104 protein-coding genes, 1 tRNA gene and 1 riboswitch (2 of these 106 running past the window's edge) are annotated in these 114,525 nt (G+C 70.6%); of the genes, 43 read left to right on the plus strand and 62 right to left on the minus strand.

From position 1 onward, the window contains the following. The 9 genes from PXH83_RS12435 to PXH83_RS12475 all read right to left on the minus strand — a co-directional run. On the minus strand, positions 1–629 hold the 5' portion of the coding sequence (locus tag PXH83_RS12435; RefSeq protein WP_274559832.1) for an enoyl-CoA hydratase family protein. It extends 115 nt beyond the left edge of the window; only the first 629 of its 744 coding nucleotides appear in the window; the start codon lies at positions 627–629; the stop codon falls past the left edge of the window. After that, entirely contained in the window at positions 626–2,203 is a 1,578-nt protein-coding gene (locus PXH83_RS12440) for a 4-coumarate--CoA ligase family protein (RefSeq protein ID WP_274559834.1), read from the minus strand. Before PXH83_RS12440 ends, PXH83_RS12435 begins: the two co-directional genes overlap by 4 nt. Positions 2,204–2,331: 128 nt before the next feature. After that, entirely contained in the window at positions 2,332–3,477 is a 1,146-nt protein-coding gene (locus PXH83_RS12445; RefSeq protein WP_274559836.1) for an acyl-CoA dehydrogenase family protein, read from the minus strand. Further along, positions 3,474–5,378, minus strand: coding sequence for an ATP-binding protein (locus tag PXH83_RS12450; RefSeq protein ID WP_274559838.1), 1,905 nt, complete (start codon positions 5,376–5,378; stop codon positions 3,474–3,476). The genes PXH83_RS12445 and PXH83_RS12450 overlap by 4 nt, the downstream gene beginning before the upstream one ends. A 29-nt stretch (positions 5,379–5,407) precedes the next feature. Beyond that, positions 5,408–7,021 carry an acyl-CoA carboxylase subunit beta gene (locus PXH83_RS12455; RefSeq protein ID WP_274559840.1) on the minus strand — a complete coding sequence of 538 codons (1,614 nt, stop codon included), beginning with the start codon at positions 7,019–7,021 and terminating at the stop codon, positions 5,408–5,410. Between the two features lie 276 nt (positions 7,022–7,297). Then, positions 7,298–8,980 (minus strand): acyclic terpene utilization AtuA family protein, encoded by a 1,683-nt coding sequence (locus PXH83_RS12460; RefSeq protein WP_274562792.1) that lies wholly within the window; start codon positions 8,978–8,980, stop codon positions 7,298–7,300. Beyond that, positions 8,977–9,873: a TIGR03084 family metal-binding protein gene (locus tag PXH83_RS12465; RefSeq protein ID WP_274559842.1), complete on the minus strand. Its 897-nt coding sequence runs from the start codon at positions 9,871–9,873 to the stop codon at positions 8,977–8,979. Before PXH83_RS12465 ends, PXH83_RS12460 begins: the two co-directional genes overlap by 4 nt. A 116-nt stretch (positions 9,874–9,989) precedes the next feature. Then, positions 9,990–10,946, minus strand: coding sequence for an EamA family transporter (locus PXH83_RS12470; RefSeq protein ID WP_274559845.1), 957 nt, complete (start codon positions 10,944–10,946; stop codon positions 9,990–9,992). A gap of 44 nt (positions 10,947–10,990) precedes the next feature. Further along, positions 10,991–13,846, minus strand: coding sequence for an FAD-binding and (Fe-S)-binding domain-containing protein (locus PXH83_RS12475; RefSeq protein ID WP_274559847.1), 2,856 nt, complete (start codon positions 13,844–13,846; stop codon positions 10,991–10,993). A gap of 126 nt (positions 13,847–13,972) precedes the next feature. On the opposite strand from PXH83_RS12475, the gene serC reads away from it, so the two are divergent. Further along, a complete protein-coding gene (serC, locus tag PXH83_RS12480) occupies positions 13,973–15,091 on the plus strand; it encodes a phosphoserine transaminase (protein WP_274559849.1) in 1,119 nt (372 codons plus the stop codon). 59 nt (positions 15,092–15,150) lie between these two features. Here serC and PXH83_RS12485 read toward each other — a convergent pair whose 3' ends face one another. From PXH83_RS12485 to PXH83_RS12505, 5 genes are all read right to left on the minus strand, one after another. After that, entirely contained in the window at positions 15,151–16,842 is a 1,692-nt protein-coding gene (locus PXH83_RS12485; protein ID WP_274559851.1) for an IS1182 family transposase, read from the minus strand. A gap of 292 nt (positions 16,843–17,134) precedes the next feature. Continuing rightward, a complete protein-coding gene (locus tag PXH83_RS12490) occupies positions 17,135–17,770 on the minus strand; it encodes a hypothetical protein (protein ID WP_274559853.1) in 636 nt (211 codons plus the stop codon). Positions 17,771–17,909: 139 nt separating this feature from the next. Continuing rightward, entirely contained in the window at positions 17,910–19,217 is a 1,308-nt protein-coding gene (locus tag PXH83_RS12495) for an ATP-binding protein (protein ID WP_274559855.1), read from the minus strand. 222 nt (positions 19,218–19,439) lie between these two features. Further along, positions 19,440–19,631 (minus strand): DUF6381 family protein, encoded by a 192-nt coding sequence (locus PXH83_RS12500; RefSeq protein ID WP_274559857.1) that lies wholly within the window; start codon positions 19,629–19,631, stop codon positions 19,440–19,442. Positions 19,632–19,715: 84 nt separating this feature from the next. Next, positions 19,716–20,711 carry a WD40 repeat domain-containing protein gene (locus PXH83_RS12505; protein WP_274559859.1) on the minus strand — a complete coding sequence of 332 codons (996 nt, stop codon included), beginning with the start codon at positions 20,709–20,711 and terminating at the stop codon, positions 19,716–19,718. 58 nt (positions 20,712–20,769) lie between these two features. Here PXH83_RS12505 and PXH83_RS12510 point away from each other — a divergent pair, with 58 nt between their 5' ends. After that, positions 20,770–21,483, plus strand: a complete 714-nt coding sequence (locus PXH83_RS12510; protein ID WP_274559861.1) for a GDSL-type esterase/lipase family protein — start codon at positions 20,770–20,772, stop codon at positions 21,481–21,483. On the opposite strand, the gene PXH83_RS12515 is transcribed toward PXH83_RS12510, so the two are convergent. Further along, positions 21,461–22,669 (minus strand): alpha/beta hydrolase family protein, encoded by a 1,209-nt coding sequence (locus PXH83_RS12515; RefSeq protein ID WP_274559864.1) that lies wholly within the window; start codon positions 22,667–22,669, stop codon positions 21,461–21,463. The genes PXH83_RS12510 and PXH83_RS12515 overlap by 23 nt on opposite strands. A gap of 124 nt (positions 22,670–22,793) precedes the next feature. Here PXH83_RS12515 and PXH83_RS12520 point away from each other — a divergent pair, with 124 nt between their 5' ends. Continuing rightward, the gene (locus PXH83_RS12520) at positions 22,794–23,792 is read left to right on the plus strand and encodes an aldo/keto reductase (protein ID WP_274559866.1); all 999 of its coding nucleotides are present in this window, start codon (positions 22,794–22,796) and stop codon (positions 23,790–23,792) included. A 159-nt stretch (positions 23,793–23,951) separates the two neighbouring features. On the opposite strand, the gene thpR is transcribed toward PXH83_RS12520, so the two are convergent. Genes thpR through PXH83_RS12535 form a run of 3 tightly spaced genes read right to left on the minus strand, consistent with a single transcriptional unit; the run spans position 23,952 to position 26,361 of the window. After that, positions 23,952–24,521, minus strand: coding sequence for an RNA 2',3'-cyclic phosphodiesterase (gene thpR / locus PXH83_RS12525; RefSeq protein ID WP_274559868.1), 570 nt, complete (start codon positions 24,519–24,521; stop codon positions 23,952–23,954). Positions 24,522–24,566: 45 nt separating this feature from the next. Then, a complete protein-coding gene (locus tag PXH83_RS12530) occupies positions 24,567–25,886 on the minus strand; it encodes an MFS transporter (RefSeq protein WP_274559870.1) in 1,320 nt (439 codons plus the stop codon). A gap of 37 nt (positions 25,887–25,923) precedes the next feature. Continuing rightward, positions 25,924–26,361 carry a MarR family winged helix-turn-helix transcriptional regulator gene (locus PXH83_RS12535; RefSeq protein ID WP_274559872.1) on the minus strand — a complete coding sequence of 146 codons (438 nt, stop codon included), beginning with the start codon at positions 26,359–26,361 and terminating at the stop codon, positions 25,924–25,926. Between the two features lie 130 nt (positions 26,362–26,491). Here PXH83_RS12535 and PXH83_RS12540 point away from each other — a divergent pair, with 130 nt between their 5' ends. Further along, positions 26,492–26,674: a ribbon-helix-helix protein, CopG family gene (locus PXH83_RS12540; RefSeq protein ID WP_214919391.1), complete on the plus strand. Its 183-nt coding sequence runs from the start codon at positions 26,492–26,494 to the stop codon at positions 26,672–26,674. On the opposite strand, the gene PXH83_RS12545 is transcribed toward PXH83_RS12540, so the two are convergent. After that, a complete protein-coding gene (locus PXH83_RS12545; protein ID WP_274559876.1) occupies positions 26,667–28,124 on the minus strand; it encodes an NCS2 family permease in 1,458 nt (485 codons plus the stop codon). The genes PXH83_RS12540 and PXH83_RS12545 overlap by 8 nt on opposite strands. 127 nt (positions 28,125–28,251) lie before the next feature. Between PXH83_RS12545 and PXH83_RS12550 the strand changes: the two genes are divergently transcribed. Next, complete coding sequence (locus tag PXH83_RS12550) at positions 28,252–28,551, plus strand: DUF2530 domain-containing protein (RefSeq protein ID WP_274559878.1); 300 nt, start codon at positions 28,252–28,254, stop codon at positions 28,549–28,551. A 30-nt stretch (positions 28,552–28,581) separates the two neighbouring features. Then, positions 28,582–31,005: an HAD-IC family P-type ATPase gene (locus PXH83_RS12555; protein ID WP_420803154.1), complete on the plus strand. Its 2,424-nt coding sequence runs from the start codon at positions 28,582–28,584 to the stop codon at positions 31,003–31,005. A gap of 21 nt (positions 31,006–31,026) precedes the next feature. Here PXH83_RS12555 and PXH83_RS12560 read toward each other — a convergent pair whose 3' ends face one another. The 4 genes from PXH83_RS12560 to PXH83_RS12575 form a co-directional block, all read right to left on the minus strand. After that, on the minus strand, positions 31,027–31,863 hold the full coding sequence (locus PXH83_RS12560; RefSeq protein ID WP_274559880.1) for a calcium-binding protein: 837 nt from the start codon (positions 31,861–31,863) through the stop codon (positions 31,027–31,029). Positions 31,864–32,017: 154 nt separating this feature from the next. After that, positions 32,018–32,860: a DUF5707 domain-containing protein gene (locus PXH83_RS12565; RefSeq protein ID WP_274559882.1), complete on the minus strand. Its 843-nt coding sequence runs from the start codon at positions 32,858–32,860 to the stop codon at positions 32,018–32,020. Positions 32,861–32,962: 102 nt separating this feature from the next. Next, positions 32,963–36,076 (minus strand): sacsin N-terminal ATP-binding-like domain-containing protein, encoded by a 3,114-nt coding sequence (locus tag PXH83_RS12570; protein ID WP_274559884.1) that lies wholly within the window; start codon positions 36,074–36,076, stop codon positions 32,963–32,965. Between the two features lie 477 nt (positions 36,077–36,553). Beyond that, positions 36,554–37,480 (minus strand): DUF3027 domain-containing protein, encoded by a 927-nt coding sequence (locus PXH83_RS12575; RefSeq protein ID WP_274559886.1) that lies wholly within the window; start codon positions 37,478–37,480, stop codon positions 36,554–36,556. A 475-nt stretch (positions 37,481–37,955) separates the two neighbouring features. On the opposite strand from PXH83_RS12575, the gene PXH83_RS12580 reads away from it, so the two are divergent. From PXH83_RS12580 to PXH83_RS12595, 4 genes are read left to right on the plus strand one after another with little or no spacing between them, the layout of a single operon-like run. Beyond that, positions 37,956–39,323, plus strand: a complete 1,368-nt coding sequence (locus tag PXH83_RS12580) for an MFS transporter (protein WP_274559888.1) — start codon at positions 37,956–37,958, stop codon at positions 39,321–39,323. A 27-nt stretch (positions 39,324–39,350) separates the two neighbouring features. After that, positions 39,351–39,848, plus strand: coding sequence for a DUF2771 domain-containing protein (locus PXH83_RS12585; protein ID WP_274559890.1), 498 nt, complete (start codon positions 39,351–39,353; stop codon positions 39,846–39,848). 28 nt (positions 39,849–39,876) lie between these two features. Beyond that, positions 39,877–40,512: a futalosine hydrolase gene (locus PXH83_RS12590; RefSeq protein ID WP_274559892.1), complete on the plus strand. Its 636-nt coding sequence runs from the start codon at positions 39,877–39,879 to the stop codon at positions 40,510–40,512. A gap of 1 nt (position 40,513) precedes the next feature. After that, a complete protein-coding gene (locus tag PXH83_RS12595; protein ID WP_274559894.1) occupies positions 40,514–41,377 on the plus strand; it encodes a 1,4-dihydroxy-6-naphtoate synthase in 864 nt (287 codons plus the stop codon). Between the two features lie 142 nt (positions 41,378–41,519). On the opposite strand, the gene PXH83_RS12600 is transcribed toward PXH83_RS12595, so the two are convergent. After that, positions 41,520–41,903, minus strand: a complete 384-nt coding sequence (locus PXH83_RS12600) for a cold-shock protein (protein WP_214919354.1) — start codon at positions 41,901–41,903, stop codon at positions 41,520–41,522. 161 nt (positions 41,904–42,064) lie between these two features. Between PXH83_RS12600 and PXH83_RS12605 the strand changes: the two genes are divergently transcribed. Next, positions 42,065–42,313: a hypothetical protein gene (locus PXH83_RS12605; RefSeq protein ID WP_274559898.1), complete on the plus strand. Its 249-nt coding sequence runs from the start codon at positions 42,065–42,067 to the stop codon at positions 42,311–42,313. Here PXH83_RS12605 and PXH83_RS12610 read toward each other — a convergent pair. Both PXH83_RS12610 and PXH83_RS12615 read right to left on the minus strand, forming a co-directional pair. Then, entirely contained in the window at positions 42,292–42,924 is a 633-nt protein-coding gene (locus tag PXH83_RS12610) for an HAD family hydrolase (RefSeq protein WP_420803155.1), read from the minus strand. The genes PXH83_RS12605 and PXH83_RS12610 overlap by 22 nt on opposite strands. Positions 42,925–43,256: 332 nt before the next feature. After that, positions 43,257–44,327 carry a hypothetical protein gene (locus tag PXH83_RS12615; protein ID WP_274559902.1) on the minus strand — a complete coding sequence of 357 codons (1,071 nt, stop codon included), beginning with the start codon at positions 44,325–44,327 and terminating at the stop codon, positions 43,257–43,259. A gap of 93 nt (positions 44,328–44,420) precedes the next feature. Between PXH83_RS12615 and PXH83_RS12620 the strand changes: the two genes are divergently transcribed. Together PXH83_RS12620 and PXH83_RS12625 are read left to right on the plus strand one after the other, a co-directional pair. Beyond that, positions 44,421–46,997 carry a helicase C-terminal domain-containing protein gene (locus PXH83_RS12620; RefSeq protein WP_274559904.1) on the plus strand — a complete coding sequence of 859 codons (2,577 nt, stop codon included), beginning with the start codon at positions 44,421–44,423 and terminating at the stop codon, positions 46,995–46,997. A gap of 42 nt (positions 46,998–47,039) precedes the next feature. Next, entirely contained in the window at positions 47,040–47,852 is an 813-nt protein-coding gene (locus tag PXH83_RS12625; protein WP_274559906.1) for a transposase, read from the plus strand. A 37-nt stretch (positions 47,853–47,889) separates the two neighbouring features. Here the strand turns inward: PXH83_RS12625 and PXH83_RS12630 are convergent, their stop codons facing one another. Next, positions 47,890–48,333 carry a hypothetical protein gene (locus PXH83_RS12630; protein WP_274559908.1) on the minus strand — a complete coding sequence of 148 codons (444 nt, stop codon included), beginning with the start codon at positions 48,331–48,333 and terminating at the stop codon, positions 47,890–47,892. Between the two features lie 146 nt (positions 48,334–48,479). Here PXH83_RS12630 and PXH83_RS12635 point away from each other — a divergent pair, with 146 nt between their 5' ends. Beyond that, a complete protein-coding gene (locus tag PXH83_RS12635) occupies positions 48,480–50,117 on the plus strand; it encodes a DNA repair helicase XPB (protein WP_274559910.1) in 1,638 nt (545 codons plus the stop codon). Between the two features lie 23 nt (positions 50,118–50,140). Here PXH83_RS12635 and PXH83_RS12640 read toward each other — a convergent pair whose 3' ends face one another. From PXH83_RS12640 to PXH83_RS12650, 3 genes are all read right to left on the minus strand, one after another. Then, positions 50,141–50,476 carry a hypothetical protein gene (locus PXH83_RS12640; RefSeq protein WP_274559912.1) on the minus strand — a complete coding sequence of 112 codons (336 nt, stop codon included), beginning with the start codon at positions 50,474–50,476 and terminating at the stop codon, positions 50,141–50,143. Between the two features lie 74 nt (positions 50,477–50,550). After that, complete coding sequence (locus PXH83_RS12645) at positions 50,551–51,735, minus strand: glycosyltransferase 87 family protein (RefSeq protein WP_420803220.1); 1,185 nt, start codon at positions 51,733–51,735, stop codon at positions 50,551–50,553. 105 nt (positions 51,736–51,840) lie between these two features. Further along, positions 51,841–52,044, minus strand: a complete 204-nt coding sequence (locus PXH83_RS12650; protein WP_274559914.1) for a hypothetical protein — start codon at positions 52,042–52,044, stop codon at positions 51,841–51,843. 274 nt (positions 52,045–52,318) lie between these two features. On the opposite strand from PXH83_RS12650, the gene PXH83_RS12655 reads away from it, so the two are divergent. Beyond that, entirely contained in the window at positions 52,319–54,424 is a 2,106-nt protein-coding gene (locus PXH83_RS12655; protein WP_274559916.1) for a HelD family protein, read from the plus strand. Between the two features lie 103 nt (positions 54,425–54,527). Here the strand turns inward: PXH83_RS12655 and PXH83_RS12660 are convergent, their stop codons facing one another. Then, positions 54,528–55,220: a copper homeostasis protein CutC gene (locus PXH83_RS12660; RefSeq protein WP_274559918.1), complete on the minus strand. Its 693-nt coding sequence runs from the start codon at positions 55,218–55,220 to the stop codon at positions 54,528–54,530. Between the two features lie 87 nt (positions 55,221–55,307). Then, positions 55,308–56,213 carry a hypothetical protein gene (locus PXH83_RS12665; protein WP_274559920.1) on the minus strand — a complete coding sequence of 302 codons (906 nt, stop codon included), beginning with the start codon at positions 56,211–56,213 and terminating at the stop codon, positions 55,308–55,310. 182 nt (positions 56,214–56,395) lie between these two features. Between PXH83_RS12665 and PXH83_RS12670 the strand changes: the two genes are divergently transcribed. The 3 genes from PXH83_RS12670 to PXH83_RS12680 all read left to right on the plus strand — a co-directional run bounded on the left by PXH83_RS12670 (position 56,396) and on the right by PXH83_RS12680 (position 61,585). Then, a complete protein-coding gene (locus PXH83_RS12670; protein WP_274559922.1) occupies positions 56,396–58,660 on the plus strand; it encodes a heavy metal translocating P-type ATPase in 2,265 nt (754 codons plus the stop codon). A gap of 257 nt (positions 58,661–58,917) precedes the next feature. Beyond that, positions 58,918–60,873 carry a sensor histidine kinase gene (locus PXH83_RS12675; protein ID WP_274559924.1) on the plus strand — a complete coding sequence of 652 codons (1,956 nt, stop codon included), beginning with the start codon at positions 58,918–58,920 and terminating at the stop codon, positions 60,871–60,873. A gap of 55 nt (positions 60,874–60,928) precedes the next feature. Then, positions 60,929–61,585 carry an HD domain-containing protein gene (locus tag PXH83_RS12680; RefSeq protein ID WP_274559927.1) on the plus strand — a complete coding sequence of 219 codons (657 nt, stop codon included), beginning with the start codon at positions 60,929–60,931 and terminating at the stop codon, positions 61,583–61,585. On the opposite strand, the gene PXH83_RS12685 is transcribed toward PXH83_RS12680, so the two are convergent. Together PXH83_RS12685 and PXH83_RS12690 are read right to left on the minus strand one after the other, a co-directional pair. Continuing rightward, positions 61,574–61,915 carry a DUF4031 domain-containing protein gene (locus PXH83_RS12685; protein WP_274559929.1) on the minus strand — a complete coding sequence of 114 codons (342 nt, stop codon included), beginning with the start codon at positions 61,913–61,915 and terminating at the stop codon, positions 61,574–61,576. The two genes, PXH83_RS12680 and PXH83_RS12685, sit on opposite strands and share 12 nt — an antisense overlap. Continuing rightward, complete coding sequence (locus tag PXH83_RS12690; protein WP_274559931.1) at positions 61,912–62,271, minus strand: hypothetical protein; 360 nt, start codon at positions 62,269–62,271, stop codon at positions 61,912–61,914. The genes PXH83_RS12685 and PXH83_RS12690 overlap by 4 nt, the downstream gene beginning before the upstream one ends. Before the next feature lie 76 nt (positions 62,272–62,347). Here PXH83_RS12690 and PXH83_RS12695 point away from each other — a divergent pair, with 76 nt between their 5' ends. Together PXH83_RS12695 and murQ are read left to right on the plus strand one after the other, a co-directional pair. Further along, positions 62,348–63,307, plus strand: coding sequence for a MurR/RpiR family transcriptional regulator (locus PXH83_RS12695; RefSeq protein WP_420803156.1), 960 nt, complete (start codon positions 62,348–62,350; stop codon positions 63,305–63,307). A gap of 45 nt (positions 63,308–63,352) precedes the next feature. After that, positions 63,353–64,306, plus strand: a complete 954-nt coding sequence (gene murQ / locus PXH83_RS12700; protein WP_274559933.1) for an N-acetylmuramic acid 6-phosphate etherase — start codon at positions 63,353–63,355, stop codon at positions 64,304–64,306. A 77-nt stretch (positions 64,307–64,383) separates the two neighbouring features. On the opposite strand, the gene PXH83_RS12705 is transcribed toward murQ, so the two are convergent. From PXH83_RS12705 to PXH83_RS12715, 3 genes are all read right to left on the minus strand, one after another. Next, positions 64,384–64,860, minus strand: a complete 477-nt coding sequence (locus PXH83_RS12705) for an amidase (RefSeq protein ID WP_274559935.1) — start codon at positions 64,858–64,860, stop codon at positions 64,384–64,386. A gap of 123 nt (positions 64,861–64,983) precedes the next feature. Continuing rightward, entirely contained in the window at positions 64,984–65,187 is a 204-nt protein-coding gene (locus PXH83_RS12710) for a hypothetical protein (RefSeq protein WP_274559937.1), read from the minus strand. After that, the gene (locus PXH83_RS12715; RefSeq protein ID WP_274559939.1) at positions 65,184–65,399 is read right to left on the minus strand and encodes a hypothetical protein; all 216 of its coding nucleotides are present in this window, start codon (positions 65,397–65,399) and stop codon (positions 65,184–65,186) included. The genes PXH83_RS12710 and PXH83_RS12715 overlap by 4 nt, the downstream gene beginning before the upstream one ends. Before the next feature lie 113 nt (positions 65,400–65,512). Here PXH83_RS12715 and PXH83_RS12720 point away from each other — a divergent pair, with 113 nt between their 5' ends. Both PXH83_RS12720 and PXH83_RS12725 read left to right on the plus strand, forming a co-directional pair. Next, positions 65,513–66,352 carry a helix-turn-helix domain-containing protein gene (locus tag PXH83_RS12720; protein ID WP_274559941.1) on the plus strand — a complete coding sequence of 280 codons (840 nt, stop codon included), beginning with the start codon at positions 65,513–65,515 and terminating at the stop codon, positions 66,350–66,352. Beyond that, a complete protein-coding gene (locus PXH83_RS12725) occupies positions 66,336–66,542 on the plus strand; it encodes a DUF397 domain-containing protein (RefSeq protein ID WP_274559943.1) in 207 nt (68 codons plus the stop codon). Before PXH83_RS12720 ends, PXH83_RS12725 begins: the two co-directional genes overlap by 17 nt. Before the next feature lie 66 nt (positions 66,543–66,608). Here PXH83_RS12725 and PXH83_RS12730 read toward each other — a convergent pair whose 3' ends face one another. The 3 genes from PXH83_RS12730 to PXH83_RS12740 all read right to left on the minus strand — a co-directional run bounded on the left by PXH83_RS12730 (position 66,609) and on the right by PXH83_RS12740 (position 69,483). Further along, on the minus strand, positions 66,609–67,790 hold the full coding sequence (locus tag PXH83_RS12730; RefSeq protein WP_274562799.1) for a S8 family peptidase: 1,182 nt from the start codon (positions 67,788–67,790) through the stop codon (positions 66,609–66,611). A 181-nt stretch (positions 67,791–67,971) separates the two neighbouring features. Further along, on the minus strand, positions 67,972–69,180 hold the full coding sequence (locus tag PXH83_RS12735) for an RNA-guided endonuclease InsQ/TnpB family protein (RefSeq protein ID WP_274559945.1): 1,209 nt from the start codon (positions 69,178–69,180) through the stop codon (positions 67,972–67,974). A gap of 69 nt (positions 69,181–69,249) precedes the next feature. Beyond that, positions 69,250–69,483, minus strand: a complete 234-nt coding sequence (locus tag PXH83_RS12740) for a hypothetical protein (RefSeq protein ID WP_274559947.1) — start codon at positions 69,481–69,483, stop codon at positions 69,250–69,252. A 290-nt stretch (positions 69,484–69,773) separates the two neighbouring features. Here PXH83_RS12740 and PXH83_RS12745 point away from each other — a divergent pair, with 290 nt between their 5' ends. Beyond that, positions 69,774–70,271 (plus strand): peptidylprolyl isomerase, encoded by a 498-nt coding sequence (locus PXH83_RS12745; RefSeq protein WP_274559949.1) that lies wholly within the window; start codon positions 69,774–69,776, stop codon positions 70,269–70,271. A 103-nt stretch (positions 70,272–70,374) separates the two neighbouring features. On the opposite strand, the gene groL is transcribed toward PXH83_RS12745, so the two are convergent. From groL to thrC, 4 genes are all read right to left on the minus strand, one after another. After that, positions 70,375–71,997 (minus strand): chaperonin GroEL, encoded by a 1,623-nt coding sequence (gene groL, locus PXH83_RS12750; RefSeq protein ID WP_069928208.1) that lies wholly within the window; start codon positions 71,995–71,997, stop codon positions 70,375–70,377. Between the two features lie 341 nt (positions 71,998–72,338). Continuing rightward, entirely contained in the window at positions 72,339–72,542 is a 204-nt protein-coding gene (locus PXH83_RS12755; protein ID WP_005315736.1) for a cold-shock protein, read from the minus strand. Positions 72,543–72,964: 422 nt separating this feature from the next. Beyond that, positions 72,965–73,240, minus strand: coding sequence for a MoaD/ThiS family protein (locus tag PXH83_RS12760; protein ID WP_214919272.1), 276 nt, complete (start codon positions 73,238–73,240; stop codon positions 72,965–72,967). Continuing rightward, positions 73,237–74,553 carry a threonine synthase gene (gene thrC, locus PXH83_RS12765; RefSeq protein ID WP_274559998.1) on the minus strand — a complete coding sequence of 439 codons (1,317 nt, stop codon included), beginning with the start codon at positions 74,551–74,553 and terminating at the stop codon, positions 73,237–73,239. The genes PXH83_RS12760 and thrC overlap by 4 nt, the downstream gene beginning before the upstream one ends. A 17-nt stretch (positions 74,554–74,570) precedes the next feature. After that, a riboswitch (SAM riboswitch) is annotated at positions 74,571–74,698 on the minus strand. 155 nt (positions 74,699–74,853) lie between these two features. On the opposite strand from thrC, the gene PXH83_RS12770 reads away from it, so the two are divergent. Beyond that, positions 74,854–75,801, plus strand: a complete 948-nt coding sequence (locus PXH83_RS12770; RefSeq protein WP_274560000.1) for a glucosyl-3-phosphoglycerate synthase — start codon at positions 74,854–74,856, stop codon at positions 75,799–75,801. A 71-nt stretch (positions 75,802–75,872) separates the two neighbouring features. Next, entirely contained in the window at positions 75,873–77,279 is a 1,407-nt protein-coding gene (locus tag PXH83_RS12775) for an alpha,alpha-trehalose-phosphate synthase (UDP-forming) (RefSeq protein WP_274560002.1), read from the plus strand. A 256-nt stretch (positions 77,280–77,535) separates the two neighbouring features. Here PXH83_RS12775 and otsB read toward each other — a convergent pair whose 3' ends face one another. The 3 genes from otsB to PXH83_RS12790 all read right to left on the minus strand — a co-directional run bounded on the left by otsB (position 77,536) and on the right by PXH83_RS12790 (position 80,034). After that, a complete protein-coding gene (otsB, locus tag PXH83_RS12780; protein ID WP_274560004.1) occupies positions 77,536–78,381 on the minus strand; it encodes a trehalose-phosphatase in 846 nt (281 codons plus the stop codon). Positions 78,382–78,421: 40 nt separating this feature from the next. Continuing rightward, on the minus strand, positions 78,422–78,670 hold the full coding sequence (locus PXH83_RS12785; RefSeq protein ID WP_274560007.1) for a DUF3263 domain-containing protein: 249 nt from the start codon (positions 78,668–78,670) through the stop codon (positions 78,422–78,424). A 143-nt stretch (positions 78,671–78,813) separates the two neighbouring features. Further along, positions 78,814–80,034 (minus strand): ABC transporter substrate-binding protein, encoded by a 1,221-nt coding sequence (locus PXH83_RS12790; protein WP_476691301.1) that lies wholly within the window; start codon positions 80,032–80,034, stop codon positions 78,814–78,816. 271 nt (positions 80,035–80,305) lie between these two features. Here PXH83_RS12790 and PXH83_RS12795 point away from each other — a divergent pair, with 271 nt between their 5' ends. The 3 genes from PXH83_RS12795 to PXH83_RS12805 all read left to right on the plus strand — a co-directional run bounded on the left by PXH83_RS12795 (position 80,306) and on the right by PXH83_RS12805 (position 83,469). Next, complete coding sequence (locus PXH83_RS12795; protein ID WP_274560011.1) at positions 80,306–81,265, plus strand: ROK family protein; 960 nt, start codon at positions 80,306–80,308, stop codon at positions 81,263–81,265. Continuing rightward, positions 81,265–82,419 carry an N-acetylglucosamine-6-phosphate deacetylase gene (gene nagA, locus PXH83_RS12800; RefSeq protein ID WP_274560013.1) on the plus strand — a complete coding sequence of 385 codons (1,155 nt, stop codon included), beginning with the start codon at positions 81,265–81,267 and terminating at the stop codon, positions 82,417–82,419. The genes PXH83_RS12795 and nagA overlap by 1 nt, the downstream gene beginning before the upstream one ends. A 123-nt stretch (positions 82,420–82,542) precedes the next feature. Then, positions 82,543–83,469: a 1-phosphofructokinase family hexose kinase gene (locus PXH83_RS12805; RefSeq protein ID WP_274560015.1), complete on the plus strand. Its 927-nt coding sequence runs from the start codon at positions 82,543–82,545 to the stop codon at positions 83,467–83,469. 10 nt (positions 83,470–83,479) lie between these two features. Here PXH83_RS12805 and PXH83_RS12810 read toward each other — a convergent pair whose 3' ends face one another. After that, a complete protein-coding gene (locus tag PXH83_RS12810) occupies positions 83,480–84,442 on the minus strand; it encodes a carbohydrate-binding protein (RefSeq protein WP_274560017.1) in 963 nt (320 codons plus the stop codon). Positions 84,443–84,564: 122 nt separating this feature from the next. Further along, entirely contained in the window at positions 84,565–86,262 is a 1,698-nt protein-coding gene (gene cdgB / locus PXH83_RS12815) for a diguanylate cyclase CdgB (RefSeq protein WP_274560021.1), read from the minus strand. Positions 86,263–86,559: 297 nt separating this feature from the next. Between cdgB and PXH83_RS12820 the strand changes: the two genes are divergently transcribed. After that, positions 86,560–87,117, plus strand: a complete 558-nt coding sequence (locus PXH83_RS12820) for a flavin reductase family protein (protein ID WP_420803157.1) — start codon at positions 86,560–86,562, stop codon at positions 87,115–87,117. A gap of 46 nt (positions 87,118–87,163) precedes the next feature. Here the strand turns inward: PXH83_RS12820 and arfB are convergent, their stop codons facing one another. After that, the gene (arfB, locus tag PXH83_RS12825) at positions 87,164–87,601 is read right to left on the minus strand and encodes an alternative ribosome rescue aminoacyl-tRNA hydrolase ArfB (RefSeq protein WP_274562801.1); all 438 of its coding nucleotides are present in this window, start codon (positions 87,599–87,601) and stop codon (positions 87,164–87,166) included. Between the two features lie 148 nt (positions 87,602–87,749). Here arfB and PXH83_RS12830 point away from each other — a divergent pair, with 148 nt between their 5' ends. Further along, on the plus strand, positions 87,750–88,325 hold the full coding sequence (locus tag PXH83_RS12830) for a TerD family protein (protein WP_274560025.1): 576 nt from the start codon (positions 87,750–87,752) through the stop codon (positions 88,323–88,325). 328 nt (positions 88,326–88,653) lie between these two features. After that, positions 88,654–90,219: a M4 family metallopeptidase gene (locus PXH83_RS12835; RefSeq protein WP_274562802.1), complete on the plus strand. Its 1,566-nt coding sequence runs from the start codon at positions 88,654–88,656 to the stop codon at positions 90,217–90,219. Here the strand turns inward: PXH83_RS12835 and PXH83_RS12840 are convergent. Both PXH83_RS12840 and PXH83_RS12845 read right to left on the minus strand, forming a co-directional pair. Then, a complete protein-coding gene (locus PXH83_RS12840; protein ID WP_274560028.1) occupies positions 90,206–91,621 on the minus strand; it encodes a M1 family metallopeptidase in 1,416 nt (471 codons plus the stop codon). The two genes, PXH83_RS12835 and PXH83_RS12840, sit on opposite strands and share 14 nt — an antisense overlap. Before the next feature lie 70 nt (positions 91,622–91,691). Beyond that, positions 91,692–92,249, minus strand: a complete 558-nt coding sequence (locus PXH83_RS12845) for a GlcG/HbpS family heme-binding protein (protein WP_274560031.1) — start codon at positions 92,247–92,249, stop codon at positions 91,692–91,694. A gap of 232 nt (positions 92,250–92,481) precedes the next feature. Here PXH83_RS12845 and PXH83_RS12850 point away from each other — a divergent pair, with 232 nt between their 5' ends. The 4 genes from PXH83_RS12850 to PXH83_RS12865 all read left to right on the plus strand — a co-directional run bounded on the left by PXH83_RS12850 (position 92,482) and on the right by PXH83_RS12865 (position 95,470). Further along, a complete protein-coding gene (locus PXH83_RS12850; RefSeq protein WP_274562803.1) occupies positions 92,482–93,648 on the plus strand; it encodes a sensor histidine kinase in 1,167 nt (388 codons plus the stop codon). Continuing rightward, positions 93,645–94,295, plus strand: a complete 651-nt coding sequence (locus tag PXH83_RS12855; RefSeq protein ID WP_274560033.1) for a response regulator — start codon at positions 93,645–93,647, stop codon at positions 94,293–94,295. Before PXH83_RS12850 ends, PXH83_RS12855 begins: the two co-directional genes overlap by 4 nt. Positions 94,296–94,380: 85 nt before the next feature. Continuing rightward, positions 94,381–94,953, plus strand: a complete 573-nt coding sequence (locus PXH83_RS12860; protein WP_274560035.1) for a hypothetical protein — start codon at positions 94,381–94,383, stop codon at positions 94,951–94,953. A gap of 13 nt (positions 94,954–94,966) precedes the next feature. Continuing rightward, on the plus strand, positions 94,967–95,470 hold the full coding sequence (locus PXH83_RS12865) for a hypothetical protein (protein WP_274560037.1): 504 nt from the start codon (positions 94,967–94,969) through the stop codon (positions 95,468–95,470). A gap of 427 nt (positions 95,471–95,897) precedes the next feature. On the opposite strand, the gene PXH83_RS12870 is transcribed toward PXH83_RS12865, so the two are convergent. Beyond that, entirely contained in the window at positions 95,898–96,599 is a 702-nt protein-coding gene (locus tag PXH83_RS12870) for a pentapeptide repeat-containing protein (RefSeq protein WP_274560040.1), read from the minus strand. 131 nt (positions 96,600–96,730) lie between these two features. On the opposite strand from PXH83_RS12870, the gene PXH83_RS12875 reads away from it, so the two are divergent. Next, positions 96,731–97,924, plus strand: coding sequence for an FAD-dependent oxidoreductase (locus PXH83_RS12875; protein ID WP_274560042.1), 1,194 nt, complete (start codon positions 96,731–96,733; stop codon positions 97,922–97,924). A gap of 104 nt (positions 97,925–98,028) precedes the next feature. Continuing rightward, positions 98,029–99,033, plus strand: coding sequence for a zinc-binding dehydrogenase (locus PXH83_RS12880; RefSeq protein WP_274560044.1), 1,005 nt, complete (start codon positions 98,029–98,031; stop codon positions 99,031–99,033). Positions 99,034–99,054: 21 nt separating this feature from the next. Here PXH83_RS12880 and PXH83_RS12885 read toward each other — a convergent pair whose 3' ends face one another. Further along, positions 99,055–99,540 carry an HPP family protein gene (locus PXH83_RS12885; RefSeq protein ID WP_420803158.1) on the minus strand — a complete coding sequence of 162 codons (486 nt, stop codon included), beginning with the start codon at positions 99,538–99,540 and terminating at the stop codon, positions 99,055–99,057. Then, positions 99,537–100,421, minus strand: a complete 885-nt coding sequence (locus PXH83_RS12890) for an alpha/beta fold hydrolase (protein ID WP_274560049.1) — start codon at positions 100,419–100,421, stop codon at positions 99,537–99,539. Before PXH83_RS12890 ends, PXH83_RS12885 begins: the two co-directional genes overlap by 4 nt. Positions 100,422–100,498: 77 nt before the next feature. Here PXH83_RS12890 and PXH83_RS12895 point away from each other — a divergent pair, with 77 nt between their 5' ends. Then, positions 100,499–101,086 carry a TetR/AcrR family transcriptional regulator gene (locus PXH83_RS12895; protein ID WP_274560051.1) on the plus strand — a complete coding sequence of 196 codons (588 nt, stop codon included), beginning with the start codon at positions 100,499–100,501 and terminating at the stop codon, positions 101,084–101,086. Here the strand turns inward: PXH83_RS12895 and PXH83_RS12900 are convergent. Further along, positions 101,047–101,529: a GNAT family N-acetyltransferase gene (locus PXH83_RS12900; protein ID WP_274560053.1), complete on the minus strand. Its 483-nt coding sequence runs from the start codon at positions 101,527–101,529 to the stop codon at positions 101,047–101,049. The two genes, PXH83_RS12895 and PXH83_RS12900, sit on opposite strands and share 40 nt — an antisense overlap. A gap of 130 nt (positions 101,530–101,659) precedes the next feature. Here PXH83_RS12900 and PXH83_RS12905 point away from each other — a divergent pair, with 130 nt between their 5' ends. Then, positions 101,660–103,051 (plus strand): NAD(P)/FAD-dependent oxidoreductase, encoded by a 1,392-nt coding sequence (locus PXH83_RS12905; RefSeq protein ID WP_274560055.1) that lies wholly within the window; start codon positions 101,660–101,662, stop codon positions 103,049–103,051. 72 nt (positions 103,052–103,123) lie between these two features. Here PXH83_RS12905 and PXH83_RS12910 read toward each other — a convergent pair whose 3' ends face one another. From PXH83_RS12910 to PXH83_RS12920, 3 genes are all read right to left on the minus strand, one after another. Next, positions 103,124–104,506 carry an FG-GAP-like repeat-containing protein gene (locus PXH83_RS12910; protein ID WP_274560057.1) on the minus strand — a complete coding sequence of 461 codons (1,383 nt, stop codon included), beginning with the start codon at positions 104,504–104,506 and terminating at the stop codon, positions 103,124–103,126. Positions 104,507–104,535: 29 nt separating this feature from the next. Further along, entirely contained in the window at positions 104,536–105,978 is a 1,443-nt protein-coding gene (locus PXH83_RS12915; protein WP_274560060.1) for an FG-GAP repeat protein, read from the minus strand. A gap of 154 nt (positions 105,979–106,132) precedes the next feature. Next, a tRNA-Thr gene (locus PXH83_RS12920) sits at positions 106,133–106,210 on the minus strand. A gap of 343 nt (positions 106,211–106,553) precedes the next feature. On the opposite strand from PXH83_RS12920, the gene PXH83_RS12925 reads away from it, so the two are divergent. From PXH83_RS12925 to PXH83_RS12940, 4 genes are all read left to right on the plus strand, one after another. Then, positions 106,554–107,768: an RNA-guided endonuclease InsQ/TnpB family protein gene (locus PXH83_RS12925; protein WP_274560063.1), complete on the plus strand. Its 1,215-nt coding sequence runs from the start codon at positions 106,554–106,556 to the stop codon at positions 107,766–107,768. Positions 107,769–108,077: 309 nt separating this feature from the next. Then, a complete protein-coding gene (locus tag PXH83_RS12930) occupies positions 108,078–109,214 on the plus strand; it encodes an ABC transporter ATP-binding protein (protein ID WP_274560064.1) in 1,137 nt (378 codons plus the stop codon). A 206-nt stretch (positions 109,215–109,420) separates the two neighbouring features. Next, positions 109,421–109,837, plus strand: a complete 417-nt coding sequence (locus PXH83_RS12935) for a hypothetical protein (RefSeq protein ID WP_274560065.1) — start codon at positions 109,421–109,423, stop codon at positions 109,835–109,837. Between the two features lie 81 nt (positions 109,838–109,918). Then, on the plus strand, positions 109,919–110,635 hold the full coding sequence (locus PXH83_RS12940) for a nucleotidyltransferase family protein (RefSeq protein ID WP_274560067.1): 717 nt from the start codon (positions 109,919–109,921) through the stop codon (positions 110,633–110,635). Positions 110,636–110,726: 91 nt separating this feature from the next. Here PXH83_RS12940 and PXH83_RS12945 read toward each other — a convergent pair whose 3' ends face one another. From PXH83_RS12945 to cysS, 3 genes are all read right to left on the minus strand, one after another. Beyond that, positions 110,727–112,427 carry a DoxX family membrane protein gene (locus PXH83_RS12945; RefSeq protein ID WP_274560069.1) on the minus strand — a complete coding sequence of 567 codons (1,701 nt, stop codon included), beginning with the start codon at positions 112,425–112,427 and terminating at the stop codon, positions 110,727–110,729. Between the two features lie 219 nt (positions 112,428–112,646). Then, complete coding sequence (rlmB, locus tag PXH83_RS12950) at positions 112,647–113,603, minus strand: 23S rRNA (guanosine(2251)-2'-O)-methyltransferase RlmB (protein ID WP_274560072.1); 957 nt, start codon at positions 113,601–113,603, stop codon at positions 112,647–112,649. An 83-nt stretch (positions 113,604–113,686) separates the two neighbouring features. Then, a protein-coding gene (gene cysS, locus PXH83_RS12955) for a cysteine--tRNA ligase (protein WP_274560073.1) crosses the window boundary here: on the minus strand, positions 113,687–114,525 show its 3' portion. 565 nt of this gene lie beyond the right edge of the window; 839 of the gene's 1,404 nt are visible here — the last part of the coding sequence; the start codon falls outside the window, past its right edge; it ends in the stop codon at positions 113,687–113,689.

Here is a 114,525-nt window from a genome sequence, read left to right on the forward strand (position 1 = left end):
AAGGCATCCAGCACCCTAGCCGTGACCAGGCGCTTGGACTCCGCCAGCCCTTGCGGTGAGGCTCTGCGCAGTCCGTCCAGTACGGGGGTGAGCGTGTCGTCCACGTCTTCCCCTGCGGCTGTCAGCAGCCCGATCCGTACCGCCTCGGCCGCGTCGAAGCGTTCCCCGGTGAGGTAGTAGCGGGTGGCGCCACGCGGGTCGAGGCGGGGCAGCAGTGGCATGGAGACGACGGCGGGGGCCAGGCCGAGGCGGGACTCCGTGAAGGCGAAGCTCGCGCCCGGCCCGGCCGCCGAGATGTCGCACGCGCCGAGGAGTCCGAGGCCCCCTGCGCGTACGTGCCCGGTCACCCGTGCCACCACCGGTTTGGGCAGTTCGACCACGGCCCGCATGAGGCCGACGAAGGCGTCCGGGTCGGGCGGCGACCTGAGATCGGCGCCCGCGCAGAAAGTGCCCCCTGTATGGGTCAGCAGAACGGCCCGTACAGCGGGGTCCTTCGCGCACGCGGAGAGGGCGTCGCCGAGCTCGCCGACGAGCCGCGCGGAGAGCGCGTTGCGGTTCGCCGGCGAGTCCAGGGTGAGGGTGGTGATGCCCCGTTCATGGGCGGAACGGATCAGCTGCGGCGGAGTCATGCACGCTCCCTGTCGCGCAGTTCGCGCCTGAGGATCTTGCCGGAGGCCGCCCTCGGCACGCCGTCGACGAATTCGACGCGGCGGACCTTCTTGTACGGGGCGACGCGCTGGGCGACGTACGCCATCACGTCGTCCTCGGTGAGCTGCGCCGACGGCTGCTGGACGACGTACGCCTTGGGCACTTCGTTGCCGTCCTCGTCGTACACACCGATGACGGCCGCGTCGGCGACGGCCTCGTGGGTGAGGAGGAGGGCTTCCAGTTCGGCCGGTGCCACCTGGAAGCCCTTGTACTTGATGAGCTCCTTGACGCGGTCGACGACGAACAGCCAGCCGTCGGCGTCGACGCGTCCGATGTCGCCCGTGTGCACCCACCCCTCGTCGTCGATCATCGCGGCGGTCGCGTCGGGGCGGCCCAGGTAGCCCTTCATCACCTGCGGACCCCGTATGGCGACTTCGCCCGCCTCTCCCACGCCGAGCTCCTTGGTCGGGTCGTCGAGGGAGAGGATGCGCATTTCGGTGCTGGGCAGCAGCTTTCCGACGGCTCCTGGGGGCGGATTCTGAGCGCCGACGGGGACGACGTGCGTGCCGGGGGACAGTTCCGTCATGCCGTACGCCTGCCGGACGGGCGGCAGGCCCAGGCGGCGCGAACAGGCCTGCGCGAGCCGGGCGTCGAGCGGGGCGGCGGCGCTGAGGATGTAGTCGAGGGACGACAGGTCGTAATTCGCTACGGCGGGGTGCTTCGCGAGGGCCAGGACGATCGGCGGGGCGACGTACAGGCCGGTGATGCGGTGCTTCTCGACGGCCGCGAGGAACTGGTCGAGTTCGAAGCGCGGCAGTACGACGACGGTCGCGCCGCCGCGCAGGGGCGCGTTCATGAGCGCCGTGAGGCCGTAGATGTGGAAGAAGGGCAGTACGGCGAGGATGCGGTCGCCGGGGCCCATGGGCATGAAGGGGTGCAGCTGCGCCAGGTTGGTGGCGATGCTGCGGTGCGTGAGCATCACGCCCTTGGGGACGCCGGTCGTCCCGGAGGAGTACGGGAGGGCGGCTGTGTCCTCGGCCGGGTCGATGATGATCTGCGGGTCCGGCGCGTCGGTCGAGGCGAGCATGTCGAGGAGCGAACGGTGCGCTTCCGCGGGGTCGCGGTCGCAGACGAAGATCTCCTCGATCCCGCCGACCATTTCCGCTGCCCTGCGGGCCACGGAAAGGAGCGGCGAGATCGTGACGATCCAGCGGGCGGAGGAGTCGCGGAGCTGTTTGGCGAACTCCTCCGCTGTGGAGAGCGGATGGACGGTGGTGACGGAAGCGCCGGCGCGTGTGGCGCCGAAGAAGGCGGCGGGGAAGGCGACGGTGTTGGGGCTGTGCAGGGCGAGCACATCGCCCTGCCGTAGCCCGGCGTGGGCCAGGCCGGCCGCGATACGGCGGTGGTGGAGGTCGAGTTGGCGATACGTGACGGTGGCGCCGTTCACTCCGTCGATCAGGGCGGCGGTGTCGCCGTACTGGGCGGCGTGGCCGAGTACGGCTTCGTGGATGGGCAGTTCGACGGGGGCTACGGGTGCGTACTCGCTCTGGAACACGGTGACGGTCCCCTCCGGCGCGCAGTAATTGGGTGGTTGGTGCGCGGGGTGACGGCGGTGTTTCCCTTCCCCACCCCGTCCCTTCCCGTTGTGACATTTTGCGGCTGCGGCCGCGTGGGGGCTCCGCCCTAGTACGACTTCGGCAGGCCCAGAGACTGGTGGGAGACGTAATTCAGGATCATTTCACGACTTACCGGTGCGATACGCGCCACCCGCGCCGCCGTGATGAGCGACGCCAGGCCGTACTCGCGGGTGAGGCCGTTGCCGCCCAGCGTGTGCACCGCCTGGTCGACCGCCTTCACGCAGGCCTCGGCGGCGGCGTACTTCGCCATGTTGGCCGCCTCCCCCGCGCCGACGTCGTCCCCCGCGTCGTACAACCGTGCAGCTTTCTGCATCATCAGGCGGGCCAGTTCGAGCTCGATGTGGGCCTGCGCGAGGGGGTGGGCGATGGCCTGGTGGGCGCCGATGGGGGACTTCCACACCTGGCGGGTCTTGGCGTAGTCGACGGCCTTGGCGAGGGCGTAGCGGCCCATGCCGATGGCGAAGGCGGCGGTCATGATGCGCTCGGGATTGAGGCCGGCGAAGAGCTGGAGGAGGCCCGCGTCCTCGTCGCCGACGAGGGCGGACGAGGGCAGTCGTACGTCGTCGATGACGAGCTCGAACTGCTTCTCAGCCGCCTGGAGTTCCATGTCGATCTGCGAGCGCCGGAAGCCTTCCGCATCGCGCGGGACGATGAAGAGGCAGGGTTTGAGGCTGCCGGTCCTGGCGTCCTCGGTGCGGCCGACGATGAGCGTCGCGTCGGCGATGTCGACGCCGGAGATGAAGACCTTGCGGCCGTTGAGGACCCAGCCGTCATCGGCTTTGCGGGCCGTGGTCGTGATGCGGTGGGAGTTGGATCCCGCGTCCGGCTCCGTGATGCCGAAGGCCATCGTGATGCTGCCGTCGGCGAGGCCGGGCAGCCACTGCCGCTTCTGCTCCTCCGTGCCGAAGCGGGCGATCACGGTGCCGCAGATCGCGGGTGAGACGACCATCATGAGGAGGGGACAGCCCGCGGCGCCCAGCTCTTCGAGTACGAGGGAGAGTTCGGCCATGCCGCCGCCTCCGCCGCCGTACTCCTCGGGGAGGTTCACCCCGAGGTACCCGAGCTTGGCGGCTTCCGACCACAGCTCCTGCGGTTCGAATCCGCGGCCGTGGCGCCGGCCGAGGGCGGCGACGGCGTCGCGCAGTGCCTGGTGGTGCTCTGTCGGGTCCGTGTGCGTCGTTTCTGTGCTCATTTCTGGGCCTCCTGTGGCTCTTCTACGACAGCGAGCAGGGCGCCGACCTCGACCTGACGGCCGACGGCGGCGTGGAGTGCGGCGAGCGTGCCGGAGGCGGGAGCGGTGATGCGGTGCTCCATCTTCATGGCCTCCAGCCAGACGAGGGCCTGGCCCGCCTCGACCCGGTCGCCGGGCGCGAGCCCTTCGGCGACGCGGACGACGGTGCCGGGCATGGGCGCGAGGAGCGAGCCGGGTGCGGTGCGGGTGGTGGGGTCGGGGAAGCGTGGGCGGGGGGTGAGGGTGTACGTCCCGTCGGCGCCGTCGACGTACACCTGGCCGGGGTGTGCGCTGACGTCGAAGTGCCGTACGACGCCGTCGGTTTCGAGGGTGACCCGGGTGGATGTCGCGCTGATGACCCGTACGCCCGGCGCGTCTTCGACGGTGAACCCGTCGCGGGTGGCGCGGTAGCGGACCTCGTGGTCCCCGTACGCCTTGGTCTGCGGCTGCGAGGGTACGTTCCGGAAGCCCCCGAAGCGGCCGCTGCGGCGGGCGGCGTCGGCGAGGGCGGCGGCTGTGGCTGCGTGGCGTTCGCCGTCGTCGTCGGCGGGTGCCGGGGCGGTGAGTTCGCCGAGGTGGCGGTCGTAGAAGCCGGTGTCGATGCGGGTGTCCGCGAACTCCGGGTGACGGAGGGAGCGTACGAGCAGCTCACGGTTGGTGACGGGGCCGTGGATACGGGCCCGCCGCAGGGCGTGCGCCAGTTTGCGGACCGCTTCGGCGCGGGTGGGGGCGTGGGCGACGATCTTGGCGACCATGGGGTCGTAGTGGACGCCGATGCGGTCGCCGTCGGCGTACCCGGTGTCGAGCCGGACGCTGCCCGGGACGTCCAGCCGGCGCAGCACTCCCGTCTGGGGCTGCCAGTCCCTGGCCGGGTCCTCCGCGTACAGCCGGGCCTCGACCGCGTGGCCGCTCGGCGCCGGGGGCTCGGGGTCGAGGCGCTCGCCCTCGGCGACGCGGAGCTGGAGGGCGACCAGGTCGAGGCCGAAGACCGCTTCTGTGACGGGGTGTTCGACCTGGAGGCGGGTGTTCATTTCCAGGAAGTACGCCCGCCCTTCGGCGGAGACGAGGAACTCGACCGTGCCCGCGCCCCGGTAGCCGACCGCGCGGGCAGCCGCTGTGGCGGCGTCGTGGAGTTCGTGCCGGAGGGCGTCGGGGAGACCCGGGGCGGGTGCCTCCTCGATGACCTTCTGGTGACGGCGCTGGAGGGAACAGTCGCGGGTGCCGAGTGCCCATACGGTGCCGTGGTCGTCGGCCATGACCTGGACCTCGACGTGGCGGCCCCGTTCGACGTACGGCTCGATGAAGACCTCGCCGTCGCCGAAGGCGCCGGCCGCCTCGGCACGGGCGGCCTCCAGCTCGGCGGGGAGTGCGCCGATTTCACGTACGACGCGCATACCGCGGCCGCCGCCGCCCGCCGCCGCCTTCACCAGCACGGGGAGGTCGGCCTCGGTGACCTCCGCCAGCGGGGCGAGCAGCGGTACGCCTGCCGCTGCCATCAGTTCCTTGGCGCGGGTCTTGGACGCCATGGCCTCGACGGCCTCGGGGGGCGGCCCGATCCACACCAGACCGGCGTCGAGGACGGCGCGCGCGAAGTCGGCGTTCTCGGACAGGAAGCCGTACCCGGGGTGTACGGCGTCCGCGCCCGCGGCGAGCGCGGCCTTCACGATCAGGTCGCCGCGCAGGTACGTGTCGGCGGGGGCCGCGCCGGGGAGTCGTACGGCGGCGTCCGCCTCGCGTACGTGCAGGGCATCCGTATCGGGGTCGGAGTGGACCGCGACCGTTTCGATGCCCAGCTCACGGCAGGTGCGGAAGACGCGGCAGGCGATCTCGCCACGGTTGGCGACCAGGACTGACTCGATCATCTTCACTCCCATCACTCCTCTCACTCCCCTCACATCCGGAAGATTCCGAAGCCGCCGCGGGCTCCTTCGACGGGCGCGGTATGGATGGCCGACAGGCAGAGGCCGAGGACGGTGCGGGTGTCGCGCGGGTCTATGACCCCGTCGTCGTACAGCCGCCCGGACAGGAACATGGGGAGCGATTCGGACTCGATCTGCTGCTCCACCATGGCGCGCAGCCCGGCGTCGGCCTCGGCAGCCTTGTCGTCGTACGGCTGCCCCTTCGCGGCGGCGGATGCGCGGGCGACGATCGACAGGACGCCGGCGAGCTGCTGCGGGCCCATGACGGCGGACTTGGCGCTCGGCCAGGCGAAGAGGAAGCGCGGGTCGTACGCCCGGCCGCACATGCCGTAGTGACCGGCTCCGTACGAGGCGCCCATCAGGACGGACAGGTGCGGGACCCGGGAATTGGACACCGCGTTGATCATCATTGCGCCGTGCTTGATGATGCCGCCCTGCTCGTACTCCTTGCCGACCATGTAGCCGGTGGTGTTGTGGAGGAAGAGGAGCGGTACGTCGCGCTGGTTGGCCAGCTGGATGAACTGCGCGGCCTTCTGCGACTCGGCGGAGAACAGCACGCCCTGGGCATTGGCGAGGATGCCGACGGGGTAGCCGTGGAGCCGGGCCCATCCCGTGACGAGGCTCGGTCCGTAGAGCGGCTTGAATTCGTCGAAGTCCGAGCCGTCGACGATACGGGCGATGACCTCGCGGGGGTCGAAGGGGGCTTTGAGGTCGCCGGGGACGATGCCGAGGAGTTCGTCCTGGTCGTACTTGGGCGGCTGCGCCTCGCCCGGGCCCGGATCGGCTTGCGCCTTGCGCCAGTTGAGCCGGGCGACGATGCGGCGGGCCTGGCGCAGGGCGTCCGGCTCGTCGAGGGCGAAGTAGTCGGCGAGGCCGGAGGTGCGGGCGTGCATTTCGGCGCCGCCGAGCGATTCGTCGTCGCTCTCTTCGCCGGTGGCCATCTTCACGAGCGGAGGGCCGCCCAGGAAGACCTTCGAGCGCTCCTTGATCATGACGGTGTGGTCGGACATGCCGGGGACGTACGCCCCGCCCGCCGTCGAGTTGCCGAAGACGACCGCGATGGTCGGGATGCCGGCGGCGGAGAGCCGGGTGATGTCGCGGAAGAGGGCGCCGCCGGGGATGAAGATCTCCTTCTGGGAAGGCAGATCGGCGCCGCCGGACTCTACGAGGCTGATGCAGGGCAGGCGGTTGGCGTACGCGATTTCGTTGGCCCGCAGTGCTTTTTTGAGCGTCCAGGGGTTGGAGGCTCCGCCGCGTACGGTCGGGTCGTTGGCGGTGACGAGGCACTCGACGCCTTCCACTACGCCGATGCCGGTGACGATGGATGCGCCGACGGGGTAGTCGCTGCCCCACGCTGCGAGCGGCGACAGCTCCAGGAAGGGGGTGTCGGGGTCGAGGAGCAGCTCGATGCGCTCGCGGGCGAGGAGCTTGCCGCGTTTGCGGTGGCGGTCGACGTATTTTGGGCCGCCGCCGGCGAGGGCTTTGGCGTGTTCGGTGTGGAGCTCGGTCAGCTTGGCTTGCATGGCGGTGCGGTTGGTGGCGTATTCGGGGCCCTGTGTGTCGAGGGCCGAAGGCAGTACGGTCACGCGATCCCCTCCTGGTTGTGAACGTGGCTGGTCGGGGTGCTGTGCGTGCGGGTTGCCTGCGGCGCGTTTCTCCTACCCGCCCCTTCCCGAACTGGGGCTCCGCCCCAGACCCCGCTCCTCAAACGCCGGAGAGGCTGGTACTCCAGGGGGCCTGGGGGCTTGCCCCTCACGCGGCGGAGCCGCAAATGTCGCAGCCGGGAAGGGGTGGGTAGGGGAACTGCGCCGCAGGCAGCCCGCACCCAATGACCACCCGCACCCGCATCGCCACCTCCGCCCTCACAGCAACCCCACCGGCACATCCACCCACCGCGACCGCAGCCACTCCCCCACCCCCTTCGCCTGCGGGTCGAAACGGGACTGCGAGGCCACCCCCTCGCCCAGCAAGCCCGTCACCACGAAGTTCAGCGCCCGCAGGTTCGGCAGCGCATGCCTGGTCACCGGCAACCCGGCCGTCTCCGGGAGCAGTTCGCGGAAGCGGTCCACCGTCAGCTCGTGCGCCAGCCACGCCCACGCCTCGTCCGACCTGACCCACACCCCGACATTCGCGTCCCCGCCCTTGTCGCCGCTACGAGCGCCCGCGACCAGCCCCAGCGGCGCCCTGCGCTTCGGCCCGGTGGGGGCACGCGCTGGCGCAGGGGGCTCCTCCACCGGCTCAAGTGCCTTCGTACGCACCGGGTGCCGCACCTCCACCCGCGCCCCGTCCGGCAGCACCGCGACGTGCGCCACCTCCCCCGGGTCCACGTACTGCGCTTCGAAGACCCCATAGGGCGCCCCCTTGCCCGGGGGCGCCGTCACGTGGAAGCCGGGGTAGCTGCCGAGCGCCAGCTCGATCGCCGCGCTGCTCACCGCCCTCCCTACCGCCGCCGGATCCGGGTCCCGTACGACCAGCCGCAGCAGCGCGCTCGCGCACTCCTCCGTGGGCGCGTCCGGCCGCTCCGTGCGGGCGAGTTCCCACCGCACCTCCGCCGGCCGGCGCTTGCCGAAGGCGTCGTCCAGTTGTTCGCGTACCAGCCGCGCCTTGGCTTCCACGTCGAGGCCGGTCAGTACGAACAGGACCTCGTTGCGCCAGCCGCCGATCCGGTTCAGCCCGACCTTGAGGGTCGACGGCGGCGCCTCGCCCCGTACGCCGGAGATCCGCACCCGGTCGGGCCCGTCCTGCGTCAGCCGTACGGTGTCGAGCCGGGCCGTGACGTCGGGGCCCGCGTAACGGGCGCCCCCGGTCTCGTACAGCAGTTGCGCCGTCACCGTGCCGACGTCCACGACGCCGCCCGTACCGTCGTGTTTGGTGATTACGGAGGTGCCGTCCGCGTAGATCTCCGCCACCGGAAAGCCGGGGCGCCGCACATCGTGCTCGCCGAAGAAGGAGTAGTTGCCGCCGGTGGCCTGCGTCCCGCACTCCAGCACGTGCCCGGCGACCACCGCCCCGGCAAGTCGGTCGTAGGAGCCCGAGCCTTCCGGCTCCCACCCGTACCGCCACGCCGCCGGCCCGCTGACCAGTGCCGCGTCCGTGACGCGCCCCGTCACCACCACGTCCGCACCCGCCCTCAGGCACTCGGCGATTCCGGCGCCACCGAGATACGCGTTGGCGGTCAGCGCGCCTTCGGGCAGCGGCAGGCTGTCGCCCTCGACATGCGCGACCCGCACCGGCACGCCGACCCGGTCGGCCAACTCCCGTACGGCATCGGCCAGTCCGGCCGGGTTGAGCCCGCCCGCATTGGCGACGATTTTCACGCCCCGTCCGTGCGCGAGCCCGAGGTTCTCCTCCAGCTGCCGCAGGAACGTCTTGGCGTAGCCGAGCCGGGGGTCTTTCAGCCGGTCCCTGCCCAGGATGAGCATGGTCAGTTCGGCGAGGTAATCACCGGTCAGTACGTCGAGTTCGCCGCCGGTGAGCATCTCCCTCATCGCGTCGAACCGGTCGCCGTAGAAGCCGGACGCGTTGCCGATGCGGAGCACCCTCAGGCCTCCTTGTGCCGGGTACGCCGAGGCGCGCGCCCCGCGCCCGCCGGTCCCGCGAAGGCCTGCGCGATGTCCAGCCACCGGTCCGCATCGGGGCCCTCCGCCCGTACCGCCAGATCGTCGCGGTGCGCCCGCTGGGTCACCAGCAGGCAGAAGTCGAGCGCCGGGCCGGTGACGCGCTGGCGGGCGTCCTCAGGGCCGTACGCCCACACTCCCGCACCGTCTGAACCGTCCGACGCACCGTCCGATGCACCGTCCGGCCCTTCCCCAAGTTCTCGGCTTCGCTCGAACAGGGGAGACCCCATTGGCGCGGACGGCGGGTCCAACTCGACCCGGAACTCCTCCTCCGGCACCGCGAGACCCCGCACAAAGAAGGCGTAGCCGCGCGCCCGCACCCCGATGCGTGCCACGTGCCGCAGCCGCGCCGTCGGTTCGCGTCGTACGCCCACCGCGTCGGCGATGTCCTGACCGTGCGCCCAGGTCTCCATCAGCCGCCCCGTGGCCATCGAGGCGGCGCTCATCGGCGGCCCGTACCAGGGGAAACGCACCCCGGCCGGCGCCGCCCGCAGTGCGCGCTGCAACTGCTCGCGCCCGTCGCGCCACCACGCCAGCAGTTCGTCGACCGGCAGCTCCGCCCCCGCTTCGGCGCCTTCGTCGACGAAGCGCTCGGGCGCGGCCAGCGCCTTGTCCGTCTCCGCCGCGAAGGCCTCGGGGTCGGTGACGGACAGCAGCGCCGCCGTGTCCGTCCAGGCGAGGTGTGCGATCTGGTGGGCGACTGTCCAGCGCGGCGCGGGTGTGGCGAGCGACCACTGCTTGTTGCTCAAGCCCCCGACCAGCTGGTCGAGTTCGTCCCCTTCCGCACGGAGATCGTCGAGCACGGCTGCCGGATCGGACACGTTGCGCTCCCCTCGGGGTAGGGCGGTGTGTCCGGGAGCATGGCAGCCCCACGAGAAACAAGCAAGCGTGCTTGCATTGTTTATTCGAGCGCTTGCGGCTGTCTGTGCGAAGCGAATCAGTCAGAGGGCTTGGACCGCCGTTGACGCGACTGGCTCCGCACCGCGCCCATGCTCGCGCCGATGACCAGCGCGATCGCCAGCGCGTCGGTCGTCGAGAGGGCCTGGCTCAGGACCAGGAAGCCGGCGACGGCCGCGATGGCCGGTTCCAGGCTCATCAGTACGGCGAACGTCGCGGCAGGCAGTCGGCGCAGCGCCAGCAGCTCCAGCGTGTAGGGCAGCACGGACGAAAGCAGGGCGACCGCCGCCCCCAGGGCCAGAGTCGTCGGCTCGAACAGCTTCGTGCCGGACTCGGCGAGCCCGAGCGGCAGGCTCAGCACCGCCGCCACCGCCATCGCGAGCGCCAGCCCGTCCGCCTGCGGGAACCGGCGCCCGGTCCGCGCGCTGAAGAGGATGTACGCCGCCCAGCAACCGCCCGCCCCGAGCGCGTAGGCGGCGCCGACCGGATCCAGCCGGTCGAAGCCGCCGCCACTGAGCAGCGCGACGCCGCCCAGCGCCAGCGCGGCCCATACGACGCTCATCGCGCGCCGGGACGCGAACACGGAGAGGGCGAGCGGGCCGAGCACCTCCAGGGTCACGGCGACGCCCAGCGGGAGCCGCTCCAGCGACTGGTAGAAGAGGCCGTTCATGCCGGCCATCGCGAGCCCGAAGGCGCCGATGGTGCCCCAGTCGGCGCGGGCGTAACCCCGCACCCGGGGGCGACACACGACGAGCAGGATCACGGCCGCGACGGCGAGCCGTACAGCGACGACGCCCGCCGCGCCCGTGCGGGGCATCAGCGTGACGGCGACAGCGGACCCGAACTGCACGGAAAGGCCCCCCGCCACCACCATCGCGACCGGCCCGAGCCGGGCACCGATGCCCGCGGCGCGGGTGGGCGCGGGGGCGGGGGCGACGGCCCCCGGTATTTCGGCGGCAGGGGCGGAGGCGGGCGCGGCGGAGGTGGGCTGGTCCATACGTCCACGTTAAGGGGAACAGCACCGTCACCCGTCCACACCCATTACTGGCGCTCGGCCTCCGGCCCCTCCACCGGCCCCTCCGCCGGCCCGTCGTTCAGCCCGTCCGCCAGCACCTCGGCCAGGTGCCTCGCCCGCCGTCCCACCAGCTGCTCCAGCTGCGTACGGCACGAGAAGCCGTCCGCCAGGAGCTCCGTGCCCTCCGCCGCTTGCCGTACGGACGGCAGCAGCTGTTCCTCCGCACAGGCGACCGACACGTCGTAGTGGCCGCGCTCGAAGCCGAAGTTCCCGGCGAGGCCGCAGCAGCCGCCGCTCAGGCCGCCCGTGAGGCCGGCGCGCTCGCGCAGGCGCTGCTCCGCGCCGTCGCCCAGGATCGCGTGCTGGTGGCAGTGCGTCTGGCCGGCCACGGGGCGGTCGATCCTCGGCGGCTGCCAGTGCGGGGCGTACTCCTCAAGGACCTGGGCGAAGGTCCGTACGGACCGGGCGAGGGCGGCGGCCCTCGGGTCGTCGGGGAGCAGCTCGGGGAGGTCGGCCTTGAGCGCGGCCGCGCAGCTCGGCTCCAGTACCACGAGGGGCAGTCCGGCGGCCCGTTCCATGCCGTCCAGGGTGCGGCGCATCACTGCGCGGGCCCGGGCGAGCTGTCCGGTCGATACGTACGTCAGCCCACAGCACAGCTGCTGCGGCGGCATCGCGACCCGCAGCCCGGCCGCTTCGAGCACGCGCACGGCGGCCCGGCCGACGTCCGGGGAGAGGTGGTTGGTGAAGGTGTCGGGCCACAGGACGACAGTCGTTGTACTGGCCCGCTCAGCACCGCCGTCGGCCCTGTTCCGGGCGCGCCACCAGGACCTGAGCGTCCTGGGCGCCGGGCTCGGCAGGTCCCGTTCCGGCGCGATGCCGCCCAGGCGCTTGGCGGCGGCGGCGAGCGGCCGTACCCGGGCGGCGGGGCCCAGTACGCGGGCCAAGGGGGCAGCCGCGCGCAGCCACAGGGGCAGCCATCCCATGGCGTAGTGGGCGGCGGGGCGCAACCGCCCCTTGTAGTGGTGGTGCAGGAATTCCGCCTTGTACGTCGCCATGTCGACGCCGACCGGGCAGTCGGTCCTGCACCCCTTGCAGGACAGGCACAGGTCCAGGGCGCCCCGTACCTCCTCCGACCGCCAGCCGTCGGTGACGACTTCGCCCGCGAGCATTTCGTGCAGCAAGCGGGCCCGGCCGCGCGTGGAGTGCTGTTCGTCGCCGGTGGCGCGGAAGGAGGGGCACATGACGCCGGGACCGGCCGCCGATTCGGTGCGGCACTTGGCCACGCCCACGCAGCGGCGTACGGCGGCCGAGAAGTCGCCGTCGTCGTGGGGGTAGCCGAAGACGACGTCGACGGGCTTCTTGGGGAGGACGGCGAAGCGGAGGTTGTCGTCGAGGCGGGCGGGGCGGGCCAGCATCCCCGGGTTCATGCCGCCGGCCGGGTCCCACACGTCCTTGAAGCGGCCGAAGAGGGCGACGAGCTCGTCGCCGTACATTTTGGGCAGCAGCTCGGCGCGTGCCTGGCCGTCGCCGTGTTCGCCGGAGAGCGATCCACCGTGCGCGACGACGAGTTCCGCCTGTTCCTGCGAGAACCTCCGGAACCGCCGTACGCCGATTTCGCTGAGCAGGTCGAAGTCGATACGGACATGGATACAGCCGTCGCCGAAGTGGCCGTACGGCGTGCCACGCAGACCGTGCTCGGCCAGCAAGGCCCTGAAGTCGCGCAGATACCGGCCCAGCCGGGCGGGCGGTACGGCGCAGTCCTCCCACCCCGGCCATGCCTCGCTCCCGTCGGGCATCCGTGTCGCGGTGCCGCTGGCGTCCTCCCGGATGCGCCACAGGGCGCGCTGTTCCGCCGGGTCGGTGACGACCGCGCCGCCCAGTGCCTCGGCCGCCTTGACCAACTGTTCGGCGTGGGAGCGGGCTTCGGCGGGCGAGTCTCCGCCCATCTCCACGAAGAGCCAGGCGGTGCCGCGCGGCAGCAGCATCCGCTCCTGGGCGGGCACCAGGTCCTCGGCCATGCCTTCGACGGTCAGCGGCCCGTACGGGAGGAGGGTGGGCGCGGCTTCGGCGGCGGCGCTCTCACCGGCGTAACCGAGCACGGCGAGCGCCCGGGCGCGGGGCGCTTCCACCAGCCGTACGGTCGCTTCGGTCAGCACGCCGAGGGTGCCTTCACTGCCGCAGAACGCGCGGGCCAGGTCGACGCCCTTCTCGGGGAGCAGTGCGTCCATCGCGTACCCGGAGATACGGCGGGGCAGTTCGGGGAATCCGGTGCGCAGGAGGGCGAGGTTGCTGTCCACCAGGGCGCGCAGTCCTTCGGGCGCCCCGTCCCACCCCTCCCTCAGGCGCAGGAGATCGCCTCCGTAACTGACGACCGACAGGCGGCGGACATTGTCGGCGGTCGTTCCCCAGGCGACCGAGTGCGAACCGCACGAGTTGTTGCCGATCATTCCGCCGAGCGTGCAGCGGCTGTGCGTCGACGGGTCGGGACCGAAGGTCAGGCCGTGCGCTCCCGCAGCCGCCCGCAGGTCGTCGAGGACGACACCCGGCTGGACCACGGCGGTACGGGACGCCGGGTCCAGGTCAACGACGGTCCGCATGTGGCGGGTGAAGTCGAGGACCACGCCCGTACCTGTCGCCTGTCCCGCTATCGACGTCCCGCCGCCGCGCGGCACGACAGGCACCCCGTGCGCCCGGCAGACGGCGAGGGCGGCGGCCACGTCGTCGGCGTCGCGCGGGGCGACGACGCCGAGCGGGACGCGCCGGTAGTTGGAGGCGTCCATGGTCATGAGGGCGCGGGCCGCGGCGTCGAAGGCGACCTCTCCGCGTACGGCCTGGTTCAGCTCGCGCGCCAGAGCTGACGTGTCGTCCCGCTTTTCAGCCATGCACTCCAGGATGCCCCCGGGGCCTTCGCCGCACCTCGTATCCGGCCGTCTCACCCGCCGGAGTGCACGTCTCATCCGGCGGACACGCGTCTCCGGCACCTCTCCCGACCCGCTACGCTCCGGCTCGTGGCTGAGATCCAGATTCCCGCTGACATGAAGCCCGCCGACGGCCGTTTCGGCGCGGGCCCCTCCAAAGTGCGTACGGAGGCGCTGGACGCCCTGGCCGCGACCGGCACGTCCCTCCTCGGCACGTCCCACCGCCAGGCCCCGGTCAAGAACCTGGTCGGCTCGGTGCGTGACGGCGTACGCAACCTCTTCTCTCTTCCCGAGGGCTACGAGGTGATCCTGGGCAACGGTGGCTCCACCGCCTTCTGGGACATCGCGACCCACGGCCTGATCGAGTCGAAGTCCCAGCACCTGACCTTCGGCGAGTTCTCGTCGAAGTTCGCCAAGGCCGCGAAGCTCGCGCCCTGGCTGGCCGACCCGAGCGTCATCTCCTCCGACCCGGGCACGCACCCGGACCCGGTCGCCGAGGCGGGTGTGGACGTCTACGCCTACACCCACAACGAGACTTCGACCGGTGTCGCGGCTCCGATCAAGCGCGTCGCGGGCGCGGACGAGGGCGCGCTGGTCCTCGTCGACGCGACGTCCGGTGCGGGCGGCCTGCCGGTCGACATCACCGAGACCGACGTCTACTACTTCGCCCCGCAGAAGTCCTTCGCCTCCGACGGCGGCCTGTGGCTGGCGGTGTTCTCCCCGGCGGCGCTGGAGCGCGCGGCCCGGATCCACGGTTCCGGCCGCCACGTCCCGGAGTTCTTCTCACTGCCGACGGCGATCGACAACTCCCTCAAGAACCAGACGTACAACACCCCGGCGCTCTCGACGCTCTTCCTGCTCAACGAGCAGCTTGAGTGGATCAACGGCCAGGGCGGCCTGGAATGGTCGACGGCCCGCACGGCGGACTCGTCGAGCCGTCTGTACACGTGGGCCGACAAGGCTTCGTACGCGACGCCGTTCGTCACGGACCCGGCGAAGCGGTCGCAGGTCATCGGCACGATCGACTTCGCGGACGAGATCGACGCTTCGGCCATCGCGAAGGTGCTGCGCGCGAATGGCATTGTCGACACGGAGCCGTACCGGAAGCTGGGTCGCAACCAGTTGCGGATTGCGATGTTCCCGGCGATCGATCCGGCGGATGTCGAGGCGCTGACGGCGTGCGTCGATTACGTGATCGAGAAGCTGTAGCGGTTACTGCTCGGCAGTTTGCGTTCGGTGGGCCCCGGCATTGGGATGATGCTGTTGGTTTATTCGGGGCTCTGCTGCTTCCTCGCCCCGTCGATCGTCTGATCGGCGGGGCGAAGTCGTGTGAAGTGGCTGGTGCGGGTGCGGGCTCGTGGTTGGCCGGTGAGGTGGGCGTCGATGCGGGCGAGGTTGATCGCGGCGCCGGTGAGCTGGTGCTGGAGGCTGCTCTTCGAGAGGCCGCGGTAGCGGGATCTGCGCAGGTCGCAGCGCTGGACACCCTGGGAGATGGTGCCCTCGACCCCCGCCCGGACCTTGTAGCGTTCCTTCCACGCGTCGGTCTTCTGCTCGGCCCGTGCCGTCTGGAGTGCGTGGTGTTCGTCGTGATGGCGCAGTCGCAGCTCGCGGCGTTCCGCGGTGGGCGAGTTGATGCACTCCTGTCGCACCGGGCAGGGCCTGCAGTCGCGCATGGAGAACCGCACCCGCAGCACGGACTGTCCCTTCTGGGAGAGCCGTTCACTCCAGGTGATGCTGGTCTTGCCGCCGGGGCAGACGGCCTGCTTGATGTTCCAGTCGATGGTGAACGCGTCCTGGCCGAAGCCGCTGTTCGCGGTGGCCTGGGCGCTGTTGTCGGTCTGGAAGGGGCCGTGCAGAGCGATGCCGTGCTCGCGTCGGGCGCTGACCAGGGCGGCACCGGTGGGATAGCCGGCATCGACCCAGTGCTCGCCCGGGGCGCAGTCACGTGCGGCGAGCTGGGTGTGGATCGTCTCGGCCATCGTCCGGTCGGAGACGGTGGCCGTCGTCGTGGCGACGTTCGTGATCAGGTTCGGGGTGTCCGGCTCGCAGGTCTCGGTGAGGTGGACCTTGTAGCCGTCCCACATCGTGTCGCGTTTGACGCTGCCGCGGGCGTCGGTGTCATAGGGGGTGACCAGGCGTAACGCGCCCGGCGGCCGGTCTTTTGGGCCCCGCCGCCTCACCTCGCCGTCCACGTGATGGAAGCTCTGGACCCACACCTGCCGAAGCGTTTCCACCTCGGCGAGCCCGCGCAGCCCGGCGGGGGTGCCGGGCGCGAAGACGGCCGCCAGCAGGCGTGTCCCGTCCCGGCCGATCCGCGTCCCCACCTCGTCCCGTTTCACACGGCCGGCGGGAAACCGGCTGTCCTCCGCCCTGGTCGCGTAGTGCCGGAACCAGTCCGGCTCGGCGACACCTGCCAGCCAGTCCGGGGCCGCCTGCGCCAGCGCGTTCAACGCCGCCCGCAGAGTCTCCGCCACCATCTCCAGCCAGCACAGCGCACGCGCCGAGGACAGCACATGCGTGGAATCCGTGCGGGCCCGGCCCGCACGCTTGAGCAGTCCCTTCTCCCGGGCCGCCGCGAGGACACCGTCCAGCACTCGGCGCCCGCCGTCCGCCCCGGCCAGCCGGTCCCGGAACTCCGACAGCACCGAGAAGTCGAAGCCCGTATCGTCCAGTTCCAGGCCGAGTGCGTACTTGACGTCGATCCGCGCCCGCACCGCCTCCGCGGCCTGCCGGTCGGTCAGCCCCTCCACGAACTGCAACACCGACACCAGCGCCAGCCCGGCCGGTGACCAGGCAGGACGTCCCCGGGCAGGGAAGAGATCAGCGAACTCCTCGTCCGTGAACAGCGGCCCCAGCTCATCCCGCAGCCGGATCGCCAGGCTCCCCTTCGGAAACGCGGCCCGAGCCACCCGCACCGTCTCCGCCGGGATCTCCCCAGACCCCTTCGGCTGCATCGACATCCGCACCCACCCCAAACGACAACGTCGGCCTTCAAGACCACAACCAGGTCTTGAAGGCCGACGTCACGCGAGGCCCCGAATAAACCAACAGCATCATTGGGATGCCGGGGCCTCACGGCGTACGGGGCGAAGAGCGCCGCAGGCAACCCCCGCGCACGGGACTCCGCGAGCCGCGCACGTCCCCGGTGGACGGAGTCCACCGCAGCCGGTCGAAGCCCGAGAGGCCCGCCAGGGCCGAGCGGTGCGAGAGCTGCGTCAGGAAGGGGTGGCGGCGTCAGGAAGGGTGGCTGCGTCAGGAGGGGGCCACGCCCGCCTGCGCCTCGGCCTCTTCCCTCTCCCGCGCCTTGATGATCAGCACCACGCCCGCCGCCAGCATCCACAGCGCCATCAGCAGCGGCGTGACCCATGCGCCGAACGGCCCTGACAGCGACAGGATCGCGACCACGAACCCGAACCAGCCGAGCCACCCCGGCACGCCGGAGAGGGCGTGCGAATCGCGCGACACGCGCCAGAGTGCGAACAGCAGCACCGCCGCACCGGCCATCGCCCCGATGAGCGCGCCGTACGACACGTCCAGCAGCAGGATCGCGATGAGCGCCGTCTCCGGGACTACGAGGAACACGTCGGATTCGTCGGCCGTGATCGCGTACATGTTGCCGGCGATGGCCGCGACCATGATCAACACGGCGAACACCGTTCCGCCCACCAGCACGAGGTGCGAGCGGTTGCCCGCCAGACGGGCCAGCGCGACCAGGAAGAACATGAACAGCAGGCTCGACGCGAGCAGCATCAGCGCCGCCGCTTCCGCCAGGCCCTGGTTGCTGTCCTTCGCATAGAAGGTCACGACGTCCTCGATCGCGTCCCGCCCCCCGGTGTCGGGTGTACGCATCCACAGCACGTGTCCGGCAATCAGCAGCGCTGCGGACACGATCCCGGCAATCCCCGGCCACAGGTCCCTGTGCGGAGGGGCTTCTACGCTCTGCGACGCTGCCACCATCGTGGCCTCCTACGAGGGCATCCCCGAGCCTTTACGGTTCACCCCATTTTGACACCGATGGCCGATCCGTTCAGAACCGCGCGTGGGCGGTGATGTCCGCGCCGAACTGATCGATCATGGCCGGCGTCACCGTCGGCCGGCACTGGGCGACGGCTGCCAGGTAGTCCTTGGTGGTCGCGCCGAGCTCCCGCTGATCCCTGAGCCCGGCCGCAGGCCCGGACGACGCCCCGGCCTCTTCCAGGTCCCGCTCGAACGCGCTCTGCGCGGCGATCCGGGCCGCGTGCTCGATGTCGGCCGGGGTGAACAGTTCCGTGGCCTCCACCAGGACCGCCACGTCCACGTCCGCCCGGCCCTCCGTGTACCGCGACCAGATCGCGGCCCGCGCCGCCGCGTCCGGGGTGCCGATCGGGATCACGTAGTCGAACCTGCCGGGGCGCAGGAACGCCGGATCGAGCGACCGTACGGAGTTGGTCGCGCACACCAACAGACGCTCGTCCCGCTCCCGGAAACCGGGTATGAGCTTGAGCAGCTCATTGGTCACTCCGTGCATCCCGCCGGGCTGCGCGGGCTCGGTGCGTACCGGGGCGATTTCCTCGACCTCGTCGATGAAGACAAGGACCCGCTCCAGCTCCGCGATCCGGGCGAACGCGCTGCGCAGTGCCGCCGCGAGGTTCCCCTCGTCCGCCAGCCGGGAGGGCAGCAGCTCCACGAACGGCCAGCCCAGCTTGGAGGCGATGCCCCGGGCGAATGTCGTCTTTCCCGTTCCCGGCGGGCCGAACAGGGCGACGGCCCGCGGCGGCCTGACCCCGTGCCTGGCGGCCCGCTCCGGCTCCGCCAGCGGCAGTACGACGCGCCGCTCGATCAGGTCCTTCTCCGCCTCCATGCCTGCGACCTTCGCCCACAGGTCGTTCGGCAGGAAGCGTCCGCCGAGGTCTTCAAGGAGGCTGGCGGCGGGGCCGTGGAGCGGTTCGACCTTCTCGAAGTACGCCACGGCGGGCTGCCGCGTGTAGCCCGCGTTGAGCAGCCCTTCGCCGAGCAGGTCCTCCTCGGGCAGGACGTAGGCGATACGGCCCACCCTGGCGGCGACGAGCCGTCGCTCCAGCTCCACCAGGAGGGCGCTCGCCAGGCCCCGGCCGCGCCAGGCCGACGAGATGGCGATACGCATCACCCAGCCGCGCTCACCGGCCACGCAGCCCAGCGCCGTACCGATGGGGACGCCCTGGTGGACGGCGACGACGGCGGGCTGGCGCGAGGTGAGCGCTCCGATGCATTCGGCGAGCGAGAAGACGGACTCCTGCCCGAGCTCGGCCGTGGTGTCGATCAGGTGGACCACTGCCGCGAGATCGCTCTCGCGGTAGTCGTGGATGAGCCAGTTCACGCTTGCCGCCCCTCGTTCGTGCCGTTCCGATGCCGGTTCCGGTTTTCCTGAGCCGGTTACCGGTTCGGGTGAGGCTAGGGGCGGGGGTACGGCGGGGCCCTTCTCCACAGTGCACAAGCCACGGCCGAAACTCCGCCGTTCCGTCCGTAGCCAGGGCCCTGTAACGGCCGATGGCCCCCGGTCCGCCTGCGCGGTACGGGGGCCATCGCCTACCAGGTGGGGTTACTCAGGGGGGAACTGCTCCTGCGTGCCCATCGGGCGCTCCTGCTGACTCTGCTCCATGAGGCGGCGAGCCTTCTCCTGGAGCTTCTGACGCTCCTGGGGGTCGGTCGCGCGCTCCGCGGCCTCGTTCAGCTGCCTGGCCTTCTCGCGCATCTGCTGCGACCGGCCGCCAGTTTCGCCTGCAACGCTCATCGTCACTCCTTGACGCTAGGGAGAGCGGGCACATTCAGCGAACCAGGGCCTGGTTACTCTCGCATCTCGAAACGTCACCGTCCGTTACGAACGCCGCAGCAGCCGCTTCAGGCCGGCGAACACGACAAACGCTCCCCCAAGGACGACCAGCCCCAGCGTGACCTTGCCGCCGCTTCCGCTGTCTCCGTCGTCTCCGCCGTCGGCACCCGGCGAACCGCCCCCCGACTCGGAGGGCGACTTCCCTCCGGGCTCGTCACCGCCCTGTCCCTTCCCGTCCACGTCCACCTTCGCGACACTGCTGCCCGCCCCCTCCGAGCCGAACATCAGCGCCGATCCGTCGGCCGTGTACGTCACCGACTCGGCCTGCCCCATGAGAGGAGCCCGTACCCGCCGGTCCGCCCCCAGCCGCCCGCCCTTCCAGGCATACGCACGGGCGCTGAAGTACGAACGCAGCGTCAGCTCCTCCCCGTCCGGCGAGAACGCCCCGTCCGTCACCCACGGCACGTCGTCGATCCGCCGGAAGACATTCGTGCCGCGCGCCGACAGCTGCGCGGGCCCTTCGTAAAGCCCGCCGCCGTCCTCGTTCTTGCTGGCGATGTAGACCCGGCCGGTTTTCGGATGCACCATCAGCGCCTCGGCGTTGCGCGCCCCGTCGGCGTACTTGACGGTGAACTGCGTCGCGTCGACGGTCGCGTCCGCCAGCTTCTTCGGCTCGGGGAAGCGGTAGATCCACACATGGCTCCAGCTCCCGTCGAGGTTGTCGCCGATGTCGCCGACGTACACATTCCCGTCGGCCCCGATGGAGATGCCCTCCACGTCGCGCGGCGCCCCGACCCCGCGCATGGTGAGGGTCGCCACCGTCTCGCCGGTCCTGGAGTCCACGGCGTAGATGTACGCCCCGTCGTCGCTGTCGTTGTGCGTCCAGTAGATGCCCGGGTGGATGCGGCTGGCGGCGAGCCCGCTGGATTCGGTGATCCTCCGGTCCTTGATCGTGAAGCCGTCGTCGGCGACGGCCGTACCGGCCGCGAGCAGGACAAGGGCGGCGGCACCGGGGGCGACGACGTACGAAAGCGAACGCATGGCCCAAGTGTTCATCATCACGTGGTTGAGCACCGCACCGATCCGGGATGATGACGCAATGCGCTTCTTGTTCGTCGGCGATTCCATGACCATCGGGCGTGCCGGCGACTTCACCTGGCGCTACCGCATGTGGCAACACCTGTCGGCGTCTTTCGGCGGCCCGTTCGGGATCACCGGCCCCCGTACCGAGTTGTACGACACCTTCGCGGACGCCCCGGTCTCCTGCGACTACGGCGACCCGGCCTTCCCCGAGCACGCCCGCCGTCACCTGGCGGGCTGGGGCGAGGGCTGGCTGCACATGGCCCCGCTGATCCGGGAGACGGTGGCTTCGACACGGGCGGACACGCTCCTCGTCTCCCTCGGCCTGATAGACCTCGGCTTCTACACCGACTCGGCGCAGACCGCCGACAACGCTGAACTCTTCATGGCCGAGGCCCGCGCCGCCAACCCCCGCGTCCGCATCGCGGTCCACCCGGTCATACCCAACGTCAGGGCCGAGTCGGACGCCCCCTTCGCCGCCGAGTGCGACCGCTTCAACGAGCTGCTGGCGAAGGCGGTGGCCAACCTCGACACCGCCGCCTCGCCCCTGCTCCTGGTCTCGCCCCACGCGACGTACGACATCCATCAGGACACGTACGACGGCACCCACCCCGGCCCCTCCGGCGAGCACAAGCTGGCGGCGGCTTTCGCCGACGCGATGCACGTGGCGTGGGGCGTGGGCGGGCCGTACTCCGGCGACGGCTGCCGCGTCAGCGCCGGAACTGGAAATTGACTTCCGGATTGGCGGGCGTGGGTCCGTCCAGCAGCGGCTGCCGGATCCCGCGCAGGTGCTGCTCGAAGAACGCGCCGACGTAGTCCCGGGTGATCTCGCCCGACCGCTGCCCGGACAGCGGAGCGTCGGGGTGGGACAGGCCCAACTGCGCGCCCAGAACCGGGAAATCAATGAAAGTGAAGTGACCGGAACCGGTCACGGTCAGCCACCGCTTCCACCCGTCCAGGCGCTCCCATCCCTCGCCCCAGCTCGTGTCCTTGCTGTCGGGCCGGTGGCCCGCGTCGGTGCCGAGCATCATGAACGGGCGGCCGCCGAGGCCGTCGGCCGGCACGGGGGCGAAGAAGGTGCCGTCCATGTTCACCCCGGCCCGTATGCGGCTGTCGGACGCCATGGCGCGGGCGGCGCTGTTGCCGCCGATGGAGTGCCCGGCAATCCCTATCCGCTTGCGGTCGATGATTCCGGCGTTCTTCCAGGCTGGTTGACGGCCGGTCAGCCGGTCGAGGACGAAGGAGACGTCGGCGGCCCGCCCGTTGGCGACGGCGGCCAGGGCCGCCCTGCTCTTCTCCCCCTTGGGCAGCGCGTTGATCGTGTCGCATGCGACGCAGGTCAGCGTGCGCCCGCCGGGGAAGGCCGTGCCGACGGACTCGTAGGCGTGGTCGATCAGGGCCACGACGTAACCGCGCGCGGCCAGCTCCTCGCCGAGGAGCGTGAGAGTGGCGCGGTGCACCGAGAACCCGGGCGACAGCACGACCAGCGGATGCCTGCCCGGCACGGGACGGGCGTCCGTACGCGCGGTCGCGCGGGTGCCGCTGAGCAGCTCGGGCGGGAAGACACCCGCGTAACCCTGGCTCTCCAGCAGCAGCCGGGCTTCTTCCGTCGTCATGTACGGCGCGACGTCCCCGCCGGTCCGGGGGCGGGCCGGGTAGTACATCGAGACCATCAGCTCCCTCGCCCCGGCCGACGGCACCCAGGGGTCGCGGCGGCTTGTGTCGACGAGGTGCAGGGTCTGGCGGCCGGTGGCGTACGGGCCGGTGGGACGCGGCAGTTCGAGCTGCTGGGTGACTGCGGCGGAGGCGCTCGGGACGGGGGCGTCTGCCAACGCCGTCCCTGCCGAAGCGATCGGCACGATCGGCAGAGACAGGCCGAGCGCGAGTATGGCGGCTGCGGTACGTCGTCGAATGACCATGAGCCGACGGTAGGCAATGCAACCCCCCGAGCACCCCTGACGAAAGTCAACTCCCCTGCGGGGCAATGCGGGACCAGCCATGTCACTTGCTTCGAGCGCGCTCGAAGGCGTTGGCTTGTTTCCCATGAAGTACACGCAGCTCGGACGCACGGGACTCAAAGTCAGCCGGCTCGTTCTCGGGACGATGAACTTCGGGCCACAGACCGACGAGGCCGACAGCCACACGATCATGGACGCCGCCCTCGGCGCGGGCGTCAACTACTTCGACACCGCCAACGCCTACGGATGGGGCGCCGACAAGGGGCGCACCGAGGAGATCATCGGCTCCTGGTTCGCGCAGGGCGGCGGCCGTCGGGACAAGACGGTCCTCGCCACCAAGGTGTACGCCAACATGTCGCTGGACGACACGCCTCCCTGGCCCAACCACGACCGGCTCTCGGCCCTCAACATCCGGCGGTCGGTCGACGCCAGCCTCAAGCGGCTGAAGACCGACTACATCGACATCTACCAGTTCCATCACGTCGATCGACACACACCGTTCGAGGAGATCTGGCAGGCCGTCGACGTCCTGATCCAGCAGGGCAAGATCCTCTACGCCGGGTCGTCGAACTTCGCGGGCTGGCACATCGCACGCGCCAATGAGACGGCGCGGCGGCTCGGGTCGTACGGCCTGGTCAGCGAGCAGTGTCTGTACAACCTGGCCGAGCGCCGCGCCGAGATGGAGGTCATCCCGGCGGCGCGCGAGTACGGCCTCGGGGTCGTCCCGTGGTCGCCGCTGCACGGCGGGCTGCTCGGCGGCGTGCTCCGCAAGGAGCGCGAGGGCGGGGCGGCGCGCTCGCAGGCCGGACGGTCGGCGGCGGCGCTGGCCCGAACCGAGGTACGGCAGCAGGTGCAGGCGTACGAGGACCTGCTCGACAAGCACGGCCTCGCGCCGGGCGAGGTGGCGCTGGCCTGGCTGCTGACCCGGCCCGGTGTGACGGGGCCGATCGTCGGGCCGCGCACGGCGGACCAGCTGGCGTCGGCGTTGCGGGCGGTCGAACTGGAGCTGGCGGAGGATGTGCTGAGTTCGCTGGACGAGATCTTCCCGGGGCCCGGCCCGTCTCCGGAGGCCTTCGCCTGGTAGTCGCCCGGTGGTTCTGACGGCTGCGGTCGGTCGGTCAGCCGCCGACCGCGGCCGCCACGGCGACGACGGCGAACATCAGCACGAGTACGCCGGCCATGATCTGGTTTCGGATTTTCGGATTCACGTGTCGAGCGTAACCGGCCGGGACTGCGGGCCGTGTCAGTGCCCCAGCGGCCAGGAAGCGACCGTCTCGTAGCGGGGCTTTTTTCCGAGTACGCCGCCGCCCGGCAGGTTGCTGCGTACGAGAGCGAGCTCCCCCACCGTCCACGCCGCGCCCTCGAAGTCGACGAGCGCGTCGACGTACGGCCGCAGGTCCGTGGTGGTGCCGAGCCGGGTCCGGGCGATGGTCAGATGCGCCTTGTACGCCCGGTGCTCCTCCATCGCCACCCCGGCCCGCCGGGCCGCCGCGTCCGCCCTCTCCGCGAGGCGCCGCATGTCGTCGAGCCCGCCGGCGGCCCCGACCCACAGCGCCCGCTGTCCGAAGCGGCCGCCGGCGTGGAGGCGCAGTGGGAAGGAGTCCTGGCGGGCGGCGGCCCGCCCGAGCCGCCGCGTCAGATCGGGCATGAGGTCCTCGTCGACCTCACCCATGAACGCGAGCGTGAAGTGCCAGCCGGGCCGCCCGGTCCAGCGCAGTTCGTCCGCACCGGGCAGGGCGTGCAGCCGGTCGACGGCGAGGCCGAGTTCGTCGATGGCCGGGTCGGGCGGAATTACGGCGGCGAAGAGTCTCATGCGACCAGTTTCCGGCACGCGCTGATCATCTGTCGCCGCCGTCCGTCAAGCTGCCGTTGCGAGCTGTTCGCGCGGTACGAAGCGCACGTGCTGGTGGCCGCGGCGCATGTCGACCTTCAGGCGCAGGCCGCCGACGCGGGCCAGTACCAGGCCCACGGCGAGGGCTGCCAGGGCGGAGATGATGCCGCCCGCGGCGAAGCCGATCCGGGCGCCGTACGTGTCGGTGATCCAGCCGAAGAGCGGGGCGCCCAGCGGCGTACCGCCCGTGAAGACCATCATGAACAGGCTCATCACCCGGCCGCGCATGGCGGGGTCCGTGGCCATCTGCACGCTGGAATTGGCCGTGACATTGACCGTCAGGCCGAACATCCCGATCGGCACCAGCAGCGCCGCGAAGATCCAGAAGGACGGGGCCGCAGACGCCACGATCTCCAGGATTCCGAAGGCCACGGCCGCACCCACCAGCAGTCGCAGCCTCGACGTGCCGCGACGGGCGGCGAGCAGGGCGCCCGCGAGTGATCCGGCGGCCATCAGGGTGTTGAGCCAGCCGTACATGCCGGCGCCGCCCTGGAAGACGTCGTCGACGAAGGCGGAGAGCCAGATCGGGAAGTTGAAGCCGAAGGTGCCGATGAAGCCGACGAGCACGATGGGCCAGATCAGCTCGGGGTGCGCGGAGACGTACTTCAGGCCTTCCCGCAGCTGGCCCTTGCCGCGCGGCGCGCGCTCGACCTTGTGGAGTTCGGACGTACGCATCATCAGCAGCCCGAGGACGGGCGCGAGGAAGGAGAGGCCGTTGAGCAGGAACGCGTAGCCGCTGCCGACGGCCGTGATCAGCAGACCGGCGACGGCGGGGCCGACGAGGCGTGCGGACTGGAAGTTGGCGGAGTTGAGGCTGACCGCGTTCTGGAGGTCCTTGGGGCCGACCATCTCGACGACGAAGGCCTGCCGGGCCGGGTTGTCGACGACGGTGACGAGTCCGGTGAGGAACGCGGTGGCGTAGACGTGCCAGACCTCGACGTGTCCGGTCAGGGTGAGGGCCGCCAGCGCCAGGCCGGTGATGCCCATGGCGGACTGGGTGGCGAGCAGCAGGGGCCGCTTGCGCAGCCGGTCGGCGAGTACGCCGCCGTACAGGCCGAAGAGCAGCATCGGCAGGAACTGCAGCGCGATGGTGATGCCGACGGCGGAGGCCGATCCGGTGAGGGACAGGACCAGCCAGTCCTGGGCGATGCGCTGCATCCAGGTGCCGGTGTTGGAAACGACTTGCCCGCTTGCGAAGAGCCGGTAGTTACGGATCTTGAGCGAGCTGAACATGGAAGTAGGTGCGGTCGGTGCGGGTGCGGAGTCTGCTCCGGGTCCCGTACTCAAAAGGGTTCGCCTCCTCGGCGGCGCGCGGGTTGCTGGGTCAGAGGTGTGCGAGCTTCTCCAGGACCGGGGCGGCGGCACGCAGCTTCGCCCACTCGTCCTCGTCCAGGCCTTCGGCGAGTCCGGCCAGCCAGGCATTGCGCTTGCGGCGGCTCTCTTCGAGCATCGCCTCGGCGGTTTCGGTCTGGCTGACCACCTTCTGCCGGCGGTCGTCGGGGTGCGGCTCCAGCCTGACCAGCCCCTTGGCTTCGAGCAGCGCCACGATGCGGGTCATCGAGGGCGGCTGCACATGCTCCTTGCGGGCCAGCTCACCGGGGGTGGCGGAACCGCATCGGGCGAGGGTGCCGAGTACCGACATCTCGGTCGGGCTCAGCGATTCGTCGACGCGCTGATGCTTCAGGCGTCGGCCCAGCCGCATGACGGCGGAGCGCAGGGAGTTCACAGCGGCAGCGTTGCCGGCGTGCGACAGGTCAGGCATGTAGTTAGCTTAAGTCATTACCCACACTAAAGACCAGCCGGATACCCTCCCCGCCGCATCTCACCCGTACGAGTGAGTCAGCTCCGGAAAGTGACGCGTCGGCGGGCCCACTCCGGCGACCCTGTTGTTCATGGGATCGACAGTGCTCAGCCTGCGGATAGACGGTGAGCTGTTCGACCGTCTCCGGGACCATGCCGCCAAACGCGGAATGAGCGTCCAGGACTATGTGGTCCGGACGCTCATTCGCGACGACTTCGACGAACGCTTCAAGACGGCGGTCGACGAAACAGAGAAGTTCTACGGCCTTACGTGAGATTCAGGGCCGGCATCAGGTAGTAGAAGGCGAAGACCGCCGACACCGCGTACATCGCCACCGGCACCTCGCGTCCCCGCCCGGCCGCCAGCCTCAGCACACAGAAGCTGACGAAGCCGATGCCGATGCCATTCGTGATCGAGTACGTGAACGGCATCATCACCATCGTCAGGAACGCCGGGATCGCCAGCGTGTGGTCGCTCCAGTCGATGTCCTTGACCGAGCCCGACAGGATCAGGAAGCCCACCGCGAGCAGCGCCGGGGTGGCGGCCTGCGAAGGCACCATCGTGACCAGCGGGGTCAGGAAGAGGCCGACGGCGAAGAGGCCACCGGTGACCATGTTCGCGAGGCCCGTACGGGCGCCCTCGCCGACACCGGCGGTGGACTCGACGAAGCAGGTGGTGGCGGAGCTGGAGGTGCCGCCGCCCGCGGCGACCGCGATGCCGTCGACGAACAGGACCTTGTTGACGCAGGGCAGGCTGCCCTTCTCGTCCAGCAGCTTGGCCTCGTCGCTGACGCCGAGGATCGTCCCCATCGCGTCGAAGAAGCAGGACAGCAGCACGGTGAAGACGAAGAGGACACCGGTCAGCAGGCCGACCTTCTCGAACCCGCCGAACAGGCTGACCTGGCCGACCAGGCCGAAGTCGGGCGAGGCCACCGGGTTGCCGGGCCACTCGGGCGTCGTCAGCCCCCACCCGCCGGCCGGGATGTCCGCGACCGCGTTGATGACCAGCGCGACGACCGTCATCACGACGATCGAGACGAGGATCGCGCCCGGCACCTTGCGGACGATCAGCGCGAGCGTGAGCAGTACGCCGAGTACGAAGACCAGGACCGGCCAGCCGCCCAGGTGGCCGTCGCCGCCGAGCTGGAGCGGGACGGTGGTGTGCGCGGCGTCCGGGATGCGGGAGACGAAACCGGAGTCGACCAGGCCGATCAGCATGATGAAGAGGCCGATGCCGATCGCGATGCCCTTGCGCAGGCTGAGCGGCACCGCGCTCATCACGCGCTCGCGCAGACCGGTCGCGACGAGCAGCATCACGACGAACCCGGCCAGGACGACCATGCCCATCGCGTCGGGCCAGCTCATGCGGGGCGCGAGCTGGAGCGCGACGACGGTGTTGACGCCGAGCCCGGCGGCCAGCGCGATCGGCACATTGCCGATGACGCCCATCAGCAGCGTGGAGAACGCCGCGGTCAGCACGGTGGCGGTGACCAGCTGGCCGCCGTCGAGCTGGTGACCGTACATGTCCTTCGCGCTGCCCAGGATGATCGGGTTCAGCACGATGATGTAGGCCATCGCGAAGAAAGTGGCGAGACCGCCGCGGATCTCACGGCCGACGGTGGAGCCCCGCTCGGAGATCTTGAAGAAGCGGTCCAGTGGTCCGGATGTTCCCTGGGGGGCGGGCTTCGGGGCGGTGGCCACGGGGGTGGGGGCCGACGTGCTCATGCGGTCCTCATTGGGGATTCATACGAAGAAAACGGGCCAAGGCCAAACCGTTTCAGTATGAACACATGAACGAGAGGGCGTCCATCTCCGCGCGTAGACCCCGCCTTTCGCCACCTAGACTGACCGCATGGCGAAGTGGACCCCCAAGCACGAGGCACCCGAGCCCCTTGAGGGGCCCGTGGTCGCCACCATCGTCGGCGGCACGATCCTGTGGTTCGTCCTCTTCCTGGTGCAGCTCCCCTTCTACGGCTGGTTCGACGACCGCGGCCGGGCGTGGTGGGTATGGACCTGCCTGGCCGGCGCCGGACTCGGACTGATCGGCATTTGGTACGTGCACGGGCGCGACGCGGCGATCAAGCGCGCGAAGGCGGAGGCGGCGGCCGAGGCGGCCAGATCGACCCCTGATTCCGGGTCACTCGACGGGTAAAGCAGCACATCTCGCCGTACCGTCGAAAACATGACCCAGCGGGCAGAGATCGACGCGGGCTCCGAGCTCGATCCTGTACACCCCATGTCATTGCCGCAGACCGCCCGCAGAGCGCCCGGGCTCAGTACGTCCGAGGTCGCCGAGCGGGTGGCGCGCGGTGAGGTCAACGACGTACCGGTGCGCAGTTCGCGTTCCGCCACGGAGATCATCAGGGCCAACGTCTTCACCCGCTTCAATGCCATCATCGGCGTCCTCTGGGTGATCATGCTCTTCGTCGCGCCGATCCAGGACGGCCTCTTCGGCTTCGTGATCGTCGCCAACACCGGCATCGGAATCGTCCAGGAACTGCGCGCCAAGAAGACCCTCGACGGCCTCGCCGTCATCGGCGAGGCCAGACCGAAGGTCCGCCGCAACGGGACGTCCGCCGAGGTGTCCACCTCCGAGATCGTCCTCGGCGACCTGGTCGAGCTGGGTCCCGGCGACAAGGCCGTCGTCGACGGCGAGGTCGTCGAGACCGACAGCCTGGAGGTCGACGAGTCGCTCCTCACCGGCGAGGCCGACCCGGTGTTCAAACAGCCCGGCGACCAGGTCATGTCCGGCAGCTTCGTCGTCGCGGGCGGCGGCGCCTTCACCGCGACCAAGGTCGGCCGCGAGGCGTACGCCACACAGCTCGCCGAGGAGGCGTCGCGCTTCACGCTCGTCCACTCCGAGCTGCGCAACGGCATCAACCAGATCCTCAAGTTCGTGACGTGGCTGATGGTGCCGACGGCGATCGGCCTCATCATCAGCCAGCTGGTCGTCAAGGACACCGACTTCAGGAACTCGGTCGCGCGCACCGCCGGCGGCATCGTCCCGATGATCCCCGAGGGCCTGGTGCTGCTGACCTCGGTGGCTTTCGCGGTCGGCGTGATCCGGCTCGGCCGCAGGCAGTGCCTCGTGCAGGAGCTGCCCGCGATCGAGGGCCTCGCGCGGGTCGACGTGGTGTGCCTGGACAAGACGGGCACGCTCACCGAGGGCGGCATGGACGTCACCGAAGTGCGGCTGCTGAACGGCTCGGGAGCCGACGAGGCCTACGTACGGACCGTGCTCGGCGCACTGGGCGAGTCCGACCCCCGGCCCAACGCCAGCCTCCTGGCGATCAAGGAGGCCTACCCGGACGGCGCCTCCTGGCACTGCACCGAGGCGCTGCCCTTCTCCTCCGCCCGCAAGTACAGCGGCGCCAGCTTCAGCGAGGGCGAAGGCCGCAGCAGCAGCTGGCTGCTCGGCGCACCCGATGTGCTGCTGCCGCACGGTGATCCGTACCTCGACGAGATCGACCTGCTCAACCGGCAGGGCCTGCGCGTCCTGCTGCTCACCCGTATCTGCAGGGACCTGGACGACCCGCACATCACGGACGGCTCCAGCGCCACCGCCCTGGTCGTCCTCGAACAGCGGCTGCGTCCCGATGCCGCCGACACCCTCCAGTACTTCGCCGACCAGAACGTCGCCACGAAGGTCCTCTCCGGTGACAACGCGGTGTCGGTGGGCGCGGTGGCGGCCAAGCTCGACATGCCGGGCGCCGCTGCCACCGTCGACGCCCGCACCCTGCCCGCCGACCGGGCCGAGATGGCGGACGCGATGGACGCGGGCGCGGTCTTCGGGCGGGTCAACCCGCAGCAGAAGCGCGAAATGGTCGCGGCGCTCCAGTCGAAGGGCCATACGGTCGCGATGACGGGCGACGGCGTCAACGACGTACTCGCGCTCAAGGACGCGGACATCGGCGTCGCGATGGGCTCCGGGTCGGAGGCGACGCGGGCCGTGGCGCAGATCGTCCTGCTCAACAACAGCTTCGCGACGCTGCCGTCGGTGGTCGCCGAGGGCCGCCGGGTCATCGGCAACATCACCCGGGTCGCCACCCTCTTCCTCACGAAGACGGTGTACTCCGTGCTGCTGGCCATTCTGGTGGTCTGCTCACAGATCGAGTACCCGTTCCTGCCACGCCACTTGACGCTGCTGTCCACCCTGACGATCGGCGTCCCGGCGTTCTTCCTGGCGCTGGCGCCCAACAAGGAACGCGCCCAGCCGCACTTCGTACGCAGGGTGATGCGGTACTCGATCCCGAGCGGCATCATCGCCGCATCCGCGACCTTCTGTACGTACCTGCTGGCCCGGTCGCACTACACGGGCCCGGACGCCCTGTCCGCCGAGACGAGCGTGGCGACGCTCACGCTCTTCCTGGTGTCCCTCTGGGTCCTGGCGATCATCGCCCGCCCGTACACCTGGTGGCGCGTCGGCCTGGTGGCCGTGATGAGCCTCTGCTTCGTGCTCGTGCTCGTCGTCCCGTGGCTGCAGGACTTCTTCGCGCTGAGACTGATGGGCACGATGCTGCCGTGGACGGCGGTGGGGGTGTCGGCGGTGGCGGCGGCCGCCCTGGAGCTGGTGTGGCGCTGGGTCGGCCGCCGCTTCCCCGCGTAGCGGGATTCCTGCTTCCGGTGCTTAGCGCACGTCGACGTAGTCGCCGGTGGCCGTGACCGGGGCGGTCGTCGACGTACCGGCGAAGGCCCAGCGCCAGTAGCCGTCCGAGGCGGCTGTGACGGTGGTCTTCAGGTTGCCGGTGCTGTTCGTGTTCACCGTCTTGACGGTGCTGTACGTGCTGGTGCCGGCCTTGCGGAACTGGAGCTTCACCGGCTGCGCGGTGTAGCCCGCGTAGACGTCGGTGTCCCAGTTGGCGCGGGCCAGCTTGCCCGTGACCGTGATGGGCTTGCCCTGCACGACCGGCTCCGGAGAGGCGTTGGCCGACAGCGTCGAAGCGCGCAGGATCTTCGTCGTACCGGCGACGCTGTCGGTGTGGGAGTCACCGTCGGCACCGATGGCCGAGACCCACAGCTTCCAGGTGCCGGCGGTCTTGTTCTCCATGAGCGCCGGGTCAATCACGATGCTGTACTTGCACTTGGACGTCGTCGCGCTGACCTCGGTGCAGGTGCCGGTCGGGCTGGTCGGACCGAAGAAGCCGACGGCGTTGTCGATGTCCTCGCCGGCGCCGTTCCACAGGAACGAGTGGATCTCGTAGATGCCCTCGGGGTCGGTGGCGGTGACCTCGGCGGTGATGGTCTTCTTCGCCGTGGTGCCGAGCGAGAGCGCCTTGCCGCCGTTGACGACCACCTTCGTGATCCGGGTGTCGCCGTCGATTTCGTCCGCCGGCACCTGAGCGGCGAGGGCCGCAGCCCGGTCGGGCGCCGGCTTCGGCTCGTAGGTGGCCTGGGCGGCCGGGACGACGAAGGCGGAAAGAGCCAGGGCGCCGGAAACGGCAGCCACAGTGGTACGAATGCGCATGATTTCCCCACGAATTGATGCGATACCGCCGTGTTTCCCCCCGGCGGCATCTTGGAATGCTCAGTGATGCTGAGTCACGTGCGACGGCGGCCGCCTTGAGCCGATGTGGCTCGGGGGCGGCCGCCGCTTGCCCCCGCGAACGGGGGTTCAGTGCTTACTGGACGTCGACGTAGTCACCGGCCGCGGAGACCGCGGGGGTGGTCGACGTACCCGCGAACGAGTAGCGCCAGTAACCGTCGGACGCCGCCGTGACGGTGGTCGACAGGTTGCCGGTGCTGTTCGTGTTCACCGTCTTGACGGTGGTGTACGTGCTGGTGCCGGCCTTGCGGAACTGGAGCTTCACCGGCTGGGCGGAGTAGCCCGCGTAGGTGGAGGTCTCCCAGTTGGCACGGGACAGCTTGCCCGTGACCGTGATGGTCTTGCCCTTGACGACCGGCTCGGGAGAAGCGTTGACCGTCAGCTTCGAGAAGCGCTGGACGCGGTGCGTCTTGTACGCGTCCTTCCACATGTAGTCGCCGTCCTTGCCGGCAGCCGCGGCCGTGACCTTCCACGTGCCGGCGAGCGAGTTCTTGTACAGGTCGATCTGCGGGTCGACCGTGAAGGTCAGCTTGCAGGTCGACGTCGTGGCGCTGGACGCCGTGCAAGTGACCGGCTCGTCGTTCAAGAACTCGTTCGAGAGGAACAAGCCGTCCGGGTCGTCGACCGAAGCGCCGTGCCAGAGGTCGACGTACGCGTCCGCGATACCGGACGGGTCCGTCGCGGTCACCGAGACGGTGAAGGTCTTGGTGGCCGTGGTGCCGAGAACGATGTCCTTGCCACCGTTGACGACGACATTGGTGATCTGGGTGTCGCCGACGATCTCGTCAGCGGGTGCCTGACCGGCGAAGGCCGACAGGTTGCCCGACTTCGAGGTGTCCTCGGCCTGGGCGGCCGGGACGACGAAGGCGGAAAGAGCCAGGGCGCCGGAAACGGCAGCCACAGTGGCACGTATGCGCATGTATGTCCCCACATGTATGCGATCCGCCGCGTCTCCCCCCGGCAGGATCTTTGAGTGTCGAACGGAGTGTAAGGAGCGCGCGGAGAGTTCGTAAACAATAAATCAGTCGAACCAGCGGTCCCGAGCCAATTCTTCCGTCCGCGACGGGTCTTCGATCAGCGCAGCCACCTCGAAGCGACGAGGCCACTGGCCCGCCGACCAGGCAAGACCCGCCGCCACGCCCTCCAGGGTGGCCGCGTGGACCACGCCGTCGGGGGTGCGGCGCCAGTCGAGTTCGACGCCGCCCGCGAGGAGCTCTTCGTGTTCGATGTACGTGTCGGGGGTTTCGGCGCCGAGCAGGACCCGTACCGCTTCCGGAACCTCCCGCTCCACGCCCTCCGACGTCACCGCCGCCTCGGCCGACTCGCTCAGGCGGCGCACCTGGAAGAGCTCCGCGAGGAAGCCGGCCCTGGAGGGGGCCACCGGTAGCAGCGGCAGGCCCGTCGTGAGCGGCAGCAGGTCGGGGGCGTCGGCGATCACCGCGTCCGCCGCGTCGACGACCCGTACCTCGCCGTCCACGACCGCGCGCAGCTCGTCGGGGAGGGTCACCTGGTCGGGGTCGAGGAACGCCAAAGCGCCGTACAGGCCGTGCAGTTGACGTGCACTGACCGTGCGGTCGGGGTCCGCGAGGCGGCCCAGGAGCTCGGCCGCGCCGCCCGGCTCGTCGAGGAGTGCGGCCACGGAGGTCCGTACGCCCAGGGCCCGCAGGACCTGCTCGTCCTCGAAGCCGGTCGCGTCCACGGACGCGTACAGCCCGTCGAGCAGCGGATCGCCGCCCGCCGACCTGAGGCCCGCGGGGCGGCGCCCGTCGAGGACGGGGTGGTCGCGCAGCCACCATGCGGTGTACGGGCGTACGGACTGCGTCGTGCCGTCCGGCAGCAGTACGCGCACGGGCTGGGTCAGCGCGTCCCGCAGCGGGGGCTGGGCGAGCAGCGCGAGGGCCTGCGGCCAGGCGTCGTCGTCCACCAGGTCCAGGTCGCGTACGGCGACGATCTCGGTGGCGACCGGCGGCACGGGCGTTTCCGGCAGCTGGTCGAGGATGTCCTCGCACCACACGTCCACGGCGTCCAGCAGGCCGACGTCGTCGGGCTCGGCGAAGTCACCCTCGCGCGGCTCCAGTTCGTCGGGGTCGAGTACGACGTCCGTCGTCCGTACGAGCGCGAAGTTGGCCAGGACACCGCAGGCGGTGAGCGGCTGCTCGCCCCAGCGGGCGGCAAGATCCGCGTCGCACAGCGCGAGCTCGTCCTGGCGCATGATGTGCGCGAACGGGCTGTGGGGCAGGACGAGTTCACCGGCGGGCGAGAGCTCGCCGTCCTCGTCGGGAAGGGCGAGCGCGCCCAGCCAGGGCTCGTCGCCCGGCGAAAGCTCGGCGTCCCGTACGAGCGCCAGAACCGTTTCCGCCAGCTCCTCGGCGTCGGGCGCGTCCTCGTCCCACATCCCGCCGTCGTCCATCGAGGCGGCGACCGCGAGCCGCACCTGCGGGGTGGTCAGCACGGCGCGCGGGGTGGCGGGCAGTGCGCCGAGCTTTTCGAGGAGGGGGTGGGCGGCGTCGGGGTGGGCCACCTTCAGGCCGAGGCGGGCGAGCTGCGCCGGGTCACCGCCGTCCTCCGCGAGCGGCAGCAGCACCTGCCGGGGGCCGATCGCCGTACGACCACTGGCGAGCGGCACCGGCAGCCCGGAGAGGCGGTCCGGGTCCACGCCGGCCAGCGACTCGTACAGCCGGTGCCACCAGGCGGGGTCGCGCTCGGCGCCCGCGAGGCGCTCGATGGCGTCGCCCAGCGGCAGCCGGCCCACGCCGAGGGTGCGCAGCTCGGCGCGGCGCTCCAGCCCTGCGGGCAGCAGCGTCGGCAGGACCTCGGCCATGACACGCACCGTGTCCGCGCCCGCACCCTCCACGACCTCCGCCTCGAACGGGCGCAGGGCGGTGAGTTCCTCGGACGGCGCGGCCGGGGCGAGGAACGCGACGCGCGGCAGCCGGTCGGTGATCGCCCGGCGCAGCGCCCCGTCCAGCTCGCTCTTGCCGAGCGGGCCGGGGACGAGGTCGACGGTGGCGGTGGAAACGGGCTCCCAGTCGCCGAGCAGTTCGGCGTACGCATCGGCCGCGCGCTGCACGAGGAAGTCGGTCAGCGGGCCTGGCGCCGGGTGGCGGCGGGTGGTGTCCAGCGGCAGCGACGCGATCAACAGGGCGGGGACGCCGAGGGGTTCGTCGGTCGGCGTGGGCGCGTGTACGACGGGAGCCGTGCGGGGCTGCTGCGGTGCGCCTTCCAGGTCCACGGGGACGGCCCAGGTGACCGCCCAGTGGGGGCGCAGGCGCTCCTCGACGGGGCGGTCGGCGAGGAGGGCGGGCTTGAGGTTGCCGGTGTGGGTGACGGTGCGCCAGCGGGTGGTGCCGCGGGCGGTGTCGTCGATGTGCACGTAGTCCTCGTGCACGGTCCGGGTCAAGATCCTTGCGGCGTCGGGCGTTTCGACGACGACCTCGGTCAGCCCCGGCAGGGTCAGCAGCAGGGCGTCGTCGATGCCGTCGAGGAGATGCTGGACGAGGTCGACGGCGCCGCCGTCGCGCAGCGGGAGGACGACGACGGTGTCGTACCCGTTGGGCGCGGTGCCCTCTGCGGGCAGCGGCAGCCGGAGCAGGGGTACGTGCCCGTCGCGGCGGCGCAGCTCGTCGGCGAGCCCACCGCTCTGCGCGCCCTGGGCGGCGTGCTCCGCCAGGCCCCGGGCTTCGGCCAGGGACCAGCGGACGCCGCCGTGCCGGCCGAGGACGGCGGGCTCGTCGCTGACCGCCAGCACGGCGGCGAACCCGACGCCGAAGCGGCCGACGGCGCTGTCCGTGTCCTCGCGCTTGGCGGAGGCGCGCAGGGTGCTGAGCGATTCGACGCCGGCGGCGTCGAGGGGGGCGCCGGTGTTGGCCGCGGCGAGGACGGCGGGGGCGTCGGCGGTGGCCGCGTGCAGGGTGAGCCGGAGCCGGCCGGTCACTCCGGCGCGGGCGGCGGCGTCGGCGGCGTTCTGCGCCAGCTCTACGACGAGGCGGTCGCGGTAGCCGCCGAGAGCGAGGTCCTCCTCGGCGTTGGCGTCCTCGCGGAAGCGGGCGGAGCTCGCGGTCCACGCGTCGAGCACCCCACGTCGCAGCCGCGCCGTCCCGAACGGATCGGCCTCGTCGGTCGCCCTGACGCTCACGCTTGTCTCCGCTCTGCTCTGTCACGATGTGCGGCCCGAACGTACCGTGCGCCGGTGGATGCTCGGCGCCAGGCCGGACCGGACGTCCGCCGCTCGCGACTTCCCTCTCCCAGCCCCTGCCCGATTTCAGCCACGCAAGCGCCCCACCCCGACAAAAAACGCCCTAATCGGGCACCACCGCCGGGCGACGGGGGCGCGGTGCGGGTGCGGTGCGGGTGCGGTGCGCGTGCGGTGCGGGTGCGGTGCGCGTGCGGTGCGGGTTGCCTGCGGCGCGTTTCCCCTACCCGCCCCTTCCCGAACTGGGGCTCCGCCCCAGACCCCGCTCCTCAAACGCCGGAGGGGCTGGTAATCCGGGGGCTGGGGCTTCCCCCCACGCGGCGGCAGCCGCAAATGTCACAGCCGGGAAGGGGCGGGTAGGGGAACTGCGCCGCAGGCAAGCGCCGCACCGCACCGCCCAGAGGCCGTCAGGCCACCGCCTCAGGAGTGGCCGAGCTCCTCCGTCGGCTCGTCCGTCGTCGTCGGCACTGATCCGCCCTCCGGATCCGGCCTCAGCGGAAACGCGTCCGTCCCCATCGAATCCAGCACCGGCGGCGCCGGCCGCAGCGGCTTCGGCATGACCGCGGCCTCGGAGTGGCCCCCGCAGCCGTACGCCAGGGACACCACATGCCCGTCCGCGGGCGAGAATTCGTTCGCGCACACACCGAACGCCTGCCGCAGCGACCCCGCCAACGGCACCAGGAACGCGCACGTCACGCACGTGGCCGGCGCAGCCTGCGCCATGGGGGTCTTCGCGCCGTACGACTCGTCCCAGCGGTCGGCCGCGATGTGCAGCCCGTACCGCGACAGGACCCGCGCACGCCGCATCCCCAGCTCTTCGGCGACCGCCGCGATCGAACCGCGCGAAGGCACCAGCGGCAGCGCGGCCGGCGGGCCGTCCGTGACTTCCGCGTCCTCCGCCTCGACGAGCTCGGCCATCTCCTCCGAGACCGCGGAGTCCGGTGGCGGCATGTCCTCGCCCGTGTAGCCGGGCTCCAGGCGCAGATCGTCCGCCTCAGTGGGAAGGAGGTCGCCCGGCCCCATGTCGCCGGGGCGCAACCGCTCGCTCCACGGCACCCATTCGGGTGCCAGCAGTGAATCGGGTCCCGGCAGCAGAACCGTCTCGTCGACCGTGACCAGCTTGGCCCGCGACGCGCGGGCGACCGTCACCGCCCAGCGCCAGCCCCGGTAACCGGGTTCCTTGCACTCGAAAAGGTGCGTGACGACCCGGTCACCCTCCGCGAAGAGGGAGACATGCTCGCCGACCACCCCGGGGAAGGCGGCCTCCTCGGCCGCCTCGCGGGCAAGGTCTACCGCCTCGGCGCACAGGCGGTCAGGGGTTCGGCTTCGCGTCGTCGCAGCACTCACAGGTCTCGCTTCTCTCCTACGCCGTCTCACGGGTGCGCCAACGGATGCCCGTACGAGTACGAGATACGAGGTGCGAGCTGCGGGCGGAGCGGACCGGAGGGCCGCGTCGACGTCCGCGCCCGACCTGTCTCGGTCTCGGGCGCACTTTCTGTCACCCATTCTGCGGGATGACGGAGAGGCGCGCGGCCGAGGACAACCGCCGGTGGCGCGCTACGCACGCTACCCCCTCTGCCGCCCCGGGCCCACCTGCACGCCTCCTTTGCCGGACTTCGGACGTGAGGAAGGGGCGCGCAAGCCCGCGTGAGGCCCCGTAAAGCAGGGAAAGCGTGTGGAAAGCACGCCGAAAGATCGAGAGCGGCCGGAATGTCCTGGCGAAGGAGACGAACGCCGGACGTACGGAAAAACGACTCGCCGACCGGCCCCACCGGGCCCCGTTTCCGGTTCGCCTCCGGGGGGCTTGGGGCACTATGACGACGTGGTTGCCGCAAAGCCGTCCGACGGATCCGGTCCACTCCGCAGAGCGGGCCGTGCGGTCGGCCGCGCCCTGCACTTGCCGTTCACCGGTACGGCCAAGGGCATCCGCCGCGCCACCCACGCCCACGGAGCGGGCGAGTCCGGTCTCGGCAAGCTGATCGAGCTGCACGCCGTGAACGGCGCCGGCGACATGATGATCACCATCGCGCTCGCCTCCACGGTCTTCTTCTCCGTCCCCACGGACGAGGCACGCGGCCGCGTAGCGCTCTATCTGGCGGTCACCATGGCCCCCTTCACGATCCTCGCCCCGGTGATCGGCCCGCTCTTCGACCGCATTCCGCACGGCCGCCGGGCGGCCATGGCGGGTGCGATGCTGGCCCGCTCGATGCTGGCGGTCGCGATGTCCGGCGCGGTGGCGACGGGCGATCTGGAGCTGTATCCGGCGGCGCTGGGCGTGCTGGTGTCTTCGAAGGCGTACGGAGTCGTACGCAGCGCCGTCGTCCCACGCCTCCTCCCGCCCAAGTTCTCCCTCGTAAAGGCGAACTCGCGGGTGACCCTGGCCGGTCTGCTGGCGACGGGCCTGGCCGCTCCGGTAGGGGCGGGTCTGCAGGCGATCGGGCCTCAGTGGCCGCTGTACGGGGCGTGCGCGCTGTTCACCGTCGGCGCGTTCCTGGCGTTCACGCTGCCGCACAAGGTCGACTCCGCGAAGGGCGAGCGGAAGGCCATGCTGCTGGAGCACGGCCTGGAGCACGGCCACCTGCAGCACCGCAAGCCCGGCCTGCGGACCGTCGGGCCTTCCGTACTGCACGGCCTCCAGGCCAATGCGGCGATTCGCGGCCTGTCCGGTTTCCTGATCTTCTTCCTGGCGTTCCTGCTGCGCGACGACCCGCTCGGCGGGCAGAGCGCCGCCGTGTCGCTGGGGATCGTCGCCGTCGCGGCGGGGGTGGGCAACGCCCTCGGTACGGCCGTGGGGGCGTGGCTCAAGTCCCGCGGCCCCGAGAAGATCATCGCGACGGTGCTGGGGCTGACGCTGTGCGTGGCCATCGGCGCGGCGGTGGTCTTCGGCGGGCTGATGGTCGCGGTGCTCGGCGCGACCGCCGGCCTGGCCCAGGCCCTGGCCAAGCTGTCGCTGGACGCCCTGATCCAGCGGGACGTGCCCGAGCAGGTACGGACGTCCGCGTTCGCCAGGTCGGAGACGCTGCTCCAAATGGCGTGGGTGGCGGGCGGAGCCATCGGAATCGCCCTGCCGCTCAACGGCTCGCTGGGCATGGGCGTCGCAGCGGGCCTTCTCGCGACGGGCGCGGCACTGTCCGTACGGGGCCTCCTGCACGCTCCCCGGCGCGGCACGCCGCACCCCCGCGCGGCGTGAGGTGCGCCGGGCGATAGCCTTCGCCCCATGACCGTTGCGCTCCTCTCTGGTAAGGCCCGCCGCACCACCGCTGTCATCGGCGCCGTGTCGGCCGGGCTCCTCGTCCTGTCCGCCTGCGGCGACAAGCCGACGCCGCTCGCGACCGTGACGGTCGGCACGGATTCGGTGCACACCGAGGCCTCGTGCTACAACGACGGCTCCGCGATCAAGGAATCCCTGCTCCAGGGCTGCCTGAACAAGAAGGCCGAGAAGACCGTCAAGGTCTCGATGGACGACAAGGTCCGCTTCGGCGTCGACCCCGAGATCGCCGACGAGGGCTGGACGCTCTTCATCAACGGCCAGCAGGCCGAGCAGGAGCCGTACAAGAAGTCGTACCGCTCCATCCCGGGCAGTGCCTTCTTCGCCGCCCAGCAACAGCAGCAGCCGGGCGCCCCGAGCCCCGACGAGGCGCAGGTCAGCATCGTCGAGACCAAGGGCAAGAAGCTCACCGGCATCTGGCACTTCAAGCTGGAGAAGACCTCCTGACCACCCTCCTGACCAGGAGGAACACCTGATGCGTGTTCTCGTCGTGACCGCGGTACCCGCCGAGCGGGACGCGGTCACGCGCGCGTTCGGCCCCGGTTTCGCGGTCGATGTCATCGCTGCCGGGGTGGGCCCGGCGGCCGCCGCCGCAGGAGCCGCGACCGCGCTGGCCGCTCGCCCGTACGGCCTCGTGATCTCGGCCGGGATCGGCGGCGGGTTCCGGCTCGTCGCCCCGCCCGAGTCCGTGGTCGTCGCCGACGCGATCGTCGCGGCCGATCTGGGCGCCGAGACCCCCGACGGCTACGTCCCGGTGACCGCCCTCGGCTTCGGCACCGTGGAGCACCGGCCGCCCGCCGCTCTCGTACGGGCCGTCGCGGACGCCACCGGCGCGGTGACCGGCACCGTGCTGACCGTCTCCACCGTGACCGGTTCCGCCGCCCGGGCCGACGAACTGCGCGCCCGCCATCCGCAGGCCGCCGCGGAGGCGATGGAGGGCTTCGGCGTCGCCGAGGCGGCCGCGCTGCACGGCGTGCCGGTGCTGGAGATCCGCGCCGTGTCGAACGCGGTGGGGCCGCGCGACCGGTCGGCCTGGCGCATCGGGGAGGCACTGGATGCGCTCAGCGCGGCGTTCGGGAAGCTCGCGCCCGTACTCGAAGGTTGGGAATGACATGACTGACAGGTTGCGGATCGCCTATTCGCCTTGCCCGAACGACACCTTCGTCTTCGACGCGTGGGCGCACGGCCGGGTGCCGGGGGCGCCCGAGCTCGATGTGACGTTCGCGGACATCGACATCACCAACGGGATGGCGGAGCGCGGGGAATTCGACGTGCTCAAGGTGTCGTACGCCGTGCTGCCGTGGGTCCTTGAGGAGTACGCACTGCTGCCGTGCGGCGGGGCACTGGGGCGGGGCTGCGGGCCGCTGGTGCTTGTGAACAAGCACAGCCTGGCCCGGGAGGCCGGTGTCGACCTGACGGGGAAGACCGTCGCCGTGCCGAGCGAGCGCTCGACGGCGTATCTGCTGTTCCGGCTGTGGGCGGCGGATGTTCTGCCGGGTGGGGTCGGCGAGGTCGTCGTCATGCCGTTCCACGAGATCATGCCGGCGGTGCGCGACGGCAAGGTCGACGCGGGGCTCGTCATCCACGAGGCGCGCTTCACCTATCAGGATTACGGACTGCACTGCCTCGCCGACATGGGCGAGCACTGGGAACTGACGACCGGCCTGCCGATCCCGCTGGGCGCGATCATCGCCAAGCGCTCGCTGGGCACGGAGCGCCTGCACGACATCGCGGCGGCGGCGCGGACGTCGGTGCTGATGGCGTGGGACGACCCGCAGGCGTCGCGGCCGTACGTGCTGGAGCACGCGCAGGAAATGAATCCAGCGGTGGCGGATCAGCACATTGGGCTGTACGTGAACGAGTTCACGGCGGATTTGGGTGAGGACGGGTACGCGGCGGTACGGGGTTTGCTCACACGGGCGGCGGCGGAGGGCCTGGTTCCGCCCCTGGACCGGGACGCGCTGGCGTTCGAGTAACTTTCTCCGCCCCGCCCCTTTCGGGGGCGGGGCGGAGAAACGGCCCGCCGCAGGCGACGCGCCTACGCGTCGGCGAGTGACGACAACGCCGCAGATGGGCGTGCCAAGCCCCGCGGACCAGGCATGATCCGCCGGACACGCCCTAGACGTCCAGCTGGTCCGCCACCGCACGCAGCAGGCCCGCGATCTTCTTGCCCGCCGCCTTGTCCGGGTAACGCCCGCGCTCCAGCACCGGCGTAATGCTCTCCAGCAACGTGGTCAGGTCCTGCACGATCGAGGCCAGTTCGTCCGGTTTGCGCCGCTGCGCGGCCGCTACCGACGGGGTCGGGTCGAGGATCGTCACCGTCAGCGCCTGGTCACCGCGTTGACCTGCCACGACGCCGAACTCGACACGCTGGCCGGGCTTCAGGGCGTCGACTCCGGCAGGGAGCACCGACGAGTGAACGAAGACGTCGCCGCCGTCGTCGCGGGAGAGAAAGCCGAAGCCCTTCTCGCTGTTGAACCACTTGACCTTGCCGGTAGGCACGTCTGTCCTCGTCCTCGTACTCGTCGTTGTTGAAGTGGAAAACGGCTCTGGATAGCACTGCAGCGGGTCGTAGGACCCGCCACCACCAAGGCTAATGGTCCAGGGGCTGGTGACAAGACGGCACCGGGTGGTTCCTCCGGGCAGGGAACTACCCTGGGCGGGTGAGTACTGAAACCCAATCAACCCAGGCCGAGGCCGGGGACCGACTGGTTCGCGTCGGTGCCGTCGTCTTCTTCGTCGGCGCACTGGCCACGCTGGTCACGGTCGCCCCGCTGTTCCTCGGTACCGAGCCGTTCCCCTCGGTGGCGTACGCCGTGTGCATGCTGATGGGCGCCGGTTTCATGATCGCCGCCGCCGGGGTGCTCCGGTCGATCGCCGCGCAGCGGCGTCAGGCGCGTTCCGCGCAGTAGGAGTTCAGCCAGGCCGGGAACGTGGTGAGGTCGGCCAGGACCACGTCCGCACCGGCCTCGCGCAGTTCGTCCACGCCGCAGGGACCGGTGGGTACGGCAACGGACAGCGCGTCCGCCGCCCGCGCCCCGCGTACGTCCCCGGTGTGGTCGCCGACGTACACCGACGCGCCGTGCTCGCGCAGAGCCTCCGCCTTGGCCTCCGCCCAGAGCCAGCCGATGACGGCGTGCGGCTCGATGCCGAGGTGCGCGAGGTGGAGCTTGGCGTTCGGCTCGTGCTTCGCGGTGACGACGACGGCCCGGCCGCCGGCAGCCCGTACCGCCGCGACGGCTTCACGCGCGCCCGTCATGGCGGGGGACGGCGTGATGGCGTACTCCGGGTAGATCGCGCGGTAGCGGTCGCCCATCTCCTGGATACGGGCGGCGGGGAACCAGTGCGCCAACTCCAGCTCCAGGGGCGGGCCGAGCCGGGTGACCGCCAGGTCGGCGTCGATGTATGTCCCGGTCTCGGCGGAAAGCGCCTGATACGCGGCCCTGATGCCGGGCCTGGAGTCGATGAGCGTCATGTCCAGGTCGAAACCGACCGTCAGCGGGTGCGTAGCCATGACGGCCATTGTGCCGATACGCAGTGTGCCGACGAGGGCCCCCCGGCCCCGGCCCGCCCCAACACCCCACCCGTACACTTAGCCAAGCCTTACCAACCTCCCGATTGGGCCAGATGCGAGCCGCCGCCAGCCACCCCGGACGCATCCTGGTGACCCGCCGCATCGGCTGGACGACTGCGGCCGTCGCGGCTCTCCTGCTCTCTTCACGGTCGACGACGAGCTGTGGATCCAGGGCATCGGCTACACCGCCGCAGGCGAGATCCTGGACGAGATGCAGGGCTTCCTGACCAAGAAGTAGCAGGAAGCAGCAAGAAGCAGACGGCTGACGGAATCAGGCGGTGTCAGCGCCTCCGCGCCCGCCACACCAGGTACAGCGCGGAGGCGACGGCCGCCGCCTGTACGACCACGGGCCACATGCCCGAGATCGCCTCGCCCATCGCGCCCTGCGCTATCGGCTCTCCCCAGCGCCCTTCCGTCCGGCCCCACAGCCAGACGACGCCGCCCGTCGCGACCAGCCCCGGCAGGCCGAGCACCGCCCACTTCGCCTGGGCGCGGCTGATGCGCTGGGAGGCGTACGCGAGGAGCCAGCCGCCACCCAGCGCGAGCCAGTTGCGGAACACGGCGCCGCCGACGAGCAGCGCAGCGGCGAGCAGCAGGACGAGGTGGGCGGGCGGGCGTGATGCGGCAGCCGGCGCCGGTTCCGGCTCGGTTCCTGTGGCCGTACGGCGCAGGAGCCTCGGACGCCAACGGCGCGGGGCGTCGTCGGGCGCCTTCTCGACAGCCTCGGCTTCCGCCTCCGCCTCTGCCTCCGCTTTCTCCGCCTCCGCCTTGGCGGGCTCCCTGGACGGCGGGGGCTTCAGTATTTCCGGGATCTCGACCCCGCCGACGAAACCGGGCACTGTCGCGCCCATGCCGAAAGGCCCCGGCTCCACGCGCCACCAGTCGGGTTCGCTGCCCTGCGGGCCGAGTTCGTCCGTGCCCGCGAGGTGCGGCGGGGACGCGGCGTGGGACGACTCGGCGACAGGCTCGCCGTGCGACTCGAACGCCTTGTCGCGGGTGCGCGGGCGCGGAATCCGCAGCGAACGCCCCTTCGGCTCCGTCGACTTGTCTCGCTGCCCCGGCAGTACGGCCGACCGCCCCGCGGGCCGCGACCGCCCCGCCCGCTCCGCAGAACCCGGCAGCGACCCGCCCGACGCCGCCTGCACCAGCTCGGCCGGAGAACCGATCCTGCCCAGGATGCGGCGTACCGCCGCCGGACTGTCCGGGCCCGGCTTCGCGCGCTGACGGTCGATCTCCTCGCGCAGCGCGGACACCAGCCGCATCCGGGCCGCGGAGGGCAGCTGGTGCTGCTGAGCCAGGTCTCCGACCCGGCTCAGATAGTCGTAGACGAGCTGATCGCTCTCGATCCCCACTCGACGGTCCGTCCCCTCGCCCTCCGGCTGCCCTGCGGCCGCCCTGCGACTGCCTGCACCGACGGTAGCGCCACACCGGCTACCGTGGGGCGGATGGGGACCGGCGAGCGCAACCAGGAGGCGCACGTGTCCGAAGGATCAGGCGCAACGCCACCACGCACGCTCGCGGAAGCCCTGCGCACCCGCGACGACGCGTCGCTGGCCGCGTTGCTGCGCGCCCGCCCCGACCTGCTCTCGCCCGTCCCGAGCGACCTCTCGCAGCTCGCCACCCGTGCGGCGACCCGCGCCTCCGTCGTGCGTGCCCTGGAGCACCTCGACCGGTTCACGCTCCAGACTGCCGAGGCCCTCGCTGTGGCGCCCGACCCGGCTCCCTACGAGGCGCTGCGCTCGCTGATGACCGGCGACGACGGCGACCCGGCGATCGACGCCGCGCTGCCCGGGGCCGTCGCCACCCTGCGCGAGCAGGCGCTGCTGTGGGGCGGCAACGACCGGCTGCGGCTGGTGCGTACCGCTCGCGAGCTGCTCGCCCCCTCCCCCGGGCACCCGTCCCCCACCGGCCTCGGCCCAACCGTCGCCGAGGCGACCGCCGGGATGTCGCCGGGGCGGTGGCAGGAGATCCTGGCCGCGGCCGGGCTGCCCACCACGCACGACCCGGTGTCGGCCGGCGCCGCGCTGACCTCGCTGTTCACCGACCGCGCCCGCATGTCGGCGCTGCTCGACACGGCCCCGCCCGAGGCCCTGATGGTGCTGGAGCGGCTGGTGTGGGGGCCGCCGTACGGCGAGGTGACCGCCGACCCCACGCGGCCCGTGCGCTGGCTGCGCGACCGCGGCCTCCTGCTGCCCACGAGCCTGCGTACGGTCGTGCTGCCGCGCGAGGCCGCCCTGCATCTGCGCGCCGGGCGCGCGCACCGCACGCCGGAGCCCGTGCCGCCCGCCGTCACGCCCGCCGCTGAATACAGTCCCCAGGTTGTGGACCGTACGGCCGCGGGCCAGGCGTACATGGCGCTGTCCACCATCGAGGAGCTGCTCAAGGACTGGAACGAGGGCGGCCCGGCCGTCATGCGCTCCGGCGGCCTGAGCGTCCGCGACCTCAAGCGCACGGCCACCGCCCTCGACCTGCCGGAGCCCACGGCCGCCTTCTGGGTCGAACTGGCTTACGCGGCGGGGCTGTTGGCGCCGGACGGCGAGCCCTCCGAGCGGTACGCCGCCACGCCCGCGTACGACGACTGGCTCGACCTCGCGCCGCAGGACCGCTGGGCCCGCCTCGCCGCCGCCTGGCTCAACGCCACCCGGACGGCGGGCCTGATCGGCGGCCAGGACGTCAAGGGCCGCGCCCTCTCGGCCCTCGGCCCCGACCTCGACCGCTCGGCGGCCCCCGAGGTACGCCGCCGCGTCCTCGACCTCCTCGCCGGACTCCCCGAGGGCGCCGCGCCCACCCCGGAGAATGTGCTGGCCCGGCTGCGCTGGGAGCGCCCGCTGCGCGCCGCCGCCGCTTCCGCTCCCGACGGCGGCGGTGACCTGCGCTCCCGTATCGCCCTGTGGACCCTGAACGAGGCCGAACTCCTCGGCGTCACAGGCCGGGGCGCACTCTCCGCCCACGGCCGCGCACTGCTGGGCACGGGCCGGGCGGGTGCGGGCCGGGCGGCTGCCGACCGGGCAGAGACGGGCCGGGCGGGCGGCGCGGCCCGGCCGAGTGACGCCGAGGCCGCCGCGTCCGCCGTGCGCGCCGCCGTACTGCTCGCACCGCTCATCCCCGAGCCCCTCGACCACGTACTCCTCCAGGCCGACCTCACCGCCGTCGCACCCGGCCCGCTCCAGCGCCCGCTCGCCGACACGCTGGGCGTCCTCGCCGACGTCGAGTCGAAGGGCGGGGCGACGGTGTACCGCTTCACGCCCGCCTCCGTACGCCGCGCACTCGACGCCGGACACGCCGCCTCCGACCTCCACACCTTCCTCGCCGCACACAGCCGTACGCCCGTACCGCAGCCGCTGAGCTACCTCATCGACGACGTCGCCCGGAAGCACGGGCACCTCAGGGTCGGCGCCGCTTCCGCCTATGTGCGCTGCGACGACGACGCGATGCTGGGCGAGATCCTCGCCGACAAGCGGTCGCAGCCGCTGGGCCTGCGACGCCTCGCCCCCACGGTGCTGGCCGCGCAGACCGACCCGGCGACGCTCCTCGAAGGCCTGCGCTCGATGGGCTTCGCGCCCGCCGCCGAGTCCGCGGCCGGAGACGTGCTGATCACCAGGACCGATGCCTACCGCACGCCGCCCCGCACCGCGCCCGCCCCTGTCCCGGAGGGGCCGCCGACGCCGGACGACACGCTGCTGGGCGCGGCGCTGCGCGCGATCCGGGCCGGCGACATGGCGTCGACGGCTGTGCGCAAGGACACCCCGGCAGAGCGGTCGGAGGGGCACGCGAAGTCCCCCGGGGAGCTGCCCCGCACCACCGCCGCCGAGACCCTCGCCACCGTCCAGGCCGCGGCCCTCACCGGCTCGGCCGTCTGGATCGGGTACGTCAACGCGGAAGGCGCGGCCAGCCAGCGCGTGATCGCGCCGGTGCGTGTCGAGGGCGGTTTCGTGACGGCGTACGACCACACGGCCGACGAGGTACGGACGTACCCGCTGCACCGCATCACGGGCGTCGCGGAGCTGGCCGACAGTCCGTAGGACATAAGACCTTCCGGCGGTGAACCGCCGTACCGTTGAGGAATGAAGCGTCCGGAACAAAAGCTCGAACCGCTCGACGTGACCGACGAAGAGCGCAGGACGCTGGAGAGCTGGGTCCGGCGGCGCAGGACCGCCCAGTCCCACGAAGCCAAGGACATGGCCCTGCGCGCCCAGATCGTGCTGGCCTCGACCCGCCCCGGCGACGACGGAAACCCCGTGTCACCGCGTGTCGTGGCGCACCGACTGGGGATCTCCTACGAGACCGCGGCGAAGTGGCGCAGCCGGTTCGTGGAGGACCGGCTGGACGGGCTGACCGGCCCCGACGTGCCCTTCGTCCCCGACGTACCGGCCGACGAGACGGCGCGCCGTCCCGCACCGCCGGGGCCGTCCGCCGAACCGTTCGACCCGGACGAGGTGTACGACGTGGTGGGGCTGTATCTGGCTCCGCCCGAGCGGGCCATGGCCCTGTGCACGGCCGAAAAGCCGTCGCACACCGCTCCCCCGGCCGAGGCCGCCGCACTCCTCAGCGCACTGGACGCGACCACGGGCGAGGTCCTCGGCTCGCTGCACCGCAGGCACCGGGCGGTCGAGTTCCGCAGGTTCCTGTCCAGGGTCGACGCGGACGTCCCCGAGGAGCTCCAGGTACACGTCGTCTGCGACAACTACGCCACCCACCGGGCGCCGACCGTGAAGAACTGGCTGCTGGCACACCCCCGCTTCCACCCGCACTTCACGCCCGCGGACTCGCCGTGGCCGACGCTGCGGCTGGGGTCCGTACCCGCCGTGGAGGAGGACGTCCGCCTGTGGTCCGCCGCGTGGGACGCCGCGCCGAAGCCGTACGTCTGGACGGCCTGAGAGGGCCTGCTCGGCGGGCGGCCTCAGCGAGCCGACCTCAGCGGGGGACGAGACCGGTGCCGGGCGCCGCCGTCAGCGACGCCTGCCAGGTCCCCTCCTTGTCGCACGCCTTGCCGTTGGGCCAGTGCTCGGTCATCCGGACCTTCGCGCTGTCGTCCATGATCACGCGGCCGCCCTCGACCGTGGTGACCTTGAACCGCACGTCCAGTTCCTTGTCCCGTACGTCGTCGGGCACCAGCACCCGCATGCCGGCGACGGCCTCCCCGGCATCCTGGGCCCGCTCCTCGCACCGCCCGTCGGCGCACAGGCGCAGGACGACGGGCCCGGGATCCTTCGCGCCGCCGGGTTCGTAGCTCACGCTGATCCCGGGCACGCCGCCGATCAGCGTGCAGGTACGGGTGCCGTCGCCGAGACCGCAGCCGACGAGGGTCAGGGTGAGCAGCGCGAAGGGCAAGGCTGCGGTACGGATGCGGATGGTCACGAGGCCCCCAGGTCGTTGTGGGAGAACCGTATCCGCAGGGGATCCGCACGGGATCCACACGGGCCACGACCTGTATCGCGCTCAGTACGGCACACTGGACGTTTGGCCGTACGAGCCGACATTCCGCAGAAAGGGCCGAAGCACGCGTGAACGGACCCCTCATCGTCCAGAGCGACAAGACCCTGCTCCTGGAAGTCGATCACGACAGGGCCGACGCCTGCCGCCGTGCCATCGCGCCCTTCGCCGAGCTGGAGCGCGCCCCCGAGCACATCCACACCTACCGGGTGACGCCGCTCGGCCTGTGGAACGCGCGGGCCGCCGGTCACGACGCCGAGCAGGTCGTCGACGCGCTCGTCGAGTTCTCCCGCTACCCCGTCCCGCACGCGCTGCTCGTCGACGTCGCCGAGACGATGGCCCGCTACGGCCGCCTCACCCTCTCCAAGCACCCCGTGCACGGTCTCGTCCTGACGTCCACGGACCGCCCCGTACTGGAAGAAATCCTCCGCTCGAAGAAGGTCCAGCCGCTGGTCGGGACCCGTATCGACGCGGACACGGTCGCCGTCCACCCCTCCGAGCGCGGCCAGATCAAGCAGACGCTGCTCAAGTTGGGCTGGCCCGCGGAGGACCTCGCGGGTTACGTCGACGGCGAGGCGCACGCGATCGAGCTCGCGGAGAACGGCTGGGCGCTGCGCCCGTACCAGAAGCAGGCCGTCGAGGGCTTCTGGCACGGCGGCTCGGGCGTCGTGGTCCTCCCCTGCGGCGCCGGCAAGACCCTGGTCGGCGCGGGCGCCATGGCCCAGGCCAAGGCGACCACCCTGATCCTCGTCACGAATACGGTTTCCGCGCGCCAGTGGAAGCACGAGCTGGTGAAGCGGACCTCGTTGACCGAGGACGAGATCGGTGAGTACAGCGGTACGCGGAAGGAAATCCGCCCCGTCACCATCGCGACGTACCAGGTCCTGACGACGAAGCGGAAGGGCATCTACCCGCACCTGGAGCTCTTCGACTCCCGTGACTGGGGCCTGATCGTGTACGACGAGGTGCACCTGCTGCCCGCGCCCGTCTTCAAGTTCACGGCGGACCTCCAGGCGCGGCGCCGGCTCGGGCTCACGGCGACGCTCGTGCGCGAGGACGGCCGCGAGTCGGACGTCTTCTCGCTGATCGGGCCGAAGCGTTTCGACGCGCCCTGGAAGGAGATCGAGGCACAGGGTTACATCGCCCCGGCGGACTGTGTCGAGGTCCGGGTCAACCTGACCGACAGCGAGCGTCTCGCCTACGCGACGGCCGAGACGGAAGAGAAGTACCGCTACTGCGCGACGACCGCGACCAAGCGGAAGGTGACTGAGGCGCTGGTACGGAGGTTCGCCGGCCAGCAGATCCTGGTCATCGGCCAGTACATCGACCAGCTGGACGAGCTGGGCGAGCACCTGGACGCGCCGGTCATCAAGGGCGAGACGTCCAACGCGCAGCGCGAGAAGCTCTTCGAGGCGTTCCGGCAGGGCGAGATCAGTGTGCTGGTCGTGTCGAAGGTCGCGAACTTCTCGATCGACCTGCCGGAGGCGACGGTCGCCATTCAGGTGTCGGGCACGTTCGGCTCCCGGCAGGAGGAGGCGCAGCGCCTCGGCCGCGTGCTGCGCCCGAAGGCGGACGGGCACCAGGCGCACTTCTACTCGGTGGTCGCGCGCGACACGATCGACCAGGACTTCGCGGCGCACCGCCAGCGGTTCCTGGCGGAGCAGGGTTACGCGTACCGGATCGTGGACGCGGACGAGCTGATGGCGTAAGCACTCCGCCCAGGAGGTACGGGTTAGGAGTTGCCGTCGAGAAGGATGAGCAGAGGCGCCAGGACCAGCAGTGCGTACTGCGCCTTTACGAGCCCGCTCTTCGGCGCGAAAAGGGCGGCCAGGCCTGCGAACCCCGCCGGGTAGAGCACCGCGAAACCGGCGTCGATGAGCGGGCCGCCGATCCCCTTGCCCTGCATGGCATCGGCCAGCGTGAGCATCATGCACAGCACCAGGTCGGCCACCAGCAGCACAAGTCCGATGCCCGCCGCCACACGGACGTCCTTCGCGGACCGGACGGAGGGGGCGGCCGTGGGTACGGCGGCCGGGGCGTCGGTCGTGTTCGCGTCGTTCGTCGTCATAGGCCCACTCAAGCGCGTCGTGGCTGCGAAGTCGTGAGTACGGATGCTCATCCGTTCCCGGATGCGGACGCCACTCAATCGCGACGCCCCCGCCCCGCGACACCGGCGAGGTACTCGTTCCAGCCCCGCCCCCGGGACTCACCACGCGGCCCCGGCACCTCGGGCCGAGGCCCGTCGGCTCCGGCACGGCCCCGCATCGCCACCCACACCACCAGCCCCACCCCCAGCAGCGGATAAGGCGAAGCCAGAACCTGCTGCCACCACGCGAACCGCAGATCCAGGTCGCCGTCGTGCGGCAGCACCCACATCGTGCGCGCCGCGAAGGCCACCCCCACCACCGCCGCGAGCCGCACCCGCTTCTCCGCGACCAGCACCGCCACCACCGGCACGCACCACACCCAGTGGTGGGACCAGCTGATCGGCGAGACCAGCAGCGCGGTGAGCGCGGTGACCAGCACGCCCCACACCGGGCCGGAGCGGCGTGCCACCCAGAGCCCGGCGAGGCCGACCAGCGCCGCAGGCACCATCCACAGGAGCCCGGGCTCCGCATCGTGCAGTACGCGGGCGAACAGGCCCTGCAGCGACTGGTTGTCGACGATCCACGCCTTGCCGACCCGCCCGGTCTCGAAGATCCGCCGGGTCCAGAAGTCGACGCTGGCGTGCGGGAGTACGAGCGCGCCGAGAAGCACCGTGCCGACGAAGGAGGCGAGTGCGGTCAGGCCGGCCCGTACGCGACCGGTGATCAGCAGGTAGACGATGAAGATGGCCGGTGTGATCTTGATGCCGGCCGCGATACCGACGGCGAAGCCCTTGCCGACGGCGTCGTCCCTGCGGGACAGGTCCCACAGGACGAGACAGACCAGGGCCAGGTTGATCTGCCCGAAAAGGATCGTCTGGAAGACGGGTTCGAGCCAGAGGCCGACGGCGGTGCCCGCGAGGACGAGAGCGGGCCGCGCGGGCCCGGCCGGGATCCCGGCGAACCGGCAGGAGAGGTGCACCAGCAGTGCGAGGAGCGCCGCGTTGCCCACGGCGAAGGCGACCTTGAGAGCGCCGAGGGGCAGCCAGATCGTCGGCACGAAGAGGATCGCGGCGAACGGCGGATAGGTGGCGGGCAGCTTCCACTCGGTGACGGTGAAGCCGTACAGATCGGTGCCGTTGGCGACGGCCGCACCTTCCGCCCGGTAGACGAGGGTGTCGGCCATGGGGATGTGCTGGACCAGGCAGAGCGAGGCCAGCGCGGCCAGCGATACGGCGAGCAAGATGCCCGAGGCGATCAGTGAACGAGGGGTCGCGCTCCGGTTTTCCACGGCCGCGACCCTAGTGGATCGACGCGCCGCGCATCGGAACGGGACCTCAAACGGACGTCAACGGAGCTTTACGCCCGCTTCCTCCCCGTACTCCCGGTACTCCCCGAGGACGGCCACGCTGAACGCCGCGCCCGTGAAAACCCTGACGGCGCGTAGCGCGGAGCCGATGACGTGGACGGGGTGACCGGCGCCGAGGGCGGTCGCCCCGAGGGGCCGGGTGCGGTGGACGGACGGGCCTGGGGTGAAGGTCGCTGAACTCATGTCTCCATGATGGATTTCGGACATTCCCTGCACATCGGCCCACGGTCTGAATTCCCGCGCCACCCGCCTACGTCTGGGGGGTGACACCAACCCTGAGTCCGTCCCCGACGAGGACCGGGCGCCCGTACTCCCCCACAAAAACCATTCGCCCGCGCCGCAGCCGCGCAGCTACAATCCCCGGTCTCCCCGCCTCCCCCTGTGGAGCGCCGCCGCCCGGACGGAAACCGGCCGGCAGCCACCCCCGTGATCCCCGCGTACAGCCGGAGGCAACACCGTGCCCGCGCACGCCCCTGACCCCAGATCCGCTCCCACAACCGACCCACTGGCCCGTGAGCGCGCCCACCTCACCTCCTCGCGCGCCGCGCTCCGCGCCATGCGCGAGGACGTGCAGTCCCTCGACATCCGCGACGTCACCGCGAACTGGGTGAACGCCGTCGTCCTCACCGCGCAGATCGAGGACCGCATCAAGGCGCTGGCCGATCTCGCCCACACCCCGCTCTTCTTCGGCCGCCTCGACTATCTGCACCGCGTCGGCGCGGACCGGGCGGAGGGCGCGGAGGGGGAGCAGTTCTACATCGGCCGGCGGCACGTCCACAACGCCGACGGCGACCCCATGGTCATCGACTGGCGCGCGCCCGTCTCGCAGCCCTTCTACCGGGCGTCCAAGAAGGACCCCATGGACGTCGGGCTGCGCCGCCGCTTCGGGTACACGGGCGGCGAGCTCACGGCGTACGAGGACGAGTACCTCACCGATCCGCGGGAGTCCGAGCAGACCAGCAAGCTGCTCCAGGCCGAGATCGAGCGGCCGCGCGTGGGTCCGATGCGCGACATCGTCGCGACGATCCAGCCCGAGCAGGACGAGATCGTACGGTCCGGGCTCGCCGGTTCCGTGTGTGTGCAGGGCGGCCCCGGCACCGGCAAGACCGCCGTCGGCCTGCACCGCGTCGCGTACCTCCTCTACGCGCACCGCGAGCGGCTCGCCCGCACCGGCACGCTCGTCATCGGGCCGAACAAGTCCTTCCTGCACTACATCGAGCAGGTCCTGCCCGCCCTCGGCGAGCTGGAGGTCAAGCAGGCGACCGTCGACGACCTGGTCGCGCACGTAGAGGTGCGGGGCGAGGACGAAGCGGCGGCCGCGGTCGTCAAGGGCGACGCCCGCATGGCGGAGGTGCTGCGCCGCGCGCTGCGTTCGCACGTCACGATGCCGACCGAGCCGCTGGTGGTGGTCCGCGGGTCGCGGCGGTGGCGCGTACCGGCGTACGAACTGGAGGAGATGGTCCAGGAGTTGCTGAACCGCGACATCCGTTACGGCGCCGCCCGCGAGGCACTTCCGCAGCGCATCGCGCATGCCGTTCTCGTACGGATGGAGCAGGCGGGCGAGGCGCCGGACGACCGGGTGCAGGACGCGGTGGCCCGGAATGCGGCCGTCAAGGCGGTGGTCAAGGCGGTCTGGCCGCCCATCGAGCCCGCAAAGCTGGTGCTGCGGCTGCTCGCGGACGCGGAGTTCCTGGCCGCGCACGCGAACGGCATCCTCACGGAGGACGAGCAGAAGACGATCCTGTGGGCCAAGCCCGCGCGGAGCGTCAAGGCCGCGAAGTGGTCAGCTGCGGACGCGGTGCTGATCGACGAGGCGAACGACCTGGTCTCCCGTACGCACTCCCTCGGCCATGTGGTCCTCGACGAGGCGCAGGACCTGTCCCCCATGCAGTACCGCGCGGTGGGCCGCCGCTGCACGACAGGCTCGGCGACGGTGCTGGGCGACCTGGCGCAGGGCACGACGCCGTGGGCGACGGCGAGCTGGGCGGACGCGCTGACGCACCTGGGCAAGCCGGACGCGCTGCTGGAGGAACTGACGGCGGGCTTCCGCGTACCGCGCGAGGTGATCGCCTACGCGTCGCGGCTGCTGCCGCACATGTCGCCGGGCCTGGCGGAGGTGCGGTCGGTACGTGAGTCACCGGGGTCGCTGGAGATCCGGGCGGTGGGCCGCGACGCCACGCCGGGCGACGCCGCCGCCACCTCGGCGGCGCTGGACGCGGCGGCGGTGGCGGCCTGCGCGGAATCCCTCGCCCACGAAGGCTCCATCGGCCTGATCGCCGCCGACGCCCGCATCCCGGCACTCGCCGAGGCCCTGGCCGCGGCGGGGATGCCGTACCTCGCGCCCGGCGAGGAGACGACCGCCGACTCCCGGCTGACGCTGGTCCCGGCATCGCTCGCCAAGGGTCTGGAGTACGACTACGTGGTGCTGGACGAGCCCGCGGCGGTCGTCGACGGCGAACCGGACGAACGGACCGGGTTGCGCCGGCTGTACGTCGCCCTGACGCGCGCGGTATCGGGCCTGACGGTGCTGCATGCGTCACCGCTGCCGGCTCAGTTGGGCTAGGCGGGCGCCGACGGCGGGCATGTTCTCAATCGCCGGAGGGCTGAAAAATCAGCCCCTCCGGCGATTGAGGACTTCGGGAGGTGCGGGGTGGGGAAACAAACCCCTACCCCGCGTCCAGCACCGCCCGCCACTCCCGCACCGCCCCCGCATCGACCCCCGCCGACCATCCCCCCGGCCGCGCCGCCCCGCCGATGTGGAACGCGTCGATACCGGCGCCGAGCAAGCGCGGCAGATGGTCGAGGCGCAAGCCTCCACCCACCAGGATCTGCGGTTCGTACCCGGGCTCACCCGTGCGCGCCGCCTCCGCCACAAGCGTCGCCATGCCGTCGTCGACCCCGTCCGCCGAGCCCGCCGTGAGGTACGTGTCCAGGCCCGGCAGATCCGCGAGTTGCTTCCGCAGCGCGTCGCGGTCGGCGGCGCGGTCGATCGCCCGGTGGAAGGTCCAGTGGCAACCGTTCAGTTCCGCGACCAGCCGCTCGACGGCGACGAGATCCGGGTTGCCGTCCGCGTCCAGGAAGCCGAGCACGAACTCCTCCGCGCCCTCGCCCCGCAGCTCCCGCGCCTTCCGTACGAGCACATCCACATCCCCCGCCGCGAAGCCGTCGGCAACCCTGAGCATCACGCGCAGCGGGATGTCCACGGAGGCGCGGATCCGGCCGAAGGTCTCACGGGACGGGGTGAGACCGTCCGCCGCGATGTCCGTGACCAGTTCGAGCCGGTCCGCCCCTCCGGTCTGGGCGGCGATCGCATCCTCCGCGTCGAGGGCGATCACCTCCAGGACTGCACGGTTGCTCATGTGACCCCATTCCATCGGGCGGCGGCTACTACAGGTCTAGTCCAATAGTCACCCTACGGGTAGCACACGGCCCCGCGCATCAGCGCGTCAGTGCGCGTGGCCACCCGCCTCGACCCCGCCACCCGCAGAGACCGTGAAGGCCGCGGTACGGACCTTGCCCTCGTGCCGGAAGTCGAGGAAGAGGCGGTACGCACCGGAGCTGGGCGCAGTGGCGGTGAAGGACACCTCGGGCCCCGGCCCCCCGTCGTTCGGGTGGACGTGCAGATACGCGAGGTCGCCGGAGCGCAGGGCGACCAGGTGTCCGTACGCACCGAGGTACGGCTGGAGGTCGGTGACGGGCTTGCCGCCCTTGGCGACGGTCAGCCTGAGCTCGCGGGCCGCGCCGGGGCGCAGCCCGCCGGCGAGGGTGACCTCGTAGCCGTCGACTTCGGCGGTCGCCTCGACCGGCGGCAGTGCGGCAGGCGCGTACGCGCCGGAGACGGCCAGGTCGGCGCCGAGCGTCACCCCCTCGGCACCCTTCCTCGCAGGCGTGAAGTCGGCGAACGCGCGGTAGCCGCCCGCCTTGGGCAGTTCGACGGGGACGGACCACGTGCCGTCGGCTGCGCGGACCGGATGCAGGTGCCGGTAGGCGGTGAGATCACGCGAGGCGACGATGAAGTGCAGCTCCTTGCCGTGCTCGCGCTTGTACGCCGTGACCTTGCGCCCGCTCCCGTCCCGGACGGAGAAGCGCACCTCGGTACGTTCACCGGCCTTGATACGCGAGGTCTCCAGGTCCAGGGCGTATCCGCGCTCGGAGATCTGGAGCCCGCCGGGGGCGGTGCCGTCCGACCCGCGCTCGCCCTTCTCCCCGCGCCCGTCGTGACCGCCGTGCGGCGACGCAGCCGGGCGCTCGTCCGCGACGACGGGCCCGACACCCTTTCCCACTCCGTACGCCGTGCCGAAGGTCGCGGCGAGCGCGGCAGCGAAGGCGGTGATCTTCAGTCCGGTGTTCATGACGGTCTCCAGGGAGCGATGGGGCGACGACTGATGTTGTTGTTACACCGACGACAATACCCCCAGGGGGTATAACGTCAACCGGATTCAACGCCTTGCATCAGATGGGGGCTGGGGGTATACATGACCCACCAGAACCAATACCCCCCAGGGGTATTCAGCGGCGTACCGAGGAGCAAGACATGCCCACCACAGCAGCCGGCACCCCCACTCCCACCCAGGTCGAACTGGCCATCGGCGGCATGACCTGCGCCTCCTGCGCCGCCCGTATCGAGAAGAAGCTCAACCGCATGGACGGCGTCGAAGCCACCGTCAACTACGCCACCGAGAAGGCCAAGGTCAGCTACCGGGGCGAGGAGGTCTCCGTACAGGACCTGATCGCCACCGTGGAGGCCACCGGCTACACCGCGAAGGAGCCCGCCCCGCCACCCACAGAGCCCCAGGAGGTGCCGTCGGACACGGAAAGCGCGCACGACGAACTGCGGCCGCTCCGCCAGCGGTTGATCACCGCAACCCTCCTCGCCGTGCCCGTCGTCGCGATGGCGATGGTCCCGGCGCTCCAGATTCAGTACTGGCAGTGGCTGTCCCTCACCCTCGCCGCGCCCGTCGTCACCTACGCCGCCTGGCCCTTCCACCGCGCCGCCTGGACCAACGCCAAGCACGGCGCGGCCACCATGGACACGCTGATCTCGGTCGGCACATCGGCGGCGTTCCTCTGGTCCCTCTGGGCACTGTTCTTCGGGACAGCCGGAACACCCGGCATGACCCACCCCTTCGAGCTGACGATCTCGCGCAGCGACGGCGCCGGGAACATCTATCTCGAAGCCGCCGCCGGAGTCACCGCGTTCATCCTGGCCGGGCGCTACTTCGAGGCCCGCTCGAAGCGGAAGGCGGGCGCCGCCCTCAAGGCACTCCTCGAACTCGGCGCCAAGAGCGTCACCGTCCTGCGGGAGGGCCGCGAGGAGACCATCCCCACCGCGGACCTGGCCGTCGGCGACCTTTTCCTCGTACGCCCGGGAGAAAAGATCGCCACCGACGGCACTGTCGTCGAAGGCACCTCCGCTGTCGACGCCGCCATGCTCACCGGCGAGTCCGTCCCCGTCGAGGTCGGCCCCGGCGACTCCGTCACCGGAGCGACCCTGAACGCCGGCGGCCGCCTGGTCGTCGAGGCCACCCGGGTCGGTGCCGACACCCAACTGGCCAGGATGGCCAAGCTGGTCGAGGACGCCCAGAACGGCAAGGCGGCCGCCCAGCGCCTGGCCGACAAGATCTCGGCCGTCTTCGTGCCCGTCGTCATCGCCCTCGCGCTCGGCACGCTCGGCTTCTGGCTCGGCAACGGATCCGGCCTGACCGCCGCCTTCACGGCCGCCGTGGCCGTACTGATCATCGCCTGCCCGTGCGCCCTGGGCCTGGCCACCCCGACCGCCCTCATGGTCGGTACGGGCCGTGGCGCGCAGCTCGGCATCCTGATCAAGGGCCCGGAGGTCCTGGAGAACACCCGCAAGGCCGACACGATCGTCCTCGACAAGACCGGCACGGTCACCACGGGCCGTATGACCCTGCTCGCCGTCCACACCGCCGACAGCACGGACCGCGCCGAAGTCCTGCGCTTGGCAGGCGCGTTGGAGCACGCGTCCGAGCACCCGGTCGCCCGGGCGGTGGCGGCCGGCGCCACGGCGGAGCTGGGCGGCCTGCCCGTCCCCGAGGACTTCGCGAACGTCCCGGGCCTCGGCGTCCAGGGCATCGTCGAGGGTCACGCCATACTGGTCGGCCGCTCAACACTCCTCGGGGAGTGGGCGATGGAGCTGCCGGCCGAGCTGGAGCGCACCAGGGGCGAGGCCGAAGCAGCCGGACGTACAGCCATCGCGGTGGCCTGGGACGGCGAGGCGCGCGCGGTCCTGGAGGTCGCCGACGCGGTGAAGGAGACCAGCGCGGAGGCGGTACGCAGGCTGCGCGCCCTGGGCCTCACCCCGATCCTCCTGACCGGCGACAACAAGGCCGTCGCCGAGTCGGTGGCCCGCGAGGTCGGCATCGACGAGGTCATCGCGGAGGTCATGCCGCAGGACAAGGTCGACGTGGTCAAGAAGCTCCAGGCGGAGGGCCGCAGCGTCGCGATGGTCGGCGACGGCGTCAACGACGCGGCGGCGCTCGCGCAGGCCGACCTGGGCCTGGCCATGGGCACGGGGACGGACGCCGCGATCGAGGCGGGCGACCTGACGCTCGTACGGGGCGACCTGCTGGCCGCCGCCGACGCGATCCGCCTCTCCCGCAAGACGCTCGGCACCATCAAGTCGAACCTCTTCTGGGCCTTCGCCTACAACGTGGCGGCCCTGCCGCTCGCGGCATCCGGCCTGCTCAACCCGATGATCGCGGGGGCGGCGATGGCGTTCTCGTCGGTCTTCGTGGTCGGCAACTCGCTGCGGCTGCGCGGCTTCCAGGCGGCGTGACGGCTCCGGTGCCCGCCCGGCGGGCGGATGCGGTGGGCGGTGCGGTGGGGCGGATGCGGTGGGGCGGATGCGGTGGGGCGGATGCGGTGGGCGGATGCGGTGGGCGGATGCGGCGGCCGTGCGGGAAAGCCCCGCAGTGTTACGGCACGGTCGCATCCGGTGCCCGGCGGGACCCGGACCCTCCGTGAGCCGGGAGCAACCCGTCTCTTACCGCCGCGAAACCGCGCCGGTCATACCGGTTCGTACCGTCGTCGGGTGTGACGCGTAATCAACGGCACCGCCTGCCGCACCTGCCCGCCCTGCCCGGTTGGGGCACGATCCGGGGACGGGTGGCCATCGTGCTCGCCGTCCCCACCTGCCTGCTGCTCGTCGTGACCGGCCTCGGGGTCGCCGACCGGGCGGCCGACTGGTCGGCCGCCCGGGAGAGCGCCGGGCACGTCGAACTCGTGCTGAAATCACAGGACTTGGTGCGCGAGCTGCAGCGTGAGCGCGGCCTCACCAACGGCCTGCTCGGCGGCGCCGACGAGTACCGCGACGACGTCGACGCCCAGCGCACCCGCACCGACACCGCCCGCAGCGAATTCGACGCCCTGCTCGCGGCGGGCGACGCGGGAGCGGACACCGGCCATGCCGTACGCAAGGCACTCACCCCGGTCACGGCACTGACTTCCTTACGCGGTCAGGTCGACGACGGCACGGCCCGGCGTGCCCCGACCCTGACCGCGTACACCAAGGCGATCGAGGCACTGATCAGCGCCGCGGCGGCAGAACCGGACCGTGGGGACCGGGCCCTCGCCGATTCGTTGGGCGCCTTGGAGGCTCTCGCCAGGGCCACCGAGGCGGTCGCCCTGGAGCGCGGCTCCCTCAACGGGGTTTTCGCGGCGGGGCGGTTCAAGGGCCGCGAGTTCCTCGACTTCACCGAGGTGCGGGCGGACCGCCTTGCCTCCCTGCGCCAGTACGCCGAACTCGCCACCCCCGCCCAGGAATCCGCACTCAGCTCCGCCTTCGACACCCCCGAAGCCCGACGCGCCACCGGCTACGAGAAGCAGGCCGAGGGCGGCGCCGACGGCTCCGAGCTCACCGTCGCCCCCGCCCAATGGTGGTCGTCGATGACCGCACTGGTCGACAGACTCCACGGCGTACAGCAACAGACAGGCTCCGACGTACGAAGCCACGCGGACCGGCTCGGCGACGAGGCCACCGCCGAACTGGGCGGATTCATCGGCCTCGGTGTGCTGATCCTCGCGGTGGCCACCGCACTCGCCCTGCTCTCCGCGCGCTCGATCACCCGGCCGCTCGGTGCGCTCGCCGACGAGGCGGACGCGGTGGCCCGCACCGGACTTCCGGCAGCCGTCGCCCGGATCCAGGAGGCCGAGGCGGGCGACGAGCTTCTTCCCGAGCCTGCCCGCGAAGTCCCCGACGGCGCACGTGAGTTCATCCAGCTCGCCGCCGCTCTGCGCAACGTCGAGCACACCGCGATCGGGCTCGCGGCCGAACAGGCAGTCCTGCGCCGCAACAGCTCCGAGTCGCTCGCCAGCCTCGGCCGCCGCAACCAGGTGCTTCTCTCCCGTCAGCTCGGCCTGATCACCACCCTGGAGAGCCAGGAGGTCGACCCGGACGCCCTCGGTGAGCTCTTCGAACTCGACCACCTGGCCACCCGGATGCGCCGCAACGCGGAGTCGCTGCTCGTGCTCGCTGGGGAGGAGTCGCCGCCGCGCACCTGGGCGGGCCTGGTGACGGCGTCCGAGGTGGTGCAGTCGGCGATCGCCGAGGTCGAGCAGTACCAGCGCGTCGCCGTCGTCGACGTCCAGGACGGCCGGATCCGCGGCCGGGCCGTCGCCGAGCTCTCCCATCTGCTCGCCGAGCTCATCGAGAACGCCCTGATCTTCTCGCCGCCCTCGCGTCCGGTCGAGGTCTACGGCTGGCGCGACGGCGGCGAGTACTGCATCGCGGTCGTCGACCGCGGAACCGGCATGAGCACCGAGGACCTGGCCCGCTCCAACGCCCGCCTCGCGGGCCGGGAATCCTTCCTGGTCGCCCCCAGCCGCTACCTCGGCCACTACGTCGTCGGAACTCTCGCCGCCCGGCTCGGCGCCCAGGTCGAACTGCGCCCGACCCAGGGGCAGGACGGGGCGTGCGGGGTCACGGCATACATCGCCCTGCCGAGCAGCCTCGTCGAGGCCCCGGAGATCCAAGCAATGACGACGATCTGACCGCCCGAAAAAGAGACTACCCCCAGGGGGTATGCGGGTTACCTAGACTCTGCCCATGCCCGACCACCACGCCGCTCACGCCGATCTCCGGACCCGCTGGCACCACACCGTCCTCGCGGCCCGCGACGGCATCCCCGAGCCCGACCCGATGCCGTACGCCGAGAATCTCCTCGCCCGCTGGGCCGAGCCGCAGCGGCGGTACCACACCACCGACCACCTGATCGCGGTCCTGGACCACATCGACACCCTGGTCGCCCACGCCGAAGACCCGGCCGCGGTCCGCCTCGCCGCCTGGTTCCACGACGCGGTCTACCGCCCCGACCGCTCCGAGAACGAGGAGCGCAGCGCCGCCCTCGCCGAGCTCGCCCTCCCCGAACTCGGCATCGACGACGCCCGCACCGCCGAAGTCGCCCGCCTGGTCCGCCTCACCGTCACGCACGCCCCCGAGCCCGGCGACACCAACGGCGAGGTGCTCTGCGACGCGGACCTGGCGATCCTGGCGGCGGGCCCGGAGGCGTACGCCGCCTACGCGGCATCGGTACGGGAGGAGTACGGCTTCGTACCGGACGAGACGTTTCGCGAGGGCCGGGCGGCGGTCCTGCGCCAGCTCCTCGGCCTCCCGAGGCTGTTCCGTACGCCGCACGGGCAGGCGGAGTGGGAGGCGCGGGCACGGCAGAACCTGACGACGGAGCTCGATCTGCTACGCGTCTGAGCCATCCCCCACCGGGTCCGAGCCCACCCGGTCCGAGCCCACCCGGTCCGAGCCCACCCGGTCCAAGCCCACTCGCCCCTTACGCCGCCGCAGCCCCGCCTCCGTAAGCCTCCGCACGAGCTCCTTCGAGCCCACCTGGACCGCGCCCGCCGCCACCGCATCCGCATACCGCGATTCCGGGATGTCGTAGTGGTCCCGCTCGAACGCCCGCGCCGGCGCCCCGATCGACGCCGCGAAGGCGTGCAGTTCGTCGTACGACACGTCGCTTACCAGGTGCGACCACATCCGACCGTGTCCCGGCCACGTCGGCGGGTCGATGTAGAGGGTCACTGCAGCGCACCCACGCGCGCGACGATCACAGCCGCCTTCGCACACACCCAGTGCGGGTCGGGCCCCAGTTCCGGTTCGACCTCCAGAGCGTGCGGGTCCGAGTCCACGCAGACCGGGCAGAGCGGCCAGCGCCCGTACCGTTCGAGGAGCGCGTCCTGTACGTCCTGGGCGACCAGCCCGACGACGTACTCCACACCCTCGGGCCACTGTTCAACCCACCAACGGCGGTGCGCGACCGCGTCCTCGACCAGCGACACGACGTCCGCCACGGCCACCTCGCGGGCCGTCAGGTCGGCCATGACGAGCGCGCGGGCCGCGTGCAAGGCCTGTTCCAGGGCAGAGGTCGTGGGGTCCATGAAGCCATTGTCACTCGGCGGCCGGGAGGCCAGGAGAAGGGTTGACGCTCAAGGGTCCTGAAAATATCTTTCAGTAGTGACCAATGAAGTGAAGGAAATTTTTAGCGCCGGTTCCGGCGGTAATGCCGGCGCCGGCGGTGCGGGCAGCGCCCCGCCCGCCCCCGCCGCCCTCGCAGCCAAGGTACGGACCCTCGCCCCGTCCATGACCCGATCCATGCAGCGCGTCGCCGAAGCCGTCGCCGCCGACCCCGCCGGCTGCGCCGCCCTCACGGTCACCGGTCTCGCCGAACTCACCGGCACCAGCGAGGCCACCGTCGTCCGCACCGCCCGCCTCCTCGGCTACCCCGGCTACCGCGACCTGCGCCTCGCGCTCGCCGGGCTCGCCGCCCAGCAGCAGTCGGGCCGGGCCCCCGCCGTGACCGCGGACATCGCGGTCGACGACCCGATAGCGGACGTCGTCACGAAGCTCGCGTACGACGAACAGCAGACCCTCGCCGACACCGCCGCCGGGCTCGACACCGTGCAGCTGGGCGCGGCCGTCACCGCGCTCGCGACCGCCCGCCGTATCGACATCTACGGCGTCGGCGCCTCCTCCCTCGTCGGCATGGACCTCGCCCAGAAGCTGCTGCGCATCGGCCTGATCGCGCACGCGCACACCGACCCGCACCTCGCCGTCACCAACGCCGTGCAGCTGCGCTCCGGCGACGTCGCCATCGCGATCACGCACTCCGGCTCGACGGGCGACGTGATCGAGCCGCTGCGGGTCGCGTTCGACCACGGGGCGACGACGGTCGCGATCACGGGCCGCCCGGACGGTGCTGTGTCGCAGTACGCGGACCACATCCTCACCACTTCGACGGCCCGCGAGAGCGAACTGCGCCCGGCCGCGATGTCGTCCCGTACCAGTCAACTGCTCGTCGTGGACTGCCTGTTCATAGGCGTCATGCAGCGTACGTACGAGACGGCGGCCCCCGCGCTGGCCGCCTCGTACGAGGCACTCGCGCACCGCCACAGCCCCCGCAGCAGCAACCGCTGACGTGCCCTGACCTGGCCTGACCAGCACCCGAAAGAGCCGCTCCTCATGACCTCCACCTCTTCCCCTTCCTCCGCCTCCTCCACGTACTCCGAACTGCGCGCGGAGCTCGCCACGCTCACCACCGAAGCGTTCCGTCCCGAACTCGCCGACATCGACCAGCAGCCGACGCTCGACATCGCCCGCGTCATGAACGGCGAGGACCGCACCGTCCCCGAAGCCGTCGCCGCACAGCTCCCGCGCATCGCCGCCGCGATCGACGCCACGGCCGGGCGCATGGCCCGCGGAGGCCGCCTGATCTACGCGGGCGCGGGTACGGCGGGCCGCCTGGGCGTACTGGACGCGAGCGAGTGCCCGCCCACCTTCAACACCGACCCCTCCGAGGTCGTGGGCCTGATCGCGGGCGGCCCTTCCGCAATGGTCGAGGCCGTCGAAGGCGCGGAGGACAGCAAGGAACTGGCGGCGGCGGACCTGAACGCGCTGACTCTCACCGCGAACGACACGGTCGTCGGCATCTCGGCCTCGGGCCGCACCCCGTACGCGATCGGCGCGGTAGAACACGCCCGCAGCCTCGGAGCCCTGACCATCGGCCTGTCCTGCAACGCGGACAGCGCGCTGGGCGCCGCCGCCGAGCACGGCATCGAAGTCGTCGTAGGCCCGGAGCTCCTCACCGGCTCCACCCGCCTCAAGGCGGGCACGGCCCAGAAGCTCGTACTCAACATGATCTCGACGATCACGATGATCCGCCTCGGCAAGACGTACGGAAACCTGATGGTCGACGTACGGGCCTCCAACGAGAAGCTGCGCGCCCGCTCACGCCGCATCGTCGCGCTCGCGACGGGCGCATCGGACGAGGACATCGAGGCCGCGCTGACCGCGACGGACGACGAGGTGAAGCCCGCGATCCTCACGATCCTCGCGGGAGTCGACGGCGGGACGGCCGAGCGGCTCCTGACGGAGTCGGGGGGCCACCTCCGCGCCGCGCTCCAAGCCACCGAGTGACCCCCCACGCCGCACCTCCCCCACACAGCAAGCGACCCGCCTCGGGCTGGGCCCAGGCCTCTGACAGCGACCGGAAGTCAGTCCGACGCAGCCGTACGCAAGAACCGCACCAGGTCATCCACGCTGTACCCGAGCGCCGGCCCCCGCTCGGCGGCCATCAGCAGCAATTGCCCCACGATCTCCGCGCCCCAGCCGTCCGTACCGTCCGAGGACCACTCCCACAGCTTCTCAATGCCGAGATCGGTCATGAGCAGCCCATGCTCAGCACGGATCTCGGCACAGAGCACGGCGACCGCATCGAGCAGCGTGGCCCCCGGCCGCTCGCAGCGCAGTCCGAAGTACCCACCAAAGTCCCTGACTTCACACCCCTCGGGCGGTCGAGCCTTGAGCGCGTCATACCGAGGATCGTCGAACTTCGGGTAGTCCACGACCGGACAGTGGAGCAGGTTGAACCTCTGCCACCCCGGCGGCAGCGGCGGCGGAGGCCGATACGCGGTCATCCCGAAGGCCTCCGTCACGAGCGCGCTCGCCTCGTCCGACGTGTTGGCCGTCATCGTGACGGTTCTGCTCCCGTCGTCACCAACGGCGGCCCACTGCCCGGTGCTCTCATCTCGACTGCATTGAATCGAAAGTCCCATACCGTTACGCTCCCACCCGCCACTGACAACGCCCCCACCTCACGGCAGCCGCCCCTCACTGTTGATCGCCCGAACCCGCGCCCGCAGCACCTCCCCCGGCGGCGCCGGCGCCATCGCCTCCGGCGGGCAGTCCCACTCCCGCCCGCCGCCCGGCGGCCTCAGCTGTACGTACGGCCCCTCCCGCCCCATGACCTGCCCGACGCGTCCGGTGCGGGAGTCGATCACGTACCTTCCGGCGCTCATCGCCGCACCTCATGCAGTACGGCGACGAGCCGCAGCGCGGTGTCCAGGTTGCAGCGGCCGAGATCGACCAGGGGGTACGGCTCGTTGCCCGCGCTCGACACCGGGTCGACGCGCAGGGAGGGCAGGGCCACCCCCGCCGCACCCAGCTCGGTCCGGAGCTGCCCCACGGCGTCTTCCACGGCCCGTAGGCGCTCATTCGCCGTCATCGCCATCCTTGCCAACCTCCACGCTGAGTGTCCGCATTACGTACACAGCGTGTCCGGTGCACGGCTAGCCTGAGAAGAACGACGGCCCAACAACCCCACCTGTACAACAGGGAGTTGCCATGCCCGGACCAAAGGACCTCGACCCCTCCTCCTCCCCTCGCGCCCTCCTCGGAGCCGAACTGCGCCACGCGCGCGAGAAGTCCGGCCTTACGCAGGCGGAGCTCGGCGAGCCGCTGTTCGTGAGCGGCTCGTTCATCGGCCAACTGGAGTCGGGGACACGGCGGATGATGCCGGAGTACGCGGTGAAGATAGACGAGATCCTCGGGACGGGCGGCTTCTTCGAGCGGAACTGCAAGGCGTCCACGAAGTCCAAGTACCCGGACCACTTCGCGGAAGCGGCGGAGGCGGAAGCGATCGCGACGGCCATCAAGGAGTACGGGCCGCTGCTGATCCCGGGTCTGTTGCAGACGGAGCCGTACGCCAGAGCCATCTTCCGCGCGTACCAGCCGACCGCGACGGAGGAGGTCATCGACGAGCTGGTGGCAGCGAGGCTGGAGCGGGCGCGACTCCTCGACGATCCAACAAAGCCGCTGTTGTGGACGGTGCTGGACGAGGCGGTGCTGCGCCGCATGGTCGGCGAGCCCGTGGAGATGGCGGAGGCGCTGCGCCATGTGACGGCGATGATCCGCCGCCACCGGGTCATCGTGCAGGTGCTGCCGTTCGGGGCGGGCGCCCACGCGGCCCTCAACGGCTCTCTCAAGCTGATGGCTTTCGAGGACGCTCCCCCGCTCGCCTACCTCCAAGGCCTGGGCACAGGGCAGTTGCAGGACGATCCGGCAACTGTCGCCCGCCACGAACTCACGTACGATTTAGTCAGGGCCATGGCACTGTCACCCAAGGAATCCCTGGCCCTGATCGAATCAGTGGCGGAGGATTACGCGCATGAAGATCAGCCCTGAGTACGACCTGAGCGCGGCGACCTGGCACAAGTCCAGCTACAGCGGCGGCGACGGCGGCGACTGCCTCGAAGTCGCCGCCGGTCACCCCGAGATCGTCCCCGTTCGTGACTCCAAGAACCCCGGCGGCCCGAAGCTCGTGTTCCGGGCCGACGCCTGGGCCGCATTCGTCACGGGCCTCAAGCGGCACTAGCAAACAGCAGCGCCCGCCTGCCCTCCACCCCGCACTGGGGTGGAGGGCAGGCGCCGTGGTGTGGTGTCAGATGCCGTCGGTGAAGAGGAGCCGGTTGGGCGAGTCCGGGCTGACGCCGGTCAGCACGTCCTTGGTGGAGTTGTCGTCGAGCCAGCCGGCGGTTTCCGCCGGGTCCGCCCACGGGTGGGTCGCCTCGTACAGCAGTGCCGCCCCGGCGACGTGCGGCGAGGCCATGGAAGTGCCGTTCAGCGCGACGCTCCCGCCGCCCAGCTTGGCCGAAACGATGGCGGTACCGGGGGCATAAATCGCCAGGCATGCACCGTGGTTGGAGAAGAACGCCTGCTCGTCGTTGCCGTTGCTCGCGCCGACCGTGAACGCGCCTTCCGCAGAGGCCGGGGAGACGTTGCAGGCGTCCACCGAGTCGTTGCCCGCCGCGACAACCGGCAGGACGCCACTGTCGTAGAGGGCGTTGGCGGCGGCGTTCACCAGGAGGGACTTCTGCCCGCCGAGCGAACCGTTGAGTACGGCCGGATTGGTGGGGTTCCATGCGGCGTGCGCCGCCGTCCATTCGAAGCCGGCGATGATCCCGGCGTTGCTGCCCTTGCCCTGGCAGTCGAGGACCCGGACGCTGATGAGACTCGCCTTGCGTGCCACGCCGTACGTCTTGCCGCCGACCGTGCCTGCGACGTGCGTGCCGTGACCATTGCAGTCCGCCCCGTTGCGTCCATCCCCGATGGCGTCGAATCCGGGCCTGGCACGCCCTTCGAACTCGGAGTGGCAGTAGTCGATGCCGGTGTCGAGGATGTACGCGTTGGCTCCGGCGCCGGTCGCGTTGGCGGTGAACTGGCCGTCGAGCGGCAGGTAGCGTTGATCGATCCGGTCCAGGCCCCAGGACGCGGCGGGCCCCGAGGCGCGGACCTCGGTGTCCTGCTCCACGGCCTGCACGTTCGGAAGCGCGCGGACCTTGGCCAGTTGAGCGTCTGTGAGCTTGGCGGCGAAGCCCCGCATCACCTTCTTGTAGCTGAACAGGGGGGTCACGTCCACGTCACTCGCAGCTGCGGCGACGTCGGCCGTGGGCTTGAGCGAGACGAGGTACTGGCCGGGGACGGGGTTGTCCGAGAGCCGGAGCGGAGCGGGATCGGAACGCTCCGCCGGTGCGGCGGACTGTGCGGAGGCGGACAAGGGACCTGTGACCGCCAGGACAGCGGTGATGGCAGCCGCGAGGGCAAGCCTCATCGAGGTTGACATGCCCACGAGAGAACCATGCAGAAACGATCACGCACAATAACTCTGCGCGCCTATCTGAATACTTTCGGTAGTGAAACCGGAAGTGTGCCCCCCGCTACCCCGGAGCTCAAGCCGCAAGCCCCGAGCCCTCCTTGGTGACTCCTCCCCCCAGATAAATCCGGCGGGCTTCTCCTGTCGGTGGCTAGGCCACGTCGGGAAGGACCAGCCCGGCCCTGAGTGCGACGTTCCAGGCGCCCACGCGGTCTGCGTGGTCGACGTGCTGGCATGAGGTGCACTGGAACTTTTCGCCGTCGCGGTTCTCGGCATCCACGTGCCCGCATTTGGGGCAGGTGCGCGAGGTGTTGCGGGGGTCCACCGGGATCAGTACACGACCGGCGCTTTCAGCCTTGTGCGCGAGGATGCCCAGGAACACCCCCCAACCCGCGTCAAGAATGTTGCGGTTCAGCCCGGATTTCGATGCGGCGCCGTTCGGCAGGAACGCGCCGGGCGTCTCGGGGTCGGGCTTCGGCTTGGGGGTGCGAACCATGTTCGCGATGCTCAGGCGCTCGTGACCTATCTGGTCGTAGTCGCGGACTATCGCAAGCGCGGTCTTGTGCGCGTGGTCGGTGCGCTGACGGCGCACCTTGCGGTGAAGCTTGGCAACCTTCTCCACCGCCCGGCGGTGCTTCGCCGTACGGTTCTCCCGCTTACGGCGCGGGAACGCCTTGAGTGCCCGTTGGGATTCGGCCAGGGCTTCGGCGTTGCGCTTGCCGTGCCGGGGGTTGGGGACGTGGGCGCCCTCACTGGTGGTCAGGAAGTGATTCACGCCCATGTCGATGCCGGTCACGGCGCCGGTTGCGGGCAGCGGTTCGCCGGGCACGTCGTCACAGGCGAGGATGACGTACCACTGCCGTCCCTCGCGCTTGACCGAGACGGTCTTGACGCGGCCCTTCACGGTCCGGTGTTGGTGCACGCGGACGTGCCCGACACCTTGTAGCCGGACGCGGGTGACAGGGGCGTGCGGGGTGGAGTCCCACCGGCAGCCGTCACCGTCCTTCGGGAAGTCCACGGTGTCGAACCAGTTCACTCCCCGAAATCGGGGGTATCCGGGCTTCTCACCGGCCTTCACGCGCCTAAAGAACGCCTGAAACGCCTTGTCCAGACGGCGCAAGGTGGCCTGCTGCGAGGAGAAAGACCAGCGGCCCTGACGCTCGGGGTCGAACGCCCGGATCTCCTTGAGCTGCGCGGACTGCTGTCCGTACTTGACGCTCGTCTTCGAAGCGTGCCGGTAGGCGTCGCGGCGTTCCTGTAACGCCCCGTTGTAGAGCGAGCAGTGATCCCGCAGCATCTCGGAAAGAGCCTGCGCCTGGCGGACGGTGGGGCGGAGGAGGAATCTGTACGCCCGGTGCACGGTCGGCTTCCTCCTTCTACTTCTTCGTCCAGGGGCGTTCCCACTGGGTCGTCGCCTCGGTCGGCGCGGTCAGCGCCCGCTTACGCTCCGCCCGCCGACCGGCACACTGCCGATACGGACACGCTCCGCCAGATCGACACGGGCGTGATGACCCAGGTGTCCACCGAGGAGCGTCAGGACCTTCTCATCCGCCGAACCCAGACGCAGCCGGTCACGGATACGCGCACCGGCAGGAGCCGCAACCGTGAACGGAGCGGCCAGCGTACGCAGTTCGCGCCTCTTCCTCCGTGCATCGAGTGCCACCAGCGGCCTCCTCCCCACTCGCCCACAGCGGACATAGCCACCCCCACAGGGAACAGCCCAGCAAGAACACAAGCCCCGCAACGCCGTACCGTTCACCCAAACGAGGTATCCGACGGCCAACAACGGCCTACAACCACATCAACAGCTGTCAACCCGTACGGCGCCACCGTCCCCCCGACCCCGTCAACATCACCCTCGACGCCCAGAAGCTCAAGGACTACGCCCACTAACGGCGCGGCGCCCCGGGGCCACGCCGTGCCCCGAGTGCCAGGGATGTCAGGATGGGGACCATGACAACCAAGGTCTACTTCGACATCACGATCAACGACGAGCCCGCCGGGCGGATCTCGTTCAACCTGTACGACGACGTGGTCCCCAAGACCACGGAGAACTTCCGCGCCCTCGCCACCGGCGAGAAGGGCTTCGGCTACGCCGGCTCGTCCTTCCACCGGGTCATCCCGGACTTCATGCTCCAGGGCGGCGACTTCACCCGCGGCGACGGCACAGGCGGCAAGAGCATCTACGGCGAGAAGTTCGCGGACGAGAACTTCCAGCTGAAGCACACCAAGCCGGGCCTGCTCTCGATGGCCAACGCCGGCAAGAACACCAACGGCTCGCAGTTCTTCATCACCACCATCGCGACCCCGTGGCTGGACGGCAAGCACGTCGTGTTCGGCGAGGTCGCCGACGAGGCCAGCATGAATCTGGTCAAGAAGATCGAGAGCTACGGCTCCCAGAGCGGCCGTACCAGCGCCAAGGTCACCATCTCCGACAGCGGCGTGCTCTAGCCGCACACCCGGTAACGAGTAACCAGTAACGCCCGAAGGCGGCACCCCCTCGCAGGGGTGCCGCCTTCGGTTGCGTGCGTAACAGGACTTACCGAGCCGGGGCTCAGAAGTCCATGTCACCGCCCGGCATGCCGCCGCCCGCAGGGGCACCGGCCTTCTCGGGCTTGTCGGCGATGACAGCCTCGGTGGTGAGGAACAGCGCCGCGATGGAGGCCGCGTTCTGCAGGGCAGAGCGCGTGACCTTCGCCGGGTCGATGATGCCCTCGGCGATCATGTCGACGTACTCGCCGGTCGCGGCGTTCAGGCCGTGGCCGAGCGGCAGGTTGCGCACCTTCTCGACGATGACGCCACCCTCAAGACCACCGTTGACGGCGATCTGCTTGAGCGGAGCCTCCAGCGCGAGCTTCACGGCGTTGGCGCCGGTCGCCTCGTCGCCCTGGAGCTCAAGCTTCTCGAAGACGGCCGTGGCCTGCAGCAGCGCCACGCCACCACCGGCGACGATGCCCTCTTCGACGGCCGCCTTCGCGTTGCGAACGGCGTCCTCGATGCGGTGCTTGCGCTCCTTGAGCTCGACCTCCGTGGCGGCACCGGCCTTGATGACGGCCACGCCGCCGGCCAGCTTCGCCAGGCGCTCCTGGAGCTTCTCGCGGTCGTAGTCCGAGTCGGAGTTCTCGATCTCGGCACGGATCTGGTTGACGCGACCCTGAACCTGGTCGCTCTCACCCGCACCGTCGACGATCGTGGTCTCGTCCTTGGTGATGACGACCTTGCGCGCACGGCCGAGCAGGTCGAGACCGGCGTTCTCCAGCTTGAGGCCGACCTCCTCGGAGATGACGGTGCCACCGGTGAGGATGGCGATGTCGCCGAGCATGGCCTTGCGGCGGTCACCGAAGCCCGGAGCCTTGACGGCGACGGACTTGAAGGTGCCACGGATCTTGTTGACGACGAGCGTGGACAGCGCCTCGCCCTCGACGTCCTCCGCGATGATCAGCAGCGGCTTGCCCGACTGCATGACCTTCTCCAGCAGCGGAAGGAGGTCCTTCACGTTGGAGATCTTGGAGTTGACGATCAGGATGTACGGGTCGTCGAGCGACGACTCCATGCGCTCCATGTCGGTGGCGAAGTACGCCGAGATGTAGCCCTTGTCGAAGCGCATGCCCTCGGTGAGCTCAAGCTCCAGACCGAAGGTCTGCGACTCCTCGACGGTGATGACGCCTTCCTTGCCGACCTTGTCCATCGCCTCGGCGATGAGCTCGCCGATCTGGGTGTCGGCGGCGGAGATGGAGGCGGTCGAAGCGATCTGCTCCTTGGTCTCCACGTCCTTGGCCTGCTCAAGCAGAGCGGCGGAGACGGCCTCGACGGCCTTCTCGATGCCACGCTTGAGGGCCATCGGGTTGGCGCCGGCGGCGACGTTGCGCAGGCCCTCGCGGACCAGTGCCTGGGCGAGGACAGTCGCGGTCGTCGTGCCGTCACCGGCTACGTCGTCGGTCTTCTTCGCGACTTCCTTGACCAGCTCGGCGCCGATCTTCTCGTACGGGTCCTCGAGCTCGATCTCCTTGGCGATGGAAACACCATCGTTGGTGATCGTGGGGGCGCCCCACTTCTTCTCGAGGACGACGTTGCGGCCCTTGGGGCCGAGGGTGACCTTGACGGCGTCGGCGAGCTGGTTCATCCCGCGCTCGAGACCGCGCCGTGCCTCCTCGTCGAACGCGATGATCTTGGCCATGTGAAGTGGTCCTCCCGGACTGGGGTGGATAGCGACGGACTGCGTGGCGCCCGCGACGGACGGCCTGCGTGCCTGCGTGGTTCCTTGCCCCACCCGGCCTGCGGGCCTCGCCGACCCAGTCCTTCTGTCACTCTCACTGGGAGAGTGCTAACGCCAATGATTAGCACTCGACCCCTGCGAGTGCAAGGCCGTCCCAGCGGGACACGCGCGCCGTCGCCGCACCCGGGCACGCCCGGTGACGCACACGGCACGTACAAGGCACGCATGAAGGGCCCGTACCCGACCGGGTACAGGCCCTTCATACGTGAGTGCGTCGGTGGCCGATCGCGCCGCGCCGAAAGTCAGACGGCGAGCTTGACCATGTCCGCCTGCGGACCCTTCTGGCCCTGCGAGATCTCGAATTCGACTCGCTGACCCTCTTCAAGGGTGCGGTACCCGTCCATCTGGATCGCGCTGTAGTGGACGAAAACATCCGCACCACCGTCGACCGCGATGAAGCCGTACCCCTTCTCCGCGTTGAACCACTTGACGGTGCCCTGAGCCATGCCTAACTCCCCTATTACTGGCCCTTGCACAGGACCGCACTTCGCGGACCCGGGTCAGACCTGCACCCCAACCAGCCCTCCGACAGGAGAGGGTGTGCGCCGGAACGCGTCGACCGCGGCTGAATGTATCTGCCCAACTGCCCTCTGCAACAGGTCAATCGGACGAGAATTCTGGGCGCGGGGGAATGCGCGAATACGAAAAATTCCCCGGATTCCAGGGCAAGTCGGGCCGGACAAAGCGCGCATGAGCGGCAATTGGCTCGCAGACTTTGGCTGCTTCTTGACGTGCGCGGACGCATTCTCATATGCGTGGGGCACAAGCAGTGGAGGGGACTGCCCCAACTGTACCGCGCTCAACCATGCAGAATTGCCCCCTCCGCTTCTATCGCGGAGAGGGCAATTGCAGTGACTTTAAGCGTCGGTCAGCCGCCTGCGACGGCCGGAATGATCGAAACACCGGCGCCGTCCGGAGTGGGCGTGTCGAGCCCCTCCTCGAAGCGCACGTCGTTGTCGTTGACGTACACATTCACGAAGCGGCGCAGCTTGCCCTGGTCGTCCAGAACGCGGGCCGCGATGCCCGTGTGGTTCTTCTCCAGGTCGGCGATGACCTCGGCGAGGGTCGCGCCCTCGGCCGTCACCTCGGCCGCGCTGTTCGTGTACGTACGGAGAATCGTGGGGATGCGGACGTTGACGCTCATGCGAGGCCAGCCTCTCGGAAAGAGTCCAGGTTGGGGCGGATGACGGCGGACTGGCCCGTGGTCGGGGCAACCGCCTCAAGAGTCTTCAGGCCGTCGCCCGTGTTGAGCACGACGGTGGTGAGCGTCGGATCCAGCAGCCCGGCCTCGATGAGCTTCTTCGTCACGCCGACGGTCACGCCGCCCGCGGTCTCCGCGAAGATGCCCTCGGTCTCGGCCAGCAGCTTGATCGCGTCCACGACCTGCTCGTCGTTGACGTCCTCGACCGCGCCGCCCGTGCGGCGGGCGATGTCCAGGACGTACGGGCCGTCGGCCGGGTTGCCGATCGCGAGCGACTTGGCGATCGTGTTCGGCTTCTGCGGCCGTACGACGTCGTGCCCGGCCTTGAACGCGGTCGACACCGGCGAGCAGCCCTCCGCCTGGGCGCCGAAGATCTTGTACGGCTTGTCCTCGACCAGGCCGAGCGCGACGAGCTCCTTCAGCCCCTTGTCGATTTTCGTGAGCTGCGAGCCCGAGGCGATCGGGATGACGATCTGGTCCGGCAGCTGCCAGCCGAGCTGCTCGCAGATCTCGTACGCCAGGGTCTTGGAGCCCTCGCCGTAGTACGGGCGCAGGTTGACGTTGACGAAGCCCCAGCCCTCGCCCGCCGGGTCGCCGATGAGCTCCGAGCAGAAGCGGTTGACGTCGTCGTAATTGCCCTCGATGCCGACCAGGTCGCCACCGTAGACGGAGGCCATGACGACCTTGCCCTGCTCCAGGTCGTGCGGGATGAACACGCAGGAACGGAAACCGGCCCGAGCGGCGGCGGCGCCGACCGCGCCGGCCAGGTTGCCGGTGGAGGAGCAGGAGAGGGTGGTGAAACCGAACGCGCGGGCGGCCTCGACGGCGATGGCGACGACACGGTCCTTGAAGGAGTGCGTCGGGTTGCCGGAGTCGTCCTTGACGTACAGGCCGCCGGTGACGCCCAGCTCGCGGGCGAGGTTGTCGGCCTTGACCAGCTTGGTGAAGCCGGGGTTCAGGCTCGGCTTCGACGCCACGTCGGCGGGGACGGGAAGCAGCGGGGCGTAACGCCAGATGTTGTCCGGACCGGCCTCGATCTGCTTGCGCAGCGCGTCGGCGTCGCCGAGGGGGAGGTCGTATGCGACTTCGAGCGGACCGAAACAGGAAGAACACGCGAAGATCGGACCGAGTTCGAATCGCTCTCCGCACTCGCGGCAGGAAAGCGCGGTGGCGGGGCCCAGGTCTACGGGCAGGGAATTCGTGGCGCTTGCGTCGGCGTTTGCGTTCGCGTCGGTTTCAGCAGTCTGCACAGCCATGGTGGCGAGGCCCTTTCTCCTCATCTTCCCCACGACGCATTTCGCCGTGAGACGGAATTGGCACCGTCCCCACCGTTACCTCGCGGTCGGCGGAATGGTTGCCGGGACTTCAACGGGCCGTTCCCTCTGTCCCTCTGGATGAGCGCTATGGCATCGGAGCTGGGACCCGATGCATTTGTTCCACGCGACCACCCCGACATGCGACGGTGATCCGCGTTGTTCAAGACTGTAACCGAAGGCCCGGACGCTTGAGATAGTCGTCCGCACCGCGAGATGGATCATACGGAGTAGGAGAGGCGCGTGCTGGAAGAGGTGGAGCGCTGGCTGGACCGTCGGTCCTGGTCCGCGGCCGACCGCCCGCTCGACCGGCTGATCTCGGCCAAGGCGGCCGGGCGCGGCACCACCGTCAGTGTCGTGCTGCCCGCCCTCGACGAAGAGGCGACGGTCGGCGAGATCGTCACAGTGATACGCCGCGAGCTGATGGAGGCCGTACCGCTGGTCGACGAGCTGGTAGTGATCGACTCCGGCTCGAAGGACCGTACAGCGCAGGTCGCGGCGGCAGCGGGCGCGCGGGTCGTGCACCGCGACGACATACTGCCGCGCATTCCGGCCGCGCCCGGCAAGGGTGAGGTGCTGTGGCGCTCACTCCTGGTGACGACCGGTGACATCGTCTGCTTCGTCGACGCGGACCTGAAGGACTTCTCCGCCTCGTTCGTCTCGGGCATCGTCGGGCCGCTGCTCACGGATCCCGATGTGCAGTTCGTGAAGGCGATGTACGACCGCCCGCTCGGCGCGGCCGCAGGTCAGGGCGGCCGGGTGACCGAGCTGGTGGCCAGGCCGCTGCTCAATCTGCACTGGCCGCAGCTGGCCGGGTTCGTCCAGCCCCTGGGCGGCGAGTACGCGGCGCGTCGCTCGCTCCTGGAGCGGCTGCCCTTCCCCGTCGGTTACGGAGTGGAGCTGGCCCTGCTGATCGACTCGCTCCACACGGTGGGCCTGGACGCGCTGGCCCAGGTCGATGTCGGCGTACGCAGGCACCGCCACCAGGACGGCCAGGCGCTCGGCCGGATGGCCGCCGCGATATACCGGACGGCTCAACTGCGCCTGTCGCGCGGCCACTTGGTGCGTCCTTCGCTGACCCAGTTCGAGCGGGGCGACGAGGGGTTCGTACCGCGTACGCATGTGGTGGACACGGAGGAGCGGCCGCCGATGCGCGAGATCGAGGAGTACGAGGAGCGCCGCGCGGCGTGAAGGAGACGGTCGTCGGCGAGGTCCGGCCGTACGCACGTTTGAGGGGTTACAGGAAGGGCTAGGTTCGCCACATGGTTTCCGAGGTTTCCTCCGAGCACGCTGCCCAGATTCTCGTCGCTTCCAATCGCGGCCCGGTGACGTACACGCTCGCCGGGGACGGCTCGCTGGCCGCCAGGCGCGGCGGGGGCGGCCTCGTCTCGGGCCTGTCGGCGATCGGCCAGGGCGCCGAGTCGCTGTGGGTGTGCGCGGCGCTCGGGGACGGCGACCGGGAGGCGGTACGGCGCGGGGTCGGAGAGCCGGGCGTACGGATGCTCGCCATCGACGCCGGTGTGCACGCGGACGCGTACAACGGCATCGCGAACTCGGTGCTGTGGTTCGTCCACCACCTGCTCTACCAGACGCCGCTGGAGCCGGTCTTCGACGCGGAGTTCCGGCGCCAGTGGGCGGCGTACGAGACGTACAACCGCGCCTTCGCCGGGGCGCTGGCGGCGGAGGCGGCGCCGGGGGCCGCCGTGCTGGTGCAGGACTACCACCTGTGCCTGGTGCCCGGCATGCTGCGCGAGCTGCGCCCCGACCTCAGGATCGGCCACTTCTCGCACACGCCGTGGGCGCCTGTGGACTACTTCCGCCTGCTTCCCGACGACATCGCGCGTCAGCTGGTGCGCGGTCTGCTGGGCGCGGACAGGGTGGCGTTCCTGACCCGGCGCTGGGCGGACGCTTTTGGGGCGTGCGCGGTGGATGTGCTGGGGGCCGGGGCCCTGGACGGGACGGCGGTCGGGGTGCACGGGCTCGGCGCGGACGGGGACTTCCTGCGGGAGCGGGCGCATCGGCCGGACGTGGACGAGTGCCTGGTGCGGCTGCGCGAGCGGGTCGGGGCCGGGCGGAAGACGATCGTCCGTGTTGACCGTACGGAACTCTCCAAGAACATCGTGCGCGGACTGCTCGCGTACCGGCGGCTGCTCGCGGACCGGCCGGAGTGGCGCGGGCAGGTGGTGCACATCGCCTTCGCGTACCCGTCGCGGCAGGACCTGGCGGTGTACCGCGACTACACGGCGGCCGTACGGACCCTGGCGGAGGAGATCAACTCCGCGTACGGGACGGCTGATTGGCAGCCGGTGCTGCTGGAGCTGGACGATGATTTCGCCCGGTCGCTGGCGGCGTACCGGATGGCCGATGTGGCGCTGGTCAACCCGATCAGGGACGGCATGAACCTCGTCGCGAAGGAGGTGCCGGTCGTCTCCGACGAGGGGTGCGCGCTGGTGCTGTCGCGGGAGGCGGGGGCGTACGAGGAGCTCGGCGACGACGCGATCGTCGTCAACCCGTACGACGTGACGGCGACGGCGGAGGCGCTGCACGAGGCGCTGACGATGGCGCCGGAGGAACGGGCGGCACGAACGAAGCGGCTGGCCGCGGCGGCGACGGCGCTGCCTCCGGCGGCGTGGTTCCTGGACCAGTTGAACGCGCTGGTTTCGGATTAGGGCGACGGGCGCGGGCGGGGTGCGGTGCGGGTTGCCTGCGGCGCAGTTCCCCTACCCGCCCCTTTCCCGAAACGTGGGGGCAAGCCCCCAGACCCCCGGACGAAGTCTGGGGAGTGCCCTCAAACGCCGACGGGCTGAAAGTTGCCGTAAATTCAGCCCCTCCGGCGCTTGAGGAACGGGGTCTGGGGCGGAGCCCCAGGTCGGGAAGGGGCGGGGTGGGGAAAGCGCCGCAGGCAACCCGCACCGCACCCGTGCCCTAACCCGACGCCAGCGCCGCCAGCAGCCGGACCACTCCCACCGGACCCTCCACCACCAAATCCGCCCGCTCCGCGAGCTCCCGCACCTCGCTGCCGCTGCACACCAGCAGCCCCGGCACGCCCTCTGTGCGCAGCTTCTCCACCGCCGAGAACGCCGCCATGTCGCCGAGGTCGTCGCCCGCGTACAGGACACAGCCCGCGTCGACCTCCCGTACGTACTCGGCCAGCGCCAGGCCCTTGTCCATGCCGGGTGGGCGCAACTCCAGTACCAGGCGGCCGGGTTCGACGATCAGGCCGTGGCGGGCGGCCAGCTCGGCCAGCGGGGCGCGCAGCGCTTCGAAGGCCGCCTGCGGGTCGGCGGCGCGGCGCGTGTGCACGGCGACGGCCTGGCCCTTCTCCTCTATCCAGGAGCCTCGCCAGGCACCGATGCCGTCGAGGAAGCCGGGGAGTTCGGCGCGGGCCGCCTGCACGCCGGGGTGCGGGGCGGGGGCGTGGACCGTGCCGCTGACGGCGTCCCAGCGCTCGGCGCCGTAATGGCCGAGGACGACCAGGTGTTCGAGGCCGGGGACTCCGGCGAAGCCGCCGTAGCGGACGGCGACGCCCGCCGGGCGGCCCGTGATCACGGCGACCGATCCGACGCGCGGCGCGAGCGCCGAGAGCGCGGGTACGGCGCCGGGGTGGGCGCGGGACTGCTCGGGGTCGGGGACGATCTCGGCAAGCGTGCCGTCGAAGTCGAGTGCGACGACCGCCCGTTCCGGCGCCGCCAGCAGCGCGGCCAGGCCGTCGCGGCCGGCCTGCGTGACAGGCGTGAAGTCGCTCGGCAGGGGGTGCGGTTGACTGCCCATGCCCAGACCCTACCGGCGTACGGCGCCCCCGGCACGGGGGTCAGCGACGCTCGCGGCGGGCTTCTCGCACGCGGCGGAGGCGGTTGACCGTAACGGGGTCGTGGGCGAGTGCGCGCGGGTCGTCGAGGAGGGCGTTGAGGAGCTGGTAGTAGCGGGTCGGCGAGATGCCGAGCTGCTCGCGTACGGCACGCTCCTTGGCGCCGGGACCGGACCAGGACCGGCGCTCGACGGCGAGAACGGCACGGTCCCGGTCGGAGAGCTCGGGACTGTGCGCGTCGTCGTCAGGCATACGGGCAGTGTAGGACGGCGTAAGTCCCGCTGATGGTTCTAGGGCGTGTCCGGCGGATCATGCCTGGGCCGCGGGGCTTGGCACGCACATCTGCGCTGATATAGCGCCGCACCCTGAAGCCGGCCTGATCCGCCGGACACGCCCTAGTCCGCGTTCTCGGTCGCCGCAGCCTCGCGCCCGATCGCTCCCAGCGTGCTCGCCGGGTTGCCGTTCGGCCCCACCGTCCCGCCGATCTGAAGCTTGATGTTCTCGCTGACCTTCGCCCAGGACGTCTTGCCCACCGGATAGAGCGTCGACTCGGGCAGCGCCTCAAGGAACGGCCACAGGTCCTTGTTGGCGGGGTCCTCGCCCATCCGCTCGGAGGCGGAGACGGTGACCGGCAGCAGGTCGTACTGGTCGGCGAAGTCGAGGACGTTCTCGTCGCTGTAGGCGAAGTCGAGGAACGCGCCGATCTCCTTGCGGTGGCCGTTCTGCTTGAAGCCCATCATCCAGTCGGCCACGCCCATCGCGGACTTGGCCTTCCCGTCGGGGCCGGGCAGCGGGACCATGCCGACCTTCACGCCGTTCTTCTCGGCCTGCTGCATGAGGGAGGGGTGGCCGTTGAGCATGCCGACCTCGCCCTCGGCGAACGCCGTGAAGGCGGGCTGGCGGTTGAGCTTGCCGGGCGCGACGGGGCCCGTCAGGTTCTCGGCGACGAGGTTGTTCTTCAGCCAGTCGAACGTCTTGATGTTCTGCTCGGAGTCGATGGTGTACGTACCGACCGAGTCGGTGTAACCGCCGCCGCCGCTGAGTATCCACATCATGGTCTCGGCCTGCGCCTCCTCGCCTCCCAGCGGCAGCGCGAACGGGTACTTCACGCCGCGCTGCTTGAGCGTCCTGGCCGCGCTCTCGATGCCGGCCCACGTCTTGGGGGGCTTGAGGCCTGCCTGGGTGAAGAGCGACTCGTTGTAGAAGAGCAGCCGGGTGCTGGCCACGAACGGGATGCCGTACTGCACCCGGTTGACCTCGCCCGCGTCGGCGAGCGGCGCGAGGAGATTGGCCTGTACGGGGATGGAGAGCAGGCTGTCGGCCGAGTAGAGCTTGTCCTGGGCCGCGTAGTCGGCGTACGCGCCGATCTGGGCGATGTCGGGGGCCTTGCCGGCCGCGACCATCTCGGCGACCTTGCGGTCGACGTCTTTCCAGTCGTAGATCTGTACGTCGACCTTGATGTTCTTGTTCTTGGCCTCGAAGGCGGTGGCGACGCCGTCCCAGTACTGCTTGGTGCTGTCGCCGCCTTCCAGGTCGTAGTCCGCCGCAACGAAGGTGAGGGTGATGTCACCCTCGTCCGAGCTGCTGCTTCCGCATCCGGCCAGCGCCACTGTCATACCCAGTGCGGCCACTGTCGCGGTCAAACCCAAGAAGCGCCGGTGCACAGCTCTTTCCCACCCTCATTCGTTGTCCCAGACGACCCCCGTGACGCCCGACATGTCTACGAGCAGCAATTTTCACCTACTGATCACATGAGGTCTACACCACTCCGGTCTCACTTCCGCAACACCTTCCCTCCCCCTCCCGTTCCCGGTCCTGTTCCCTCTTCCGCCACACAAGAGCGAAGTGGACTAGACCTTTCGCGGGTCGACGCGCGAGACTGTTCTTGTGAAACACGTCATCGCCCTCGATGTGGGCGGCACCGGGATGAAGGCCGCGCTCGTCGGGGCGGACGGCACACTGCTGCACGAGGCACGCCGGGCCACCGGCCGTGAGCGGGGGCCCGACGCCGTCGTCGAGTCCATCGCCGGCTTCGCCGCCGAGCTCCGCGCGTACGGCGAGGAGCGGTACGGCGAGAGCGCCTCCGCCGCCGGCGTCGCCGTCCCCGGCATCGTCGACGCCGAGAACGGCATCGCCGTCTACGCCGCCAACCTCGGCTGGCACGACGTACCCATGCGCGATCTGCTGAGCCGCAGGCTGCACGGCGTGCCCGTCGCCCTCGGCCACGACGTCCGTACGGGCGGCCTCGCCGAGGGCCGTATCGGCGCCGGCAGGGGCGCGGACCGGTTCCTGTTCGTACCGCTGGGGACCGGGATCGCCGGGGCCATCGGGATCGACGGGAAGATCGAGGCCGGTGCCCACGGGTGCGCCGGCGAGATCGGGCACATCGTCGTACGCCCTGGCGGCCCTCCGTGCGGCTGCGGCCAGCGCGGCTGCCTGGAACGCCTCGCCTCCGCCTCCGCCGTGTCCGCCGCCTGGGCAGCCGCGTCCGGCGACGCGGACGCCGACGCCGCCGACTGCGCCAAGGCCGTCGAGTCCGGGGACTCGCGGGCCCAGGACGTGTGGCGGGAGGCCGTCGGCGCGCTCGCCGACGGGCTCGTCACCGCGCTCACCCTGCTGGACCCCCGCACTCTGATCATCGGTGGCGGTCTCGCCGAGGCGGGGGAAACCTTGTTCACACCACTGAGGGCCGCCGTCGCGGAACGCGTCACGTTCCAGAAACTGCCCGAGATCGTTCCGGCGGCCCTCGGGGACACCGCCGGATGCCTGGGCGCGGGGCTGCTCGCCTGGGATCTTCTCGCCACGGAATCCACGGAATCCACGGAATCCCAGGAGGTATCCGCCTGATGGCCGGACGCGCTGCAACCAAGGTTCTCTCCGGTGCCCGGGTGGTGCTGCCGACCGGGACCGTCGAGAACGGGCGGGTCATCGTCGACGGCGGCCGCATCGCCGGAGCCGCACCGGCCGACGCCCCGGCGCTCGACCTCTCCGGCCACTGGATCGTGCCCGGCTTCGTCGACATGCACGTACACGGCGGCGGCGGCGCTTCCTTCACCTCCGGGACCGCCGAGGACGTACTCACGGGTGTACGCACCCACCGCGAGCACGGCACCACGACCATCACGGGGTCGCTGGTGACCGGCGAGATGGACGTACTCGCCAGGCAGGCCGCGCTGCTCTCCGAGCTCGTCGAGCAGGGCGACCTGGCGGGCATCCACTTCGAGGGCCCGTTCATCTCGCCCTGCCGCAAGGGCGCGCACAGCGAGGACCTGCTGCGCGACCCCGACCCGGCGGAGGTCCGCAAGCTGATCGACGCGGCGCACGGCACGGCGAAGATGGTCACCCTCGCCACCGAACTGCCCGGCGGCATCGAGTCCGTACGACTGCTTGCCGAGCACGGAGTCGTCGCCGCGATCGGCCACACGGACGCGACGTACGAGCAGACCGTCGAGGCCATCGAAGCGGGCGCGACCGTCGCCACCCACCTCTACAACGCGATGCCGGCGCTCGGCCACCGCACTCCGGGCCCGATCGCCGCACTGCTCGAAGACGAGCGGGTCACGGTCGAGCTGATCAACGACGGCACCCATCTGCACCCCGCCGCGCTGGAGCTGGCGTACCACCGCGCGGGCGCGGCCAGGGTCGCGTTCATCACGGACGCGATGGACGCGGCGGGCTTCGGCGACGGCACGTACCTCCTCGGCCCCCTTGAGGTGGAGGTGAAGGACGGGGTCGCGCGCCTCGCCGAGGGCGGTTCGATCGCCGGGTCCACGCTCACGCTCGACACGGCCTTCAAGCGTGCGGTGACGATCGACCGGCTGCCCGTCGAGGACGTCGTACGTTCCATCTCGGCCAATCCGGCCCGCCTGCTCGGCGTCGACGACAGGGTCGGATCGCTGGAGCCCGGCAAGGACGCGGACCTGGTGGTGCTGGACGCGGAGTTCACGCTGAAAGGCGTGATGCGCAAGGGCGAATGGGTGATTGAACCGCAAGGGGCTTGATTTTGGACGGCGGTTGGCCCTGAGCGCTGGGCCAACCGCTTTTTCTTTGGCATGATCACCCCGAAGAGAAGGCCAGCAAACGCTTTCTACGGATGCCGAACCGACCGCCGACGGGGGCCTTGAGTGATCCTGACGGTCACGCTGAACACCGCACTCGACATCACGTACCGCGTCCCGGCCCTGACCCCGCACGCCTCGCACCGCGTCACCGACGTCGCCGAACGCCCCGGCGGCAAAGGCCTGAACGTCGCCCGCGTACTGGCGGCCCTGGGCCACGACACGGTAGTGACGGGCTTCGCGGGCGGCCCGGCAGGTGCCGTACTTCGCGACCTCCTGGCACCCCTCGCCCCCGTCGACGCACTCGTCCCGGTCGCCGGAACGACCCGCCGCACCATCGCCGTGGTCGACGACACGACCGGCGACACCACGCAGCTCAACGAGCCCGGCCCGGCCGTCACCCCCGAGGAGTGGGCAGCGTTCCTCGCCTCGTACGGGAAGCTCCTCCGCGACGCCGAAGCGGTGGCCCTCTGCGGCAGCCTGCCCCCGGGCATCCACGTCGGGGCGTACGCCGAACTCGTCCGGCACGCCCGAGCCGCCGGCGTTCCCGTACTCCTCGACACCAGCGGCGAACCCCTGCGCCGGGGCATCGCCGCCCGCCCCGACCTCGTCAAGCCCAACGCCGACGAACTCGCCCAGCTCACCGGCTCCCGCGAGCCCCTGCGCGCCACCCACGACGCCCGCCGCCGGGGCGCGCACGCCGTGGTCGCCTCGCTGGGCGCGGACGGCATGCTCGCCGCGACGGCCGAAGGCATGTGGCAGGCGACCCCGCCGACCCGCATGAAGGGCAACCCGACCGGCGCGGGCGACTCGGCAGTGGCCGGAATCCTCTCCGGCCTGGTCGAACAACTCCCCTGGCCGCAGCGCCTCGCAAGGGCGGTCGCACTCTCGGCGGCGACGGTGGCGGCACCGGCGGCGGGCGAGTTCGACCCGGGGACGTACGAAGACCTACTGCCCAGGGTCGAAGTCACCGCGCACGCGACGGCGGCGTAAAATCGTCAGCTCACTTGTGGCCGGCGATGAGTTCCAGCCGGTCGAGGTTCGCCTCGCACTGGTCGCCGTCACCGCACGAAATCACGACCGTGTTCTCGCCCTCGGTGAGGTTGATGTAGGCGTAGGTGTTGGTCCAGCCCTTGTCCCACGCACCCTCCGCCGCGTTGGCGAAGTTCTTCATGTTCAGGCCGCTGCCGTGCGGCTTCCCGTTGACCGTCAGCGACGTCTTGGCGTCCTTGCCGGGTACGCCGTAGTCGATCGACAGCGTGTACGCACCCGCCTTCGGCACCTTCACCTTCCAGGTCGCCGAGGCGCCCGGGGTGTTCAGCGGGACGTACGCACCGCTCGACGACTTCGCGCCGGGGATCGTCGTGTCCGTGGAGACGCCGGAGAGCTGGAGCTGCGCCGCGTCCTGCTTCGGCAGCTCCGCGGGCTCCTGTGCCTTGTCCGTCGGGTCCTCGCTCGGCTTGACCGTCTGGCCCGCCGACGAACCGCCGCCGCCCGTTCCGCCCGCCTGCGTGCCCTTGTCCTCGTCCTTGCCGCTGGTCATCAGCGCGACACCGATGCCTATGACGACCACCGCGACCACCGCGACGGCGCCGATCAGCAACCCCTTGGTGTTGGGTCCGCCACTTCGGCCGCCTCCGCCTCCGCCGGTCACCGGGACCTGGCGGGTCGGTGCACCGCCAGGCCGGGTCTCGGGGGCCGCGTAGTGGGCGTTGGGCTGGTGGTACTGCTGCTGCGGGGGGACCTGCTGCGCGTACTGCTGCTGCGGCTGGCCGTACTGCCGCTCGCCGACCGTCCGCACCTGGTTGTACGACGTTCTCGGCACCCCGGGCTGCGAGGCGGGACCCGGGTAGCCGTAGCCGCCCGAGCGGGGCGGCGTGGCGCCTGCCGCCTGGCCGTCCTCGTAGAGGTAGCCGAACGGATCGTCGTCCTCGGGCGTGCTCGTGCCGTTGTTCGCGGCAGTCATCCCTGGTCACTCCTCACCATGTTCGCCAGCCGTCGCCGACCGGGCGAGCCTACCCCGAACGGGCAAGCCGAACGTTTGGTCCGGATCACAGTGATGAGCGGAGCGACGAGCGGCGCCCGGTGCTAGCCCGCACGCCTGTGCACCTTGGCACGGGATCGTTTCTCGACGTACATCCGCTGGTCGGCGGATTGCAATACCTCGTCCGCCGACATGCCGCAGCTGGCCCAGCCGATGCCGAAGCTGGCACCGACGCGGACCGCCCGTCCGTCGACGCGGATCGGCGGAATGATGGCATTGCGCAGGCGTACGGCGAGGTCGGCGGCGTCCGCGTTGCCGAGGCCGTCCGCGAGGACGACGAATTCGTCACCCCCGAGGCGGGCGACCGTATCGCCGTCGCGCACGCAGGTCGTAAGACGGCGGGCGACCTCGATCAGGACGGCGTCGCCGGTGTGGTGTCCGAAGCGGTCGTTGATCGACTTGAAGCCGTCCAGGTCGCAGAAGAGGACGGCCAGCCCCTTCGTGCCGTCGTCGTCCCCGGCGGGGCCGCCGCCTGCGGGCGCGACCATGTGGACGTGGTGGTCGAAGGAGCCCGCGTCGGTGTGCGGGTCGTAGTCGAAGCCGTGCTCGGGGACGACGGTCCCGGGGGCCGCCGGTTCGTACGCCGCGTCCAGCGCCTCCACGGCGGTGGCGCGCACGGAGTGCGGGCGGCGGCACAGCCGGGAGCTGAGGCGGGAGCGCAGCTCGGCGCTGTTGGGCAGGCCGGTGAGTGCGTCGTGCGAGGCGCGGTGGGCGAGGTGCAGCTCGTGCCGCTTGCGCTCCTCGATGTCCTCGACGTGGGTGAGGAGGAAGCGGGGGCCGTCGGTGGTGTCGGCGACGACGGAGTTGCGCAGAGACACCCACACGTACGTCCCGTCGCGCCGCCCCAGTCTCAGCTCGGCGCGACCGCCCTCCGCGGAGGTGCGCAGCAGCGTGCCGATGTCCTCGGGGTGGACGAGGTCGGCGAAGGAGTAGCGGCGCATCGCGGAGGCGGGGCGGCCGAGCAGCCGGCACAGGGCGTCGTTGGTACGGAGCAGGCGGCCGTGCTGGTCGCCGCCCATTTCGGCGATGGCCATGCCGCTGGGGGCGTACTCGAAGGCCTGCCGGAAGGACTCCTCGCTGGCGCGCAGGGCCTGCTGCTCGCGTTCGAGGCGGACCAGGGCGCGCTGCATGTTTGCGCGAAGCCGGGCGTTACTGATCGCAATCGCCGCCTGGGACGCGTACATCTGGAGCGCCTCCTGGCCCCACGCGCCGGGGTGCCTGCCGTTGCGCGGGCGGTCGACGGAGATGACGCCGAGGAGCTCGCGCCCGCCGCCGGGTGGGGGTCCCCCCGGGCGAGCGGAGCCGAGCCTGGGGGAGTACATGGGCGCGTAGAGGCGGTCCATTGGGTGCCACTCGTCGGCGAAGCGCGGTTCGGGGCCTTCGGTGTGCCACTGGGGCACGTCGTCCTCGACGAGGACCCAGCCCTCGGTGTGCGGGATGAAGCGCAGGTCGCCCCACACCTCGCCCATGGAGAGCCGGCGTTCCCAGGAGGCGCGGGAGCCGACGCGGCCCATGATCAGGGCTTCGGCGGCGGAGTTGCCGGCGAAGGCCGCTATGACCAGGTCGCCGTCCGGCTGTACGAGGTTTACGCAGGCCAGCTCGTAACCGAGGCCGGCGACGATTCCGTCGGCCACGGCCTGCAAGGTGTCAGCCAGGCTGCGGGCCGTGTTGAGGTCCGCGACCACCTGGTGCAGCTGCCGCAGCGTCGCAAGGCGCACGTACGGCTCCGACTCGGCCTCCATTGTTCGCTCTCCCCGAGACCTCGACAGCAACTCCAGGATTCTCATCGCCGTACTTTTGTTGCACTATCACGCCACTGAATCACAGCGAGCTGCCCACCCGGTACACAGGGTCAGCAATTACTCGGCTCTGTGAGTCAAGTCACATCTGGGGGAGGAGGGTGGCGTGAGGAGGGTGGAGCGCTCCCGATGATTTTTGAACGCAAATACGGACACACGGAGACGCGCAAACCGGTCCTAGGACCTGCCTGGTCCCAACGCCCGATGCGGCGGCGAGGCGCCGGGCATAGCGTTCCGGGTGTGTTCCAGAAGACCTCCCCCCAGCCACCTCTCTCCATCCCCCATCCTGAGGGGGTGAGCAACGAGAAGTTCCGCGCCGCGATGTCCCGTTTCACCGCGGGCGTCACGCTGGTGACCGCGCACGATCCGGACAGTGGTGCGAGCGGTGAGGACGTCGGCATGACGGCGACGGCCTTCATGTCGGTGTCGCTGGACCCGCCGCTGGTGCTGGTGAGCGTGAGAAACGGCTCGCGCATGGACGACCTGCTGGCCGAGCAGCCGCTGTGGGCGGTCTCGCTGCTCTCGGAGAACCAGCGGCAGATCGCGGGACGGTTCGCGATGAAGGGCCGGCTCAGCGACCGCCTCCTCTTCCAGGACGTCCCCTATACGCGGGGCGCCGTCTCGGGGGCCCCGCTGATCGGCGGGGCGCTCGCGGTGGTGGAGTGCAGGACCGAGAAGCGGGTGGAGGCTGGAGACCACACGCTGGTGATCGGCCGAGTGCTGGAAGTGGGGCTGCCGAACGCGGACGACGGTCCGCTGACGTACTTCAAGGGCCGCTACCGGCACTTGGGGCCTTAGTCCCGGATAGTCCTGTTATCCGCTGTTAGTCCCAGCCCCGTGGGCCCTAGTCCCAGCCGCCGCCCGCACGCCCGCGCTTCGTCTCGCTGCGCGCCTTCTTGTTGCGCAGGCGGCGCTCGTTGATGCCTCGGGGGATCTTCTTGGCCTTGCGGGGCTTGGGCGGTGGCGCCGTCGCTTCGGCGAGCAGGGCTGCCATCCGCACCAGCGCGGTCTCGCGGTTGCGCCACTGCGAGCGGTGCTCGGACGACCGTACGGAAACGACGCCGCCCACGAGCCGGGACGCGAGGCGCTCCAGCGCGCGCTCCTTCCAGACCGGAGGCAGCGTTTCCGTCCTGGCGAGGTCGAAGCGCAGTTCCACTTGCGAGTCGCTGGTGTTGACGTGCTGTCCGCCCGGCCCGGAAGACCTGGAGAAACGCCACATGAGCTCTGCCTCGGGCAGGGAGACAGAACCGCGGATGATGTGGGGACCGGACATGTGTCCAATGATCCCGTGCTTGCGGTGCTCGCGTCACCCTCTTTTCGGCTTACGGGGGAACTGGGCGGCGTCCTGTCCGCGTTATGACTGGTGACGGTAGCTTCGGATCCGACATGTGCTGCGAAGCCCGCACAACTTCAAGGAAGAGGACATCCCGATGGCTGTAAGTCTGTCCAAGGGCGGCAACGTCTCGCTCACCAAGGAGGCCCCCGGCCTGACCGCCGTCACGGTCGGCCTCGGCTGGGACGTCCGCACGACCACCGGTACGGACTTCGACCTCGACGCCTCCGCGATCGCGGTCAACCCCACCGGCAAGGTCTACTCCGACGGCCACTTCGTCTTCTTCAACAACAAGTCGACGCCGGACCAGACCATCGTCCACACCGGTGACAACCGCAGTGGCGAGGGCGCCGGCGACGACGAGGCGATCAACGTCAACCTGGCGGGCCTGCCCGCCGACGTGGACAAGATCGTCTTCCCGGTCTCGATCTACGACGCCGAGAGCCGCTCGCAGAACTTCGGCCAGGTGCGGAACGCGTACATCCGTATCGTCAACCAGGCCGGCGGCACCGAGATCGCCCGCTACGACCTGAGCGAGGACGCCGCCACCGAGACCGCCATGGTCTTCGGCGAGCTCTACCGCAATGGCGCGGAGTGGAAGTTCCGCGCGGTCGGCCAGGGTTACGCGTCCGGTCTGACGGGCATCGCCCAGGACTTCGGCGTCAACGTCTGACGTATGCAGGTGTGTTACTGAGAGAGCCCCGGCCACTCCGGCCGGGGCTCTCTCGCGTCTGCGCGCCAAGTAGCGGTGCGGGGCCCCGACTTCGGTCGGGGCCCTCCGTCTTTCCCGCATAACGGACAGTGTTACGCACCCTTCGGACAAGAACCGGTCAAGAACTTGTCGAGCCACTGTCAACGACCGTTCATTCGGTGACATTCTCTCTCGCGCCGCCCCCCACGGCCCGATTGAAGGAGTCCGAGTGAGCCAGCAGTCCCCCGCTCCCCGCGCCCTCTCGCGCAAGACCGCGATCCGCGCCGCCGCACTCGCCGCCTCGGCCGCCATGGTCGTCGTCGGCGTACAGGCCGGTTCCGCCACCGCCGCCCCCGAGGCCACCGACCGCGCGGCGGCTGCCACCGCCGTACCGCTCAGCGCCTCCCAGCGGGCCGCCGCCGTCAAGGACGCCCAGGCGGGGGCTGCTGCCACCGCCGGGAAGATCGGGCTCGGCGGCAAGGAGAAACTCGTCGTACGTGACGTCATCAAGGACGCCGACGGCACCGTCCACACCCGCTACGAGCGGACGTACGACGGCCTGCCCGTCCTCGGCGGCGACCTCGTCACCCATACCGCCAGAAGCGGCGCGCTCAAGGGCGTCGACAAGGCCACCAAGTCCCGTATAGCCGTGGCGTCGACGGACGCCGCGATATCCACCGCCACCGCGAAGAAGTCCGCCCTCGCCGCCTCCGACGAGAAGGACACCACCGCCAAGGCGCCGCGCAAGATCGTGTGGGCCGGGAACGGCTCGAAGCCCGTCCTCGCCTTCGAGACCGTCGTCACCGGCCTCCAGCACGACGGCACGCCCAGCGAACTCCACGTCATCACCGACGCCACCACCGGCAAGAAGCTGTACGACTTCGAGGCCATCGAGACGGGCTCCGGCACCGGCCAGTACAGCGGCACCGTCACCCTCGGCAGCTCCACCGGCGGCTCCGGCTTCACCCTCACCGACGCCACCCGCGGCGGCCACAAGACGTACGACCTGAACCAGGGCACCAGCGGCACCGGCACCCTCTTCACCGACGCCGACGACACCTGGGGCGACGGCACCCCCGCCAACCGCCAGACCGCGGCCGTCGACGCCCACTACGGCGCCGCGCTCACCTGGGACTTCTACAAGACCCAGTTCCAGCGCAACGGCATCAGGGGCGACGGCGTCGCGGCGTACACCCGCGTCCACTACGGCAACGCGTACGTCAACGCCTTCTGGTCCGACCAGTGCTTCTGCATGACCTACGGCGACGGCGCGGCCAACCAGAAGCCGCTCACCTCGATCGACGTCGCGGGCCACGAGATGACCCACGGCCTCACGTCCGCAACCGCGGGCCTGCGCTACAGCCGCGAGTCCGGCGGCCTCAACGAGGCGACCAGCGACATCCTCGGCACGTCCGTGGAGTTCTACGCGGCGAACAGCAGCGACGTCGGCGACTACCTCATCGGCGAGAAGATCGACATCCGCGGCAACGGCACCCCGCTGCGCTACATGGACAAGCCGAGCAGGGACGGCAATTCCGCCGACTACTGGTCGCGCAACGTCGGCCGCCTCGACGTCCACTACTCGTCGGGCCCGGCCAACCACTTCTTCTACCTGCTGTCGGAGGGCAGCGGCGCGAAGACCATCAACGGTGTCTCCTACGACTCCCCGACGGCCGACGGCTCGACGCTCACCGGCATCGGACGGGTCAAGGCGTACCAGATCTGGTACAAGGCCCTTTCCACCTACATGACTTCGTCCACCGACTACGCGGGCGCACGCGTCGCGACGCTCAAGGCGGCGGGCGACCTGTACGGCGCGAGCAGCGTGGAGTACCAGGCGGTCGCGGCCACCTGGACCGCGATCAACGTGAAGTAACGGGCTTCTTCTTGCCGTAGAGCCAGGTGTCCCAGAGGGCCTTCAGGTCCTTGCCGGACTTCTTCTCGACGTACGCCGTGAAGTCGTCCGTGGACGCGTTGCCGTGGCGGTGGGTGCTGGCCCAGCCCCGGACGATGCCGAAGAAGGCATCGTCGCCCACCGCCTCACGCACCTTGTGGAGCACCATCGCGCCGCGCCCGTAGACGGGGTCGCCGAAGAGGTCCGACCCGGAGGGCGGCTCGGCGGGCGGGAAGGCCCAGTTGGCCTTGTTGTCGAAGGCCTCGGCGAAGTTGCGATCGGCGGGAATGTTCGCAAAGTCCTCGTCCCAGAGCCATTGTGCGTACGTCGCGAAGCCCTCGTTGAGCCACATGTCCCGCCAGGACTTCGGCGTGACGGAGTTGCCGAACCACTGGTGGGCGAGCTCGTGGACGAGCAGCCCGTCGGCGGGCGGGCCGGGGAAGACGGGCTTCGTCTGGGTCTCCAGGGCGTACCCGGCGTCGCCGCCGCGCTCGACGATCGCGCCGGCCGACGAGAAGGGGTAGGGGCCGAAGGTCTTGATCCCCCACTCGACGATGTCCGGGATGCCGGCGATGCTTTCGGCGCTGCCCTTGGCGACGGCCGGGTCGACGGCGGTGAACACGGGCAGTCCGGACGGGGTCCGGGTCGCCTTCGTCTCGAACTTCCCGATGGCGACGGTGGCGAGGTAACCGGCCATCGGCTCGCCGGAGTGCCACGCGAAGGCGGTACGGCCGCCCCGGGTGCGCTCGCTCCTCAACTCCCCGTTGGAGATGGCCTTCAGCCCCTCGGGGACGGTCACCGTGATGTCGTACGACGCCTTGTCGCTGGGGTGGTGGTTGCCGGGGAACCACGCCATGGACCCGAGCGGCTCGCCGAGCGCGAGCGCGCCGTCCGCCGTCCGCAGCCAGCCCTCTTCGGATTCGTCCGCGTCGGTGATGGTGGCCGGCCGGCCGGAGTAGCCGACAACGGTACGGAAGGTCTCGCCGTCGGTGGGACCGGCGCCGGAGCGCGGGGTCAGGGTCAGCTCGTCGCCCGCGCGGCTGACGGCGACCTTCTGTCCCTCGACGGTCGCGGAGGTGACGTTCATGCCGTGCAGGTCGAGGTTGAAGGCGCTGAGGTCCTGGGTGGCGCGGGCGGTGATCTCGGCGGTGGCCTCCAGGCGGCGGGTCTCGGGGTCGTAGTCGAGGTTCAGGGTGTAATGCGTGACGTCGTAGCCGCCGTTGCCGAGCTCGGGGAAGTACGGGTCGCGTACGCCGGGGGCGCCCGGTTCGGCGGTTGCGCGGCCGGTGGGCTCACCAGTGGCGCTGGTGGTGCAGGAGGTGAGGGCGAGGAGGGCGGCAGCGGCGGCCGGGGCACAGCGGCGTACGCGAGTCCATTGATCCACACCAGGGATCTTATGCGCGGATTACTCCGCTTTCCCGGCCGCAGGCCGCCCGCCTCCGCACTCGGGCTGCCTACTTGGCCAGCGCCGCGACACCCGCCTGCGCGAACTTCTCGTCCAGGTCGCCGCTCGGCGCACCGGCCACGCCGATGCCCGCGATCGGAGCGCCGTTGACCTGCACCGGGGCGCCGCCCGCGAGGAACAGGGTGCCGGGGATGTCCTTCAGGTTGGGGGCCGTGGCGAGGCGCTTGACCAGCTCCGAGGTGGGCGCGTTCCAGGAGACCGCGGTGAACGCCTTGCGCTCGGCGGACTCGTAGGACTGCGGGCCCGCGCCGTCGCCGCGGAGCGTGACGACGGTGTTGCCGTTGCGGTCGACGACGGCGACGGTGATGCGCTGGTTCTCGCTCTCGGCGGCCTCCAGGGTGGCCTGGGCGGCCCGGGTGGCGGCGGCCACGGTCAGGTGGGTGGACTGCTGGAGGTTCTTGTCGGCGGTGTCGGCCTTGACGGCGACGGCGGGCGCGGCGGCGGGCTCGGTGGCGTTCGCGGACATCGCGCCGAAGGTGCCTGCGCTGAGGGCGGCAGCGGCGACGGCACCGGTCAGGACACGGGCGCGCAGCGAGAGCTTCTTCATGGTGGCTCCAAGGGGGTGGTGTGTTCGGACTTGCTGTCTCTGCCATAGATCCTGGTGCCGCCACCGGGCCCGTACGGTCGGCGGACCGGCTACGTCTCCGTCAGCCGATCGGTTGATGCGGGTCTGGTCCCGCCGGGTCACCATGGGGACGTAAGCGCAGGTCAGCAAGGAGAGAACGGTGCAGCAGCAGCACGACCGGCACGACCCCGACGCGCGCTGGCTCGCGCCCGTGATGCACGCGGCGTTCTTCCTGCTGCTCGGCGCCTCGCTCGCCCGGTTCCTGCTGCGGCACCCGGGCGAGGCGCGCACCCCGTGGATCATCGCGCTGAGCATCACGCTGGCGCTGCTGTACGTACTGGGGCCGGTCCTGGGCCCCACCGCCGCCGCCACTGCCCCTACCGCCCCCACCACCCCCGCTGCCTCCCGCCCCGCTCCACGCCGGCTGATCTGGCTGGGCGCGGTCGTGGCCGTGTGGGTGGTGCTGGTCGTCCTCGCGCCGAGTTTCGCATGGTGCGCGGTGCCGCTCTTCTATACGGGGTTGCGTACGCTCCCGTCGCGCGCCGCACTCGCCCTGGTCGCGCTGCTCACCGCGTTCGTGGTCGCCGCGCAGCTCCAGCTGGCGCAGGGCGGCTTCGACCCGAACCTGGTGGTGGCGCCGCCCGCGGTGGCGGCCGTCGCGACGGCTGTGTTCGTCCACATGCAGCGGCAGGCCGCGCGGCAGCGCACGCTCATCGACGACCTGATCCGTACGCGCCGCGAGCTGGCCGCCACCGAGCGGCGCGAGGGCACGCTGGCCGAGCGCCAGCGCCTCTCCATGGAGATCCACGACACCCTCGCCCAGGGCCTGTCCAGTCAGCAGATGCTGCTCCAGGCGGCGGACCGCACGTGGGACGCGGACCCCGAGACGGCCCGCCGCCATGTGCGTACAGCGGAATCGATCGCCGAACGCAACCTCGCCGAGGCCCGCCGCTTCGTCCACGACCTGGCCCCCGCCGACCTGGCGCAGGGCGGCGGCCTGGAGGAGGCGCTGCGCAGGGTGGCGGCCCGCGAGTCGGCGGCGTTCCGCGTCGACGGGACGCCGACCGTGCTGCCCGACCGGGTGCAGTCGGCCCTGCTGCGGATCGCCCAGGGCGCGCTGGCGAACGTACGGGAGCACGCGAACGCGCGGGCGGCGGCGCTGACCCTGACGTACCTGGGCGACCAAGTGGTCCTGGACATCGCCGACGACGGCACGGGCTTTGTGGCAGCCGCGTCCGCTCCCACCGGCGGCGTACGCGGCCACGGCCTGCCCGCGATGCGGGCCCGCGTGCACCAGCTCGGCGGCACCCTGACGATCGAATCGGCCCCCGGCGAAGGCACGGTGCTGTCCGCCGCGATCCCCCTGGAGCACACCTCGTGACCCCGTCTTCGACCGCATCTTCGACCGCACCGGTACGCATCCTGCTCTGCGACGACCACGCCGTCGTACGCGCCGGACTGCTCGCACTCCTGGGCAGCGAACCGGACATCGAGGTCGTCGGCGAGGCGGGCAGCGGCGAGGAGGCGGTGGCGATGGCCGCGAAGCTGGCCCCGGACGTCGTCCTGATGGACCTCCAGCTGGGCGCGGGCATCGACGGCGTGGAGGCCACCCGCCGTATCGCCCCGACCGGCGTCCACGTCCTGGTCCTCACGACGTACGACACGGACGCCGACATCACCCGCGCCATCGAGGCGGGCGCCACCGGCTACCTGCTGAAGGCCGAACGCCCCGAGGAGCTCTTCGCGGCGATCCGCTCGGCCGCCCAGGGCCGCACCACGCTGTCGCCACCGGTCGCCAGCCGCGTGATGGACCGGATGCGCGGGGCGGCCCGGCCGACGCTGACGGAACGGGAGACGGACATCCTGGGCCAGCTCGCGCAGGGCCTGGGCAACCGGGAGATCGCCCGCGCGCTGTTCATCAGCGAGGCGACGGTGAAGACCCACCTGGGCCGGATCTACGCCAAGTTGGGCGTGGACACCCGCTCCGGCGCGGTGGCGGTCGCGAAGGAGCAGCGGCTCCTCCCGTGAGCGCGGGTCCCTCCGCCGGGAGGCGGAGAGGGTCCGCCGCAGGGGAGGAAGCGGAGCTGCCGGGCGCGGGGCGAGTCTGTACCCCATGACAACAGCCACGCCGGCCAGGACATCCACGACGGACACGACACCCTGGACGGACGCAACATCCACGACGGACACGACAGCCACGCCGGACACGACAGCCAGGACGACCGTCGCTCCGCCCGCGCCCCGCTGGGCACGCCGCACCGCCCACGCGATCGTGCTGTGCGCGGTCCCCTCGGGCCTGTGGCGCCTCGCGATGGCGTCCGGGATCTACGTCGGTTACAGCGACGAGGTTCTGCGCGACGCCTACGGCATCCCCGGCTGGGGCATCGCCTACGTCGTGGGGCTGGCGATCGTCCAGGAGTGCGCCGCGCTGGTCCCACTGCTGCTGGTGAGCGACCGGCGGCGGCTGCCCCGCCCGAGGGCGGTCGCCGGTGCGGCAGGGGCGATTTCGCTCCTCGTGACCCTGTTCGCGCTGAGTCAGCTGGTGCTGCTGTTCTTCGTCGAGGGCGACCAGAACATGAGCGGCAACTGGAACATCCTGACGGGTCTCTGTTACGCGCCCCTGTTCGCCGTAGGTCCGCTTCTCGGTGCGGTGACCTGGTCGTACCGGAAGCGCCACCGGGCATGACACCATCGACCACGTGCTCGACATCGGCTACTCCCTCTCCCGCCGCTTCCCGGACCCCCCGCAGACGGACTACCGGCGTGCCGGCGTGCACGACCTGCGGCACGACCTCTTCTGCGGCGACGTGTACCTCGCGGACACGAAGGCGGACCGCGAAGTATCCACAGCCTGGGGATGGGTGCCGGTGCTCGACTTCGCGTGGGCGCTGTGCGACATCGTCGAGCAGCTCGACCAGGATCCGCGCGGCAGCCGGTCGGCGAAGCCGCAGTACGCGGAGCTGGACTTCACGGAGTCGACGGACCGGATGCTCTTCGAGCGGCGGTTCGGCTGGGTCGACATCGAAGCCGACTGGATGCCGGTCGAGGAGGCCCCGCTCACCTTCAGCCACCGGCTGCTGCGGCGGGAGGCTAGGGACTTCCTGCACGACCTGATCGCGGACCTGACGGACATGCACGACGGCTTGGCGGACAACCCGGCGATCTGGGACCTGCAGGCAAGATTCCCCCGAGTGCAGGCTTAGCCCCCAGGCGCTCTTAACCCCCGGCACTTTCAGCCGTCCGGCGTTTTGAGGACCGGGGTCTGGGGCGGAGCCCCAGTTTCGGGAAGGGGCGGGGAGGGGAACTGCGCCGCAGGCAACCCGCACCGCACCGGCGCCGCACGCACAACCCCGTAGGCACCGGGGGGCAGGCCACCCGCACGGGCACCGGCGCCCGCGCACCGCACGCGCCGCACAACCGCACCGCACCCGCGCCGCAGGCACCCGCACCGCCCCGACGTCCGCGCCGCACGCACCGCACCGCACCGCACACGCACCGGCCCCCGCGCACCGCACGCGTCGTACACCCCCGCGCACCGCGCCCGCGCCGCAGGCACCCCGCACCACCGAACCGGTCGCACCCCGCCCCACCGCACCCGCGCCGCAGGCACGCGCACCTACTCTCCCCCCGCTACTCTCCCCCCGCCCGCTCCACCCGCACCCCCATCTCCGCAGCAAACGCCGAAGCCAAGTCCACCAACTGCGCCGGACTGATCACCGCCCCCGCCAACCGCCCCACCCCCCGAGCGATCTCCAGCTCTGCGACCGCCCGCAGATCGACATCCCGCATCGTCACGCCCGTAAAGTCCACCCCCCGCAGCACGCAGCCGCGGAACTCCACCCGCTCCAGCCGCGCACCCCCGAAGTCCGGCTCCACCAGCACGCAGCCGTCGAAGACGACGTCCTTCAGGTGCGCCGTACGCAGGTTCAGGTAATCGATCTTCCCGCCGCGCACCAGCACGCGCTCCAGCGACGCCCCGTGCAACTGGACCCCGCCCAGCCGGGCGTCGATCACCTCCACGTCGCGCAGTGACGCCTCGGCCAGGTCCGTGCCCACGCCGCGCACCCCGTCCAGCACCGAGTCGACGAAGCGCGCCCGGCCCAGCAGGGTCTCGTCGAGTGCGACGCCGTAGAGCCCGCAGTCCATGAACCGCGCGCCGCGCCCCTCCTGCCCCACCAGGTCCAGGTCCCGGAACTCGACCCCGTCGTAGTCCCCCTCGGACTCCAGCTCCCCGCCCGCAAAAGGCGCGAGCGGCGGCAGCCGCACCCCGGGCCGCCGTACGGGCCGTACCGCCTGGGCCGGGGACTTCTTCGCCTTCGTGTTCCGTGCCATCCACCCATGCTGGACCACCCCACTGACAATCCCCCGGCCCCCAATGTCACATCCGCGCCCCCGCCATCCGTCACAACCCGCGAGAGCGTCGAGCGACGCGACAGGCAACGCGGCAAGGAGACCGGAAGAGAATGAACCAGCCCCGACCCCACATCACCGTCATCGGCGGCGGCTTCGCCGGCCTCACCGCAGCCATCACCGCGGCCGAGTCCGGCGCCAGGGTGACCCTGCACGAGGCCCACCACACGCTCGGCGGCCGCGCCCGCACCGCCGAGGGACCGTACAAGACCAACGAGGGACCGCACGCCCTCTACAGCGGCGGCCCGCTCTGGACCTGGCTCAAGCAGCGCGACCTGCTGGGCCGGATCCTGTCCGTACCCCTCCTGGAAGGCACCCGGTTCCGCTTCCACCACCACGGCGCTCTCCGCAGGACCCCGCCCCTCGCGATGCTGAAGCCGGCCCTGACGTCCGCAGCCAAGGCGCCGGTGGACGCCGACTTCCTCACCTGGGCCACAGACCAGGTCGGCGAAGAGGCCGCACGCGCCGCCGCGAACTACATCGGCGTCGCGCTCTTCCACCACGCCCCGGGCACCCTCTCCGCGCGCTTCGTCCAGGAGCGGCTGCGCCGCGCCCTCAGGCTTCCGCCGGAGGCCCACTACCCGCGCGGAGGCTGGGCATCGGTCGTCGACCGTATGGCCGCGCGCGCCTGGAATCTGGGCGTACGGATCGAAACGACGGAACGCGTCACCGAACTTCCCGCGAACCAGGACGGCGGCGGCCCGGTCATCGTCGCGACGTCCCTGGAGGCCGCCCGCAGGCTCCTCGGCGACGAAACCCTGACCTGGGAGAGCGGCCGTACAGCGCTCCTCGACCTCGCCGTCAGGACGCGGAAGGGCGACCCGTTCGTCATCTCCGACCTGGACACCCCGGGCTGGATCGAGCGGTACACCGCCCAGGACCCCTCCCTCGCCCCGGCCGGCGAACAGCTCGTCCAGAGTCAGATTCCCGTCGCTCCCGGCGAGTCCAAGGCCGACGGCATCGCACGCGCGGAGCGCCTGCTCGACCTCGGCTTCCCCGGCTGGCGCGAACGCACCACCTGGCGGCGCGAGGCCCTGGCAGCGGGCCGTACAGGCGCGCTGGACCGGCCGGGGACCACCTGGCGGGACCGCCCGGCCATCGACCGCGGCAACGGCGTGTACGTCGCGGGCGACCAGGTCGCGGCGCCCGGCCTGCTGGCGGAGGTGTCCTTCAACAGCGGCCTGGAGGCGGCCACGCTCGCCCTGCGAACCAGTCGCCTGAACGGGCTTGACCTCAACCGCGCTTGAGGGCCGAGGCTGGCGCTGTTGTCACCGGACCAAGCCCAACTGCCGGCAGGGCCAAGCCCGGCGGCAACCAAGCCGAGCCCAGCCCAGACCCTCAGGAGCCCGCCATGCACGCCGTCCGCCTCCACGCCTTCGGCCCCGCCGAGAACCTCACCTACGAGAAGACCGACGACCCCGTGCCCGGCCCCGGCCAGGTACGGATCGCCGTCGCCGCGTCCGGCGTGCACCTGCTCGACACCGCCCTGCGGGAGGGAATGACCGGCCCGTACCCCGCCCCAGTCGACCTCCCGACCATCCCCGGTCGCGAGGTCGCCGGTACGGTCGAGTCGCTCGGCGAGGGCACCGACCCGTCGTGGCTCGGCAAGCGCGTGGTCGTCCACCTGGGCACTAACCCCGGCGGCTACGCCGAGCTGGCCGTCACCGACGCCGAGCGCCTCCAGGAAATCCCGGAGAACCTCGACGAGGGCCAGGCCGTAGCCATGATCGGTACGGGCCGTACGACCATGGGCATCCTCCAGTTCGCCGACCTCTCCGCCGACACCGTCGCGATCGTCCCCGCAGCGGCAGGCGGCATCGGCACCCTCCTCGTCCAGTACGTGAAGAACCTCGGCGGCACTGTGATCGGCCTGGCCGGCGGCCCCGCCAAGGTCGCCCGCGTACGGGAGAACGGCGCCGACCTGGCCGTCGACTACACGCTGCCCGACTGGCCGGAGCAGGTCCGCGCGTACCTGGGCGCCCGCAGAGCCACCGTCGTCTTCGACTCCGTCGGCGGAGACACCGGCCGCGCCGCCGTCGACCTCCTCGGCAGGGGCGGCCGGCACATCGTCTTCGGCTGGTCCGGCGACGGCCTGCACGACGGCGGCCCGCTCACCTTCACCGACGAGGAGCTCGCCGAGCGCGGCATCACCTCCGAGGGCGTACTCGGCCCGGCGATGCTGGGCAAGGCCGGCGGCGACAACCCCGTACGGACCCTGGAAGACCGCTCCCTGGCGGAGGCGGCGGCGGGCCGACTGGTCCCGGCGGTCCAGCGCTTCCCCCTGGCCGAGGCGGCCGCCGCGCACCGGGCGCTGGAGACGCGCGGCACGATGGGAAAGGTCGTCCTCGTACCGTAGGACGCCCGGCACACCCCCCTCTCACCCCCACCGGTACTCGTACCCCGGCAGCACCCGCCCGGCCAGCAGCGCCACCCCGAGCACGAGCGCCACCCCGGGCACCAGCGGATCCAGCACATACCCGACTCCCGGGTCCGTCAGCCCGATCGCGGCCGCCGCCGGTACCGCCGGCACGTGGGGCGCCTTCAGCAGCACCATCACGGTGATCGACAGCGCCGCGGCGACCGCCGCCGTGTACGTCGAGGGCCCGGCGACGGCGGTGACCACCAGCGCCGTCGCCACGGCCACCGGGTACGCCGTGAGGACCGCCCGGGGCCTGGCGAGCGGCGCGTGCGGCGCCGTCGCGAGCACCGCTGCGGTGGCTATGAACGGGATGGCGAAGACATGCAGCCCGGCCACACTCTGGGTCGCGGCGAGCAGCAGCACCGCCCCCAGCGCCACGACCCCCACGATCAGCGACGCAACGACCTCGTTCCTCCCAGCACCCCCACCCACCGCATCCCTCACAGCGCACGCCGCAGGAAGTCACGTACGAGAGCGGCGATTTCCGCGCCGTGCGTCTCCAGTGCGAAGTGCCCCGCGTCGAGCAGGTGGATCTCGGCGTCCGGCAGGTCCCGGGCGAAAGCCTCCGCGCCCGCCGCCCCGAAGATCTCGTCGTTGCGGCCCCACGCGACGAGCGTCGGCGGCCGATGCTTGCGGAAGTACTCCTGGAATGCCGGGTAGCTGTCGAGGTTGAACCGGTAGTCCCAGAACAGCTGGAGCTGCACTTCCTTGTTCCCCGGCCGGTCGAGCCCGGCCTGGTCCAGCGTCCATGTCTCCGGCCCGATCCGGTCGAGCCGGTCCGCCGGCACCCCGTGCTCGTACTGCCACCTGGTCGCCCCGGCCGTCAGCAGCTCACGCACGGCGGGCTCGTGCGTCGCACGGTCCTCGGCGTGGGCGAACAGCACGTCCCAGAAGGGCGTGAAGCCTTCTCTGTACGCGTTCCCGCTCTGGCTGATCAGCGCGGTGACCCGCTCGGGCTGCCGCGACGCTATGCGCAGCCCGACGGGCGCCCCGTAGTCCTGGATGTACAGCGCGAACCGTTCGGCCCCGATTCGGTCGAGCAGCGCCAGCGTGACCTCGGTCAACTTCTCGAAGCTGTACGGGAATTCGGCGACGGACGGCATGGCAGAGCACCCGAACCCGACATGATCGGGCGCGATCAGATGGAACTCGTCGCTGAGCTCGGCGATCAGCCCGCGGTACATGTGCGAACTGGACGGAAAGCCGTGCAGCAGCACCAGCGTGGGCCGGGACGGGTCCCCGGCCTCGCGGTAGAAGACCTCAAGACCGTCGATGACCTCGACCTTGTGGCGCGTACCGAAAACAGGCACAGCCCTTCCCCCCATCGATGGAGAACGCTCGTTCTCCCCATGTCGCGTAGAGTACGAGAACGATGGTTCTCCATGCAAGGGGTGATCAGAAAATGGACGCGACGACCGCCGAGACACGACTCCTGGACACGGCCGCGGCCCTCTTCAACGAGCGCGGCGTGCAAGCCGTCGGCATGGACACCATCCGCACCGCGTCCGGCGTCTCCCTCAAGCGCCTCTACCAGCTCTTCCCGTCCAAGGAAGACCTGGTAGAGGCAGTGCTACGACGCCGCAGCCGGGACCTGCTCGACGAAATCCCCCGCTACGCCGACGCCCGCGGCGAGACCCCCCAGGAACGCATCCTGGCGGTCTTCGACTACCTACACGAGTGGTTCGGCTCACCCGCGTTCAGAGGCTGCAACTTCATCAATTCCTTCGGCGAACTGGGCGGAGTCTCCGAAGGCGTGGCCGAGGTCGCCCGTACGCACAAGAAGGCCTTCGCGGCGCACTTCGCCGAACTGGCCGCCGCCGCAGGCGCACCCCCGGCCCTCGCCCCCCAGCTCGCCGTCCTCGCCAACGGCGCGATGGCGTCGGCCGGCATCTCAGGCTCCCGGGAACCGGCCCGCCACGCCCAGGAGGCGGCCCGCGTACTCCTCGCCCACTACACGCTCGACTGCCCCCCGAGCTCCGCCAGCGCCTGATCCGTCAGCCGGTAGACCGTCCACTCGTCCTGCGGCTTCGCGCCCAGCGCCCGGTAGAAGTCGATCGACGGCGCATTCCAATTGAGCACGGACCACTCCAGCCGCTCGTACCCCCGCTCGACACAGATCCGCGCCAGCTCCCTCAGCAGCGCCTTGCCGTGCCCTCCACCGCGCAACTGCGGCCGCACATAAAGGTCTTCGAGGTAAATACCGTGCACTCCCCGCCAGGTGGAGAAGTTGAGAAACCACAGCGAGAACCCCACCACCTCCCCCTCCTCGGTCTCGGCAATGTGCGCGTACGCCGCCGGCCGCTCCCCGAAGAGCGCCTCGCGCAACTGCTCCTCGGTGGCCTTGGCCTCGTGCAGCGCCTTCTCGTAATCGGCCAGCTCACGGACCATTTCGTGGATGACAGGGACGTCGGAAGGAATCGCATTTCGAATCATGCGGGCACGCTACGTCAGCCCCCGAGCAGCAACCGGGCAATTTCCAGCTCACAACCGCCCCCTTCTCTCTCCAGCCCTACGAATTACGTATCTGGACAGGGTCACAACCATGGGTGTACGAACAACCCCCATGAGCACGATCAACGGCGGCATCTCCTTCTGGTACGCGCAGGACGGCATACCCGCCCCCCGTGAACCCCTGCCCGGCGACGCCACAGCGGACGTCTGCATCGTCGGCGGCGGCTACACCGGCCTCTGGACGGCGTACTACCTCAAGAAGGCCGTCCCCTTCCTCAACATCACAGTCCTGGAAGCCAAGTTCTGCGGCTACGGCGCCTCCGGACGCAACGGCGGCTGGCTCTACAACGGCATCGCGGGCCGCGACCGCTACGCCAAACTCCACGGCCACGACGCCGCCGTACGCCTCCAGCAGGCCATGAACGACACGGTCACCGAGGTGATCAGCACCGCCGCCGCCGAAAACATCGACGCCGACATCCACCAGGGCGGCGTACTCGAAGTCGCCTACACCCCGGCCCAACTGACCCGCCTCAAGCACTTCCACGCCGCCGAAATCGCCTTCGGCGAGAAGGAACGCACCCTCCACGGAGCCCGCGAAACCGCCGAACGCATCCGCGTCACCGGCGCCGTCGGCTCCACCTGGACCCCGCACGGCGCCCGCCTGCACCCGGTCAAGCTCCTCAAAGGCCTGGCCGCGGCGGTCGAGTCCCTGGGCGTAACCATCCACGAATCCACCCCGGTCACGGAGATCCAGCCCAAACACGCCGTCACCCCCTACGGCACGGTCCGAGCCCCGTACATCCTGCGCTGCACCGAAGGCTTCACCGCCTCCATCAAGAACCAGCGCCGCGCCTGGCTCCCGATGAACTCCTCCATGATCGTCACCGCTCCCCTCCCCGCCTCCGCCTGGGAAACCATCGGCTGGGACGGCCGCGAGACCCTCGGCGACATGGCCCACGCCTACATGTACGCCCAGCGCACAGCAGACGACCGCATCGCACTGGGCGGCCGAGGCATCCCCTACCGCTACGCCTCCCGTACGGACAACGACGGCCGCACCCAGCCCGACACCATCGAGGCCCTCCGCGACATCCTCACCCGCTTCTTCCCCTCCCTCGCGGGCACCGAGATCACCCACGCCTGGTCCGGCGTCCTGGGCGTCCCCCGCGACTGGTGCTCCACAGTGACCCTGGACCGCTCCACCGGCCTCGGCTGGGCGGGCGGCTACGTAGGCTCGGGCGTAGCCACCACCAACCTCGCCGCCCGCACCCTGCGCGACCTGATCCTCCAGGACTCCGGCCAGGGCGGCGCAACCGACCTCACCACCCTCCCCTGGGTCAACCACAAGGTCCGCAAGTGGGAGCCCGAACCCTTCCGCTGGCTGGGCGTCCAGGGCATGTACGCCGCCTACCGCACGGCAGACCGCCGCGAGCTCACAGGCCACAGCGCGGAAACAGACCCCCTGGCGAGGTACGCAAACCGCCTCTCCGGCCGCCACTGAACGCAGCCCTCGCAACAGAAAACGCCCTGAACGTTCGAAGTTCGGGGCGTTTTCTCTGAGGCGACGGTCCGTTCAGTCGGCCAAGATCATGCCGAAGTTGTGGAGGCCGGGCTCGGTGGACTCGGTGCGCGGGGGGTAAACGATGCTCGCCCCCGTGCCGGTCAACTGGTGACCGTCGCTGGGCACGTACAAGAGCGCGCCGTCGTAACCGTTGACGCTGGGGTCGGCAATGACCGCGTCCGCGCGCTGGTCGCGGTTGGTGTCCGTGAGTCGGACGGCGTGTCCGAAGAACTGTGTGTACTCGCTGGGCATCCCGCTAGAATTCGCGTCGAGCCACCGGGACTTCACGCCGGTCAGACCGGTCGACGAGCCCTTGAGGAGCGTGACACCGTTCTCGCCGGGGACTCCCACCAGCAGATCGGCGCGGCCGTCGCCGTTGACATCACCCGCGGAGACCGAGTAACCGAAGTGGTCCTGCTCTTCGGGTGTCCCCGGGACTTCCTCGGTCTTCTGCGTGATGGTCTTAGTGGCCCGGGTGGTACTGAGGCCCGTAGCAGAGCCGTACGCAACCGTCACCTTGCCGGCGGCGAAGACACCGTTCCCGTACGCCCAGCCGTCGGACACCACGACATCGCCGTAACCGTCCCCATCGAAGTCGCCGACGGTCGCGGGGGTGCGTCCGCCGTACGAGGAGTTGCTACTGCCAGGCATCGTCTTGGCCGTCATGGACAAGCCGGCCGACGTTCCCTTGAGCACGCGGGTGTTGGTCTCGTTGACCACGACAAGGTCGACGTAGGCATTCTTGTTGATCTTCCCGGCGACCAGCCGGAGTGCTCCCTTGCCGCCCAGGCCGATGTACGACGACGACTTGGGGGCGCCGGTCCGGGCGAACGGGCCGCGGTAGAGCCTCAGCCCCTCGCCCTCGGCGACGACCAGGTCGGGCGCGCCGTCGCCGGTGAAGTCGCCGGCCGTCAGGGCACTGCCGAAGTGGCCGTAAGCGGTCGGCTTCTTGTTGCTTATGGACGCGCCCTGGTTGAGGCCTGCCGAACTGCCCCACACGACGCTCACGGCGCCCTGCTGTGTTCTAGTGCCGACGGTTTCCGAGGGGGCGCCCGCGACCAGGTCTGCGTAGCCGTCGCGGTCGAGGTCGGCGCTCGCGACGACCTGGCCGAACTCGTCTCCGGCCTCGGCCGCGCCGGGAACTCCGACGCGGCCCTGATGCACGGCGAAGGGAAGGCTGGTGCTGGTGCCGGACGCGGAACCGTACAGCACGCTCACATGTCCGGCCTGCCTTTTGGAGCCGATCTGCGCCCAGGGCGAACCGACGGCGATGTCGCGGTAGCCGTCGCCATTGAAGTCGTCCGGGTACTTCGCGGGGGCGGCCGAAGCCGTGGGTGCCGAGCTGAGGAGGGCCGCGGCCACGGTCGTGACCAGTACCAGCGTGCGGGTGCGCATGAAGAAGGGCTCCAGGAGGGGTACGGGGGTCAGTTGGAGAGGTTGGCGCCGAACGCGCCATACGTCGTGGGCATCCTGACGGCAGAAGGCCCGAAGCTCTTCGCGCCGGTCGTCGAAACCCCCACCGTGCCGGAGCGCAGGGTCCAGACTGCGCCGGTGCCCTCGTTCTCGAAGCCCGCTGTGACTGTCAGATCGGCGCGCCCGTCCTTGGTCACGTCGGAGAGGTGCACATCGGAGCCGAAGTAGTCCATGTCTTCAGCGGTGCCGGGGACACCGGAGGTGGACTGGGTGAGATTCAGCGCTCCGGTGGTGGAGACACCGGCGGCGGAGCCGCGCATGACGACCACGGAGCCGGTGTCCTCGGTCGCGCCGATGTCCTCGAAGACGACACCGATGGCGAGTTCGCCGTAACCGTCGCCGTTGGTGTCGGCGATGGAGACGGAGCCACCGAAGCCGTCGCCCTGTTCGTCGCCGCCGGGGACGCCGGGGCTGGACTGGGTCAGTCGGGCCATCGGGACGTCACCGTTGACCGGTCCGCCCTGGGAGCCGCGGATGACCACGACCTTGCCGCCGAGGCTTCCGCTGTGTTCGTCACTCTTATCGAAGGTGTTGCCGAGTGCGATCTCGCCATAGCCGTCGCCGTTGATGTCGCCGACGGCTATGGAAGTGCCACCGTCCAGCGGGCGGGGAGAGGCTGCGTCGACACCCTTCGCCGTAGACGAGCCGAGGTAGGCCACGCCCTTCGACCAGTCCTTGCCCTCGGGCGTGGTGGTGCGGTACGTGATGACGAGGTCGGACCGCTTGTCGGCGTTGATCTCGCCCGCCCCGATGGCGTCGATGCCGTACTTGGCCTTGTCCGGCAGGCCGACCTTCTGGACGCCGCCGATGACACCGGCCTTTGTGAAGCCGCCCCTGATCACGTAGGCGTAGCTGCTTGACGTCCCGACCGCCAGGTCCGCCCTGCCGTCGCCGTCGAAGTCTCCAGCGGCGAGCTCGCGACCGAACTCGTCGTGAGCGGTGGGCGCCGGGTCCTTGACGGTGGTGCCACCGTTGAGGCCGGTGGCAGAGCCCCAGACGATGGTGACGCTGCCGCCGTCGCCGTCGGAGCCCACGTCCTCGCCGGGCGCTCCGGCCGCGAGATCCGCGTAGCCGTCGCCATTGAAATCGGCGATGGCGAATGCCGCGCCGAAGGTGTCCTCGGCCTCGGCGGAGCCCGGCACACCGGTCGAGTTCTGGTGCACGACCGTGTACTTGGCCGTGCTGATGCCGGCCGAAGTGCCGTACGCCACTGCCGTGTAGCCGGCCATGCCCTGGCCGGAGAAGGTCGCGTACGGCGCGGCGAAGGCCAGGTCGCGGTGTCCGTCACCATTGAAGTCGCCGCCGAGGCCCAAGGGCGCGGCAACCGCGGCGGGGGCAGCGGCAAGAAGGCCGGCGGCCAGGGCCGTGGTCAGGAACAGGACACGCGTGCGCATGGGACTCCAGAAGTCGATTGTGCACAGGAGACGATCTACGCGGCGTGAGGGTTGTACGGATGCACGGGGTCGTTGGCCGCACAACCGGCACGACCAACGCATTTTTGCAAAAGAAAACGCCCCGAACATTCGAAGTTCGGGGCGTTTTCCCTGATGGGGCCCCCTGTCGGATTCGAACCGACGACCTACGCATTACAAGTGCGTGACTCTAACCGGACTGAGCTAAGGAGGCATCGCGCACGTTCAGAGCCGCGCGCGGAGGCTCCCACACTCTACACAGAGCCCCATTGCCCGATCCACGTAGTTGCCCCCTCCCGTGACTTCCCGCCCACCAGTTCGTTGAACGGACTGGTGTGCCGTTCCGAAGATCGGACGGAAGGGGGAGGGGCAATGACAGACTCGGCCAAGAAGCCGCTGAGGATCACCGGCGCAGAGGCCGAGCGCCTCAAGCGAGAGGCACTGGGCATCGCCGACCGGCGGAAGCATCACAACCGTGCCGCAGCCCCATCAAGAGCCGCACAAAAGAGCCGGGCACCCATCAGCGGGTCTACCGTTTCCGCTTCTATCCGACTCCTGTGCAGGCCGAGCAACTGGAGCAGACCTTCGGTGCCTGCCGCTGGGTCTACAACGAAGGCCTGGCCCTTCGATCGAACGCCTGGGAGCAGCACCACGTGTCGGCGGGCTTCGCGGAGACGTGCCGAGCTCTGACCAGCTGGCGACAGGCTTCGGAAACCTCGTGGCTGAAGGACGTGTCGTCGACAGTGCTGCAGCAGGCGCTCCGGCATCTGGACGGGGCGTATACCCGCTTCTTCAAGGGGACCGCGAAGTATCCGAAGCGGAAGAAGAAGCGCCGCTCGCGGGATTCGGCGACGTACGTCCGGACCGGCTTCCGTTGGGTCGAGGATCCGGAGAGGCCGGGCACCGGGCTGGTGTCGCTGGCGAAACAGACCACGCCGCTGGATGTGCGGTGGTCGCGTGCGCTGCCGGGCGGCCAGGTGCCGGTGAAGCTGACAGTGACGCGGGACCGTGCGGGCCGGTATTTCCTGTCCGTTCTGGTCGAGGAGCGGATCGAGCCGCTGCCCGCGGTGTTTCTGCCTGGCGGGAGTGAGCCGAAGGCAGTCGGGCTCGATCTTGGTCTGGCGACGCTTGTGACGCTGGACGACGGCGAAAAGCTGGAGCATCCCCGGTTGTTGAAGAAGTACGCAAAGGAACTGGCCCGGTGGCAGCGGGAGCTGCACCGCAAGCAGAAGGGGTCGAAGAACCGGGAGAAGGCGAGGAAGCGGATCGCCCGGCTGTACGCGTTCATCGGTGATGTCCGCAGGGACATGCTGGATCAGTTCACCACCCGCCTCGTGCGCGAGAACCAAGTGCTCGTGGTGGAGAACCTGGCCATCGCCAATTTGATGCGGCCGTCGGTCGGGAAGGGGCGGCGGCGGAAGGCCGGGCTGAGCCGTTCGATCATCGATGCCGCATGGGGTGAGCTGTTGCGGCAGCTGCGCTACAAGTGCGAGTGGTACGGGCGGACGCTGGTGATCGTCGACCGTTTCTTCCCGTCCACGCGCCGCTGCTCCGCCTGTCACACCAAGGGGCCTCGGCTTGATCTGTCCGTACGAGAGTGGACGTGCACCGAGTGCCGTGTGGTGCACGACCGGGATGAGAACGCGGCGGTGAATCTCCGGGACGAGGGCATGCGGCTGTACTGGCTGGTGGCCGCAGCCCTGCCGCCGGGCAAGGTACCGCCGCCGACGATCAAGGCATCGGAGCTGGCAGAGGTCTTGCTGGCTGCATAACGAAACGGACCGACGGGCCGTCGGCCGGAATGCCTGTGGAGCCCGCGTAAGACCGTACCCGTGTGGTCCTTGAGGGCCGTAACGAGGCGGCGATGGGTGTCGAAGCAGGAAATGCCATGTACACGACATCGGGTCAAAAGTTTGTTGCTCTGCCCTCTATGAGCGCCGCTCGAAAATTTCAGCGCCTTCCCGCTACTGACAGGAGGGACACCGCCAGGTAGCGTCACGGCAGGTCCACACCTGTGGACCAGACCACTCCCTTACTCGGATCGTCCGGCACGTTCCTGCCGGTGAAGGAGCAGATTCACCATGGCCACGGTTTCATTCGACAAGGCGACCCGGATCTACCCGGGATCCACCAAGCCCGCCGTCGACCAGCTCGACCTGCACGTCGAGGACGGCGAGTTCCTCGTCCTCGTCGGTCCCTCCGGCTGCGGCAAGTCGACCTCCCTGCGCATGCTCGCGGGTCTTGAGGACGTCAACGGCGGCGCCATCCGTATCGGCGAGCGTGACGTCACTCACCTGCCGCCGAAGGACCGGGACATCGCCATGGTGTTCCAGAACTACGCGCTCTACCCGCACATGAGCGTCGCCGACAACATGGGCTTCGCGCTCAAGATCGCCGGCATCAACAAGAGCGAGATCCGCAAGAAGGTCGAAGAGGCCGCGAAGATCCTCGACCTCACCGAGTACCTGGACCGCAAGCCGAAGGCGCTGTCCGGCGGTCAGCGTCAGCGCGTCGCGATGGGCCGCGCCATCGTGCGCGAGCCGCAGGTGTTCCTCATGGACGAGCCGCTGTCGAACCTCGACGCCAAGCTCCGTGTCTCGACGCGTACGCAGATCGCCTCGCTCCAGCGCCGTCTCGGCATCACGACGGTGTACGTCACCCACGACCAGGTCGAGGCCATGACGATGGGCGACCGGGTGGCGGTGCTCAAGGACGGGCTGCTCCAGCAGGTCGACTCGCCGCGCCACATGTACGACCGGCCCGCAAACCTCTTCGTCGCCGGCTTCATCGGCTCCCCCGCCATGAACCTGGTCGAGGTCCCGATCACCGACGGCGGCGTGAAGTTCGGCAACAGCGTCATCCCGGTCAGCCGGGAGGCCCTGAGCGCCGCCGCCGACAAGGGCGACACCACCGTCACGGTCGGCGTCCGCCCCGAGCACTTCGACATCGTCGAGCAGAACGGCACCGCCGCGAAGGCCCTGTCCAAGGAGAGCGCGGACGCCCCGGCCGGCATGGCCGTGACCGTCAACGTCGTCGAGGAGCTCGGCGCCGACGGTTACGTCTACGGCAGTGCGCGGGTCGGCGGCGAGGACAAGGACCTGGTGGTCCGGGTCAACGGCCGCTCCGTACCGGACAAGGGTGCCGAGCTGCACGTCGTTCCGCGCCCGGGCGAGACCCACGTCTTCTCCACCTCGACGGGCGAGCGCCTCAGCGACTGAACAACGTCCCATGCGCCACATGCAAACGGCCCCGCACCCCTGGCGCGGGGCCGTTTGCATGCGCTCTCGCGTGTCGACAAATACCCCGGCACACCGGCCATTTCGGGCTTCCACGTCAACACGTAATTCGAAAAGAGACTTCGAACCATCCCCCGCGAGAGTGACTAAATGTCGCCATATCATTACGGCCCGCTACGCTCACTCGCGTGACGCACACAGCCCGCCGAATCGGCCGAACTCTCGCTCTCGTACTGCCCGTCGTCCTGGTCCTCTCCGGGACCCTCGCGGTCACCCGCGTCCCGTGGTCCACAAGTGGACCCGAGTCGCAGATCCTTACCGCTTCCTCCGAGACGGTAAACGTACGCGCCAAGTCCCGTGCTCCGCAGGACATCCTGCGCGAGAAGCTTCTCCTCGAACTCCAGGAGAAGGACCCGGGCGTCGCGCTCACGCACCTCCAGCGTGAGGTCGAGCGCCGTCCTTCGCTGGCCCGGCACTGCATGTCGATCGCCCGCGCCCTCGGCCGCGCCGCGGTCGTCCACTACGGGCCCACGCGCGCCCAGTCGTACTCGCGGCCCGTCTGCGACACCTCGTACGCCTCGGGCGTGGCACAGCAGGCCGGCTGAGCGACGCTGAACCGGCCGACCGGGGCCGGGGATCGGCGCCCGCACCACGCGCCGCATATCGTGCCCCGTATGACTTCGTCCATGACTACGTCTCCGACGCAGGCTGTGGTCCTGGCCGGCGGCCAGGGCTCGCGGCTGCGCCCGTACACCGACGACCGCCCCAAGCCGATGGTCGAGATCCCGGGAACCGGGACCCCGATCATCGGCCATCAGCTTGCCTGGCTGGCTGACGAGGGCGTGACCGATGCGGTGATTTCCTGCGGCCATCTCGCCGGTGTCCTTCAGGACTGGCTGGAATCGGCCGACCTCCCCCTGCGCGTCACCACCGTGGTGGAGAGCGAGCCGCTGGGGCGCGGCGGCGGCCTCAAGTACGCCGCCGGTCATCTGCCCGATCCGGGCAGCCCCTGGTACGCGACGAACGGCGACATCTGGACGCGCTTCTCGCTGCGCGACATGGCCGCCTTCCACGCCGAGCGCGACGCCGTCGCGACCCTGGCCCTGGCCCGCCCGCGCATCCCGTGGGGTGCGGTGGAGACGGACACCTTCGGCCACATCACCGACTTCATCGAGTCGCCGCCCTCGCCGTATCTCATCAACGCGGGCGTGTACGTCTTCTCAGCGGCCTTCACAGCGCTTCTCCCGGACCTCGGGGACCACGAACGCACCACCTTCCCCCGGCTGGCGCGAGAGCGCCGCCTGGCGGGCTTCCCGCTGCCGCACGGCGCGTACTGGCGGGCCATCGACACCGCGAAGGACCTGAGCGAGGCCGCCAAGGAACTCGCCGCCGCACGCGGTTGAGCCCGACGCCGAACTGCTCCTCCGTTCACGTACGACGAAGGGCCCGGCGCACATCCCGTGCGCCGGGCCCTTCTCTCGTACCTTGCGGGTCCTACCCGAGCAGGCCGCCGATCACCCGGCCGCTCCCGCCGTCGCTGCCGCCGCCAGTGCCGCCGCCCGTGTCGCCGCCACCGGTGCTGCCGCCCGTGCTGCCGCCACCGGTGCCGCCTCCTGTGCCGCCGCCGTCGGTGCCGCCGCTGCCGGCCCCGCCGGTCGACGTCGGGCCCGCGCTGGTGGTGGGCGCCTGCGGCGGCGGTGCGGGCTGCTGCCGGGGCGCCTGGCCGGCCGTGCTGCCCTGAGTCGGGCCGGGCTGCGCGTCGCTGCCGACCGTGGCGGACTCGCGGACGGCGCCGGGCGTCGTGGCCGGGGCCGACGGCCGTGCGGAGCTGCTGACGGACGGCGAGGGGTTCTGGCTGGTGGGGCCCTGCGAGGCGCGGCCGGTGCCGCCGGTCTGGCGGGGCAGGGGGGCGCCGGGGAGGTGGTTGGTGGGGTCGTCGTTCGGGCCTGGCACGGTCACCAGGTCCGAGGAACGCACCGCCCCGCCCAGCATCGAGCCGATGAGCAGCGTCAGCCCGACCACGAGGGAAGCGACGACAGTGCCGCGCCGCAGTACGCGCCGCCGCAGCTCCCACAGCTCGGAGCGCGGGCCGAGCTTGCGCCAGGCCTCGCCCGCGAGGCGTCCGTCGATCGAGTAGACGGGGGCGCCCGCGATGATCAGCGGGGACCAGGCGGCGAGGTAGATGATGTCGGGCGCGTCGTAGGCCGGTACGGTCTTCCAGCTCACCGTCATGATCAGCGCGGCCGACAGCAGCGTCCCGAAGCAGGCGGCGACCCGCTGCCAGAGTCCGAGAACCGTGAGCACGCCGACGACGACCTGGAGGAACGCGACGGTCAGGCCCGCGCCCACCGGGTGGGTCAGCGCGAAATCGCGCAGCGGCTCGGCGAGGGCCCAGGGGTGCAGCGACGTAAGCCACTTGACCATCGAGCCACGCTCGCCGCCGTCGAAGTACACGGGGTCGCAGAGCTTGCCCATGCCGGCGTAGATGGAGATGAAGCCGAGGAACACGCGGAGCGGCAGCAGCACCACACCGAGGTTCATCCGCCGCCCGGGGTAGTAGGCGTGCCGGACGCCCGCCGCGTCAGTGGCCGATGTTCCCGTCGCGCCGTGCCGCTGGCCGCGCTCGTCCTCGGCGTCGTCGTCGAGTTCGTCGAAGTCGTCAAACTCGGCGAACTCAGCGTCCTCGTAGGCGGCTTCGCCGTCCGGTTCGGGGTGGTCGTACGCGCCGACCGCCTGCCGCACCCTGGGCACCATCGGCGTCATCGGCGGCTCGGAGCTGCGGGGGCCGACGACGGTCGGGATCGCCGCGGTGTCCTCGCCCGTGTCGATCCGGGGGATGACCTGGGTGGCGCCCGCGTCGTAGCGGCCGTCGACCGTGGAGTCGCGTACGGCCTGGAGCAGTCCGGTCGCGCCGGGGTCTCCCGGTTCGGATCTGCCGCTCCACACGACGGGCGCACGACGGCGCCCGGCGCCCGCCGCACCGCCCATGGCCGGGATGCGCGCGGTGTCCCCCATCCCACTGCCCGCGCCACCCGCGCCCGTGTACGGCGGGGCGGGGCGCCGACTCTTGGTCGGGGCGAGCTGCACGCGGAAGCTGGCGTGGTTGACGATGACCTGCGCCGGATCGCAGGGCACCTTGACCATGCTCAGGGCGGGCTGATCGTCGAACCCGGGTGTTCTGGTGTCCACACTCATCTAACCGAGTGATGTGTGGTTAGGACACTGCCTTGACACCCCGGAATCTGTCCGAGACCCGTCAAGCCCCCCTTACCGGACATACCGCCCAGCCCAGAGCATTGCACCGCGTAACCTCAGCCTGCCGCCCTCGCACCGCTTCGCGGGCTTCGGACGGCTGCGCCGGACTCCGTCCGACGGCTCGGGGCGAGCCAGGACCGCGCGACGCCCGGCGACGCGTCACCCCCGGCGGCGTGCCACCTCGTACAGCACAATGCCCGCCGCCACGCCGGCGTTCAGCGATTCCGCGCCGCCCGGCATCGAGATGCGTACCCGGTAGTCGCAGGTCTCGCCGACGAGGCGGCCGAGGCCCTTGCCCTCGCTGCCGATCACGATGACGACCGGGCCGGCCAGCGCTTCCAGGTCCTCGACCGTGTGCTCGCCGTCCGCCGCGAGGCCGACGACCGTGATGCCGGCCTTCTGGTAGCCCTCAAGAGCGCGGGTCAGGTTCGTGACGCGGGAGACCGGCGTACGGGCGGCAGTGCCCGCGGAGGACTTCCACGCACCCGCCGTCATGCCCGCCGCACGGCGCTCCGGCACGACCACGCCGTGGCCGCCGAAGGCGGAGACGGAGCGGACGATGGCGCCGAGGTTGCGCGGGTCGGTCACCCCGTCGAGGGCGACGATCAGCGGGTCCTCGTGCTTGTCGTACGCGGCGGCCGTGAGGTCCTCGGGGTGCGCGTACTCGTACGGCGGGACCTGGAGGACGAGGCCCTGGTGGTTCAGGCCGTTCGTCATCCGGTCGAGCTCCGGACGCGGCGCCTCCATCAGGTTGATGTTGCCGCGCTCGCCCGCGAGCTGGAGCGCCTCGCGCACCCGCTCGTCGTTGTCGATGTACTGCTGGACGTACAGCGTGGTCGCCGGGACGCCGTCGCGCAGCGCCTCGAAGACGGGGTTGCGGCCGACGACCATCTCGGACGTGCCCTTGACGCCGCCGCGCCGGGGCGCGGGGCGGCGGGCCGCGGCCTGCTTGGCCTTGGCCGTGGCGATGCGGTTCTTCTTGTGCTTCTTACGGGCCTCCGCGGGCGGCGTCGGGCCCCTGCCTTCGAGGCCGCGGCGTCGCTGGCCACCGCTGCCGACCGTAGCGCCCTTCTTGTTGGACGTACGGCGGTTCCTGCGCTGGCTGTTCCCGGCCATGACCTACCTGTTTCGTTGCTTTCAGACGTGTGTACGTATTTAAGAGTGTGCCGCGCTCGGAGATGTGCGGCGAATGGCGCCGGTCAGCGCGGGCCGAGCGTCCACCGCGGGCCCGACGGACTGTCCTCGATGACGAGGCCGGACTGCTGGAGCTGGTCGCGGATTGCGTCCGCCGCGGTCCAGTCCTTGCGGTCGCGGGCCGACTGGCGCTGGTCGAGTACGAGCCGTACGAGCGTGTCGACGACTCCGTGGAGGTCCTCGCCGCGGTCCGCGCCGCCGGCCGACCAGCGGTCGTCGAGCGGGTCGAGGCCGAGGACGCCGAGCATGGCCCGTACCTCGGCCAGCCGGGCGACGGCCTCTTCCTTGTCGTCGGCGGCCAGCGCGGAGTTGCCCTGCCGCACCGTGGTGTGGATGATCGCGAGCGCCTGCGGGACGCCGAGGTCGTCGTCCATCGCTTCGGCGAAGGCGAGCGGCACCTCGGCGGCGGGCTCGACGACGCCCCCGGCCTTCTCGACGACGCGCTGGATGAAGCCCTCGATGCGCGCGAAGGCGGACTCCGCCTCGCGCAGGGCCTCCTCGCTGTACTCGATCATCGAGCGGTAGTGCGGGGTGCCGAGGTAGTAGCGGAGCACGATCGGCCGCCACTGCTTGACCATCTCGCTGACGAGGACCGAGTTCCCGAGGGACTTCGACATCTTCTCGCCGCTCATGGTGACCCAGGCGTTGTGCACCCAGTACGAGGCGAAGTCGTCGCCGAAGGCCTTGGCCTGGGCGATCTCGTTCTCGTGGTGCGGGAAGATCAGGTCGATCCCGCCGCCGTGGATGTCGAAGGCGGAGCCGAGGTACTTGTGCGCCATGGCCGAGCACTCCAGGTGCCAGCCGGGGCGCCCGCGTCCCCACGGGGTCTCCCAGTCGGGCTCGT

It is taken from the genome of Streptomyces spiramyceticus (assembly GCF_028807635.1).
Classification (GTDB): domain Bacteria; phylum Actinomycetota; class Actinomycetes; order Streptomycetales; family Streptomycetaceae; genus Streptomyces; species Streptomyces spiramyceticus.

Coding starts and splice junctions, on each gene's coding strand:
- PXH83_RS12910 (WP_274560057.1), bottom strand. CDS start 104,506: ATGCGCACCCGCACGCTGGTACTGGTCACGACCGTGGCCGCGGCCCTC.
- PXH83_RS12545 (WP_274559876.1), bottom strand. CDS start 28,124: ATGAGCACGTCGGCCCCCACCCCCGTGGCCACCGCCCCGAAGCCCGCC.
- PXH83_RS12890 (WP_274560049.1), bottom strand. CDS start 100,421: ATGGGGGGAAGGGCTGTGCCTGTTTTCGGTACGCGCCACAAGGTCGAG.
- thrC (WP_274559998.1), bottom strand. CDS start 74,553: ATGGCTGTGCAGACTGCTGAAACCGACGCGAACGCAAACGCCGACGCA.
- PXH83_RS12710 (WP_274559937.1), bottom strand. CDS start 65,187: ATGAGCGCCGGAAGGTACGTGATCGACTCCCGCACCGGACGCGTCGGG.
- cdgB (WP_274560021.1), bottom strand. CDS start 86,262: ATGGAGGCCGAGTCGGAGCCGTACGTGCGCCTTGCGACGCTGCGGCAG.
- PXH83_RS12940 (WP_274560067.1), top strand. CDS start 109,919: ATGACTACGTCTCCGACGCAGGCTGTGGTCCTGGCCGGCGGCCAGGGC.
- PXH83_RS12775 (WP_274560002.1), top strand. CDS start 75,873: ATGGTTTCCGAGGTTTCCTCCGAGCACGCTGCCCAGATTCTCGTCGCT.
- PXH83_RS12510 (WP_274559861.1), top strand. CDS start 20,770: ATGCGCTTCTTGTTCGTCGGCGATTCCATGACCATCGGGCGTGCCGGC.
- PXH83_RS12590 (WP_274559892.1), top strand. CDS start 39,877: ATGCGTGTTCTCGTCGTGACCGCGGTACCCGCCGAGCGGGACGCGGTC.
- PXH83_RS12900 (WP_274560053.1), bottom strand. CDS start 101,529: ATGATTCGAAATGCGATTCCTTCCGACGTCCCTGTCATCCACGAAATG.
- PXH83_RS12720 (WP_274559941.1), top strand. CDS start 65,513: ATGCCCGGACCAAAGGACCTCGACCCCTCCTCCTCCCCTCGCGCCCTC.
- PXH83_RS12725 (WP_274559943.1), top strand. CDS start 66,336: ATGAAGATCAGCCCTGAGTACGACCTGAGCGCGGCGACCTGGCACAAG.
- PXH83_RS12850 (WP_274562803.1), top strand. CDS start 92,482: ATGCACGCGGCGTTCTTCCTGCTGCTCGGCGCCTCGCTCGCCCGGTTC.
- PXH83_RS12895 (WP_274560051.1), top strand. CDS start 100,499: ATGGACGCGACGACCGCCGAGACACGACTCCTGGACACGGCCGCGGCC.
- PXH83_RS12880 (WP_274560044.1), top strand. CDS start 98,029: ATGCACGCCGTCCGCCTCCACGCCTTCGGCCCCGCCGAGAACCTCACC.
- PXH83_RS12670 (WP_274559922.1), top strand. CDS start 56,396: ATGCCCACCACAGCAGCCGGCACCCCCACTCCCACCCAGGTCGAACTG.
- PXH83_RS12550 (WP_274559878.1), top strand. CDS start 28,252: ATGGCGAAGTGGACCCCCAAGCACGAGGCACCCGAGCCCCTTGAGGGG.
- PXH83_RS12755 (WP_005315736.1), bottom strand. CDS start 72,542: ATGGCTCAGGGCACCGTCAAGTGGTTCAACGCGGAGAAGGGGTACGGC.
- PXH83_RS12715 (WP_274559939.1), bottom strand. CDS start 65,399: ATGGCGATGACGGCGAATGAGCGCCTACGGGCCGTGGAAGACGCCGTG.
- PXH83_RS12760 (WP_214919272.1), bottom strand. CDS start 73,240: ATGAGCGTCAACGTCCGCATCCCCACGATTCTCCGTACGTACACGAAC.
- PXH83_RS12640 (WP_274559912.1), bottom strand. CDS start 50,476: ATGACGACGAACGACGCGAACACGACCGACGCCCCGGCCGCCGTACCC.
- PXH83_RS12535 (WP_274559872.1), bottom strand. CDS start 26,361: ATGCCTGACCTGTCGCACGCCGGCAACGCTGCCGCTGTGAACTCCCTG.
- otsB (WP_274560004.1), bottom strand. CDS start 78,381: ATGGGCAGTCAACCGCACCCCCTGCCGAGCGACTTCACGCCTGTCACG.
- PXH83_RS12500 (WP_274559857.1), bottom strand. CDS start 19,631: ATGAGCGTTGCAGGCGAAACTGGCGGCCGGTCGCAGCAGATGCGCGAG.
- PXH83_RS12475 (WP_274559847.1), bottom strand. CDS start 13,846: ATGGCTGAAAAGCGGGACGACACGTCAGCTCTGGCGCGCGAGCTGAAC.
- PXH83_RS12730 (WP_274562799.1), bottom strand. CDS start 67,790: ATGTCAACCTCGATGAGGCTTGCCCTCGCGGCTGCCATCACCGCTGTC.
- PXH83_RS12680 (WP_274559927.1), top strand. CDS start 60,929: ATGCCCGACCACCACGCCGCTCACGCCGATCTCCGGACCCGCTGGCAC.
- PXH83_RS12540 (WP_214919391.1), top strand. CDS start 26,492: ATGGGATCGACAGTGCTCAGCCTGCGGATAGACGGTGAGCTGTTCGAC.
- PXH83_RS12620 (WP_274559904.1), top strand. CDS start 44,421: ATGGGGACCGGCGAGCGCAACCAGGAGGCGCACGTGTCCGAAGGATCA.
- PXH83_RS12560 (WP_274559880.1), bottom strand. CDS start 31,863: ATGCGCATTCGTACCACTGTGGCTGCCGTTTCCGGCGCCCTGGCTCTT.
- nagA (WP_274560013.1), top strand. CDS start 81,265: ATGGCCGGACGCGCTGCAACCAAGGTTCTCTCCGGTGCCCGGGTGGTG.
- PXH83_RS12790 (WP_476691301.1), bottom strand. CDS start 80,034: ATGACAGTGGCGCTGGCCGGATGCGGAAGCAGCAGCTCGGACGAGGGT.
- PXH83_RS12835 (WP_274562802.1), top strand. CDS start 88,654: ATGGTCGTCGTCGGCGTACAGGCCGGTTCCGCCACCGCCGCCCCCGAG.
- PXH83_RS12845 (WP_274560031.1), bottom strand. CDS start 92,249: ATGAAGAAGCTCTCGCTGCGCGCCCGTGTCCTGACCGGTGCCGTCGCC.
- PXH83_RS12470 (WP_274559845.1), bottom strand. CDS start 10,946: ATGGACCAGCCCACCTCCGCCGCGCCCGCCTCCGCCCCTGCCGCCGAA.
- PXH83_RS12610 (WP_420803155.1), bottom strand. CDS start 42,924: ATGGCCGTCATGGCTACGCACCCGCTGACGGTCGGTTTCGACCTGGAC.
- PXH83_RS12945 (WP_274560069.1), bottom strand. CDS start 112,427: ATGAGTGTGGACACCAGAACACCCGGGTTCGACGATCAGCCCGCCCTG.
- PXH83_RS12875 (WP_274560042.1), top strand. CDS start 96,731: ATGAACCAGCCCCGACCCCACATCACCGTCATCGGCGGCGGCTTCGCC.
- PXH83_RS12520 (WP_274559866.1), top strand. CDS start 22,794: ATGAAGTACACGCAGCTCGGACGCACGGGACTCAAAGTCAGCCGGCTC.
- PXH83_RS12565 (WP_274559882.1), bottom strand. CDS start 32,860: ATGCGCATACGTGCCACTGTGGCTGCCGTTTCCGGCGCCCTGGCTCTT.
- PXH83_RS12870 (WP_274560040.1), bottom strand. CDS start 96,599: ATGGCACGGAACACGAAGGCGAAGAAGTCCCCGGCCCAGGCGGTACGG.
- PXH83_RS12860 (WP_274560035.1), top strand. CDS start 94,381: ATGACAACAGCCACGCCGGCCAGGACATCCACGACGGACACGACACCC.
- PXH83_RS12915 (WP_274560060.1), bottom strand. CDS start 105,978: ATGCGCACGCGTGTCCTGTTCCTGACCACGGCCCTGGCCGCCGGCCTT.
- thpR (WP_274559868.1), bottom strand. CDS start 24,521: ATGAGACTCTTCGCCGCCGTAATTCCGCCCGACCCGGCCATCGACGAA.
- PXH83_RS12650 (WP_274559914.1), bottom strand. CDS start 52,044: ATGAGTTCAGCGACCTTCACCCCAGGCCCGTCCGTCCACCGCACCCGG.
- groL (WP_069928208.1), bottom strand. CDS start 71,997: ATGGCCAAGATCATCGCGTTCGACGAGGAGGCACGGCGCGGTCTCGAG.
- PXH83_RS12445 (WP_274559836.1), bottom strand. CDS start 3,477: ATGAGCACAGAAACGACGCACACGGACCCGACAGAGCACCACCAGGCA.
- murQ (WP_274559933.1), top strand. CDS start 63,353: ATGACCTCCACCTCTTCCCCTTCCTCCGCCTCCTCCACGTACTCCGAA.
- PXH83_RS12930 (WP_274560064.1), top strand. CDS start 108,078: ATGGCCACGGTTTCATTCGACAAGGCGACCCGGATCTACCCGGGATCC.
- PXH83_RS12595 (WP_274559894.1), top strand. CDS start 40,514: ATGACTGACAGGTTGCGGATCGCCTATTCGCCTTGCCCGAACGACACC.
- PXH83_RS12450 (WP_274559838.1), bottom strand. CDS start 5,378: ATGATCGAGTCAGTCCTGGTCGCCAACCGTGGCGAGATCGCCTGCCGC.
- PXH83_RS12705 (WP_274559935.1), bottom strand. CDS start 64,860: ATGACGGCCAACACGTCGGACGAGGCGAGCGCGCTCGTGACGGAGGCC.
- PXH83_RS12660 (WP_274559918.1), bottom strand. CDS start 55,220: ATGAGCAACCGTGCAGTCCTGGAGGTGATCGCCCTCGACGCGGAGGAT.
- PXH83_RS12905 (WP_274560055.1), top strand. CDS start 101,660: ATGAGCACGATCAACGGCGGCATCTCCTTCTGGTACGCGCAGGACGGC.
- PXH83_RS12830 (WP_274560025.1), top strand. CDS start 87,750: ATGGCTGTAAGTCTGTCCAAGGGCGGCAACGTCTCGCTCACCAAGGAG.
- PXH83_RS12585 (WP_274559890.1), top strand. CDS start 39,351: ATGACCGTTGCGCTCCTCTCTGGTAAGGCCCGCCGCACCACCGCTGTC.
- PXH83_RS12785 (WP_274560007.1), bottom strand. CDS start 78,670: ATGCCTGACGACGACGCGCACAGTCCCGAGCTCTCCGACCGGGACCGT.
- PXH83_RS12505 (WP_274559859.1), bottom strand. CDS start 20,711: ATGCGTTCGCTTTCGTACGTCGTCGCCCCCGGTGCCGCCGCCCTTGTC.
- PXH83_RS12515 (WP_274559864.1), bottom strand. CDS start 22,669: ATGGTCATTCGACGACGTACCGCAGCCGCCATACTCGCGCTCGGCCTG.
- rlmB (WP_274560072.1), bottom strand. CDS start 113,603: ATGGCCGGGAACAGCCAGCGCAGGAACCGCCGTACGTCCAACAAGAAG.
- PXH83_RS12625 (WP_274559906.1), top strand. CDS start 47,040: ATGAAGCGTCCGGAACAAAAGCTCGAACCGCTCGACGTGACCGACGAA.
- PXH83_RS12485 (WP_274559851.1), bottom strand. CDS start 16,842: ATGTCGATGCAGCCGAAGGGGTCTGGGGAGATCCCGGCGGAGACGGTG.
- PXH83_RS12555 (WP_420803154.1), top strand. CDS start 28,582: ATGACCCAGCGGGCAGAGATCGACGCGGGCTCCGAGCTCGATCCTGTA.
- PXH83_RS12665 (WP_274559920.1), bottom strand. CDS start 56,213: ATGAACACCGGACTGAAGATCACCGCCTTCGCTGCCGCGCTCGCCGCG.
- PXH83_RS12690 (WP_274559931.1), bottom strand. CDS start 62,271: ATGGACCCCACGACCTCTGCCCTGGAACAGGCCTTGCACGCGGCCCGC.
- PXH83_RS12745 (WP_274559949.1), top strand. CDS start 69,774: ATGACAACCAAGGTCTACTTCGACATCACGATCAACGACGAGCCCGCC.
- PXH83_RS12810 (WP_274560017.1), bottom strand. CDS start 84,442: ATGACTGCCGCGAACAACGGCACGAGCACGCCCGAGGACGACGATCCG.